Origin of the sequence: Xylocopilactobacillus apis (assembly GCF_033095965.1) — a bacterium.
GTDB classification, from domain to species: Bacteria; Bacillota; Bacilli; order Lactobacillales; family Lactobacillaceae; genus Xylocopilactobacillus; species Xylocopilactobacillus apis.
Genome location: NZ_AP026801.1, coordinates 459,708 through 575,050, shown reverse-complemented (window position 1 = coordinate 575,050; position 115,343 = coordinate 459,708). Strand labels below are relative to the sequence as shown.

The following is a 115,343-nucleotide window of genomic DNA, read 5'->3' as shown; positions in this document are numbered from 1 at the left end:
TGCATTTTACCAAGTTCAAATTAAAGACAATGGGACGCAAGAAAATGGTTTTTCTCAAGGGATGGGATTAACAAGTATGAAGCAGCGGGCTGAAGAAATTAGCGGTCAGCTTCATTTACATCAAAGCAGTGAAGGATTTATTATAACTTTAATTCTCCCTAGAAAGGATCAAAATGCTGAAAATAGTTTTAGTTGATGATGACCATTTGGTTACTCAAGCACTAACCACAATTATTAATGCCGAAAATGATCTTAAAGTTGTGGCAAGCGGTCATCAAGCAAGTGATGCCATGAATTATTATCGTCAGTTTCATCCGGACGTCATACTCCTCGATATTCGACTTGGGGAATCGTCAGGTCTTAATTCCGCTAAGCAAATTCTTGAATCTGACCCTACTGCTAAAATTCTCCTTTTGACGACTTTTTCCGATGACGAATATATCGAAAAATCCATGCAGTTAGGTGTTAAAGGTTATTTGATTAAGCAAAATCTAGCAGCAATTATTCCAGCTATTCGCACCGCTGCTGCCAACCAAACAGTTTTTAGTCCTGAAATTATGGAAAAGCTGAAAAGCTCATATTCTAAATCCACTCCCAAAATTGAACTAACTCAGCGAGAACAAGAAATATTAACGCTTGTAGCTCAAGGACTTAACAACAAAGAAATTGCTGAACAAACATTTTTAAGTTCAGGTACGGTTCGTAACTATATCAGTCAACTCCTTGAAAAGTTAAAACTCCGTGATCGCACCCAACTGGCAATTTTTTATTACCAGAATTTTAAGCATTAAAAAAGAGGCTATGACATAACTGCCTCTCAAAACTAAAATAACGCTGATGAAATCGAAATCGTTCTTGATCTCGTTTTTCATCAGCGCTTTTGTTTAAACTCAGACTATAATTGCACGTCTGATCGATTTTTGTGACTTATGTCACAGCCTCTTAAACAGAAATTTATGTTAATCAAAAAGATCGGAATGTGTTCCAGTATCAATAAATCTAATTGTATTTTCATCAACATACTTATAAATTAATAACCAATCAGGTTTAATATGAAGTTCACTATCTGGTTTTCTATTAACAAGCTGATGATCAAAATATTTTTCTGGAATTTTGGAACCTTTAGTTAAAATATTAAAAATTACCAAAAAATCCTCTTTTTTATATCTTCCCCCAGAAATAATTTTTCGATAATTACGTTTAAAATTAGAAGAAAACTTAACATTAAAATCAGTCATTCAAATATTTCCAAGCCTCTTTAGCGCTATCAAAACTCAGATCATCCTTCTCATTATTAATAGCTTCTTTTAGTCTCGCGTTAGGTTCTTCGATTTTTAGGTCAAATGGCAAACCGTGTTTCAAAATTACTTGTTTATAAAATAAATTAATCGCGGTAGTTCTATTCAATCCCAAGTCGGAAAAGATTTTTTCAGCTTCTTTTTTTGTTTTTTCATCTACACGAGCATTTACTGCGGAATATTTAGTCATTTAATCATCCTCCTGTAGTTATTGTAGCACATAGTGTTACTATGTGCTACAATTTTTGTGTTTCTTAAAATGAAAATCATTTTATAAATTAAAGTAAGGTATAATCTAACGTACGAGGTGACACAATGGAAATACTAGTTTTGCAATATCCTCCCTGCAGTACTTGCAAGAAGGCTTTGAAATGGTTAAATGACAACCAGATTAAGTATCAATCAAGAAATATCAAAACGGAGAATCCAACCAAAGAAGAGTTAGAAACTTGGTATCACAAATCAGATTATCCTTTAAAAAGATTTTTCAATACTTCTGGTCAGCTATACCGTGAACAAAATTTAAAAGAAAAAATTGGTACCGCAAGCGAAGACGAACTTTTATCAATCCTAGCTACTGATGGCATGCTTGTTAAACGTCCACTAGTAATAGGCGATGATTTTGTTTTAGTTGGATTTAAAGAATCTGAGTGGCAAAACGCGCTTATAAATAATTAAAAAATCGACTCAAAAGTCGATTTTTTAATATATTGCTACCGCAAATTTCATATAGTTAAACACTGTATTGAATTTGGCTTTACTAATCCAATAAACACCATTTTCTGGATCAACAATATGAAGTGAATTAGCATTATAACCATCAACGGTTACCACATGAGCATTATTAACTCCTTTACCCCAGTTGTAAGATCCCCACTGAGCTGGCTGATAATTAAGCGTTACCCACGTAACAACGGGATTGCCTGCTTGCAGATGACCAATAATTCCGTCTAAATTACTCCCGCTTAAATTGCTGGCATGACCAAATTTACGAACCCACGGAGTAAATGCACTTGGAAAAATTGACTGATAAATCCCACCTACAACTTGATAAGGCGTTCCGCCAAATCCTTGATACGGATTACCATTCTTGGCTATTGGCATTGTATTAAGAAATTGTCTTAAATTATAACTTGTCGCATTTCCTTTATAGTGAAGAGCTTCTAAAGCACTAGCAGCTTCACATCCCATTGGAGCTCCCGCTGCTTCTTGACTAATGTATGATACGCCTAAAACAACTTGATCTTTAATTTGGCCGACAACAGCATAGTCACCATTCACCCATTGATCATTGCCGACAGCATACCATTTCTTAGCACCGACCATTCTTTGACCAACAATTTTCCATCTTGAAGCATTTGGTAAATGATTAACAACTCTAGCAGAAGCAGATGGCTGACGATAAACGGCAATTCCATAATTAGGTTCATAATTTACTGTTAAAGAAGACTTTCCATCCCAGCTTGGAATAAAATTATCTCCGATGTACTTACTTTGAACCCATTGATTACCACCAAGGTTATAATATTTCTCGCCATTCACTGTCGAAGATTTAAAAACTTTCCACTTGCTTCCATCCGGCAATACTTTACTTGTCGGTGTAACTTTACTTCCATCAATTTGATAAACTCTAATTGAATATCCCGGCACATAAAATACCTTGCCGATATAATTCACCAGATATTTTGCTTCCACCCACTGATTGCCACCAAGATTATAATAACGATTACCATTAATTTCTTGCGATTTAAACACCTGCCACAGTGATTTATCAGAGAGCGTTTTGCTGGTAGGCGTAACTTGATCACCAGTAATTTCATAAACTCTAATTCCATACCCTGAAAGATAATTTACTTGTCCGACAAATACTTCTGGCGTTGCTTCAGCAGCATGAACTTTCATTGACGGTAAAAAACAAATTAACGCCAATAAAGGCAATAAAAATATCTTTAATTTTTTTCTCAAAATCTTTCCTACGTTTCTAAAATAATTGAATTAATAACCAGAGATAGTTTGCCACAACTCCTGCAATAATACCACCTAGAAATTGGGTCCCCATTGCTTTAGTGGTGATATCTCGCAAATTCATCGAATCAGTAATGCTCGGTGTCGTTGAAAAGAAGCCGCACCAGCAATATCCCATTGCAATATATACGGCCATATCATGTCCTGTCATTAAGCCATTAGCAGCAAGTGAAGTTGCCCCTGCTAGAGATGCACCAACTGCTCCTAAAGAAGTTAAAGGCAAACCAATCACTTCATTATGATTAAAACCAAATAATGGATTTAAAATAAACGACAGCTTTTTACCGATCCATGGTAGAAGTCCTACTCCTTCATAAGCTTTACCTAGATAGACCTCGTGACCATGAACAATGCTTGGACCGTTGGTTAACATCATCACAAATGTACAAAATACAATAACTCCCGGAATCAATGCCATTCCTAATTCAACTCCAGCTTTACCACCGTCAAATGTCGCATTTAGGCCGCGTTGAAAAGGATTGCCTGTTCTAATAACTCTTTTTCCAGCCGGAATTTCACTATTATTTCCATCGTTACTCAAGATTTCAGGATCAACTGGTGCATCAGGACCATACATTTTCTTGGTAAAGTGCATTAATAATCGGGTACTAAAAATACCGCCAATAAAAGCACAGATAAATCCAATTAAAAGACTAAAACTATACTTACCAGAGTTTATTCCTAAGACCCCTCCGACAATAACAATTCCCATTCCAAAAGTTGTGCCGAAATTTACCAAACTTGCCCATTGATACTTTTTAAAATAACGCGCAAATGCTTGGTCTTTTGACATTGGAACAATCGCTGGATTATCAGAGAAAAACGTGGCAATTAACCCAAGAGCTGCTGCTCCTGGCAAGCCAAAAATAGGCTTCATGATCGGTGATATGACTCTATTTAATAAGGCAGTAACTCCAAACTCTGAAAAAACTGCGGATACAGCACCTGCTAAAACAGCGACCCCCATAATATAAAACACAACGTTTAATAATAACTCATGGGCGGTTTTCATAATTGTACTGAACATTGGTCCAATTCCCATTACTGACCCAAATCCAAAAAAGATAATTAAAACGAAAATAATACAAAACCAGGTACCCTTCGTAACATCATTACGAAGAATTCGATCTGTCTGATTATCTGTTGGTTGTTTGGTCATCTTTTATTCCCCTGAAATAGTTAAATTGGTTTTTAATTATATCACAAGGAATTTATTTCCAAAAAAAAGTCAGACCATTTCGATCTGACTTTTAGAATTCGAAAAATTACAAAAAAGTATTATTTAAGCTGCAGCCAAAATAAAACTTTTATAAAATTAAAGTTTTATTTCCTTTAGCTGCCAATGTTTCATCATGAGTTACTACAATTACTGCTTTTCCGTTCGCTGCTTGCTGCATCAAAATTTCCGTAACTATATCTTTGTTCTTTGAATCCAGCGATCCAGTTGGCTCATCTGCTAAAATCATTATCGATGGCTTCAAAATTACTCTAGCTAATGCAACTCTTTGTTTTTCACCACCGGACAGCGCGCTTACCGAAGTTTTTAAATTCTTATTTAACTTAACTTGTTCCAGAGCTTTCATCTTTAGATCGGTTTTTTCTTTTTTATTAAACTTTGTATACCTCAATGCAACTTCTAGATTAAAATTGATATTCTCTTCTTCAATTAATCCAAAATCCTGAAATACAAAAGAAATTTTATTTCTTTTAATTTTTAACTTGTCCTTCGGTGAAATATTTTCTACATTAACTCCTTCAAACTCATATCGTCCTGAAGAAAGATGATCATTCATACCAATTACGTTTAAAAATGTTGTTTTCCCCGAACCGCTGGCTCCTTTTATCGTAACAAAATCTCCTCTGTTCACCTCTAAACTCTCCAGCGAAAAAATCAACCTTTTTTTAATTTTTTTAGTCATCTCACTCATAACAACGATTCTATTATTCATATTCCTCCCTGATTTTTCTTTTCTATTATCAACAAGGTGACACAAACAATTAAAAAATCTAATAAAATTGCCACTAACATATTAATTACAAGTTCTTTACTTAGCTTTGACATTATTGTTGTCAATAATATTCCTAAAGCTATTTCACCGATTATTCCAAAGAAAACCTGATTATAAGTTCCAAAAAATGAATAGCCATTCAATCTAAGTAAATGAAATTTCCGTTCATTGGAATTAAAATAATAAATTGTCGTTAAAACACAAACAATAACGAATGAAAAAAATGTCAGCATAAAGCTTGAAATTAGATAAGTGAAAGAGCCTGACAGCTGTTTAATCAGTGTTACTTCCGCCTTTTCAAAAGGAATAAACGAAAGCAAATTGTCTTTTAAATTGTTTTTTTTGATTAAACTTTTCAATTTGGTCATTGATAATCCTTTAGTTTTTACTTTAAGCGGCGGATATTCATCTCCATTAAAACTTTCTCTTTCAAACTCACTGCTATTACTGGTTGTTAAAATATTTAAAATCGGGTAATCATCAATCCATGGTTTTTTTGGAACAAAAGTATAAATCGGCTGATTATCTTTGATATAAATAATTTTGGTTTGTTTATTTTCAAACTTTTTGAGATCTTGATAATAATATTTTTTTATCTTTTCAAGTTCGCTATGATTTTTTTTGATTCTTTCTGGAATTAACAGAATCCTCTTTTTCTCACTTTCCTTAATCTGAACTCTATTTCCATTGACATCATAAAGAGCAAATTTTTTTAGATAATTAGGATTAAGCTTTATATCTCGTCCGAAAATTTGATTTGCTTCAAATTCGTAGCCTTTTATATTTACGATCAGACTGCCTTTTTTATTCAAAAATCGATAAATCTCGGGCTTTCCTTTATTTTCATAATTATGATCGTGTTCAAACTCTAAAGAATTCTTCCCCACTACTATTGGAAAATAAACATAATAGTTATCTTTACGAATTTCTTGAGGAACTTCTTTCTCCAACGAAAGTCCACTGGCTGTAACGATAATACTTGTTAGATCAAGACTTGCAACTACAAGTAAGATTAGAAAAATTGTTTTCACAACAATTGGGATTCCGTTATTTAACCATAAAGATGTTTTCCCGTTTTTCTTGTTCAACTTAACAGTTAGTGTCAGCATAAAAATTATCCAAAGATAAACTACAAATAATAATTTAAAAATCGAACTTAAAAAGCCAAGGTTATTCATCCTAGTAAAAATTTCAATTAACGCTAGAATTACTATAATAATTCCAAAGAATCTCTTACCAATTAAATTGTTTGCGATCGATATTAAAGAATAGCCATTGGATCTTAAAATTTTAATTTTCACTCGACTCGAAACAACCCAAAAACTTAACATGACAAATAAAAAGATTATTCCTATCTTCAAATATTCTTTTATGTTATACATGTCAGTATCAATTCCAAGTTGAAAACTTTGCTTTTTCTCAAAATCAGCAAAATCATTAAAAGAATAATTAGTTTTAAACTCTTCATTAAATCTTTCTCTAATTTCGTTTATCGCTTTATTATATTTATTGCGATTCATTGTTTTTAAGAAAAATTGTCCCTCAAGCTCTTTTACCGCTTTATCACTATCAATGCTTTCAATTGATAACGTGGAAATTCCTAGAGGTGGTTGATATTTCCTATTCTTTTTAACATTTGGAGTATATAAAGTTATTTCTTCGAACGGTAAAAAAGAAAAATTAATTCCCTCCTTAATGGAATAACTTTCATTTACTACTCTTTTTAAGAAAAATAAATTGTTTTCCTTTGAAACATCTTTAATAATTTTTGTAAATTTCTTGTTCTCTTCAACATTAGATATTTTTCCAAAAGTTTTAATTGGAGAATAATTATTAGTATATTCAAAAAAATTATTAACCTTTCGGATCGAATATTGTTCTACATCATATAAAAACATACCGAAAATGATACTCATCAAAAGCACAAATAGACCCAGTTTTAAAATTTTCTTTAACAAAATAAAATATCCCTCTAAATATCATTAAAAACAAATTACCAATCGTTAACATGCCACAACAAATTAATGTTTGATATAATATTTTCTCCTTTATATATTTCTTGTGACAATTATATAATTTTATATAATAGATATAACTTTTTATGCAATATCGGTTAATTATGGAGATGCTATGAATTATGGAAATTTACTAAAATCCTTACGGATCAGCAGAGGATTATCCCAACAACAGTTAGCAGCAGATATTTCCTCTCAAACTGCTTTATCTAGAATGGAAAAATCAGGAAATATTCCAACTGACGTTTTACTTAATTTTCTAGATAAACTAGATATACACCCCATTGAGTTCTTTACACTAGCGGCAGAAGATCATGTTACTGACTCTCAAAAATTTTTAAACCAAATTAATAAAACCCGTTATGATAAAAAAGAAATGGAAACATTTGTCAAATCTGAAATGGAACTTTATCAAAAAAATGGAATTTTAAAACATAAAATTAATGCAATGAGAAGTCGTGCAGTCTACCATAAAATTCATAATCTCCCGCTTAATGATCTTAAAGAAATTAAAGAAACAATTCAGACCTATCTGATGAAATTTGAAACTTGGTTTATTAATGATGTTTCATTGTATACAAATTTATTGTTTATTTTCGATAATGAATTTATCAAAACTCATCATCAAACCATCCTTCGCTCATTAAATAAATTCCCACTGGGACAAAATCAAAAACATGACTACCAGATTAATTATGCCAATAATGCCATTATTCTTGCTTTTGAACGAAATAATTTAAACAGTCTTGATCTTTACTTAGAAACATTTAACAGCTTTATAAAAGAAAGTCCAAACTCAATTTATGATCGAATTCTTTATTCTATTTATACTCAATTGCGAGATTTAATGATTAATTTTGATCAAAGTCGCTATAATAAACTTCTGGCAGAAATTAAAATTTTTGAACTTTATGAACTTCCGAATGTAACGCAAGATTTCACCACGTTCATTAATGATTGCTTGGAAAATAAAAAAACAGTCTCAACGAGACTGCAATAAAGTTTATTACCAAATAATTAAGCGATCTTCTGGCTTGCGATACATCTTATCAGTCGGCTTAACGTCAAATGCTTCGTACCATTCTGGAAAGTTTGGAACTGGAATATTAGTTCTTAGTTCTGCTGGTGCATGAACATCAACTGACAATAACATTTTAGCAAGCTCTGGCCGAACCTTGGTGCGCCAAGATAAAGCGTAGTTTTTGAAAAATTCAGCAAGGTCCTCATCACCAGACTCATGTAAAACCTGTAAGGCTGCATTAATTCCGGCGTTGTCCGCAATATTTTCGCTCACCACCAACTTACCGTTAATCTTACCACCAGCGTAAGGAATGCCGTCAAATTGCTTAATCATCAGTTCAGTGTACTTTTCAAAATTTTCGTAATCTTCTGGCTGCCACCAGTCTTTTTTGTTTCCTAATTCATCAAACAGTGCGCCGTTATTGTCAAAGGCATGACTAATTTCATGTCCAATCGTCGCACCTGCTCCACCCAAATTAGCACTAATACTTGCATCCACTGAATAAAACGGTGATTGAAGAATGGCTGCTGGAAAAGTAATGTCATTTAAAGAATCATCATATTGGGCGTTAACCATCTGGGCGGGCATGCCCCATTCAGTCCGATCAACTGGTTTATCAAGTCTCGCAAAAGAATATTTTAGAGAAATTAGACTAAAATCATCAAGAGTTTCACACAAAGACGATGATCTTTTAACTGTGAACAAATCATAAAGCGGAATTGCCTGATCGGGATAACCCATTTTAATGGTCATTGTATCGAGTTTTTTAACTGCCATTTTCTTGGTCGATTCACTAAGCCACGAATTACTTTGAATTTGTTTTTTATAAACTCGGATTAAATTCTTGACCATTTCGGTAACATCAGCTTTTGCTTTTGGTCCAAAATACTTTTTACCATAATGTATCCCAATCGGTTCATCAAAGACCGAATTAGCAATATTATATGCGTGCCGTTCAGCTGGTGCTAATTCCTGCTGCCCTGAAATTTCCATGCTGTATTGCGAACCGATTACTCTTAGTTCTTGGCTTAAAATACCTGAATGCGCACAAAGCTCATTAACGTAGGCCCAGTGCTGCCAAAGAGAAAATGTTTCTTCATTAAATACTTTAGAGAAATTATCAACAAAATTAAGATCAAAAACATTTACTGTCTCTGGCTCCACTGGAAATACTGTTTGTAAAATCGAAGCTAAGTTCAACTCTTTAACTTTTAAAACTAATTCACTAGCTGGCATGGGATGATCTAAATTCTTAATTTCTGCCATTTCTTCATTACTCAAATGAAAAGGTACTATTAAGCGGTCAAAAGCCATCGTATCTTTAACAAATTGCTCTTGCTGACTAGTACTAAGCGGCGTGAAACTTAAAAGTTCAGTAATCATTTTCTGATAGACTGCCAAAAGCGGCTTACTTTGTTCTTCATCGTCATAAGTTGTCACATCCGGCAAAATAATTCCCGGCGACATGAACATTACCTGATGGCGTGTTGCATCATCCATGTCAGGCATTACGCCAAACTCAAGCGGCAGCGAATACCCTTCTAAAGCAAAATCCACGATTTGATCATTTAATTCAGCGAGATTTTTAACTGCCAGTAATTTTTCTAATCGTGGTAAAAGCGGCTTAATTCCTTCTTCATCACGCCTCTTAAAGTCTTTCGCTTTCTCAAAAATCAAAGCTGCTTTTTGAAAATTATCAGTTGGTTCATCTTTTACATCAGCCAAAGCTTCTTTAAGGTCATTAATTAAATTCTTTTCAATTTCTAAAACTAAATCTGTACTTGCTCCCGCTGAATTACGATCAGGCTTGATCTCAGCCTCCTGCTGCCATTTGCCATTAATTGCATCATATAAATTATCTTGAATTCTTGGTGCTTGGTATTCTGTCATGTTATCTCCTTTTTACGGCAAGTAATTACCAGCCGCTAAATATAAGTCATACCATTCTTGTCTGCTTAATTCTACCTCAACTCCATCAATACTGTCTTTTAAATGTTTAAGATTCATTGTACCTAACATTACCTGAATCTGAGCTGGATGACGAAGAATCCAAGCAGCAGCAATCGCATTCTTTGAAACTTGATATTTAATTGATAATTCCCGCAATTTTTCATTTAATTTAGGATACTCAGGACTATCAATAAAACTTCCTTTCCCTGATTTTGCCTGAAAAGGCGACCACGCTTGAACGGTAACATTATCCCGTTTAGCAAATGCTAAAAAATTTTCACCATGACCAAAGTTGATGACAGAATCGATCATTTCTGAGTGGGTTAAACTAAACTGCAGTTGATTAACCAAAAGACGCTTATCCAGATCCTCCTGAAGCAATAAAAATTGTCCAATATCAAAATTTGAAACACCAAAGTGCCTCACTTTCCCACTCTGATAAAGCTGGTTAAAAGTCTCTGAAACCTCTTTTGAATCCATTAAAGGGTCTGGGCGGTGCAATAAAAATGAATCAAGGTAATCAATATTCATGCGTTGAAGAATGCCGTCAACGGCTTTTATCAAATATTTTTTTGAAAAGTCATATCTTAAACCTGGAACGATTCCTGCTTTGGACTGAATATAAAATTGATCTCTTTTTAGACCTTCTTTTTTCATAGCAGCAGCAAATACTTCCTCTGATTTACCTTTTCCATAGATATCAGCTGAATCAATAAAATTGATGCCATGATCAATAGCCGTTCGAAGGACTTTACCTGCTTGATCTGTACTTAACGCTGACATGCGCATGATTCCCAAAGCAAATACTGAAACTTCTAAATTAGAATTGCCTAGTTTAATTGTTCTCAATTCTCTATACCTACCGTTTTTCTTTCTCATTCTTACACATTTATATCATATTAAATATCTTTAAAAAAATCTCAGGATATTTCAGCAATTCAAATTATTTTTAAATTTTCAAAAAAAGAAGCTTTATTTTAAAAATTAAAAAAGTAGATGTTGAACAATGGTAGAATAGAAATATAAACTATTCAGAGGAGCAAAAATTATGACAGATAACCGTTACGGTGCTGATATTGTGGTCGATAGCCTTGCTAACCATGATGTCCCTTATGTCTTTGGTATTCCCGGTGCTAAAATTGACCGAGTTTTTGAAACATTGACTTATTCTAAAAATTCAAAAAAGCCAGAACTAATTGTCGCCCGGCATGAACAAAATGCTGCTTTCATGGCAGCTGCGGTGGGACGAATTACTGGCAAGCCCGGAGTTGTCTTAACAACCAGCGGACCCGGTGCTTCAAATCTCGCAACTGGACTTGTTACTGCAACTGCCGAAGGAGATCCAGTTGTCGCAATTTCTGGGCAAGTTCAACGGGCCGATCTTTTACGGTTAACCCATCAAAGCATGCAGAATGCAGCCCTTTTCGAGCCAATCACTAAATTTTCAGCTGAAGTTCAAGACCCTGATAATATTTCTGAAATTATTGCTAATGCCTTTAGAGCTGCTGAATCTGGAAAACAAGGTGCCAGTTTTGTATCTATTCCGCAAGACGTTGTAGACAGTCAAATTACCTCACAAGCGGTTAAACCATTACAAGAGCCTAAACTGGGTCCTGCTAGTCACGAAGATTTAACTTATTTATCCAGAAGAATTAAAGAAGCTAAATTACCAGTTTTACTTTTAGGAATGCGGGCATCTTCCCAGGAAGTAACAACATCAATTAGAAACTTATTAGATGTCACAGAGTTACCTGTAGTTGAAACATTCCAGGGAGCTGGCATAATTTCTCATAAACAAGAAAAGAATTTCTTCGGACGAGTTGGTTTATTTAGAAATCAACCCGGTGACATGCTTTTGAAGAAAAGTGACTTAGTAATCGCTATTGGCTATGACGCTGTAGAATATGAGCCTCGTAACTGGAACGCTGAACGCGATGCTCAAATTATTGTTATTGATGACGTACCTTGTGAAATTGACCAAAATTATCAGCCAGAAACTGAATTGATCGGTGATATTGCTCAGACGTTAGAAATTCTCAATCCCCTTTTGCGCGGTTATAAAGTTTCACCTGATGCCGTCGACTACTTAAACGGTCTCCAAGAACAACTGCAAAAGCGCGATGTCCCACCTGTAATGAATGGCAAATTTAGTCATCCTTTAGCAATTATTCAAAGTCTTCAACAACACGTCACTGATGAAATGACGGTGACAGTAGATGTAGGAAGTCATTATATCTGGATGGCGAGACATTTTAGAAGTTACGAACCACGACATTTACTATTTTCAAACGGGATGCAGACTCTTGGCGTTGCTTTACCTTGGGGAATTGCGGCTGGTTTAATGCGTCCTAATACTAAAATCGTGTCAGTTTCCGGTGATGGCGGATTTCTCTTCTCCTCAATGGAATTAGAAACTGCGGTCCGACTTGGAATTAATCTTGTTCATATCATATGGCGTGATGGATATTACGATATGGTGAAATTCCAAGAAGAAATCAAATACCACAAAAGTGCTGGCGTTGATTTTGGACCAGTTGATTTTGTTAAATATGCTGAAAGTTTCGGCGCTACTGGTTTTAGAGTCAACGATCCAAGTGAACTTAATCAAGTCTTAGATCAAGCTTTTAAGCAAACTGGACCAGTTATCGTTGATGTTCCCGTTGATTACTCAGATAATGAAGAACTCGGACAGGCAATGCTGCCAGATCAATTTTATTAATCAGTGGAGGTAAAATTTTGAAAGACCCAAATATTCTTTATCAACATGGAACCTTAGCTTTATTAGTCCCCGGATTATTTGAAGGAACTCAGACCGTTGGTGAATTACTCAAACATGGTGATACCGGAATCGGCACTCTAACTGGACTTGATGGAGAACTAATGATTCTAAACGGCACTGTATATCAATTTTCAGCTGCTGGTCAAATTAGGGAAGTTGCTTCAACAGAAAAAGTCCCTTTTGCCAATGTTCACTACTTAGATGATCATTCGATGGGACAATTAGAAAATTTAGATTTAAAAAATTTTAAAAAATCCGTAACCGAAAAGATGCAAACTGAAAATTTATTCTACTCGGTTCGCGTAAAAGGAACTTTTAAATTAATGCATACGCGGGCAGTTTTACCACAAAAACCGCCTTATCCAACCTTAACTGAAACTGCAGCCAAGCAATGTGAGTATCAAAATAAAAATGTTACTGGAACGTTAATCGGTTACTTCTGTCCAGATTTATATGCAGGTGCAGTGTCTCCTGGCTTCCATCTTCATTTCTTGTCAGATGATCACCGTACTGGAGGTCACATCTTAAACTTAGAACTCGATCACGGAGAATTATATCTCCAGCAATTCACGGACTTTAACCTTAATCTTCCGATCGAAAACTCAGAGTTTCTCAAACAAAAATTTAACAATGGCGAAATTATTGATTCAATAATGGAAGCCGAAAATTAAAAAATCGCTCAGTTATGATAACTGAGCGATTTTTTATTGATCTAATGGTTGAATCACATAATTTTGATCATAAGTAACATCAAATTTAAAGTTTGGATTTAAGGCATTTTCTTTTGTTTCTGCATTATTAATCGGTGTTTTTTCTAATCCGAGACCGGTCCTTAACTTATCAGAAACCCGTTGTAATTCTGTATTTGATACAATCTGAAACGATAAAGGAAAATCATAATCAGGCGTTTGAACCCAAGCATTTTGTCCTTTTAGAGAATCAGAAGACATGTTATCTGCCGCCGAACGATAATTATTAAAAAGTCCAACCATGTTATCAAAACTTATATCGGTAGCCATACTGCTGGAAATTGAATCAAGCAACCCAGAAAAATGTTGAATTCCATTAAAAGAAATAGCTCTTTGGATAATGGCTTTAATTACCTGCTGCTGCCGTTTTTGGCGTCCATAATCACCATCAGGATCTTCATGACGCATTCTAGAATAAGCTAAGGCCATTCCACCGTCTAAATGGCGCATTCCTTTGTTAAAGGTTTGTCCGCCAGTGGCTTCACTCGTAAAGGTAAATGGCACATCAACATCAATTCCGCCAACTGCATTTACTACTTTTTCTAGGCCCTTCATATCTAAAGTAATGTAGTAATTAATCGGAACATTCAAAAGTTCAGAAACTGTCCTTTTCGCCATTGGAGCTCCCCCAATATTATAAGCAGCATTAATTTTTGTCATCTTGAATTCTTTGTTACCGCAAATTTGGGCAGCAGTATCACGAGGAATGCTTACCAGCTGCATTTTTTTGTCATCGGGATTAACCGTTGCCACAATCATGGTATCTGAATTACCCCGATCAATTCGCCCCTCTTCTCCAGTGTCAATTCCTAAAATCAACACACTTAAATTTTGTTTTTTCTTAATCCTAATATCAGCATTTTTATCATGGTTGGGACGAAAAGTTTTATTAATTTTGGTTCGAGCTTCTGTATAATATTTACAAGCATAAACCCCAACGCTCATTAAGCAGAGCGAGAAGATTAATAGCAATACTTTTAAAACTTTATGAGACTTGTGTTTTTTGGAAGTTCCACTTGTTGATCTATTCACAATCAAATTCCTTTTAGTATTAAACGTTGATTTAATGTTATCATTTTTTTTGAAATGCGCAAAAATATCTTCAAAAATATTATTTAATCTTTAATTTTTAGGTAGACGAAATGGCGGAAACAATTTATTCTTATTTAAATCTTAAATTTAAAGGAGTTATTATTTATGAAAAAACCGATTATTGGAATTTCAGGCAGCACTTTAATTGATCAAGACGGAATATTTCCGGGATACCATCATTCTTACGTTAATGAAGACTATGTTATTTCTGTTCAAAAAAATGGTGGAATTCCTTTAATTATTCCTTTTAATACCGATCATGAAGTCATTAAAGAGCAAGTTGAACAAATTGACGGACTAATTCTTTCTGGCGGACACGATGTAACTCCGATTAATTACCATGAAGAACCGCTTGAAAAATTACAGGAAACCTCCCCTCAGCGTGATGATTTTGATTTTACCTTAATAAAAGAGGCAATGACAAGAAAACTCCCCATTTTAGGAATTTGCCGTGGGATCCAAATAATTAATACCTACTTTGGCGGAAGCCTTTATCAAGATCTTAGTTACCGAAAAGAACTAACTTACCGTCATATGCAGAAATATTCGCCAACTGAAGTAACTCACCACATCGAAGTTCAACAACAGAGTCAACTTCATGATATTCTGGGGAAAAATTCACTAATAGTAAACTCTTTTCATCACCAGATACTAAAAGATCTTGCTCCTAATTTTAAAGCTGTTGCCCATGCCAAAGACGGAGTGATTGAAGCAATTGAATCAAAAGATTATCCATACTTATTAGGGATTCAATGGCATCCAGAAATGCTTCATGAAAGTCAGCCGGTAATGAACCAGCAAGTATTTGGCTCACTAATTAAAGAAGCCACCAAGAAAGGCATTTAATGAAAAAGAAACTAGGATTTTGGTCGATCGTTTTACTAACCATCAATTCAATCATTGGATCAGGAATTTTTCTTTCTCCCGGATCAGTTGTAACAATGGCTGGAAAATGGGCTCCCGTCGTCTATTTAATGGCAGCTGTCTTCGCAGCTGTTCTTGCAATTTCATTTGCAGCGGCAGCCAAGTATGTTTCTAGCGGAGGGGCTGCCTATGCCTATGCCAAAGCAGCTTTTGGTGATAACGTCGGATTTTACATCGGAATTACTCGTTTCATTGCTGCAAGTATTGCCTGGGGAGTGATGGCGACTGCTGTTATCAAAACTGTGATCTCTATCTTCGGCGGTGACAACAATAGCTTTTTGTTGATTACAATCGGATTCATTGTTTTAATGTTAATCCTACTAGTGATCAATCTTTTTGGTCCTAAATTATTTGAATTAATCAATAACATTTCAACTGTTGGTAAATTATTAGCTCTAATTACGACTATTGCTGCGGGAATTGTCATCATTTTAAAAACGGGGGTTAATCACTTTAATGAAATCAATTCATTGACCGCGGCAAACGGGAAATCATTAAACCTTTCCGTCATGGTAATGGCAACAATTGCTGCTTTTTATGCTTTTACTGGTTTTGAAAGTGCCGCCAGCGGATCAGCAGATATGAAATCTCCTGAGAAAAATTTACCACGTGCGATTCCAATAGCCATCATCTTAATCGCCGTTATTTATATTGGAGTCATTAGTGTTTCAATGATGATTAATCCTCAAGCATTAGTAAAAACTAAAGAAGTTGTCGCTTTAGTTGCAATTTTCAAAAATAAAATTGTTAAAAACATTATTCTTTACGGCGCCTTAGTTTCAATGTTTGGGATCAACGTCGCAGCGTCTTTTAGTACTCCGAGAGTCTTAGAATCAATCGCTCAAGAAAAACAGATCCCCGCTTGGTTCAATCAGCGAACAGCAAGAAACTTCCCGTTACGAGCTTTCGTTACTACTTTTTTAATTGCAATTATTTTACCAATGACTTTCAACTATAATATGACCAATATCATTGTTTTAAGTTCAATTTCTCGCTTTATTCAATTTTTAATTGTTCCAGTTAGTGTGGTTCTCTTTTACTATGGAAAGAACAAAAAACAAATCTTACCTAATGTCAAAAAGAACTTTATTACCGATGTAATTTTCCCATTAATCGGACTTATTCTAACAATATTTCTCTTAATTAAATTTGATTGGGTGGGCCAGTTCACTATTAAATCTGCTAATGGACAAATTACTCCCAATATTTATGCAATAGCTGCCATGATCATTGGTTATATAATCTTGCCGTTGGGATTATTTTTCTTTTCCCATTCTAAAAAGATGAAAGCGTAAACTTTTTTACTTAACTTTAACGATTAAATAGGTAAAATAAAGGGAGGTAACTATTAAAAAAGGACGGTCAGAACATGGCATCAAAAATTATTGCAGATACAAGAAAAGGTTTTGAAGATAAATTCAACCAAAAGCCCGAACATTTATTTTTTTCACCGGGTCGAATCAATTTAATTGGTGAACATACTGACTACAATGGTGGACATGTTTTCCCCTGTGCAATTACTTTAGGAATTTACGCAGCCGTTGGAAAAAGCAGTGATAATGAATTTCATCTTTTTTCTGCTAACTTCAATGATGAAATTAATGATATTAGTTCTAACCAGCTCACTTCCCCGAAGCAAAACCAGTGGACTGATTATTTTACTGGAATGGCTCAAGAATTAATTAAAGCAGGATTAAAAATTAACGGCGGTCTTAATATCTACATTGATGGAGATCTTCCTAATTCATCCGGCCTTTCTAGTTCCGCAGCACTTGAACTACTTTGCGGCACAATTTTAAGCACTTGTTATCATCTGTCAATTGATATGTTAGAGCTAGTTAAAGCGGGTCAAAGGGTTGAAAACAATTATTTGGGCCTTAACACTGGCATTATGGATCAATTTGCCATCGGAATGGGCAAAAAGAATCAAGCAACTTTACTTGATACCAACACCATGAAATATGAGTATTTACCGATTGACCTTGGTGATAATTTGATTGTCATTATGAATACTTGTAAACCCCGCGCTTTAGTTGAATCAAAGTACAACGAACGCCGTAAGGAATGCGAAGACGCTTTAAAGCTTTTACAAACAAAACTGTCAATTAAATCATTAGGTGATTTAACAAACGAACAGTTTGACGAGTACTCTTATCTAATATATGATCCTATTTTAATTAAAAGAGCTCGTCATGCAGTTTCAGAAAATCAGCGGACATTAAAAGCAGCTGAGGCTTTGAAATCTCACCAATTAGCAGAATTTGGCCGTTTAATTTCGGCTTCTGGAGTTTCTCTTGCTTATGACTATGAAGTAACGGGAAAAGAGTTAGATACCTTGGTTAAAACCGCTCTTAAGCAAGAAGGGGTTTTTGGTTCCCGCATGACTGGTGCTGGTTTTGGTGGTTGTGCAATTGCTATTGTTAACCAAGATCATGTTGATGAATTTAAAAAACAAGTTCAGACCGCTTATACCGATGAAATTGGTCATCCAGCTGAATTTTATTTAGCTAAAATTTCTGATGGCCCAAGAGAAATTCAAGCAGAGGAAAACAAATGAGCGCAGTTACAAGTCATGCATCTTACTGCATTCATCTAAATCCTGATCTAAGTGATCTCGATCAAATTTATATTGAAAATCAAATTCTAGCTCTAATTGGTGATGAGGCTAGAAAAATGGACAGTAAAACTGATCCGTTTGATAACCTTGACGTATTAGTTACAGCAGCAATTCAAAACGGAAAAATTGAAGATGCTCCTGCTTCAAAACAAATACTTGAAGCTCAGCTTATGAATTTTGCAACTCCTTTACCAAGTACCATTAATTCAATCTTTTGGGATAAGCATTTAATTAACTCTAGAGAAGCAACCGACTGGTTTTATAATTTGAGTAAAGCAAATAATTATATTCAAACTAGAGCTATCAGCAAAAATCTTAAATTTACGACAAAATCAGAATATGGTGATCTGGAAATCACAATCAATCTTTCCAAACCGGAAAAAGATCCCCGCGCAATTGCTGCCGCCTTTAACACTCCTCAAAATGACCAGTATCCACTTTGCCAGCTTTGCATGGAAAATGAAGGTTATTTAGGTAGAATTGATTATCCTGCTCGGAGTAATCATCGAATAGTTCGTTTTAATCTAGGTGGTCAAACTTGGGGATTTCAGTACTCCCCCTACTCTTATTTTTCAGAACACGCAATTTTCCTAGATCAGATCCACGAACCAATGGAAATAACTCGTCAAACTTTTGTCAATCTCTTAACAATAATCTCCACTTTTAAAGATTATTTTGTCGGCTCGAATGCTGATATTCCTTTAGTAGGAGGCTCGATGCTCTCACACGAGCACTATCAAGGTGGGAGACACAATTTTCCAATGTTTAAAGCGCCAATTGAACATGATTTAAAATTAAAGAGTTTTCCTAACTTGAAGGCAGGAATTGTAAAGTGGCCCATGAGCGTAATTAGGATCAGTTCTAATAATAAAAAGGATTTAATTGACGCTGCTGAAATGATTCGTGAAAAATGGCAGGAATACAGCGATGAATCAGTCGGAATTCGTGCATACGTAAATGGTGAGAGGAAACATACTGTCACTCCGATTGCTCATCGTAACGGCGATGAATATACGCTGGAAATCGTCTTAAGAGATAATCAAACTAGTGAAAAATATCCTGACGGCATTTTTCATCCTCATCAAGATGTTCAGCACATTAAAAAAGAAAATATCGGTTTAATAGAAGTTATGGGACTTGCAATTTTACCCGGTCGTCTGCAAACTGAATTATCTGAAGTTAAAAAGTTTTTACTTAATCAAGATAATGAAATAAAAGAGTCCCATCGTCCTTGGGCAGAAGAATTAAAATCAAAACAAGTTTGGAATAAAGACAATATCGAAGCTCAACTTAACCAAGCTGTTGGTGATGTATTTTCTCGTGTTCTAGAAGATGCAGGAGTCTTCAAGCGTGACGATAAAGGAAAAGTGGCTTTTATGAATTTTTGTAAAAAAATATGTTAGAAAAACTATTTTTGAAAGCTATTTCAACGAGATTTTTTAGGCTCAAAGTGCGACAATAGATATATTATATTTAAAGGAATTTTCAAGTTGAATCATTCAATTTATGTTTTAGAAGGTTTTTTTGTTTTTTTTAGCGCAATTTTATTAACCGGCAGCTTTATCGGACACTTTAAGAAAATGACGAAAATTCAAAAATTTTGTTTAACTCTAGTATTTATCTGTTCACTTCTACCGTTTGTTACAGGAATGCTGCCATATATTAAAAATTTATTCAAATAAAAATGCCATCAAATTGATGACATTTTTTAGGATATTCCTTTGTTAGAACCATACTGAACTAAACGATTAAGATCTGTTTCTAATACATCTCCCTTAATTGTTCCCCCCATTGGCTTCACTGCCGGAGAAGGATCAGCAATAATAACTTCATAATCTTGGTTGGAATCAAAATTAATTTCACGATAATCGGTCTTACTCCAATCAATAATATCAGTAACCGGAATAAAAATGGAAAAAACTTTACTTTCTTTCGAGTATGTGACTACCGTCCGTCCTTCATTAGTTTGATGAATAAATTCAATTGGAATCTTAAGATTTTTTTTCATTTATATCTCCTTTTGAAAAAGTTTTTAACGATGAAATTATTAAATCAATAAACTCTGAGCGTTTAAGATCTAATAAAACTTCTGTATTTTTTGGCTTACCAGTTAAATCATAATAATCACAGACCGTTTCACCTGTGGTCAGATCTCCTTTGGTTTCGACGTCTACGTTCATTAATTTGCTATTAAATAAATAAGGATTAATTAACCAAGCAATCGTACATGGATCATGAAGCGGTAATCCTTCAAAGTTCCATTTAGGAGCGTCATAGTATCTCTCATAAAACTTTAATAGCCCATAAAATGCCTGTGCAACAGGATTATCAATTTCTTTTATTGATTCCAACTCAGATTTTTTAATCACTGCACGATGTGTTACGTTTAATGGCACCATTGTTAAAGGAATCCCTGAGTTCAAAACGATTTTTGCAGCATCTGGATCAACATAAATATTAAATTCAACAGAAGGGGCCCAATTTCCCAATCCCATCGCTCCGCCCATAAAAACAATTCGTTCTATGTGATTGGCTAAATCAGGATAAACCCTGAGAAAAAGTGCTGTATTTGTCATTGGTCCCGTCACTACCAAAGTAATTTCTTCTTTTGATTCTCTAATAACATTTGCAATCAATTCAATCGCCGTAATCTTCTCTGGCTCAATACTTGGATCTGGTAAGTCTGCTCCATCCAATCCGGTTTCTCCATGAACCTCACCAGCAGTTTTTAAAGTCCTAACTAATGGAGTCCGATTACCGCCAGCGACTGGAATTTTCGTTTGGCCCATCAAACTTAACAATCTTAGCGCATTGTTTAAAGTCTTCTCCGGTGTTTGATTACCTGCAGAGGTTGTTACTGCTGCCAGTTCGATTTTCGGATTCGTGATTGCCAGCATCAATGCTAATGCATCATCATGACCTGGATCGCAATCTAAAATAATTCTTGTCATTTGTTAAATCCTCTAATTATTTTTCATTTATATCTTATCATGATTATGATCAACAAATTTACAAAAAAGAAAAAAGCTAGGTTATTAAAATCTAGCTTTTCCTTTAAAATAATGATGCAAACATCTACGGTGTCCCATCGACCAAGGTCCAAATCAAATTGGATTTGTAAGTACGTCCATTTAAATGACTGTCAGCTGAACCACGACTAATCTTAAGGGCCTGATTTGTATTCGTTAATCCTGATCCAGTCATGATATCAAAACTTTTATTATTAACGCCTTGAGTTATCGTTAAACTAGTATCTATAATATCAGAAAACAAATTTGCTGTACTATCTAGCAGTCCTAAATCCATTGTACTAACCGGAAGCTCAGAACTAACTATTCCTGACGTCTGATCTTTAAATTTATCAGCTTTAACTTCCAAATGCCAATTACTAGATTTATCAACGCGATCATCAATAATTTGCGAAGGATAAACAGCTGTATCATTAGAGCTCAAATATCCTGTTTCATAAGAACCGTGCCGTCCAAAATTGATTGCTTTTGGATTATTTGAAGAATCCAATGGTAAATTCAATTTTAAAGTGTCAGTTCTTAACTCAATTGTTCCGTTAGCTGTGACTGTTGAAGGATTTGGTGGAACTGCCCCAGTCGGAACAGTATATTGAATATTATTAACTCCTTCAACAAAACCACTCGCATTGTTAGTCATTTGACTGCTGATATCAGTGGTTGATCCATCAGTGTTAATTCTAAGAGCCCTGGCTTCATTCGGATTAGTGGTTGTTACCCAATTTTGCCACTGTGCTGGACTCCAAGACCCAGAACCATCAGGAATTTTTGCAACTGCGCTTGGCTTATTAACTTCAATGAAAACCGGAAGACTAGAGATAGTAACCCTTCCCTCAACAACTGTTGTATTGCCGCTTGGATCAGTTACATTAACGTACACCGGCTTATTATTCCCTGGCGTTCCCCAGAAAGTTGTATCTGTTGCTAGGTTTCGAGAATCAAAAGTAAAAGTATAATCACTTAGTTTAGTAAAAGCATTTGAATGAATATCTGAATACAAATCACTAATTTTAGTAAGTCCTGTAGCAGGATCCACAGTAGTATCGACAAAGTACTTCGGATCTGGAGCTGGCTGGTCCGCAACTGAATATCTTAATGGTGCAGCTTGTGCTCTTGGTTTGCCTTTATCTAAAACAGCTGTATTAGTAGTGTTGTAGTTACCTCTGTTAAACGCAAACGCTTGAATTCTCCCATTTTCAGTTGGTCTTGTATTATCAGGATCACTCGGATCACTTGCCATAAATGTCTTTTGAACTCCTGTAGTAGGATCTACTGGTAAGGTTACCGAAAAAGTCCCGTCTGCAGCTGTAATTGCCGAAAACTTCGAAGTAATATCAAGTCCACCAGCCGAAATATCTGCCCATCTAGGATCAGGATCAACTGTATTGTTAAACGGCTGATCTAAATCAACTGAACCTACTTCACTTGCTGCTGCAGTGTTTTTAACATGTCCACTTAATCTGACATAAGCTCCCTGCATTGGAATATAATCCCCTTCAGGATCATTAATATTATCGGTAACAACCTTCCCGCTGACTTTATATGAATTCACATCGGTTGCAGGTCCATCAACTGGTGTTGAAGTAAAGTTCATAAAGTAAACTGTCGGAATATAGTGAAACATGACTCGCTGAAATCTATTGGTATTATAGTTAACACGCATATCAGCAATATCATTTGGGAAAAGAGAAGATGCTGCCGGATCAATATTAACAAACCCTGAACTATTATAATTTGCAATAAAATTGAAGATTGACTGCCACATATAATCCTTACCTTCAACATTATCATAAGGATCAGGGTGCGTTCCTACTGCTGCAGTGTTACCTGTATTCCATGCATAAACATCCATGTTTTGAACATGCATTTGTCCTGCTGCCATTGAAATTAAGTTAGTATTGGGTTGACTTCCATTGTATTGAATGTTGACCATTCGAGCGCGATTAAACTCAAAAGTCGCATTGGACCCAAGTTGAATCAGCGAACGAGCTCCTGTATAATCACCATCTCCTTGTAAATCAAAGGTCCCTGGCTGAGCAACACTAACTCTTGCGCTATTATTCATATATAAGACTGGTCGAGTACTTGCCCCAGCATTAGTTGATTTAATATTAAAGTTAGCCCATTTACCAACATCTAATGAAGCACCTATTCCTAAACTAACTGCACCATAACCAAGACTATTTCTAGCGATCGGTCCACTCTGAGTTCCATTAATAGTCGCATAATCATCGACTTTTACATTCGGATTAAAACCACCTTGTGGAGTTAAATTAATTAAATCTCTTGTATAAGAAGGATTAGGCCTTATATTATTTGGATTTGTATCTCCATTTGTAGGGGGATCATTAAATTCATAAGAGCTAATATTTAATACTGCATGTGGGTGGACCTCTAATTCACCACTCCATAATTGAATTGTCGCTGTATAATTTGCATATTCTGCCACTGATCCTTGATTGGTAGATGTAACGTTAACCTCAGCATGATCCCATACATTAATATTACAAGGCTTACCGTTACTAAGATAATATCCTAATACAAAGGAATCTGCAGTAGGTGTAAAACCATCAAATTTTGTATTAAGCGCAAATGATACATTATAACTTTCCATAATTTGTTGACATTCGTACTGTCTACCAGAACCAGGTGAAACATTACTGGGCACATGACCGACTGCATAAAGCATTTGTCCAGGTCTTGCATCATCATAAATTGGATTACCTGCGCTATCTGTGCTGCTGCTAACTGGTTCTAAACTTTGATACGAAATAGTAGTCCGAACATCGTTATAACCAGTGAATACAATATCAGTTTGATAAGACGCCGCTAATTGAGCCCCGCGGTATTTTATGTTACGGTAAATAACTGTTTTACTAACGCCATTATTATAAGCAGATACGGGGCCATACCAATCTGTCCCTTGTAAATTAATGTTATTCATAACAAACTTTGAGGTATATCTATTACTGCAAATACTAATTCGTGATGGATCTATTGCACCATTTAAATCTAATGTGTGTTTCGTTTTTAACGGATCCCTAGAATCTATTCCGTCAACAACAATATTACGATTAGGAATATGGGTTTCGGTATATCCACGCATATCATTGAAACTTTGATACCCTCTAACCGTTGTACCGTATGTAAAAGCAATATCTTTAGTTAAAACAATATGAGTGATATTCACTTCTGGTGGATTAGCATCCGAAGGAAGCGAATCACCTGGTTTATAAGCACCCCTTCGTCCCAAAAGAGCATTCAAAAGTTCATCAGGTGTTGAAACATAGGCGGTCTCTCCCTCAGATTTATATCTTTGAATTTGATCATATACATCACCGTCAACCAGGCGCTTTTTAATTTGATCGTCAGTTTCTGAATGAGTCTTTACTCTAAATTTATTGATATTTAATGGATCATCTGGATTCGGAGTATCATATTGCGTCCGAGGATCGTCAGATGCCCCATCATAGGGACTTACGCTTAAAAATGTTGGGCCATAAAAAGGTGCGTATACATCACCATGATTAGATTCACTTGACGAAACATCTTCTGAAGAATTTGGTAAGACAGCCATATTAACAGGATTATTAACATCGGCATTAACATTCAAAGAAGTCATTGATGTGAATAATCCTATGAGGAATACAAGCTGAACTAGCCGATTTTTCTTTAATTTTAAAAATATCTTTTCCAGATATCGATTATTAACAATCATCAATTTACATCTCCCATAACTTATTTAAATTAATTAACTACTAGATAAACAATCATTAAGAAATATATAAAATTTACTACTTGAACTAATGTCACTAATAAACAATACAATAAAAACTCTCTAGCATGACTTTATATATCTTAATGATATCACTAAGAACCAATGGTTGGCATAAGTTTTATCATTTTTTGATAATAATCATTTTAAAAATTAAAAAAATGTAAATTTTAAAAAAGTCTTAAGAAAGCTTTATGTATCAAGCTTTTTTAAGACTTGCCGCAAATCGTGTTTCATTTTTTATAATTTTTTTTTAAAAAAATGATTATGATTTTGTAGTAATTAGCATTAAAATATTTTGTTTTACTTTTAGCACTTAATTATCCTTATTCATATATTTAGTTTATAATTTAATTTTAAATAATGATCAGTTATCTATTTGATTTAAATATAAAAATAAACACTAGTCTTTTTGTTGAAAGATTCGTGTTTATTCTACTTTATGGAACTTCTTTAATTAATGTCCAGGTTAACTTAGCGTTGTACTTACCACTGCTTATCTTACTATCAACATAAGGACGATTGACAGTTAACTTTAGGTCTGAATTAAGAAATCCAGCTCCTGTCATCAAATCTAAATTTTTGTTGGTCTGTCCAGTTGTAATTATAGAATCTGTTTGAACAATACTACTAAATGTATTCGTACTACTATCCAAGAGTCCTAAATCGAGACTTTCCACTGGTATAACTGAACTAGTTGATGAGAACTGAGTTGAGTTAATTGATAATTGCCAATCATGATCTTTATCTACTCTGTCATCGATTACATTAACTGGGTACGTATTAGTTTCTTTTGGCGTTAAATAACCTGTATTATAAGAACCAAATCGACCAAAATCAATTGATTTTGTTCCACTTGCATCACTTGGAAGCTTTAATTCTACTGTATCACTTCTAAGCTCTATACTTGCTGCTTCAGTTACTTCAGTTGGTGCTGGAGCAACATCTCCGGTTGAAACTTTGTATTGAACTGTATTTAAGCCAGAATGCAAATTTGCATCGTTCGTCATTGAACTACTTATATCATTAGTACTACCATCATCATTTATTTTAAGTGCTTTTACTGAATTAGGGTTGTTTATAGTTATCCACTGCTGCCATTGAGCATTTGTCCAAGAAGATGAATTGTCAGGAATCTTAACAATTGCTTTAGGCTTACTGATTTCGATAAAAACAGGTGCTGCCGAAATAGTTACATGAGCTGAGACGGTAGTTATATTACCAGATGGATCTGAAACATCAACTAAAACAGTTTTATTAGCTCCCGGGGTTTGCCAAAATGCGTCATTCGTTACTTCGTTTTGAGAATTAAACTTAAAAGTGTAATCAGTCAATACGGTAAAAGAATTAGAATTTGTATTTGGATCAAGATCTGTAATACTCGTTAAATCAATAAAATATTTCGGATCGGGTATTGTTCTACCAACAACCGTATATCTTAAAGGTGCAGCTTGTGCTTTTGGCGGTATCTGATCATTAACAGCAATACTTGCAGTATTATAGTTACCAGCTTTAAAAGCAAATGCCTGGATTCTTCCGTTTTCATTTGGCTTAGTATTCGTTTGATCGTTTAAGTCACTTGCCATAAACGTTTTTTGATAATTTGTTGAAGCATCTTTAGGAAGTTGAACTATGAAATTTCCACTTGAATCACTAATTGCACTAAAATTAGACTTTATGTCAATCCCTGAACCTGATAAATCACTCCATTTAGAATCAGAGCTAATTTCATTTAGAAAAGGCTGATCCAATCCAAGGACTGAATTTTGAACCCTTCCGTTTAATCGAACGTAGGCATTGGCTAAAGGAACATAATCAGCGTTAGGATCAGTAATATCATCAGTAAAAGTATTACCACTAATTGTATAAGAATTGACATCACTTGGATCATCGACCGGCTGTGAAGTGAATTTAACGTAAACTGTTGGAATATAATGAAACATCACTCGCTGAAAATTATTAGTATTGTAATTAGTACGTATATCTTCAATATCTGTTGGAAAAAGAGAAGAAGCGGTTGGATCAATATTTAAAAAACCTGAACTATTGTAGTTAGCAGCAAAATTAAATATTGACTGCCATAAATAATCTTTTCCTTCAACGTTATCGTAAGCATCTGGATGAGTACCATTTGCGGCAGTATTGCCTCGATTCCAAGCATAAACATCCATATTCTGGACATCCATCTGTCCTGGATTCATCGTTATTAACTTTGTATTAGGCTGAACACCATTGTACTGGATGTTAACCATTCGAGCTCGATTAAATTGAAATGTTGCACTACTTCCAAGCTGTATTAGTGATCGAACTCCTTTATAATCACCATCTCCCTGTAAATCAAATGTTCCCGGCTGTGAAACATTCACCTTTGCACTGTTAGCCATATATAATACAGGACGCGTCGTCATACCAGCATTTACTGATTTAATATTAAACTTTCCCCATTTACCAACATCTATTGAAGCGCCTGCACCTAAGCCCACTGCTCCATTACTTAAGCCAGCAGAGGCAATTGGTCCACTTTGGTTGCCATTAAGGGTCGCATAGTCGTCAATTTTTATATTTGGATTAAAACCTCCTTGTGGCGTTAAATTAATTAGATCACGTGTATAATTCGGATTATGTGTGGTGTTATTAGTGTTAGTATCACCATTAGGTGCAGTATTTTGAAACTCATAGGCATTAATATTTAATACTGCATGTGGATGAACCTCTAGTTCACCACTCCATAACTGAATTGTTGCACTATACGCGTACTCCATTACTGAGCCTTGATTAGTTGATGAGGCGTTGACCTCTGCATGATCCATAACATTAATGTTACAAGGTTTTCCATTACTGAGGTAATACCCTAAGACAAAGGAACTATCCGTTGGAGTAAAACTATCAAATTTGGTGTTATAAGCAAAAGTTACATTATAACTTTCCATAATTTGCTGACAGTAATATGTAGCTGTAGATCCAGCCGGAGCATTACTTGGCAAATGACCGTAAGCGTAAGTTGTTTTTCCAGGTTTAGCATCATCATATATTGGACCTTTGCTGTCTGATGCACCGCTACTTACTGGCTGCAAAGTTTGGTATGAAATTGATGGCTGAATATCGTTGTAACCAGTAAAAACAATATCTGTATAATAAGATGCTGCTAACTGGGAACCACGATATTTTACATTTCGGTATATAACAGTTTTATTAATAGTATTATTTACTGCAGAACCGATCCCAAAATAGTCTGTCCCTTGTAGATTAACATTGTTAAATACAAATTTAGATTTAAAATAATTACTATTTAAATCAATTCGAGCCGCATTGTATGCTCCATTAAAATCCAAAGTGTGTTTAGTTTTTGTAGGGTCTCGAGGATCAATTCCATCAATTACAATATTTCTGTTAGGAATATAATTACCTGTTAAACCAACAAGATTTGTAAAACTCTGATATCCATTCACTGTAGTACCATATGTAAAAACTATATCTTTAGTTAAAACAATATGAGTAATGTTAACTTGAGCAACTGCTCCCGAGGCATTAGGCCCAAATGTTGGATAAGCATCACTTGACTTATAAGCTCCTTTCCTTCCCCAAAGAGCATTTAAAAGTTCATTAGGCGTTGAAACATAAGCGGTTTCTCCTTCTGATTTATACCTTTGAATTTGACCATAAACATCTCCATCAATTAAGCGTTGCTTAATTTGGTCATTAGTTTCAGAATGTGTTTTTACCCTAAATTTAGCAATATTGGTCGGATCGTCGGGATCTGGGGTATCATACTGTTCACGAGGATCGTCAGTTGCACTATTTGCTGCTGCAGTATCGTCGAAAACTGTTTTCCCATAAAAAGGCTCATAAATTCCTTCATTAAGGTTACTATCATTTCCTTCGTTGGGGTAAGTAAGTAAATGAGCTGAATTAATAGCAGGATCATCTATCTGAACTTCTGCATTAACTTCAGAAATCGTTGAAAAAAAGAGAATTTCTAAAAATAAAAAAAATATTAATTGTGGCATTTTTTTATTTTTAAAAACAGAAATTAGATTTTCTATAATCATCAAAATAAATCTCCTATTGAACTAATTTGATTCTCTAAATATCAGATAATAAATCCAATATGTAGTATGGTAGTCTTAGTGAAATAAAGTTTCATATTTATCGCTAGATTTAATTAACAAATTTTCATTTTGTTTAACATTAAACTACTTTATGTTTTTGATTACTGGCCTTGCTAGGTACAAAATTATAGCACTGCTTTTTATTTTTTGAAACTTTATTTCTTAATTTTTGTTTTTTTATATAAAAAAAGAGAAATTTTATTTCTCTTTCCTAGACCTATATCTATCAATGATCTTTAAAACATTTAAAGACACAACTCGCAAATTTTGAAAATAATTTTATTAAAAACGAATTAAAATATTGCTTTTAATCTAAAATAAAAATGCTACCTGCAAAATCAGCGATTTTACAAATAGCATCAAAAATTATCACTTTTTTATTTTTCAAGGTACTTATCTTGGAGTCTTTTTATCTCTTCAGCTGTAAAACTGAGATATTTTTTTACATAATCTTCAATTGAAGTTCCCAAAGACTCTAATGCTTTGAATGAAGATTCTAAATACTCTGGTTTGGATAACTGTAAAGATCTTAGATAATTTAGAACCAGTTCATTATCGGTATATTGTTCATAGCTAGCCATTCTCTTAATATTTCGTTCTTTGTTATATTTCTTTGTTAGTAAATAATCCTGCATTATGGTATCTTTGTTAATTCCAAGCAATCTTAACAAGATTACAGCTGCCCAGCCAGTTCGATCTTTGCCTCCCTGGCAGTGAAAAATAAGCGGTCCATCTGAATTTAATACCACTTGTAGAAATAACGCATAGGCCTTTTGAGAAATCGGTTTAACAACCATATCATGCATTTGAACAATCATTTGAGACTGCATTTCTTTTAACTTCTGACGTCCAGTTAAAGTTTCACTTAATTTCTCTAGATCCTGCACCCTTTCTTGATCGTGTTTCTTATTATTAGGAACTTTACTTGCCTCAGCAGCTGCAAAAGCTTTAGGATCAATCGCATAATGATGCTGTTCTCCGATATTTAAATCTGGATTTCGATCAATTTCTTCTGATGAACGAAAATCAACAACAGTATCAACTGACAGTCGCTTCAGATATAGTAAGTCATTTTTATTCAAATGATCTAAGGCATCACTACGATAAAGTACTCCCCATTTAACAAAACCTTTATTCCCTTGATAACCACCGAGATCTCGCAAATTATAAAGAGAGTCTAATCGAACATGTCGCGTAGAACCAAGATAAATATCTTGTTTTAGAGTCAATTTTACAAAGATTCTCATTTCAATGAAACTATCATTCATTTCAAAAGAGCCTTCTTGAAGATTGATTTTTCCAGTATAAATTGCTGTTTGCATTGCGGAATTATCATAGATACTAATCTGAGCTAATCCACTATAATTGACTCCCAGATTTCCCTTAATTTTTTTTTGAGAGCGGATAATTATGATTGAATTTATCTGCAAAAATATTCTCCTTTTATTTTAAAATTTTCTCCATCAGCCAAAAATCATATTTTGATCCATTAGTTACTTGAAGATGCTGATTAATTTTTTTAAATCCTAACTTTTCGTAAAGGTGAATTGCCCGCTTGTTAAAACATGCAACTTCAAGTTTCAGATTAACAAGATCTGGATTATGATCTATAACATCTTCGATAATAGCCTGCACAAAACCTGTGCCGTTTCCTTTTCCTGTCAAGTCCGGTCTCATCCCAAATCCGATTTCAGCGGTAGCTCCTGATTTTTCAACAGTATAAAAACCTATTAGGTCACCATTTTTGTGTACTCCAAAATAATTATTTTTTCTTAATTCAGGAGTAACTATTTCTTCATAATCTTCTGGGTCAGCAGACATATCGTAAAATGAATAGAAAGATGAATACTTCCACTCATCAGCAATTTCAATTGCTTCTTCTTGTCTGAGTAACTGAATAATATATTTATGTTCCATAATGAATTCTGTACCTTTCGCGATTTTCGCAGAAACTTAATTTGTAAATACTAATTATTGGATCAATTCATTTTTGTCGATAAATAAATCTGCTTATTGATTTATAATAAAAAATAGAATCTTAATGGGGATTATATAGATAACGTCTGTTATACACCTTTGGTATTCAAATGAATAAAAAAATTAAATGTTTATTATTCGCCAAAGCATAAGAAGTATTGTTTTGTAATTAATTAAAGAAAGCGACAAATTTATTTTACTGGTGAAAATTTCTATTTGAATATCTCAAATTCAAAATTAAACTGGTAATCAATGCAAATAATTGTCGCTTAATTACGGTAAATAAAACAGACAAATGATCTTTTGTTATTAAGATTATACTATAAATAACCACTATTTGATCGTCTTAATATCAAACTAGAATCAGGAGCTTTTATGCCTAAAAGCAGTAAACAAATTTCAAAATTGTATACAATTTTTATGGCTCTTTTAGCAGTCATTTCAATTGTATTGGTAATTATGGACTATTCATCACTAATAAATATTGAAATAAGTCCTTACACTTATATCGATAACGGAATTGTTGTGATTTTTGCAGTCGACTACTTCACACGATTATTTATGTCCCAGAATAAGTGGAAATTTTTTAAACAAAATATTTTTGATTTACTAGCGATTATTCCATTTAATTCTCTTTTTTCAGTGTTTAGATTAACTAGATTGTTTAGACTTGCGCGTCTTACTAAAGCTTTGCGTTTTGTAAGATTAATTGGATTAACCGGTAAACTGCAAGAATCAGCGAAAAGGTTTTTGAAAACCAATGGTTTGATTTATTTATTAATTATCTGCGGCATAATTCTAATCATTTCGTCAGTTCTTTATTCATTAGCTGAGGATGTATCTTTATCTAACGCATTTTGGTGGGCTATCGCTACGGCAACCACGGTCGGGTATGGGGATATCTCCCCTCATACACCTGTGGGAAGATTTGCTGCAATTATGTTAATGTTTGTCGGAATTGGTTTAATTGGGGCGATAACAAGTGCCATTACGACTTTTTTCACCCAAAATAATGATGATGACAATGCTAGTAAGATCATGCAGAAACTTGAAGAAATTGAAGCGGAAAATAAACAACTTCAAAAAGAAATTGCCAAACTAAATAACCAGAAAGAATAAAATTTATAAAAATCAGAATAAAGAAATCCGTCCCTTTGAAAGATCCCCTTTCTCCTTTTTCTATCAGTTAGCTGTGTAAACAAAAAATGACACTGTTTCTCAAGTCTAACCTATTTGATTACAACATAGTGATCATTATTCACCTAATTGCTTTAAGATTTAAAAATAATACCACAATTCCAACCATCAAAAAAGATTTAGCTTACCGACACGTTCAACTGCTTCTGTCAATCGCTCTTCTGAAACCAAAAGCCCAATTCTAACATAACCTTCGCCAGTCGCACCAAAGCCGTTACATGCAGCAACTGCTACGTTAGCTTTCTCTAATAACAAGTCAGAAAACTGTTCACTAGTATATCCGGCAGGAACTTTCATTAAAGTATAAAAAGTTCCTCCAGCCTTATAAGCTGGCCAATTAATCTTTGCAGCAGCCTTCAATAGTGCATTTCGTCGAGACTCATATCGATCACTAATTTCATGTGCTGCTTTTTGATCACTATTTAAAGCCGCAATCCCTGCTTCTTGAATTGCTGGAAAAACACTGACAAATAGATGATCCTGAATTAAATTAATTGCTTCAATCATATCAGCATTTCCTGCCGCAAAAGCTAATCTCCATCCGGCCATATTATACGTTTTTGAAAAAGAGTAAAATTCAATTCCAACGTCTTTTGCGCCAGCTGTCTGCAAAAAACTGATTGGCTTTTTCCCATCAAAACCAATTGCACCATATGCAAAATCACTAACAATCCCGATCTCGTGTTTTTTAGCATAATCTACAGTTTCTTCATAAAATTCCGATGTTGCTACAGCACCTGTTGGATTATTTGGATAATTTAAATACAATAGCTTAGCATTATCAGCTGTCGCTGGATCTATTTTCGAATAATCCGGCAAAAAATCATTTTCTTCTAATAAAGGAAAAGTTTCTAGTTTAACTTTTGCTAACGCCACACCTGAAAAATAATCAGGATAGCCCGGATCAGGCATTAAAATTGTTTCTCCCGGATTCATCAAAGCAAATGGCAGTTCAACTAGGCCAATTTTTGATCCACCTAAAACCGCAATTTCTTTTTCAGGATCTAATTTAACTCCGTATTCCCGTTCATAAAAATCAGAGCAAGCCTGCTTAAAATTTGGCTGCCCTCGAAATTGGGCATACTTATGAGTTGCTGGATCATTAGCCGCCTTTGAAAGTGCATCAATAATAAATTGAGGCGTTGGCTGATCAGGATTCCCTTGACCCAAATTAATTACGTCGGCTCCACTTGCAACTTTAGCATTAACTTTTTGAACCAAACTAGCAAAAAACTGTTTTGGTAAATTCTGTAAAACTTTAGATTCTGGAAAATTCAATTTTTAACACCACCTTTTTTAATATAATTCTGTTCTTCGATCTTTAAACACAGGAATTTGACCACGTACTTTTTTGACTTCTGATAAATCAATTTCTGTAATCATTAATGTTGGCCTATCATCTGCTTTAGAAATAATTTGGCCTAAAGGATTAATCACCATTGAATCTCCGCCAAATGCATTGTCAGGATCGTTTCCTACTCGATTAACTGCTATTACGTAGGCTTGATTTTCAATCGCCCGCGCTTGTAATAACAACTGCCATTGAGTGATTCGTGCGCTTGGCCACTCAGCACTAACAAAAATTATTTCTGGTCCCTTAGCTGCTTGTTTTCGAAGCCATTCAGGAAAGCGAATATCATAGCAAATTACTCCCATAGCTGACACTTCATCAATGGAAAATAAATTTTCAGTTGAGCCGGCTGTAATATAACGATCTTCTCTCATTAAGCCAAACCGATGGACTTTGTCATATGAACTCATGAGTTTTCCTTCTCGATTGAAAGATAACATTTCGTTATAAAACTTTTGGTCACGTTCAATGGCTACTGAACCACCGACGATATTTATTTTTAACTCTAAAGATAACCTACTTAACAACTTTTTTGTCTGCAATGCATCCTTATCTGCTAAAGTATCTAATTTGTTTAAGGCATAGCCCGTATTCCACATTTCTGGCAACACCACCACATCAGCCATTTTGGCAGCAGCTCTTTCGATAACCGCTTGCACTGTTTTATGGTTTTCTTCTGGATTGCCATATTTCACATCGATTTGAGCTAGAGCAATTCGCAATTTTATCGCCTCCTTCAATTAAAATTATTATGCCAATATTAATGTGATTTATTGGGGTTTGCAAGCTTTATTCAAATAAGCAATTTTAGCAAAATCTTTGTGATTATTGTGATCGGCCCGATAACTGTCTTTTGAAGAAGCTAGATAAATCTTAAGATAGTCAGATAAAGTAGGAATTAAAAAGTTAACTCCCTGAACGGTCTGATTTTGTAAATCTACCAATCGTACCTCAGCGAAATTCGTCAAAGTATCAAGTACTCCATATTCTACTAACAGATTCTTTTTTGAAAATTTGTGTTCATGAGTATTTATCAACTTATAGTCAAGTTTTTTCATGACTAACTGGATTGATTTCCAGTTGTAAATCTGTTTTTCAACTGGAACTGACCAACCTCTTGCATCGCCTGGAACATGAATATCAATATCTTTTGACTGCCAATCTTTATCAGTTAAAAATTCTAATCCCAAAGATCCAATTAATAAGGGAGTGATCTTAATTCCATTTAATTCTTTTGCAATTGTCAAAAATTCTTGAAAATCATTAGCCAAACTCCACCTCACTTTTTTAAAAAAAGATAAACAAAACTTATAACAATAAATGCAATTGCATGCAGATACTGAGGAACGACTACTGGCAAACATGTAATTAATAGACCTCCAACAAAGCTTCCGATAGGAATCATTAAAGAAAGCAGACTCTCATTAATTGTAGTTACTCTTCCAAGAGTCTTGTTGGGAATGATAATTTGAACCAAGGACATAAAAGAAATATTCAGCATACTAGTAAAAGCACTATTTAAAAACAATCCAATCATTGAAATTAAAGGAACTACCGAAATAGCTCCAGCAAATATTAATTGACCGATGCCTGCCCCAATCAATGTTATAAAGATAAAATTATATTGACTAACGTTATCTTTCTTAAAAAATTGCATCCCGAAAGCTCCAACAACCGCACCTACTGAATCGAAGGTCAACAAAAGGCCATAACTTAAAGCGGAGTTTGACAAATAATGACTGGCAAATCTCGGTAAAGTTGCACTCGACATTCCGTAAAAGAAATTAATTACTACTAAAGGTAACAACAATTCCAACAGATCTGGATGAGACTTTAATTCATCCCAACCAATTTTTAACTCAGCCAAATAAGAGGTATTATCAACATTTTCTGATGCATTCCTGCTGACTTTTTTTATTTTGATTAACCGATAACAAAAAAATGCAGCAGCAAAAACAAGTCCTGATAAAACAAAGGTAAAACTCAAATTTAAATACGTAATGATAATTGTTGCTATGGCATCAAGAAAAATATCTAGAGTTTTATAAGTAATCTGAAAAACACTATTAACTTTAATTAATTCGTTTTTAGAAGTTAACTGTGGAAGCATCTTTGATTCAAGGGGATAAATAATTGTGGAAGCTATTGTCACTATCATTAATAAAAATAAAGGAACTATGATCTTCAATCCAAAATTACTTCCTGAGACAAAGAAAATCGCTAAAAGAAGTGTTGCGATCACTTGAATGAAGGTACTTAGCTCTAATAAAAATTTACTTGAAGTCCGATCTAAAAGCGGTCCAATTATAAACGACATTAAATCAATGCTGGTAGTAACTACAAATACCAGAGTTGCCAAAACAGGTGATTTAAAAGTTTCATTAAAATACCAGAGAACCGCCACATAGACGAGACTATCAGAGATATTAGTTAAAACTCTCCCTGTTAATAATCTTATAATGTTTGAATTCATTGAGTCCCCCTGTTTTGAGAAGTATATCAATACTATTTAAATAATTAAAGTTTAATTATTTAAATAACATTTGATATAATCTATAAAAATAAATGGAGGATCTATTTTGAAAAATTTTTACTTGAATCATGACGGTAACATTGATGATTTTGTTTCTCTACTCTTACTATTACAAATGCCTGAGGTAAATGTAATAGGTGTTGGCGTAACTGACGCCGATGGATATGTTGCTCCGGCAGCTGATGCTTCACGGAAAATGATTGACGTTTTTAAAAAAAGTGATTGCAAAGCAACGGTTGCCCGTTCAAATTCTAGGGCTGTCCATCAATTTCCCAAAGAATGGCGATTGAGTGCTTTTTCATTTAATGATTTTCCTATTTTAAACGAAAAAAGAGAGATCAAGACTCCTTTAGCTGAAAAGCCTGCTCATTTAGATATGATTGATAAAATTATGCAGTCGGAAACTAAAGTGAATTTAGTAATGACTGGGCCTCTGACTGACTTAGCACGGGCTATAGAAGTGAATCCTAAAATTACGGAAAATATTGAACGTTTATATTGGATGGGAGGAGCATTAAACGAAAAAGGAAACGTAAGAGAACCAGAACACGATGGAACTGCTGAATGGAATGCTTACTGGGATCCTTATGCTGTTAAAACCGTCTGGGAATCGGATCTTGATATTGTTCTTGTCGCATTAGACAGTACCAATCAGGTTCCACTAACTGAAGATTTACGTTTCCGTTGGGCAAGTCAGCGTAAATATCCTGCAATTGATTTAATTGGATATGGATATTCTCTGGTCCATTCTTTTGAAGCAGATTCTACATATTATTTATGGGATGTTCTAACAACATTAGTTAGTAATTACCCTGACCTTGTTGATTCTAAAATTTTAAAAACTTCAGTAATAACGGATGGAGCTGGTTCTGGCAGAACTTACTTGGACGAAAAAAATGGTCGTCCTGTCACTTTTGTTACCAGCGTTAACGCTGAGGCTTTTTACGATAAAATCGACGAATTAGCCAAATCTGCTGCGTATAACAATTAAATGGTTCGCAAAATCCCCTTGAAAAAGTGAGAAATCACTCATTTCAAGGGGATTTTCAGTAAAACTAAAAGATCAAAAGAAAGTATTACATAGGAGAATGGTTAAATCAATCAGAGTAGATGCGCCTTAAAATGAGGGCAATTAAAATTTTCATAGATAATATCATTTGAATTCATTACATCTCCCTGTTTTGTGAAGTATATCAGGTGTACTATTATAATTAAACTTTAATATAATCTAAAAAAATGACGGAGGGTCTATTTTGAAAAATTTTTACTTGAACCATGACGGTAATATTGATGATTTTGTTTCCCTACTTTTACTATTACAAATGCCTGAGGTAAATGTAATAGGTGTTGGCGTAACTGACGCCGATGGATATATAGACCCAGCATCAGATGCATCACGTAAAATGATTGACATCTTTAAAAAAGCGGACTGCAAATCTGCAGTTGCTCGTTCAAATTCTAGAGCTGTCCATCCATTTCCTAAAGAATGGCGATTAAGTGCTTTTACATTTAACAATTTTCCTATTTTAAACGAAAAAAGAGAAATCAAAACTCCTTTAGCTGAAAAACCTGCTCATTTAGATATGATTGATAAAATTATGCCGTCTCCAAGTAAAGTAACTTTGGTAATGACTGGGCCCTTAACTGATTTAGCCCGTGCACTAGAAGTTAATCCTAAAATTACAGAAAATATTGAACGTCTATATTGGATGGGAGGAGCTATCAACGAAAAAGGAAACGTCAAAGAACCTCAACATGACGGAAGCGCCGAATGGAACGCTTACTGGGATCCTTATGCTGTTAAAGCTGTTTTCAAATCAGATCTTGATATCGTTCTTGTCGCATTAGACAGTACAAATCAGGTACCGTTAACTAATGATTTGCGTTACCACTGGGCAAGTCAACGTAAGTATCCAGCAATTGATTTAATTGGTTTAGGTTATTCTCTCAACCATTCTTATGAAATTAACTCCACAACTTATTTGTGGGATGTTCTAACAACACTGGTCAGCAATTACCCCGAACTAGTAGATTCTAAAATTATTAAAGCATCAGTTATAACAGAAGGCGTTAGCGCTGGCAAAACTTATTTAGACGATGAAAACGGTCGTCCTATTACTTTCGTCACCAGCGTTGATGCTGATGCTTTCTATGATAAAATCGACGAATTAGGAAAATCCGCTGCGTATAATAATTAACAATTTTAATTTTAAAAAACTAGTTAGACTGTAATTAGACTAACTAGTTTTTTATTCCAAATTATTTTTAAATAAATTTTTAATATTAATTTGTTTGAGAAATAAACATTTGATATATTTCATCAACTGTTTGACTATTCTTCAAATCATTGACAAATGAATCATGCATTAATAATTTAGAAACTTGAGAGAGGTAATTCAAATGTTCCTGACTTCCATGTTCTGGAATGAAAAATCCAATAATAATATTGACTGGCTTTTGATCGAAAGTTTTCCACTCAATCGGGTCCTTCAAACGAACCACAAACATTGCAGCTTTTTTTATTGAATCATCTTTTGCATGGGGAATCGCAATCCCTTGTTCCATCCCAGTTGAACCTTCTTGCTCTCTTTTTTCAAACTTGGTTATAATTGCATTTTTATTGTCAGAGAGACCTTCTTTAATTGCTTGGTCTGCTAAAAATTCAAATAATTCTTTTTGATTGTTAACCTCAACATCAAGCTTAATGTTTTCTTTAGATAAAACTTCATCCAAATGTTTATTTGCAGAATTGTTGCTTTTTACATCAATTGCAGATGTATCTCCATTTAATCTATTAGTTGCGGCTTCAACTTTATTTCCTTGACCAATATTTGCTGCTAATGCTAATAAAATCCCAGATATTAAGGCTCCAATTAAAATATAGATCACCCATAAAAATGGCTTATTTACTAATGGTAAAATAATAAATCCACCATGTGGTGCTGGAACAGTGATTCTACTAACATAAGATAAAATCGCAGCAACTGCTGAACCAACCATAAATATAGGAATATTAATTAAAGGATTTTTTGTTGCAAACGGAATTGCTCCTTCTGTAATATGCGTTGATCCTAACAAAAAGTTAACATATCCCGCACTTCTTTCACTAGAACTATAAGCCTTTTTATTAAGCAAAACTGCAAACCCTGTTGCTAATGGGGGAGCGATACAAGCTGCAGAAACTCCAGCCATGAAGTAATAATTACCTTGCGCTAATAGAGTTGTACCTGTAACATATGCTGCTTTATTAATTGGACCTCCCATATCAGCTGCACACATGATACCAACCAAAAGGCCTAATACTATTGGATTGGAGTTTTGCATTCCCTTAAGGAATGACATCATGCTGGTATTAATATTTTTCATCGGTGTTGATAAGAACCACATAATAATACCTGATGAAAATACTCCCAATACTGGAAAAATAAAAATTGCTTTTAAACCGTTTAATGATTTAGGGAGTTTTCTAAATATTTTTTCAAGTAAAACAACAATGTATCCAGCAAGAAAACCACCTAAGATTCCACCTAAAAATCCAGTTCCATTTGTAAAAGCAATCATTCCTGTTGCAAAACCAACTACTAATCCAGTTTGTTGACCAATTGCTTCCGCAATATACGCACATAAAACTGGAACCATTAGATTCATGGTTATTCCGCCGATTGTTTTTAAGATATAGGCAAACGAATTGTATTGAACATTACCTGGAACTGCAGAATAAATTCCCCAAAAGAATGACACTGCTGTCAAAACACCACCTGCGACAACAAGCGGCAGCATATGTGATACACCATTCATTAAATCAACATAAATTGTATGCCAAACGCCATTCCCACTTGTTTGATTAGAAGTGGACATCTTTTCACCAGAGTCTTTACTATGATAAATTGGTACACTGGAATCATTTAAAATTTGATCTATCAATTTATCTGGCTCTTTCATTCCCATTGATACCGAAACATTTATTAATTTTTTACCATCAAATCGATCGATACCAACGGCCTTATCCGCAGCAATAATTATCCCATCAGCGTTATCAATTTCAGACTGAGAAAATTCATTTTCTATCCCTGTTTGTCCATGTGTTTCTACTTTAATAGAAATATTTCTTTTTTTTGCAGCTTCTTCTAAAGCTTCTTGAGCCATGTAAGTATGTGCTATCCCCGTTGGACATCCAGTTACCGCAAGTATTTTATACGTACTCATCTATCCCCTCCTGTGTTTAATCGTAATTTGTTTTTCCAAATCCATAACATCTGTAAAATCAGTTAATCCAGCTTGAAATGCCGTTGAACTTCCAGCGGCAATGCTATAAGACAAATTTGTTCCTAGTGATTTATCACTTATCAAACCTTCAATGAAAGTTCCAAGCATTGTATCCCCTGAACAAGCTGTGTTAACTACTACTCCTTTTGGTGCATTTCCATAAATTGAATGATCCTTATCAACGTAAAGTGCTCCTTTGGAACCTAGTGATAACAAGATCCTTTGAGCTCCTCGATCTATTAACTGCTGACATAAATCATCATATCCTCCTATATCAGGCTCTTCAGTCAAATTAAACCAAGACATCAATTCTTCTTTGTCAGGTTTTAATAAAAAAGGATGAAAGTCTAGAATTTGTGTTACTTCTTGATAACTTGTATCAACAATTAAATTAAAACCTTGTGTTTGTGATAATTTTGCAATTTGGGTCAAGATAGCTGGATCAATGCCCTTGGCAAAACTTCCTGAAATCACTAAATAGTCGCCGCTTTTAATTTCTTTTAATTTATCCATTAATTGATTCAACGTTTCTTGATCAACGGCCGGACCAGGATTAACAATTTTATATTCTTCGTTAGGTTCTAATACTCTAGTAAAAACGTTGATTCTTGTAATACCTGGCGTCCGAAGAAAGTCAGTTTCAATTCCTTTTTCCTTTAAAAAATCAACAATATAATCAAGAGTAAAACCGCCGCCAATTCCAAGAGCACAGTTATTAACTTCTAACATTTTCAAAACTAACGAAACGTTAACCCCTTTTCCATTTGCTTGAACATCGTAACTGTTAGTCCGATTGACAATATTTTTTTCTAAATGCTTTGTTTCGATAAATAAGTCAATCGCTGGATTTAGTGTCAACGTATAAATCATTTTCTACCTCCCTATTTATTTTTATTTTATGGTAAGATTGTTTGAAAAGGTTTACAAAACAACTTAAAATAATTCACAAATAGTGAAAATCCTTTACAATTAAAATAATGAAAAATAATTTAAGTACCTCAGAACAATATCTGTGGGATTATGTCGATCAACATCGAACCCAAATTCCTAACTTATCAATCGTTCAGCTCGGCGAAAAAGCCAACGTTTCCACTGCTACAATTGTGCGCGCAATGAAAAAACGTGGGTATAGTGGTTACACAAATTTCCGGCAAGCAGTAATTCAAGAAAATAACGATATCAACAATTTTCCAAATTTTCGCGATATGAGTCAGAAAATTAAAGAAGTCGTTTTAAAAAATCAAGATGAAGTACTCAAAACAATTCAAAAGATTGATGTGGGTGATATTGAAGACGCAGTTCAAAAAATTAAAGTAGCCAAAAAAATTTACATCTTTGCCCAAGGATTTTCAGAGATGACTGCAAAAGAAATGCAAATTAAACTTCAGCTTTTAAATAAAACTGCTGAATTTCATTCTGATCCAAATATTATTATTCCCATCAGTAAGAGAATCAAACCTCAAGATTTAATTATTTATGTATCTTTAAATGGTGAGACTCAATCATTACTTCAATCTTCTCAGACTGCCCTTAAAAATAATGTATCGACAATTACAATTACTACTAATCCCGATGGAAGCTTAATGGAGTATTCCGAAATTTCTATTGTTGGATATAAACAAAAAAGTTCTTTTTTCCCTGAATTTGAGGTCCATTCAAGACTTCCACTAGAAGTAATCAGCAGAATTCTTCTCGACGCTTATGCGATTAGAATAAAAGACCAGACATAACAAAAAGGCCAACACAACTTAGTGATGACCTTATTAATAACTTTAATTATTATTCTTCTTCGAATGTTACATCTGTTTTTTCAGCTAAATCTTTATAAAAGGCAGCATATGTTCCGTTTTTATAAGGTCTTGTCCAAAACGAGGCAATCCCTAGAGTCATAAATTCAATAATATCCCAGCCTAAAAAACTAAGTTGAAGGACAAACAAACGCCACTTGTTACCTCTCATCATCTCTTTGCTGAGACTGATACACTCAAAGTAACTAATATCTTTATCATAATGATCTTGAACTAAATCCTTAAAGATAAACTGTGCTTGAGAATAAGAATATGATTTAACGATCCCAGGAATAATAAACAATAATCCCCATACGATAGTAAAAATATTTGTTAAAATTTGAATAACCAAAGTTCCCAGAAAATAACGCCTAGTAAACACAGAAAAAACACTTTTTAGTACTTTATTTGGGGCCTCTTTGGTTCGCAGCCAATCCAAAGTTGAGAACATGATTCCAATCCCAATTAAAAATCCGACATAACTTTCAATAAAACTGCTTGCGTTCACAAACATCTGAGGAGCCGAATTTAGATCTAAACTCTTACCTGTGAAACTTATTATAGCTATCATAGCAAAAAAAATTACAAGGACAAATATTCGTAAAAGAATTTCTAAAATAACTGGAATTAAGTTTAATTTAACTGCTGTGCCCCATTTTCCACGATATAAATCTTTTACTTCTCTTTTTAATTCAGAACGAGTTTTTAACTGAATATTATCCAAAACAACTTTTCCTCCAATAGAAATAATAAATACTAATATATAATTTTAAATAAAAAAAATTAATAATCAATAATAGTCTTATTTTTAAAAATATAACCCGACAACCGTTCCAGTTAAAACTGATGCAAGAGTTGCACCAAGAAGTAGTTTTAATGACATTTTTGCAACTTTTGCACCTTGTTTACTACTAATTGATTTAATCGAACCAGTAACAATCCCGATTACACTAAAATTGGCAAACGATACCGTGTAAGCAGAAATAATAGCATAGGCTTTTGGACTTAAAGTTGTTGCCACCTTTTGAATTTCTCCCATTGCAACAAATTCGTTCGTCAAAAGTTTTGTTGCCATTATACTTCCAACATGAGTAATGTCTTTTGACGGAACTCCCATCAAAAAAGCGATTGGCGAAAAGATATAGCCTAAGATTCTCGTAAAACTAATATGTAATATTGCTTGAAAACTATTATCTAAAAAAGTAACTAAAGCAACAAATCCAATCAACATTGCTGCAACTGTGATTGCTAAATTAAATCCGTCTAAAATATAATTGCCTAATACTTGAAAAAATGGCTCCTTTTGAAGATCTTCATCTGGAATCAAAACTTCATTTTCTTGTTCAGAAGTCAATTCGTACGGATTTACGATGCCAGAGATTATCAGCGCCGACAGAATATTTAGAAATACGGCTGTAACAACAAATTTTCCCGGGATTAATTTCATATATGAAGCTAATACTGCTGCTGAAACTGCGCTCATCGCCGAAGCGCAGATTGTGTATAATCTTTTCTCATTTAACTTCGGAATTTGATCTTTAACGGTCAAAAATACTTCTGGTTGTCCTAAAATGGCCGTGGAAACCGCAAAATAACTCTCAAGCTCTCCCATTCCTGCTACCTTATTTAATAACCAGCCTGTCCATTTAATAATAAATGGTAGAACTTTAATGTAATTTAAAATTCCGACTAGAGCTGATATAAAAACAATTGGCATTAACACACTTAGGAAGAAAACCGAAGCTCCTTTTTGGATTACTAATCCACCAAAAACAAAGTTGATCCCGCCTGCTGCCTGATCCATCAACCAACTAAAGAAAGCTGAAATGGCTCCTAGAAAATCAATCCCGCCAGTTGTATTCAAGCATAAAAAAGAAATTATCAGCTGTAAGGCAAACATAATTCCAATATTTTTAAACTTAATATGACGTCGATCACTACTAACTAACCAACCGACAAAAAAGATTAATGCTAAACCTGTTACTAAGAAAACAAAACGCATCCTTTTCTCCTTATCGTTACTCAATAATTTGGCAAATTAATGTGAAGCAAAAAAATTTTCACTGTTTTATATACTATCATAAAGTGGTTTGTTGACGTGTATTTTTATCATTTAATTTTAAATTTAGTAAACGGAAGATTATTTAACTGCTCCCAACTAAGAAATTTATAGCTATCTGATACTTGGGGCCTTTCATTTTTAATTGAAGGTTTTCGGGGAATTTTATACAAATACAAATCTTTACCCTTGATGAAATTGTAATCTAAAGAATCGGGTTCAGTCATCCCTCTAACCCAAATGGTAGATTCAGTATCACAACGACCAAATTTATGATGTCCCGTTACTTCTATTTCTATTCCACTAGGATCTATTCGCTCAACAATACCAGCAATCCGAGCCAAATCAACAAATGGTTTATTAGTTTTAAAATGAATCAAATATTCTATGTCTGCTGGAATGGCCCACTTTTGTCCCGTATGTCGGTTAACAATTGTTTTTGCAGGTCGCTTCATCTTTTCGATTTTTGTAATTTCAATGTCTTTAGGCGTTAATGATGGTTCATCAAAAAACCACAAAAAAAAGATAGTCGTTAAAATTGCACTTGAAATAATGACTGTCAGAAGTCCTCCCCATAACTTCAAACGATGCTTTAACTTTGAGTCAAAGTTTAATTGATTGGTCATCTGTTGATCGCCTTTTAAAAGATAATCGAGCGGTAAATCAAATAATTCACTAATTTTGACGACTTGATCAAGATCAGGATAACTCCGATTATTTTCCCATTTTGAAACTAGTTGACGAGTTACGAAAAAAACTTGCGCCAAGTCTTCTTGAGTTAAGTTTCTTTTTAATCTTTCCTCTTTGATAATATCGCCAATTTTCAATTTTTTTCCTTTCTCAATGCTCTTGCAATAGAATGAAACATTTATGTTTCCATTCATTGCTAGGATTTTAGATTTCTCCTTTTTATATTGAACAAAAGGAGAATCTAATGAAAAAATATTTTGCTTTGGATGTTGCACAATTTATCGCTTCTATCATGATTATCTTCATTCATTGTGGTCAAATCTTTAATAACGAAATTATGCACTTTCTTATAAAGACTGTTATAGCAAGAATTGCAGTTCCTTTATTCCTTGTTTCTACCGCTTACTTTTATAGAAAAAAGTCAAAAGCTGATAAAAGTTACCATCGAAAATATTTCATTCGTCAAATCAAAACTTATTTATTTTGGAGCTTATTTTATCTCCCTTATTGTATTCACTTCTTAATACAAAAACACATTCCTTTATTTCTAACACCTTTTGCTCTTATAATTGCCTTATTTTACACTGGTGTTTGTTATCATTTATGGTATTTTCCAGCTCTGTTTTTAGGTCTATACATTGCTAAATATCTATTTAAAATTTCTAGAAAAATAACTTTTCTCATTGCCATGACTCTTTATACTTTGGGATCCTGTGAAACGTATAGCAAGATCCTTGATCCGAATCTTTTTAGAATTTACACCATCTACAAGAGCCTTTTTTTCACCACTAGAAACGGTTTATTTTACGTTTTACCTTTTATCATCATTGGATTTTTTCTTGCAGATTTAAAACCAAAAAGTCTTCTTTACAAAAAAAGAAAATTCTTCCTATGCAGCTCCTTCTTTCTTTTGTTCATAGAGACTGGTTTTATTTTCTTTCGCCAAGGTGACGACAAAAATTTCTTGTTCTCGCTTATTCCGCTATCATTTTTCTTAGTAATGCAGTTATTAAATCTTAAAAACAATATAAAGATCTCTCGTCAGTTAAGAAAATTGGGGCAATTCATCTTTTTTATCCATCCGTTATTTATTGAAATATTTAAATTAAATCTAAATCTTATTGGTTGGCAGTTGTTTTTACTAACTGCCTTATGTTGCTTAATATCCTATATATTTATTCAAGGCATAAAAAAATTACCAAATACTTCTCGGATTATAGCAAAAAGCGGTCATTTAAAATCTAAAATCTCTAACATTTCTTCCGCAACAAATGAGAACATCCAATAATAACAATGCTTTAAAAAAAAAGTTATTTTTGTTCACTCCAAAAAAAATATAAAGATATTTTTTTAATTTATTGTTTCAGAATTCTAAAATAATGTTTCATAACTTTTAAAATTCTACAAACTACGTTTAATAAGTTCAACAGCAATAAAATTAAATAATTTAAAATTTATAACAGACTTGTTTTAAGTGCCTACTTACAAAATATTTGATTTCAAATGGAGAATTCGTTTCCATTCATGAAACACATTTACTTCTAAAATTGGCTCAATACTCTTTAAAATATGATAAATTACAAATTGTAAGCGATATCAAAAAAGGAGAAGAACGAGTGCAAGGAAAGAAAAAATTACGAAATAATTTCTTATGGGGTGGAGCAGTAGCTGCTCATCAATTAGAAGGTGCTTGGCAGGAAGGTCACAAAGGGGTCAGCGTTGCTGATGTTATGACCGCCGGCGCTAATGGGGTTGAACGTAAAATTACAAAAGGGGTTCAGCCCGATTTATATTATCCGAACCATGACGCTATTGATTTTTATCACCATTATCCTGAGGATATTAAACTCTTTGCAGAGATGGGATTTAAATGTTTCAGAACTTCTATTGCTTGGACAAGAATTTTTCCTAATGGGGATGAGACCGGTCCCAACGAAGAAGGATTAAAATTTTATGATGATCTTTTTGATGAATGTCTAAAATATCAGATTGAACCGGTTATAACTTTGTCTCATTTTGAAATGCCGTACCATTTAGTTGAGAAATATGGAGGGTGGCGAAATCGAAAACTAATTGATTTCTTTACTAATTTTGCCGAAGTTGTATTTAAACGCTATAAAAACAAAGTCAAATATTGGATGACTTTTAATGAAATTAATAATCAAACCGATTACCAGAATAGTTTTGCTATTTTTACTAATTCTGGTTTAATCCCAGAACAAAATGAAAACATTGAAAGAACTATGTATCAAGCTGCTCATTATGAACTGGTGGCAAGTGCCATAGCTGTAAAAATAGGACATCAAATTAATCCTAACTTTAAAATTGGTTCAATGATTGCGATGGTTCCTTTATATCCAGCTTCTCCAAAACCTGCAGATATTATGAAAGCTGAGAGAGCAATGCAAAGCCGCTACTGGTTTCAAGATGTTCAATCACATGGTAAGTATCCCGATTGGCTAAAACAGTACCAAGACAATGAAAATTGGAATTTAGATATTACTGATGAAGATTTAAAAGTTTTAGAACAAGGAACTGTGGATTATATCGGGTTTAGTTACTATATGTCTCGTTGTGTAGAAGCTCGTAACGATGAGCCTTTAAACTATCATTACAATGAACATGAAGATAACGTTTCGAATAAATTTGTTAAAAAATCCGAATGGGACTGGCAAATTGATCCTGAAGGACTACGTTATGCAATGAATTGGTTAGCTGATCGTTACGATGTACCGCAATTTATTGTGGAAAATGGATTTGGTGCTGTTGATAAAAAAGAAGCTGATAGCAGCGTACATGATCAATATAGAATTGACTATTTAAAAGCTCATATTGAACAAATGAAGTTAGCAGTTACTGAAGATGGAGTTGATTTAATTGGTTATACTCCTTGGGGCTGCATTGACTTAGTTTCTGCAGGAACTGGTCAAATGTCAAAACGTTATGGATTTATATACGTCGATAAAGACGACGAAGGTCAAGGAACTTTAAAACGATCAAAAAAAGATTCATTTGATTGGTTTAAACGTGTCATTGAGTCTAATGGAGAAAAATTGGATTAGGTAAAAAATATGTCTGAAAAAAAATCAAGTAACTTTTTAAATCAAAAATTAATTCCATTTTTTAATAAACTAGCTGCTTCCAGGCATTTAGTTGCAATGAGAGATGGAATGACTGCAGCGATTCCTGTAATTATTATCGGATCTTTTTTCATGATCATTGCTCAGTTTCCAATTCCTGCTTATCTCAATTTTATGGGTAAAGTTTTTGGGCCGCATTGGAGCGACGTCGCTCAGTATATAACAAACGCTTCATTTCATATTATGGGATTGGTTGCCGTTGCTGGAATTTCCTATAGTTTAGCTAAAAGCTACAAAGTAGATGCTTTTTCTGCAATGATTATTGCAATTGCAGCTTTTATTTTAACCATTCCCTTAAAAACTGATAAAGGCGGCGAAATGTGGGTCCCTTTAAAACAACTAGATTCATCCGGTTTATTCATTGCAATTATTGTTGGACTCTTCGTAACAGATCTATATGTTTGGATTGTCCACAAAAACTTAACAATAAAAATGCCTGATAGTGTGCCGCCTGCAGTTAGTAACTCTTTTGCATCTTTGTTTCCTGGAGCAATTTCATTAATCGTTGTCTGGTTAGTTCGTCTAGCTGTCGAAGCTTCTCCAATGAAAAGTATTCCAAATGTGATTGTTTTCTTCCTACAAGCACCTTTGGGGCAATTAAGCAATACTTTAGGCGGGGCATTGGTTACTGAATTAGTAATTAGTATTCTATGGATTTTTGGAATCCACGGATCCAACACTGTAGCAGGGGTTCTTCAACCAATATGGTTAACTGCAATGGCACAAAATGCTGCTGCCTTAAAAGCCGGTCATGTTCTGCCTAATATTGTTACAGAGCAATTCTACGATAACTTTATTCATATGGGTGGTTCTGGCGCAACAATCGGATTAGCATTATTAATTGCTTTTACTTCAAAAAGCAAGGAATATAAAACATTAGGTGAATTAGTTGTAGGGCCTGCTGTTTTCAATGTTAATGAACCGATTATCTTTGGACTGCCAATTGTACTAAACTATAAAATGGTCATTCCATTTATAGCTGCTCCATTAGTAAATGTAACAACAACCTACTTTGCTATGAAATTGGGCTTAGTAGCTAAAACAATTGGGGTAATGGTACCTTGGGTTACTCCACCTGTTATTTCAGGATATATTGCAACTGGTCATATTTCAGGTGCTGTAATGCAAATTATTAACATTGTTTTAGATTTATTAATTTATTGGGTTTTCTTTAAGAGTATGGATAATGATAAATTAAAACAAGAACGGGCATTGGCTGCCGATTGAATTATAAATAACAAGGAGTAATATCATGAGTGAAAAAACAATTATGTTAGTTTGTGCAGCAGGAATGTCAACAAGTTTACTAGTTAGTAAAATGCAAAAAGCTGCTGAAGAAAAAGGAATTGACGCTAAGATTTTTGCAACATCTGCTTCTGATGCAGATGCTAAAATAGAAAGCGAACATCCGGATATTTTAATGTTAGGACCTCAAGTTGGATATATGTTGGATGATTTTAAAAATAGAGTTTCAATCCCAGTGGAAGTAATCAACATGCAAGATTACGGAATGATGAATGGACCTAAGGTGTTAGACCAAGCATTATCTATAATTGATTAAAAGGGTAAAAGATGGAAGAAGATAAAAATCTACAGACGATTATGGGATTGATAATGAGCGGTGGTAATGCTAAAGGATCTGCCTTCGAGGCAATCAAAGCTGCAAAAAGTGGCGATTTTAATTTAGCTGAAAGCAAATTAAAAGAATCTGATAAATTCTTAACTGAAGCACATAACTCTCAAACCGACATGCTGACTCAAGAAGCTAACGGCAATCACACAGAAGTAACATTACTAATGGTTCATGCCCAAGATCATATGATGAATGCTATCACATTTAGAGATCTTGCTGGTGAATTAGTTGATCTATACAAAAAGTTAGCAAATTAGAAATATTTACTTATGGATAGTAGAATTACTACTATCCTTTTTATTAAAGAAGATTTAATTATGGAACAAAATTCACATTTCACTAAAACTGAATGGAAAATTTACCAATACATTCTTTCTCATCTTCAACAAATTACATCTTATTCACTGCGCCAATTAGCACTAAAAATAAATGTATCTCCTGCTTCAGTGGTAAGAACCATCCAGAAGATGGGTTTTAAACATTATAGTGATTTATGCAGACAATTAAAAAAAGAAAATCAATTGGATGATGTAATTGATGATGTTACTTACCAAGCTAAATATTACTTTAACCAACCGATCATCGAAAGTTATGATAAACAAATTCAAATTTTTAAAGAACTGACATCAAATTGCAAAGACTTTCTATTCTTTGGAATAGGTACATCCAGCGATTTGGCAGCATATGGTGCACGACAATTTGCTAACAACGGACAAAATTCATTCGTAATTAAAGATCCCTTTTATCCAATTCAAAAAACTCACGGCTCTTATAAAGATAAAGCTTTAATCGTCTTGTCAGTTAGCGGTGAAACTCCTCAAGTGATTGAACCAGTTCTAAATTTTCAATCCAAAGGAGCAAAAGTAATCAGCATCACTAATAGTTCTGATAATACCATTTCAAAGTTATCTGATTTAAATTTTTGTTATTTACTTGAGTCGAAAATTGTCAGCAAAACTTTAAACGTGACAACTCAAGTCCCTGTTGTTTATATCTTAGAAAGGCTATCTAGAGCTTTAAACTCTCTATAAACGTGAGTATTAAAAAACTTCTACTGCATATTTGTAGAAGTTTTTATTTTAATTAAGTGCAGAAAAAAAGCCTTCTCACGAAGACTTTCAATAAACTAAAATTCGGCATTTCCCGGTGTTCTTGGAAACGGAAGAACATCACGAATGTTTTCCATTCCAGTAACAAACATCAGCAAACGCTCAAAACCAATTCCAAAGCCAGAATGTTCAGTTTCACCATATTTTCTTAATTCCATATACCATTTGTAAGAATCAGCATCTAGGTCAAAATCAGCAATTTTTTGAGTTAACTGAGCAACTCGTTCTTCACGCTGGCTTCCTCCAAGTAATTCACCAATTCCAGGAACTAATAAATCAACTGCTGCAACTGTTTTACCATCATCATTATCCCGCATGTAGAATGCTTTAATTTCTTTTGGATAATCTGTTACAAATACAGGTTTCTGAAACACTTTTTCGCATAAATAACGTTCATGTTCAGTTTGTAAATCAATTCCCCACTTAACTGGATATTTGAATTCTTCTTTAGCTGATTCTAAATATTCAATGGCTTGAGTATATGTAATTTTTTCAAATTTATTATTTGCTGTCGCTTCTAATCTATTGAGTAAATCTGAATCAACATGATCATTCAAAAATTGAAGCTCATCCGGCGCATTTTTTAAAACATACTTGATTACTGATTGTAATAGTCCTTCAATTACTACAATTACATCGTTTAAATCAGCAAAAGCCATTTCTGGCTCAATCATCCAAAATTCTGCCGCATGTCTAGTAGTATGAGAATTTTCTGCTCTAAAAGTTGGACCAAAAGTATAGATATTTCTCAAAGCAAGCGCAAAAGCTTCACCTGTTAACTGACCACTAACAGTTAAGTTAGTCTCCTTCTTGAAGAAGTCTTCGCTTTCGTCTACTTTTCCTTCGTCATCTTTAGGTAAATGGTTCAAATCTAGTGTTGTAACCTGGAACATTTCGCCCGCACCCTCGGCATCACTACTCGTAATGATCGGCGTATTAACATAGACAAAACCGTGTTCTTGTAAATATTGATGAATTGCAAAAGCAACTAGTGAACGAATCTTAAATACAGCGTAAAAAGTTTTTGTTCTTGGACGTAAATGGGCAATTGTTCGTAAATATTCATAAGAATGCTGCTTTTTCTGTAGGGGATAATCTTCATCTGAATGGCCAACCACTTTAACTTCACTAGCGTGAATTTCAAAAGGCTGCTGAGCTTTTGGCGTATCAACAACTTCACCAGTAACTTGAATCGTTGTACTGATTGGAAGTTTAGAAATTTCTTCATAATTTTCTAAATCTGCTTCGGCAATTACTTGAACATTTTGTAAACAACTTCCATCGTTCATTTCAATAAAACTTAAGCGCTTAGTACCTCTAATCGTTTTTAACCAACCCGTAACGGTTACGCTTTTTTCGCTATGTTCTTTTTCTGCGTATAAATCTTTAATTAACTCTTGCTCCACTTTAATCTCCTCAATTAAATTATTTAGATAAATAAAAAAGCTCTCCATCCTTGTTAATAGGACGAAAAGCTAATTCGCGGTACCACCTAATTTGTTTAATAAATAAACCCCTCTATGAGTAAAATCTTACTCATCCAATTTAACGTCTTGGTTACGTCTAAGCCTACTAAACAAAAGTCGTTCAGTTAGAAACTCCGAAGGGTTCTTCCCAAGTAAAATACTGATTGAGCTTCCACCATCCTCAATTCGCTGGCAGGTAGTTACTTGGTACTCGTCTTCATCACCGCTGATTATTGATCTAGATTTTTTTCTAATCTAACACGCTAAATTATTTTTGTCAAAAATTTGAATGAAAATAAGATTAATTACTTACACTGTAATAAATGAATTACTATCCCCCTAATGACCGTAATTCTTAGTTTACCGTATGTTCGCTGGTGCCGCCTTCGATGATACTAAGTGCATCATCTAAAGAAATATCAACCATATTTTGAACAGCAATATTAGTATAAAATCCAACGTGAGGAGTTAAAATGACGTTTACCATACCACGTAACTTTTTTAATTGTTCGCTTGGAATTTCTTTACCCCTTAGATCAATATTGAAGAAATTCTCTTCCCCAGTTAATGTATCAAGAGCAGCTCCTGCGATTTGTTTATTTTCTAACGCATTAATTAATGCATCGGTATCAATGACTGGACCCCGACATTCATTAACAATATAAGCCGTTGGTTTCATCATGCTTAAGGCTTCAGCATCAATTAGGTTCTTAGAAGTTTCATTTAAGTCAACATGCAGACAAATAACATCTGATTCTTTTAAAACTTCCTCTTTTGATTTAAAAGTTAAAATCTTGTCCAACTCATGGTTAGGTTTAACATCAAAAGCAATAACCTTAGCTCCTAAAGCGTTAAACATCTGAGCACTAGTTCCGCCAATTCGACCAGCACCAATAATACCAATCGTCATTGAATGGATTTCCGTCGCTTGAAGCCCCGCCCAACGAAAATCCTGCTCAGCCATTCGAGCATCAAACTGCTGTAAATTACGAATTAAACGCATAGTATGCGTTAAAGCTAATTCAGCTACCGAACGAGGAGAATAGGCTGGAACATTTGTGATAGTTAATCCATTTTCTTTTGCTAGCTTTAAATTAAAAATATCATAGCCAGCCGTTCTGGTAGAAATTTGCTTAAATCCCATATCTTTCAGTTTTGGATAAACCCTATCGTCAATAACCCCCCGCTGCTGAATTACGACTCCGTCGTAACCTTTTATCTTATCAACAGTATCCATGCCTAATTCCCAGTCTACCGTATCAATCTCCGATCCCGGATGGCGTTTCTGCCATTCTTTAATTGCAGGTATTTCGTCATCTCTAACGCTTGTTAAAATAAATTTCATTCAATTCCTCCTTCTAACAAAAAAACCTAACTGATTTTATAAATCCGTTAGGTTTAATAATATTTTTTAGTTCCTAACAGATTTCAGACCTGTTAGGCTTATTTACTCATGAAAATAAACTTTCGTTCCAACAGGTGTAAACACTTGTGACTTAGTATTTGCACCTATTAAATAATAAGTACAAACACTAACAAAATAAACGAAAGTATAAATAATTATTCAATTGTCGCAGTTTATTAATATTTACCAATAATCTACTCCCGATTTCATTGAATAAACGTAGTGTAATCCATGTAGTAGACAAATGTCAACAAATTTTGTGAATATTTATCCAACATTTTATAAAATTGGCATTAAAAGTGTTATTCCAAGTCTTTAATTTCATCAATCTTTAATCCAGTGAATCTATGAATTCTATCTATAGTTTCTCCCGCTTTAAGCATCTTCCTTGCAGTCTCAATTTTATTTTGCTTAACGCCTTGCTCTTCGCCTCTTTTTCTGCCTTCTTCTTCGGCATACAACATCTGTGCATCCAGCTTTGATCTCGCTCTCTCTACGGCATCCAACATCTCTCGTTCCTCCATCTCTAAATTTTCATAACTTGTTACTTTATATGCATCCTGCAGGTACTCCGGTGCTTCTTCGACCCTTTTATTGCTCTTTAGATAATCGTACCAATACGGCATCTCTCCTTCAAGCGTGTCTCGGGGCTTTGTTAAATCAAAATATATCACACTCAACAGCGGTAAGCCATCTTCATTCTTTAACTCTATTTTATTCTTTACATCATACATCGTAAATCGATGATACGCTTTGTCGTCTTCTTTAAATAAATCAAAGTACACGATGTTAATCCCATACACTGGTCTCAATGACCCATATTTATCCTCTTTAATATCATCCTTTAATTTCTCTAGATCTCTTCTCGCATAATTCGACACATATTTCTATGACAGGTAATGCAGTGAACGTTCGATAAAATGCGCTTCTCTTCTTACCTGCAGTTCGATGGTTACCAGACTTCCGTCATCAAGCCGGGCTAATACATCAACCTCTGTTTCTAAGAATTCCTGCTGATCTTCCGTCACTTTAAAGGTTCTAATATTATATGGATTTTCGATTATTACATCTACAACGTTTAAACCGATCATATCATGAATGAAGCCGATTAAAATATGACGGTTCTTGGGTGAGGCAAATAATTTTTTAAATAATAAATCATTTGATGGTAAAATTTCTCTTTTGCGCAATTATATATATCCTTCCTTTTTTAGGCTTATATAAAAGATTACGCAAACGAGATCCAATTCTTAAATTCATCAAATTATTGTTTAATTGTACTAAATTTTTCCTTTTAAAACAAAAAAAGAGTCTGACCCTTAGATCCGCCACTTCTTTTTCTTACGCCTGTTGCGGTTGTCAGTAACCTTAAACTGGTGATCGTCACTCTTGTAGTTATGAATGCGTTCTGATCCTCGACACGTTCCAAAATCAATAGCTGGCAGTGCTTCTAACAACACTATTCCACGCTGATCCCAAACATAAGTCGTTGTCTTAGTCAGATTTGCTGAAGCTTGCTGAATTTCAGCAGCCGTGAGGACGTCACCCAAGGGATCATGATCACTTCCTGTCCACCCTCACGCCACTTATTATCTGTTGCATCGTAATTTTCCGTTGGTTCATTAAGATCATTAATCATCGTGGAAAATACTTTATTTTGTAGTTTATCGGTTTAAATTTATGCTCTTTTAATCCAGTAAATTTCTTAATTTGATCAGCAAGTTCACCATCTTTCATTTTAGTTTTCGCTGTTTTAATTTTGGGTGGTTTAATCCCTTCTCGGAGTTTTAGCTGTAACGCTTCACGAGCCCCTATTTTTTTTGCCTCTCCTCTACATATGATTTGATCATCTAGTTTTAATTTTGATATATTTATTTCTTCCAACAAATTTAAATTCTCCTTTTCTATATTTTCATAATTTAGGACATTTTTAACTGCTTACTTACATTTTTTCAGTTTATATTCTTCCCTTTTTATGCCATATATATAAAATTACGCAAAAATCTAAATATAAGAACTTTTTGACTAATCGATCAGCTGTCTATACTATTCTCAATCCTCTAATAATGGTATTTTTAACTTGTCTAGTTTAAAAATATTTGGTAATGTCGACTTATTAAAGCTTTTCTAAAGGTTTCTCCTTTATATTTATCTCGTCAGTTGAAAACAATTGACAAAAATTACATGGAGGAACCAAACATGAAGAACTTTAAAAATAAAAAGATGGCTGTCTTAACTCTTTCTATCGCCTTACTTTCGGTCGGAGGTGCAACAGTCTTCGCTGCTAGTAATTTAACAGATGTAAAAGGATCTATTGATAACAGCGGTAAAGTAAAATACAGCACTGATAATGGGAAAACCGAAAGCACTGAACTGCCTGACGGAGCACACTACTCAAAAGATAAAAATGGTGTTACTTCTATTAGCGTTGGAAATGGCGAAGCTCCAAAAGAGCCTGAAGATTCTAGTGAAGTCAAAGAGAGCTCTAGCCTCAGTGTTAAAGAGGAAAAAGGCAAAACTCTTTATTCAGTTGATGGTGGAAAAAATTGGAGTGAGTCAATTCCAAAGGGATATGAAAAAAATTTCAAATAGTAAATAATAGCAGGGATTTGTTCCCTGCTTTTTGATAACGGTAATAAAATGAGAATTTTAATAATAGAAGATGAAGCTGCGATTGCTGATGCAGTTGCAGAAGTACTAAAAAGAAATAGTTATTTAGTTGATGTTGTCTACGATGGTGAAGATGGGCGAGATTGTGCCCTAAGTGCAATTTATGACTTAATTATCTTAGATATCATGCTTCCCAAAATTGATGGAATCGAGATTCTAAAAGAAATTCGTAAAAATAAAATTTCGGTCCCCATAATTATGCTTACAGCTAAAGGACAAACTGAAGATAAAATTGTGGGACTGGATAGCGGTGCAGACGATTATATAACTAAACCTTTTCATGTTGACGAATTACTGGCAAGAATTAGAGCTATCGAGCGGCGACCACAAAGCCTTGAGGTTCAAGGACTTCATTTTGGCGACTTAACTTTTAATCCTCATACTCATGAACTTAACTGCCAAGAAAATGAAGTCACTCTATCTCCAAAAGAAGCTAAAGTAATTGAAGTTTTAATTCGTAATAAAACAATAGCGACTTCAAAAGAACTTTTGATCGAAAAAATATGGGGCTACGATTCTGATGCTGTTGATAATAATGTTGAGATCCAAATGTATTTTTTACGCAAAAAACTAAAATCACTTAAATCCACAGTTTCTATTAAAACAATCAGAGGCTCTGGCTATCTCTTAGATTCAGGTAACAATAATGCTTAAAACTTTTAAAAAGAAGATTTTACTGCTTCAAATTAGTCTAATCTCGCTTGTTTTTTTGGCTGCTCTTATTTCTATTTTTACAATTTTTTCGCATGAACAAGAAAAGCTCATTGACAAATCAATGGAATCTATCGTGAGCCAAGCAACTTCGTCAATTCAAGGATCTTTACCTGATCCAAAAGAAAACACTCAAAGTAATGAGATTTCATCATTTGAATCATCAGCCGTGGTTGAGGACAGCAACAATATTTTTTTCAATGCAAAGTTAAATAAAGATCGTACTATTAAAGAGATGTTAGCTCCTTTTATTAAAAAAAATAATTATAAAAAAATCGTCGCTGCTGTCAAAAAAGACGGTCACAACAAAGGAAAAGTTGTTGTTAATGGCCATACGTGGAAATATCAGATTTCAAACGCTTCTAAGCCTAATTTTAGCAACGAAAACGGTCAAATCGCGGTTAGTACAGAAGTTGATCATAATTCTTTAATGCTATCCTGTCTTGATATTACTGCAAATCAAGAATTAATTAAGAAAACTGGATTATTATTCCTTTATGTTGGAATCGTTGCCTTATTGTTGATCTTAGCCCTCAGCTTTTACTTTACAAACCTGTTCTTTAAACCCGTAAAAAAGACTTGGGAGAGTCAGCAGAGATTTATTGCCGATGCTTCACATGAGCTGAAAACCCCAGTTTCTATTATCAATGCTAATGTAGATGTTTTACTTTCTGAACCTGAAAATACGATTGTCTCGCAAGAAAAATGGATTAATAACATTTTGCACGGGACGAAACGAATGGAGAAGCTCATTGAACGAATGCTCAAACTATCTCGCATTGAAAGCGGTGAGCTTCCAATTCAAAATAAAGAAGTGAATCTAAGTAAAATCTTAGAGAGCGAAATTGACCAAATGGCTGCCATTATTACTAAAAAAGAACTTCAGATTGATAATCAAATTAATTCTACGGTAACAGTTAATACGGATGAAGATTTAGTTCAGCAAATTTTTCAAGCTCTATTAGAAAATGCCGTGAAATACACTCCCAAAGGTGGTTTAATCAAATTAATTTTAAATAAAAGTGCAAATGGAGCTAGTTTTATAGTCAAAAATAGTGGGTCGCCAATTTCCTCGAAAGATCTATCCTCTCTCTTTGAACGATTTTATCGTGTCGATCAATCAAGAGAAGGTAAAAGTAACAGCTTTGGGATGGGACTTGCTATTGCAAAGGCTTGTGCCGACAAACTAAACGGTAAGCTCTCAGCCGAAAATGGCAGCGACGGACTCGTCACTTTTATTTTTGAAATTTAAAAATCCAGCCTTTGACAGCTGGATTTTTGTTTAATCAGGGTTAAAAGAATGAACATTTTTGTTATTTAATTCTTCAATCGATTCTTTTAGTGCTTCTCGATTGGCTTTTGTATTTAAAAGATAATTGGTCTCCTGCCAAGAATCGTATTCTGATTCAGAAATCATCACAACATTTTTTTGATTTGGTTGGGTGATAATTAAAGTATCATTGTATTGAACAACTTCATCAGCAAATATGTTGAAATTATTTTGTAAATTCTTCAATGTCACTTTTTTAACTGTCATCTTTAAATACCTCTCTAAACATATTGTAACAAATTGAGCTAATCCACACTTTTAAGCGCTGAAGCCATGTCGACTTTTTTGATGTGATGTGAAATTAACCATGCAATTAATACTACATTAACGAATAAAATTCCACCGGCAATCACTAGCCCTCCGATACTTATATATGAGAAAAATTCACTTGTATCACTGTTCGCAATCGAAACATAAGCTTTCAAAAATGCCAATCCCAAAGGAATCCCAATAATGGTTCCTTCCAACCAAGTCAACAGATTATCTTTAATTATTACTGACCGAATCTCGTTCAGTCGAAAGCCTAATACTCTCATCGTCGCATATTCACGATACCTTTCAGTAAAGTTAAGCATGCCTAAGTTATATAAAACAAACCAACTTAAAAATAGTGAGAATACGATTAACAAAACAATAATGCTTTTAAATGAATCTAATAATTTATTGGTGTCATTTAAATTTTCGTCGATAGTTTTTACCTGATCGACAGACTTATTATGTTTAATCGATTTATTAATGTTATGAGTCGTATAAAGAGAGGTTGGAACGAATGGCTGTTTCAGATCTTCCCAATAATTTTTACTTAAATAAATTCCTTGTGGAGAACTAATTTTAATAATTCCCAAAATTGGAACAATTTTTTTGTTAACCATCGCTGCGCTATTAATCTCGACATTATCGCCAGTTTTGATATTTAATTTTTTAGCTGCAAAATTAGTTACATATACCCCGTTTTTAGCTTGAAGATTAACGGTTCGATTGCTTTCTAGCGGTAGTTTTAAATAGATCCCTTTTGAAATTATATTACCTGAGGTGACAGCTTCTCCCTGCGATGTTCGAATGTTTAATGATGTCTGTTCAATTTCTTGATCATCAGCACCTAACTTATTTTTAAGATTTTTAAAGGATTCTTGATGTTTAAGAGGAGAAATTTTTAACTCTGTCTGATATTGGAAAACATTTGTATAAGTATCATGATTAGTTTTATTTAAAGACTGCTCAATCCCAATACTAGCAATTAAAAGCATTAAAGAACCAACAATTCCAATCACTCCAATCAATTCCTTTGATTTTGCCCTCGATTTATCTCTTAGAACCCATTTCCAATTCCAACGAAGATTATTCCAAAAGTTCGGAAAATATTCAAAAATATTTTTTGAAGAATTGGTGACCGTTTCTTTCTGTAGGATTTCAGCAGTCTTATTTTTTAAGATTTGCATTATTTTCCAAATCGATGCCATTAAACTAATTAAAACTAAGACTCCGAGGATTATCCATGTTAAATTACTGATCCTCGCCTGCCACACAGGAACTCCAAAAAGCGGTTCTTGCTTACTTAAAATTAGTTTCGAAATGAATTCCATTCCTAAAAAGGCTCCGGCTAATCCACCAAGAAAAGTGGTAATGACTCCATAGATACTGTAATGAGCAATTATGGATCTTTTCTTTAATCCTAGTGCTCGAAAAAGCCCAATAATATTCCTTTGATTATTAACCAATCTTGAAATCGTTGTTTGAGTTACCAATAATACTAACAAGAATAATATCAGACTAAACATTACAGCCATTTTTGTAATGCTATTATATTTGTTGATAAATTTAGATACATTATTGAAAGTGTTGCGATCGACCAAAGAAATTACTTTAGTTGATAAAGCATTTCTGGTATCTTTTTCTAACCTTTTCCCTGAATAACCCTTATTTTTAGTAACCAATACTTGATTAAATTGATTTTTGGGTACCGACATTGTCCTGGTATTAGTTATCACATAACCATATCTTTTATGATCTGCAATTATATTATTATTGGGGCCGGTATAACCAATATAATTTGGACTAACAATAAGTCCTTTAATTTCAAAGGATTTTTCTCCATTCCCTGAATCTAAATCAATGTAATCTCCAACATGATATTTATTTGATCTTGCAAACTTCTGATCAAGCCAAACTCCCTCTGTTTGAAAAGAAATCTTCTTTCCCGATCCGATATCAGGTTTAGAAATTTTATTATTGTTAATGACGACTGTTTGTAACATCTTTTTTGATTCTGTTGAACCAGTGTACGAATTAAAAACGTACTGCTTTTGAACATCTTTAACGCTTTTCTTTTTGAGTAATTTATGAATGTCATTAGAGTTTGCTCCCTTTACGGTCACCCATTCATCTGCCATCTTTGAGCTTTGAGCCCATGAATTAAATTCATGCTCCATTCCATTACTTGCTGAATACAAGCCTGCAAAAACTAAAATGCTGATTAATGAAAGAATAAAGATTGAAAAAAATTCTGAAAAGTTACTTTTAAAATCTCTTAAGTTTTTATGTAATAAAATTTTAAACATAATCTTCACCACTCAATTTCGGTAGTTTTTTTAGGATTTTTATTTTGAATAACATCCTCTAAGTTACCGTCCTTTATTTTGATGACTTGGTCACCCATCGCTTCAATTTTCGAGTTGTGAGTAACAACAATGACAGTTTTCTTATATTTAGTTGCCATTGAAGATAATATCTGTAACACTGTTTGACCCGTTTTTGTATCCAGCGCTCCTGTTGGTTCATCACAAAGCAAAATTTTTGGATTCTTACAAATTGCTCTGGCAATTGAAACTCTTTGCAGCTCTCCACCTGATAAATCTTGCGGAAAATTATTTATTCGGTCTTTTAAACCGACAGATTCGAGAATCTCTTTCGGATCAAAATCAGATCCACCTAAATTTTTTACCAAATCCACGTTTTCAAAAACGTTGAGCGATGGAATAATGTTATAAAATTGAAAAACAAAACCCACGTAGTAACGCCGATAATCAGTGAGCTGAGACTCGTTTAAACTTGAAACTTTCTGCCCATCGATGTTGATCGAACCACTAGTTAAAGTATCCATGCCGCCAAGCATATTTAACATCGTTGTTTTGCCAGACCCACTTGGTCCTAAGATCACATTGAACGACCCTTGATCAATCCCAAAACTAATATTGTTTAGCGCTCTAATAACACTTTTCCCAGTTCGAAATTCCTTCACCATGTCCTTAACTTCAATAAATTTCATTTTATCCTCCGTATCCATATGTATATATCTTATACATTTGTAACCTTTGATTTCGTTTTGTAGTATACTTGGTAAAAGGACGAAAAGAAATAGTTTTTGAACAAGTGATACAAATTTAGATATTTGTCACCGATGGAGAAAATTAATGAACGGAAAACAAAAAATAGCCGAACAATCACGAGTTTGGCTTTGGGAATCATTGCTTAAATTATTAGAAACTAACGACTACAGCGAAATTACGATCACTGAAATTGCTCAACACGCTGATTTAACGCGAAAGACTTTTTATAATTCTTTTAAAAACAAAGATGAGCTTTTGGCATACGGCTATCTCAAAATTATAGATACCTTTATTCATGAAATGGTAAAGATTCCACTTACTGAAAGGACGGCGGAGCATTCACTTGAACTGTTTGTTAATTTCTGGTGGGATCAAAAATCATTTATTCAACTTTTGATGAGAAAAAAAATCTATCAAAAATTTATGGAAGTTTGGCAAGAGCAAGCAATCAATCGCTACTTGGAATACAACACCACCTGGAAGTCTAATGATCCATTGGAAAATAAATTCCAAGCCAGCTTTGTTTTTGGAGGACTAAGCAATATTCTTGCGACCTGGCTTAGCAGTGATGAACCAATGCCTCCTGATCAGATGATGGAACTAATTATGAAAATTATTCCAAAATAAAAAAAACAGCCTTTACAGCTGGTTTTTACTATTTCTACTTACTAATCGCCATCTCAGCCGCTTTAACGGCATGAATGCGTGTGGTATCAAACAAAGGAACTTTGGTATCTTTTTGTTGAATCAGTTCACCAATTTCAGTACATCCCAGAATTACTCCCTGAGCTCCTTTTTGATGCAATTCATCGACTATTTTAAGATAAAATTGCTTTGAATCTTCGTTAATTTGACCGAGACACAATTCATCATAAATAATTGAACTGACCTTCTCACATTCATCATGATCAGGTATCATGACGTCTATACCTTTTTCGATCAGACGATTTTTGTAAAAATCTTCTTCCATCGTAAATTTAGTCCCAAGAAGTCCTACTCGATCAATCTTATGATCATTTAATTCTTTGGCAGTTACATCAGCAATGTGAAGAATTGGAATTTTGATTTGAGCTTGAAGTTGATCAACAATTTTATGCATTGTATTTGTACAGATCACAATATAATCAGCCCCTGCCCGTTCTAAAGAACGACATGCATCGCTTAAAACTCGGGCGCTTTCATCCCATTGATTGGCAAATTGGTATTTTTCAATTTCTTCAAAATCAACACTATATAAAATACATTTAGCTGAATGAAGACCGCCTAATTCCTTCTTCACTGTCTCGTTAATTAGCCGGTAATAATCCGTTGTACTCTCCCAACTCATTCCACCGAGTAAACCAATTGTTTTCATAAATGGCTCCTTATTTATAGTTAGTAAAATAAGAATACCATAAAAAACCTAAATAGATGGCATTGATTCACTTACTATTTTCGTTCGATTTAACATCAAGGAACTCGATACAACAGAAATTGAGCTTAAAGCCATTGCAAGACCTGCTAATTCTGGACTGAGTGTTAACCCGATCCCCACAAAAAATCCAGCAGCGATTGGGATGCCAATTGCATTATAGATAAATGCCCAAAAAGATTGAGCTTGATCCGATTGAAAGTTTTTTTACTAAGTTCAAGTGCTTCGACAACGCCCCATAAATCATTTTTAACAAGTACAATGCCACCTGATTCGATGGCAATATCCGTTCCTGCTCCCATCGCAATTCCGACGTTAGCGATCGTTAAAGCAGGGGCATCGTTAATTCCATCTCCGACAAAAGCGACTGGTCCATTCTGCTCAAGCTCTTGCACTTTTTTGGCTTTATCTTCTGGCATCACCCCAGCTACTACCTGATCAATTCCTACCTGTTTAGCAATTGCATCTGCTACTCGTTGATGATCACCTGTCAACATCACTGTTTTAAGTCCCTGTTTCTTTAAAACCTTAATTGCCTTAGCTGAACTAGGTTTTGGAGCATCTTGAATTGCGATTAATCCTCTAACTGCCGTATCTGTTCCAACAATAACGACCGTTTTGGCTTCATCTTGCAGTAGATCGATTTGGTTTTGAATTTCTGAACCAAGTAATTGCCCCGAAAACATTTTTTCATTTCCGACTTTGACAAGTTCTCCGTTCACACGTCCCGTTACACCTTTACCGGCGATTGCTTGAAAATCAGTGACCGCTTGACTCTTTATTTTCTTTTCCTGAGCTTTTGTCATAATTGCATCTGCCAGCGGATGTTCAGAATCCGCTTCTAACGAGGAAGCCAATCCTAAAATTTCTTGGGGGGAACCAATTATATCCGTGACCACTGGCGTACCATTTGTAATCGTTCCAGTTTTATCAAAAACCACTGTTTGGATGTTGTCAGCAGCTTCTAAGACCTCACCATTTTTAATTAGAACACCCATTTTAGCACTGCGTCCCGTTCCGACCATTAATGCGGTCGGGGTGGCAAGGCCCAATGCACAAGGACAAGCAATCACGACAACTGAAACGGCGAACATCGTTGCTTGCTCAGCAGTGCCGCCAATTATAACATCCCAAGCCACAAAAGTAATAATCGCCAAAATTAAAACTAGAGGCACAAAAACATTTGAAACTTGATCGGTTGTCTTTTGAATTGGCGCACGGCTTGTCTGTGCTTTTTTGACCATTTCGACAATCTGGGCAAGCATTGTTTCACTGCCAACCTTTTCAGCCTGAAACAGAAAAGTTCCATTTTTGTTGATCGTTGATCCAATTACCTGATCGCCAACATTTTTAGTAATTGGCATGCTCTCTCCAGTGACCATTGATTCATCCACCGTTGTTGATCCCTCAGTGATTAATCCATCAACAGCAACTTTTTCACCCGGCTTGACCTGAATAATGTCTCCTACTTTCACTTCGGACAAAGGAATCTTTATAAATTGATCATTGTGAACAACTGTGGCTTCTTTTGCTTGAAGATCAAGGAGCTTTTCTACTGCACTTGACGCATTATGCCGCATTTTCTCTTCTAACACTTGTCCAAGCAAAACGAAAGTAATGATAAAAGCAGCACTCTCAAAGAAAACTCCCTGATGATTGATCATCGCATAGATACTGTATAGATAAGCAACTGTTGTTCCAATTGCTACCAAGGTATCCATATTGGCGTGGTGATTTTTAAAAGCAGCCCAAGCGCTGTGTAAAAAAGGCCTTGCTGAAACCAACATAATTGCGCTAGTCAAAATTAATGATGTCCAATCACCCCCTGGAAGCATCCAGCCAAATGGCATCCCTATCATGTTGATTAACATTGGAATCGTTGCAATTAACGAAAAGATAAAACGATTTTTGATACTCATTCGATGATGACTTTCCCGTGAAACATGTTCATGCCGCAACTAAAATTGAATTCTCCTGCCTGATCGGTCTTAATACTAATTGTCTTTTCAGAACCAACTGGCAGCTCAACTTGAAAATTTAAATCTTTGGACTGAACTTGTCTCAAACAATCAGAAGAGTCCTCCTGAACAAATGTTATTTCCGCTGGATCACTCTTGTTAAATTTTACTGTATCTGGTTTGTAACCTTTATTAATCACAATTTTTGCTTTTTGCATTTTGACACCTCCTACTCAACTACAACTTTTCCGTGAAACATATCCATCCCGCATGCATATTGATAAACTCCTGGCTTACTGGTATCAATTTTAATCGCATGCTCCTCTTTTTCTGGCAAAAACTCATTAATGCCCCAATCAGGAAAAACGACTTGCTCTAAACAGCTTGAAGGATCTTTACGATTAAAAGTAATTTCCGCTGGTTCACCTTGTTTAACTACAACAGTGCTTGGCTTATAGCCTCCATCAACTACAACTTCAACGTTTTGCAGATGATCTTTGGTCTCTTTTGCGTTAACTGCATTCTCTTTTCTGGGAACAAAGAACCACCAACTAATAAAACCAATTAACAACAATGCCCCAATTACTACTAATAGATTATTAATCATCTTTGCCTCCTATTGTTTACAAATGTAGATTTTAAATAAAGTATATTACTTAAATCTACATTTGTAAATGTTAAAAAAGATTATTCAACAACAAAAAAGACTTTATCAAAGTTTGGAAAATCTCTGATAAAGTCTATAAAAAATTATATATCTTACTTTTTGGTTACTTGAGCGGCAATCTCACCCGCTTTTTTACTACCAGGTTGAACAACTAATTCTGAAATAACATCATTGGTGTTAGTTACTACTACCATAACCGTAGGATCTTTTGCTGATTTTTTAACTTCTTCTACGTCCATTTCACCTAATTTTTGGCCAGCTTCAACTTGATCCCCAACTGTTACATCAATTTTAAATGGATTGCCGTTTAACTCTACAGTGTCAATCCCTAGATGAAGCAACAGCTCTATGCCATCATCACTTGTAATTCCGATTCCGTGTTTCGTATCTGCTACAAAAGTAATTTTTCCAGAAATTGGAGCATAAATGGTTTTCGAACTTGGAATTACTCCAAAACCATCACCCATCATTTTTTCTGAAAAAACGGGATCAGACACTTTACTTAATTCAATAACTTCTCCTTCAATTGGAATTTGAAGTGATTCTGATTTATTTTTATGTAAAAATTTAAACATTATTTACCTCTTTATGATCGGTTTATTAAACTAATAAAATTGATAATTTTTGTTGTTACTTTTTAATTTATTTTTTCCGATCTGTTATTATATCGGAAACGGTATTAATAGACTTATCAAATTTATCTGAAACAACATAGACGTCTTTTAAATCAAAGGCTTTAATATTAGAAAATTTGTGAAATTTTGTACTATCACACATTAAATAAGTAGCTCTTGAATGACTTTTAATAAGTTTCTTTTTTGTTGCTTCGGAAATATTTGGAGTAGTAACCCCTTTTTCAATGTCAATCCCATTAACTCCAATAAACGATTTATCAAAGTATAGCATCTGTAAACACTCTTCCGTCAAAGGTCCACTTAAAGACGAAATTAATGGATTATAACTTCCTCCAGTTAAAATTATTTGAGCACTTATTTCCTGAGATATATTAAAGACACTTGTACTTGTTGTATAAATAGTAATTTTTTTACTTACTATTTCTCTTAGTAATAAGGAACATGTTGACCCAGAATCAATATAGACTGTTTCTCCATCATGAATTTGTGATGCCGCTATTCGTGCAATTACATCTTTTTTTTCGCGATTAAGGTCTACCTTTTTTCTCATTGAAACTTCACCGTTATTTTCAGATAGTTTCACAGCACCTCCGAAAAGATATTCAATTTTATTAGATTTTTCCAATTCTTTTAAATCTCTTCTTAGCGTAGAAATAGACACGTCTGGAATTAATTTTTGTAATTCATCGATTTTCAGCAGCTCTTGTTTTGATAAAATTTGAAGTATTGTTTCTTGTCTCTCATAAGGAATCATTTATTAACCCTCGGTTATTAATTATTCTACTGTATTCTATCAGTAAATAGAGCCGAGAAAAAATATTAACCTTGAATTATGCCAATTTTTCATCCTTATTAGTGAATATATAAGCTAAAATTGCTGACACAATCAACGATATTGCTAAACCAATCATTGCTTGAATGAAATTAGAAGCATTTTTTTGTACAAATGCAGGAAATGTAGTAACACTTCCAAAGACAAAAGCATTTGTCACAACTTTTGTTAATCCTAAATAAGCACCACCAACTGCACCACCAATGATCTGTGCTAAGAATAATTTTCTATTCTTAACCAAAAGTCCAAATAAAGTTGGTTCAATAATTGCAGATAAAGCAATCGTGATTAATCCAGTTAAAGCAAAACTTTTTAGCTTTATATTTTTTGCTTTGAAGTAAACACCTATAGTTGTTCCAATTACTGCAAAATTGCATGCAAAAGTAAATGGAACTATGTAATCAAAACCATGTGTTGAAATGTTATTAATCATAATTGGATTAACTGCCCAGTGAATTCCAAAACTAACTAATACGCTCCAGCCACCACCGACAATTATACCGGTTAAAATACTACTCTTTTCAATTAACCAATTTACCAAATTTGCAACCAATTCTCCGCCGTAAACGCCAATTGGCCCAATAACAATTACAGTAAGAGGAATCATAATAGCAAGAGAAACCAAAGGTACAACAACTAACTTAAGGTTTTCAGTTACATGCTTGTCAAGAAATTTATATAAGTATGAAAAAGCCCAAATAGAAAGAATTATAGGTACTACAGTTGAATTATAATTCATCAGAACTACAGGAATTTTCATAAAATGAGTAACTGTCCCATTTCCTTTACTTCCCATGAGAGAAATAAAGTCTGGATGTAACAGTGCTGCCCCTATTAAAGCAGATAAATACGGGCTGGCACCAAATCTTTTAGCTGACGTAAAAGCTAAAAGAACTGGAAGAAAATAAAATACACTCATTGATGCAACGAATAAAATTGAATATGTTCCAGTTTTTTCTTTGATCCAACCTATCTGAACAAATAGAATAAGTAAGCCTCTTAAAATTCCTGAACCAGCTAAGGCAGGTAATAATGGTGCAAATATTGCAGAAATTGCAGAAAAAATATTTGAGATGATGCTACCCGATTTTTCCTGAGAAGAATCATTATCTGCAACCTCGTCAACATTAATTAATTTTTCAAATTGTTCATATAATTTAGGAACTTCTGTACCTATTAAAATTTGATATTGACCAGCTCGATTAACAACATTAATAACTCCATCAACATTTTTTACAGCTTCATCATTAGCTTTTGATGGATCTTTGAGATTTAATCTTAATCTTGTTGCGCAGAGGCTCATATTACTAATATTTTCAGGACCTCCAACGCTTTCTAAAATTTCTTTAGCCGCCTTTTTAAAATCCATTTTAATTTTCTCCTACAAAATTATTTACATCCAAATAACAATTTATGAACTAATTCGTTAGCTTTAATTGCATCATTTTGGTCAATTATTTGTTGAATCTTCGCAACACCAGTTTCGGTAATTTTTTTATCAAACTCTTTAATTGTTTTAATATTTTGAACACATTCCTCTTCAGCATTTTCGATAACTGGGAAAGTATCAAAATATATCACATTGTCGTAATCGTTCTTTTTTAGGTAATATAAAAATTCAAAAGTTTTAACAGGAGTTGCTGTACCAATCATTAAGCCATCATCATTTAAACCGTAGCCATCATTTAAATGAACTCCAAACAATTGACCTCTTTTTCCGAAAATATCTGCAGCAAATGCTGGATTTTCATGTTTCATCAGCATATGACAATAATCAAGAGTAACCCCTAAGTTGGGACGATTTAATTCATCAAGCATCATCCCAGTTATTCCCATCCCATCAATAAACGCATAAGCTCTAGGTTGGAATGGTTTGTATTCAATGCTGATCTTAATATCGGGAGTTGCATAATCTGCAATATCAGCAAAAGACTTTTTCAATTGATTCCAAACTTTTTCATAATTAATTTGAAAACTATAATCAAAGCCATCATGAGCTAACCAAATAGTTACTACTTTTCCGTTTGCTTGCCGACAAAAATCGATTGCCCTCCTACAAAGATCAACTGCAGATTTGGCTATACTATCTTCAGCATTTCCCAATTCACCATTGATATAATCGTCTTTAAATCTAAGGGCTAACCCGTTTAACTTTAGATTATTTTCACTCAGCATTGTGCTTACATCCTCGGGCGAAAATTTCTCAATATGTTCTGGATAATTCAGATCAACATAATTAATCCCGATATGGTTCAATTTTTCAAAAACTGTATTTAAATCATTTTTACTTTGAGGTAAAAAAGAATTTATTCTGGTTGCTAATTTCATTTATATCTCCTTATAGTTAACGTTTCCAAAAACAGTTTATCACCATATTTTTTCATTTACAATCATTTATTATCGATTATTTTCATAAAATTCCATCGGATGCCTTTAGCTTAATAAAAAAACTTTTTAAAGTAATTGTTTTGAGAAAACGTTTGCTCAGATATAATGCTAGATATATATTTTTAAAAAGTCAAGCCCTTTCACAAAAATCGATAAAAGTCGCTATATTAGCAGATTAATTTATTAATTACCAAATGTATTGTATTTTATTTTTTTTAATTTATAATTCTATTAGGGAAAACGTTTGTTCAAATAACTTAAACAAACAGAGAGGTTTTTAAAATTGCACAAATTAATTTGTCCCTCCTTAATGGTTGCGGACTGGCAAAATATTGAAAAAGAAATTAAAGAGCTAAATGAAGCAGATATTGATATTTATCATTTAGATATTATGGACGGAAGTTTTGTACCTAATATGGCTCTAGGAGTTGAGGATGTCGAAGCAGTTCGAAAACTAACTACTAAGACAATTGACGTTCATCTGATGGTCCAAAATCCTCAAAATTTTATTGATTTATTTGCAGATTTAGGAGTTAACATAATTTATATTCATCCTGAAGCGGATCAAATACCAAGTCGAACACTTCAAACAATCAAAGAACGTGGCATACATCCTGGATTGGCAATTAATCCTGGAACTTCTATTAACAGTGTCCATGAATTACTACCTCTTGTAGATTATGTGTTAGTAATGACCGTTGATCCAGGATTTTCAGGCCAGCCATTTTTGGAATATACTATTCCTAAAATTAAAACTTTGGCTGAAATAAAAAGTAATTACCATTATCAGTTAATGGTTGATGGAGCTATTTCAGAAAATCGAATTGATGAACTTTCTTCCATTGGGGTAGAGGGATTTATTGTTGGATCATCAGCTCTTTTTAGAAAAAACGATAATTATAAAACGATTGTTAAACGTTTAAAAGGGGGATGTTAATGACTAAAATTGCATTTGGATCAGATCATGTTGGCTTTGAACTAAAACCAACAATTATAGATTATGTCAAAGAATTAGGTTATGAGATAGAGGATCTTGGGGCTTATTCTGACAAAAGAACTGATTATCCGATATATGGAAAAAAAGTTGGAGAAGCGGTATCTAGTGGCAATGCAGATTTAGGAATAGTTATTTGTGGAACTGGCGTTGGAATATCACTAGCCGCAAATAAAGTGCCAGGTATAAGGGCTGCTTGTGTAAGCGAGCCATACTCAGCTGAACTTTCTCGAAGACACAACAATAGCAATATTTTGGCTTTTGGTTCTCGAGTTGTCGGATCTGAATTAGCAAAAATGATTGTAAAATCTTGGCTAAATGCTAAGTACGAAGGCGGTCGACACCAAAGACGTATTGACGAATTAAATGCTGAAGATAGAAAGGACTCAAAACTATTTAACTCAATTGTTGAATCTGATAATCCTAAATATCAAGATTAACTAATTTAAATACTTCATGATAAAGTTTATTTATGTATAATTTAAATACTTGCTTTTTCATGAAGTATTTTATTTTGGTTGATTAGGGGTTCTAGCAGATGAATACACGAAAAGTTTCAATTAAAGATATTGCCAAAATTTGTGGTGTTTCAGTTTCAACAGTTTCAAGAGTCATTAACAACAACGGTCGTTTTTCTGAAGAAACTCGTCAACGGGTTGTTAAAGCTATTAAAAAATATAACTATAAAACTAATACTGCTGCTAAAACGCTACGAATGCAAAAATCAAATGCAATTGGAATCTTAGTTCCCGATTTAGCAAATTCTTTTTTCTCTAATTTAGTAGAAAATTTAGAAAAAAATTTCTTTATTAAAGGTTATTCAACAATGATCTGCGATACTGGTAGAGACAAGGATCGTGAGTTAACATACCTAAAAATGTTAGAAGCTAAGGTTGTTGATGGTTTAATAGTAATTTCTGGTTCTCGTAAATATAACCCAGACATTATTGATCCTAAAATACCAGTAATTTGTATCGATCGAAGTTCAGACAGTCCAAATGTAACTTATATAGGATCAAATCATGAACAAGGCGCCCGAATGGCAACTGCAAAACTAATTGAAGCAGGAACAACTCCTATTTTATTGTGTTCGTCTAATCAAAAAATCTCTTCTACTAAAGATCGAATTCGCGGTTATCAAATTGAAATGAAATCTCAACATTTATCAGATAATGATTGCAAAATAGTTGCCATTAAATCTCACAAAAGTAATATTGACCAACGGGGAATTGAAATTCGCAGCATTTTAAGAAATATGCTAAATGAACAAAATTTACCAATTGGAATTTTTGCTATTAGTGATACGATCGCTGCAGAGGTTACAGTTGCTGCCCACGAACTTGAGTTAAACATTCCAAGAGATTTAAAAGTTATTGGATTTGATGATGCACCAATTGCCAAATATTGTTATCCTCAACTAACTACCATCCGTCAAAACACTCAAGAAATAGTTGATAAAACAAGCACCCTTCTTCTACAAATGATCCAAGGAGATAATTCAATTCGACAAAATCGAGAAATAATTGACGTTGATTTAATTGAACGAGGAACGGTTTAAAATATATTTAAAGGAGCATTAAATGATTAAACCTAAACTTACACTTTGTGATATTGACGGGACATTGTTAAATAGTAAACACGAATTACTTCCTGAAGTTATTAAAGCAATCAGACAATATGAAAAATCAGAAGGAATTTTCTGCTTAGCCTCGGCACGTCCAGCTAAAGGAATGATTTTTCTAGCTGACAAAATTGGCTTAACTGTCCCATTGGCAACTTTAAATGGGGCCTATATTATTGATCCCAGCGAAAACAATAAAGTATTGTTTCAAAAGCCCATCCTTAAAGATTCAGTAAAACAAATTATTCAATTAATTAAAGCAAATCATTTAAATATAAGTATTAATTGTTACGCTGGCCTCAATTGGTATATAGAAAAGCCAAACGAATGGAGCAGCCAAGAATCTTTAATTATCAACTTTGAACCTGAAATTGCTGATCTTGATCAAACTTATAATCAAAAAGAAATTCATAAAATTCTATGCATGGGAAAGCCTGAAGAAATCTCAGAATTAAACACATTAATCGCTAAAAATCCTCAACTTCAAATTATCGCTGCCCGCTCTAAAACAACTTATCTTGAAATTACCGATCATGAAGTGTCAAAAGTTTCAGCTCTCAAACATTTAGCTAACTATTTTAAAATCTCTTTAGATAAAACAATGTCAATCGGTGACGGAGATAACGATCTAGAAATGATTAAAGCTGCCGGAACAGGAATTGCTTTAGCCAATGCCAGTAAAAAAGTTCTTCAAACAGCTGATTTTATTATTGACGATAACGATCATGCCGGTGTGGCTGATGCTCTACAAAAGCACACTTTTTCTCATTAAGTAAATACATAATAGAAGATGGAAAAGAATTTTACACAATTAGAATCTTAAACGGAAATTTTAATAAATAAAATTATTCCTAGATGTTAAGGCATGAGATTTTTAAATAGTAAATGTCGTATGGAGTGTTTTACTTATTATGTCAAACTTTCTCTTGATATTCACAGCTGTATTCATCAACCGTTTTAATTGCAGCAAAAACATCTTCTGGTTTAATGATCCCTGGCATCCGGCCCATCGTATCATTTTCGCTGCATGACAATGAAGCTGCCTTCATCAATTCTTCGTTAGAAACATCCTCAAGATGTAAATCAGCCAAAGTGGTGGGCAATCCCAACTCAAGATCGAATTTTAAGAATTTTTCAAATCGTTTTACGCTGCTCCCATTAAGAATTAACTCTACTAAAGTACCAAAAGCAACCTTTTGTCCATGTGATAATTTATGAACATCTCCTTTTAAAGCTGTAAAACTGTTATGGACGGCGTGAGCTGCAGCCAAACCTCCACTTTCAAATCCCAAACCGCTTAAAAGAGTATTTGCATCTACAACTCGTTCAAAAGATTCAGTTACTACATGTGCTTTATTTGCAGCAATTGCTAATTTTGCCGAGACAAAAAGTGTTTCTTCACAAGCTTGCCCAATTGCCCTTGCCGCAATTGTCTGTTGACCTAAAACCATATTATTACTTTGAGCCTGATAAATATCATTTAATTCAACATTAGTTGCTAAGGCATCAGCAATCCCCGAAATCAATAAACTTACTGGAGCTCCAACAATAACCCTGGTATCAACTAAAACAACCTCTGGATTACGATTGTAGTAACGATAATGATCCATCAGGCCATCTTCTTTATAAAGTACTGAAATCCGAGAACAAGGAGCATCAGTTGAAGCAGTAGTCGGAGCAATTATTAAAGTTGTATTTAAATTATCCGCAACTCCTTTGGCACAATCAATCGTCTTACCCCCGCCTAATCCAATAATTATCTCTGATTGTTTTTCTTTAGCAATCGCGGAAATTCGATTAATTTCATTAACTGATGATTCTCCACTAAATAAAACAATTTGTATTTCAAATCCATTGCCTGCTAAATAATCGCTAAATTTTTTTCCAATAATATTTAGAACATTATCATCAGCTAAGATTAGAATTCTTTTACCATATTTTTGAAAATACTGGGCACTTTTTAATAACATGCCAGATCCTTGAATATAAGTGCTTGGACTAGTAAATATTTTGGCCATTTTTATACCTCATCTTAATTCTAAGTAAAATTTAGCATCAAATTAACTATTTAACTATCCTTTTGACTTGATAGTTGGCCAATCAAGATAACTAATTTTACAATCTGACAACGTTTGTCAATAATCTTAAAAATTATTTTTACACACTTGTTCAGTAAAAAAAGCTCAAAAATTGAGCTTTTTAAAATTAATCCAGATATCTTCAAATTACTTATATATTTTGGTTGATTCTTGATCAAATAAAATTTGTTTGTACGCATCAATTGCTTCTTGATATGTTTTCCCGCTATTTGATCTCAGCCATTTCTTAAATTTAACATTAAAATGAAAATCGTCACCTAAATATTGCTTAAAAAATACCCGATGTTTCTCACTGAAACTAATATTTTTTTCAATCAGTGTGGAAAGTGTTAAATTGACGTTTGGTTGATAAATTGTTTTTTGACGTTTTGGTTTTTTTCTCAAACCCGTCTCCAAAAAATAAGCAACTCGATCTGTTAATTCTGTTTTACTGCCTTGCGTTGATAATTGATTTAACCGACAAAATTCGACCAATTCTTCTTTTAGATAATAAAATTTTAAAAAGATCATCGCATTCAGGTCGGGTCTTAACTCAGGCCTTGATTGTTTGGCTTTTTTATCCATTTTATTTAATCCTCTTTTGGATTATTGATTATCTGACAAATGATCCAAAGCAGCTAAACTTTCTTTTGAAGAATTAAGTTTAAAAGTATTATCTGTTACTTTCTGCTTTTCTTGTTCTACTAATTCAGCAGGTGCTTTTTGAATAAACTTTTCATTGGCTAATTTCTTTTTCGCCCGAAGAATTTCGCTTTCAAACTTTTTAATTTGATTTTCTAACTTCTTTTTCTCTACTTCAACATCTACTAAATCAGCTAAAGGAATATAAACTTTAGCATTGCTGATAATTCCAATTTTCGATAATTCCGGTGCCTCAACACTTGAATTAATTTCAATTTGTTTTGGATTAACTAACCGTTCAATATAGGAATTATTTTGTGTAAACATCTTTTGAAGAGCTTCATCATTAGTCTGAATCAAAATTTCGATTGGTTTAGACAGAGGAGCCCCTGCTTCAGCTCTAATCCCTCTTACCGAAGTAATAAGTTCAATCATTGAACTCATTTGTTTTTCAATTTCAGGATTTTGGAAATCGTCGTTAGGTTCAGGATATTTAGCAACTACTAACGATTCTCCCTCATGGGTTGGCATCGTCAGCCAAATTTTTTCTGAGACAAAAGGCATAAATGGATGGATTAATCTTAGAATTTGATCTAAAACATAAGCTAAAACTTGTTTGGTATGATGACTTTTTTCAACATCGTCCCCAGTTAGATCAGCTTTACTCAATTCAATGTACCAATCACAAAAGTCACTCCAAATAAAGTCGTAAATTGAGCGTCCTGCTTCACCAAAATTAAACTTATCTAGCTGATCTAAAACCTGACTAACTGTTGAGTTTAACCGCGAAAGAATCCAATTATCAGCCAAAGTTCTTTCTTCTTTAGACGGTAATTCAATCTTTGTAACGCCATCTAAATTCATAATTACAAAACGGCTGGCATTCCAAATTTTATTAATGAAATTCCACGATGCATCCATTTTCTTGTAATCAAAACGCATGTCTTGGCCTAATGTTGTTCCAGAGATTAAGAACCAACGTAAAGCATCTGCCCCATACTTGTCAATTACTTCCATTGGATCAATCCCATTACCCAACGACTTACTCATCTTACGACCTTGTTCGTCACGAATTAATCCGTGGAGCACAACATTTTTAAATGGTTTTTTACCAGTAAATTCTATTGACTGAAAAAGCATCCGGGCAACCCAGAAAGGAATGATGTCATAACCCGTTACTAAAGTATCAGTTGGAAAATATCTTTTATAATCAGGTGAATCAAGATCGGGCCATCCCATTGTACTAAACGGCCACAAAGCACTTGAAAACCAAGTATCTAAAACATCGGGATCTTGTTCCCAATTTTCGATGTCTTTTGGTGCTTCTTCTCCCACATAAACTTCACCAGTTTCTTTGTGGTACCATGCCGGAATTCTGTGCCCCCACCATAACTGCCGTGAGATCACCCAGTCATGAATATTTTCCATCCAATTAAGGTACTGATGTTCAAAACGCGCGGGCCAAAAAATACTTTTATCCTTACCTTTTTGAGCTTTAATTGCCTGTTCAGCTAAAGGCTTCATCTTAACAAACCATTGAGTTGATAAACGGGCTTCAACTTGGACCCCTGTTCGTTCGGAATGTCCTACCGCGTGAACAATTGGTTCAACTTTTAATAAATAACCTTCTTGATCAAGATCTTCAACCATTCTTTTGCGAGCTTCAAAACGATCGAGACCTTCATATTTTCCAGCGTTCTCGTTCATCGTGGCATCTTCGTTCATGGTATTAATTCTTTGTAAATTATGACGATTGCCCACTAAAAAGTCATTTGGATCATGCGCAGGAGTAATTTTAACCATTCCGGTTCCAAATTCTGGATCTACGTATTCATCAGCAATAATTGGAATTTCACGATTAGCAAGCGGCAGCAAAACTTTTTTCCCAACTAAATCTTGGTAACGGGAATCATTAGGATGAACAGCTACTGCCGTATCACCCATCATCGTCTCTGGCCGAGTTGTAGCAATTTCAATATAATCTTTGCCATCAAATGTTGTTCCATCAACAAAAGGATATTTAAGATAGTAAAATGCCCCCTTATCATCTTCATGAACAACTTCAATATCCGATAAAGCAGTGCGAGCTTGCGGATCCCAGTTAATAATGTACTCGCCGCGATAAATTAAGCCTTTGTTATACAAATCAACGAAAACTCTTTTTACTGCATCAGAAAGCCCTTGATCAAGAGTAAATCGTTCACGCGAGTAATCAAGTGATAAGCCAAGCTTTCCCCATTGTTCTTTGATCGTTGCCGAAAAATCATCTTTCCATTCCCAAACTTTTTCAACAAATTTCTCTCGCCCTAAATCATAACGTGAAACGCCTTCTTCTTTTAACTTAGCTTCAACCTTAGCCTGCGTTGCAATACCAGCATGATCCATCCCCGGAAGCCAAAGCGTATCGAACCCCTGCATTCTTTTTTGACGAATAATTATATCCTGTAAAGTTGTATCCCACGCATGGCCCAAATGCAGCTTACCAGTAACATTTGGCGGCGGAATTACGATTGAATATGGTTTTGCTTTTTGATCCCCGTTTGGTTTAAAAAGATCCTGTTCAAGCCATTTATTGTAACGTCCTTTTTCGACCTCGTTAGGATTATATTTCTTATCCATTTCTGTCATTTTTTTCTCCTTCGTTTATAAAAAAATCCCGTCCTAAACTAATAGGGCGAGATTTTCCGCGGTACCACCTAAATTGAGTTAATACTCCACTTATTAACCAATAACGAGGTTAACCGGCTTTACTTACTTGGTTTCAGCAAAACATCTCCCAAGCTACACAACAGAATTTTAAAGAGCTGCCTTCCACCAACCACAGCCTCGCTGAGCTTCAAATGTTTCTGTGCCTCTTGTTCACTGATTAAAAATTAATTTAACTCGTTACGCCATATCTGTCAACTTTTTACCAATGGTGTGGTCCTTTTGGCGGATAATTAGGATCTTTAACGTTCGGGTACGGTACAAAAATTAAATGACAAATTAAGCCAATTAACAAAGCACCCACCAAAAATGCCCACCAAGTAAAATATTTATTGCCTAAAAATAAATAAACAAATACCGCGTACATCACAAAAATGATCAACCATGTAATAAACTCTTTAACACTATAGTCTTTTTTTAGCCACGAAAAAAAAGTTTTCAAAGTCTTTAACCTCTCACCTTAACTTTATACCTATCTTACAGCCAATCAAAAACTAAAGCTAAATAAATTGTTAAAATCAACAAATCAGCACTGCCGCCTAAGCTTAAATTACGATCAGTAAAGGTTTGATCAAGTTCTTTTAAAAAAGATCTTCCTTCTTTTGTTTGACTTGCACCTAAAGAAAAATATTCATTAGCCTGAGCTTTAGCCCAACCAACAATTTTTTGGTCTCCTGCTCGTTTAATTAAATTACTATCACGAGTAATTGATACAATTTTCATCAAGGTATCAATTAAACGATCATTGCGATTATTATTTTTTTGATCTTTTAAAAAAGGTAGTGCTTCGTTAAAAACTATGGGAAAACCGGCTTCAGCTTCCCCTCTAATTCCTGTTAAACCATACTTAAGGTATTCTCTTTCACCGGCTGTTAATTCTTGCGGAGATTTTGCTTTAACTTTTGCAAAATCACGCTGAGTTAATCCTGTAAGCATTTCTTTGATCGTTTCAGAAATGACTTCCAATTCTAAATTATTTCTGTGGGTCAATACAAAGGACGCTGCTGTACTCATTACACCTAAAGAAAAAATTGCCCCTTTATGGGTGTTGACGCCATTAGTTGCCTTAAACATTGTTTTTTCTGCTTCAATTCCTAATAAACGTATTTGTTGAAAAAGTTCCGTCAGTGCGGTTCCCTCAAAGTTAGCTCCTAAAATTGTGATCTCATTAAAGTAAGATCTCAAAGAAACTGCACTCGCAGCAAAAGTAAAAACGTCCATATCCGGATGTGATCCATTAGTGACTGGATCTACTAAACCCGGCTTTGGATTAACCATAACTTCATCAATCATCGCCTGTTCAGCTAACTGAGCCAAATCTTTAATCTGCATAATTGAAATAACTCCGATCCATTTGGCTGATTTTTTCTTGCAGTTCTAAAACGCTATGTTTACGTGATCGTGCACATTCTTTAGCTGGACGACTGCAAATTAAACATTTTCGAGGTTCAAATCCTAGATCCCGCCTTGATAATGGAACTTCTTTTGTTTTTAAAGATAGTACATCAACATCAAATAAACGTCCTAAGGTAAAAGCATCTTCAAAACTAATCGCAATTTCTTTAGCCCTTTTTATTGGAATATCTGTAACCCAAAAAGCTTCTGGTCCTGTTTTTAGCTGCCAGATAATCTCATTTTTAATTAATTTATCCCCAATTAAACTTTTTAACTCTTTAATTCCTGTCAAAAAAATCTCTTCTAAATAATGATTATTTTTTATTGGACCGGGAATATTTAGTTTAGTCGCGATAATTGTTGCCGTCGGATCCTCTTTCATCAATAAATTTTGCTGTTCAACTCTCTTATCTTTATTTAAAAGAACTTCATTAATTTTGACTGGTGTGCCTTCGTTGAAAATTGTAAAAGCCACTAATTTGCCTCTCTAATTTTGTTATTTTGATTTTACCGCTAAAAAAAACAGAACCACTATCGTTCTGATTTTTTATTTATTCTTTCACTTGATTAATTACATCAATCAAAGTTCCATCACGATACTCAACTAGAGCCACTGGTCGATCAGAATATTCAATTGAATCTGCCTGACCAACTATTTTTTCGGCTTTTTCCTGTAATTCTTCAATCGTATAAACTGGAATGCCTGGAATTTTACCTAAAGCATCGATTAAATCTTTGCGGGCAGGATTAATCGCAATCCCATATTCAGTTGCTACTACATCAATCGATTCACCAGGTGTCGTAATTGAAGTCATTTTCGGCACAATTGTGGCTAATCTTCCACGAGTTAATGGTGCTGAAATAATCGTTAATTTAGCGGTTGCTGCATCTTGGTGTCCGCCAATTGCGCCGCGAATCACTCCGTCTGAACCACTTAAAACATTGACATTAAAATTGGTATCAACCTGCAGAGCGGAAAGAATACAAACATCTAGTTTAGCAACCATTGCGCCCTTATTATAAGGATCAGCATACCAGGAAGCATCAATTTCCTGCTGATCTTGATTCCCGTGCATTGAATCAGCTGCACCCTTGTCAAAATCCTGTACATCCATTACTTTTTTAACAAGTCCTTCTGCTAAAAGATCTGTCGTTGATTTTGTAATTCCACCTAATGCAAAAGATGCTTTAATCCCGTGATCTAACATGGATTGTCTTAAATAACGAGTTACAGCTAGGGCTGCTCCTCCAGAACCAGTCTGAAAAGAAAATCCTTCTTTAAAGTACGGAGAATGGGTAATAACTTCATTAATTATTTGAGCAATTTTTAATTCTTTTGGATCTTTAGTAAAACGGGTTGCTCCGGATCCAATTTTCTCAGGATCTCCAACTTGATCGACTTTTATAACATAATCGACCTGAGTTTGATTAATTGAAGCAGGGGTATTTGGATAATCAACAATATTATCTGTTAATAAAACTACCTTATCTGCATAACGAGCGTCCATTAAGGCATAACCCAATGAACCGAAAACAGCATCTCCAATCATTCCGTTAGCGTTACCCATTTCATCAGAATTAGGAACTCCTAGAAAGGCAACATCAATTTTAATCTTACCAGTTTCAATTGCTCTAGCTCTGCCGCCATGAGAACGAAAAATAACTGGATCTTTTAAAATTCCATGAGATACAGCATCTCCTAAACTCCCTCTCATCCCAGAACTAGTAATATGGCTTACTGTACCGGCCTTGATTGCTTTTACCACCATATCATTCATGACATTTGTCAGAGATGATGGAGCTAAGGTTAAATCTTTAATTCCCAGATCAATGATAATCTGCATAACCTTATTAAAAATTTTATCCCCTTCACGCAGGTGATGATGAAACGAGATTGTCATGCCATTTTTGACATTATTTTTAACAAGTTCTTCAATTGAGTCAACAATTTTACTTTGATCTGCAGATACTCTAACTTTTGGAGCAATTCTTTGACTTTCAGGATGTCCCAGCTCAGCACCGTCAAAAGACTTATAACCATACTTAGTTAATAATTCATCTGGTATTTCAACGCCTGCTTTATTCTTCAATGTAATTACCCTCCTCATCAATCAAATTTGAAGCTTTGGCTAACTTCATAACTCGCTGTGCACGTAAAACAACCGGACGATCGACCATTTGACCGTTCATTGCAATTACGCCGGAACCTTTTTCGTGAGCCTCATCAATTGCCGCAATTATTAATTGTGCATTCTCAATCTCAGCTGCAGTTGGTTCATAAACTTTATTGATGATTGGAATCTGACGAGGATTAATTACAGATTTTCCATCAAATCCTAATTGATGAATAAATTCTGTCTCCCGAATTAAACCTGCTTCATCATCTAGATTAGTGAATACTGTATCAAAAGCAGAAATTTCCGCAGCCCGAGCAGCATGTAAAATCACATTGCGTGCATATTCTAATTCCCGACCATCCGGGTAACGATGTGTTTTCATATCAGTCGTATAATCTTCTGCTGAAAGAGCTATCCCCATCATTCTTTTTGATGCTGCAGCAATTTCATTGGCATTAATTACTGCCTGCGCACTTTCAATTGCTGCCATTAATTTAGTCGATCCCACTTCTCGACCGAATTCTTTTTCGGCTGCTTCGGTATCTCTTTCAAGCTGATGAATCATTTCAGCAGTATCTGTTTTGGCTAAGCGAATTACATCAATCCCCGCTTTAACCATTGCCCGAACATCATCATGATAATAAGGCGTATCAAGACTATTAATTCGAACTACTTTTTCAGATTTACCATAATCAACTGTCTGCAGTGCTTCATAAACTAAACTGCGGGCAGCATCTTTTTCCTGCATTGAAACTGCATCTTCTAAATCAAACATAATCGAATCAGCGCCGTAAATCCCTGCGTCTTTTAACATTGCGGGATTATTGCCCGGCACAAACATCATTGTTCGGCGTAAACGTTCTTCTGTCTCTGCCATTAAAGCACCTCCCAAGCTGGTTCATCTTGTTGTAAAGCTCTTTGAGCTGCGGTAATTGTCCGCGCTTTTATAACACAATCTAAGGCTCCTTTATCGACAGCATTTACTTTTACATTATCGATTTGAAACTTCTTTAAAGTTTCCGTAATTACTTTTTTTATTTGATTCCCAAACTGACTTGCCACTGCTGAATCCAAATCAATTTGAATTCCACCATTTTCAGCTGGGCTTAACGTAATTTGAATATCTGAGGATTCGAGGGTGCCCGCCATCGCTATTTTTTTAATTTCCACGAATATTAGTTCCTTTCTTAATTCTTGCTAAAAGTTCACTTTCATGATCTTCAATAAATTGAGCTGTTGTTGACGGCAAAAAATCTTTTACTGAATCTAAATTATGTTTAGCAATTGCTTGTCTGACTGCTGTTGCATTAACAATTTTTTGATTCTTTTCTAATCGTTTGACGATTATTACTTCAATCGACGGCGGTAATTCTTGCTGTAAAACTTGATTATAGATGTTAGTTGTCCGCGAAAAAGGTTCATCTCCCAAATATCGTTTGGTGATATTTAGGATGGGTGCAACTTGATCACGAAATAATCGTGCATCAAGCGTCGTTTGATAGCGGATGATTTCATCTCCTGCTGGTAAGAAATACGAAGGAAAAGTTGCGTAGCTAACCATATAGCTGCCGCCAAAAAAAACACGCACATTTTTTAAATCTGCCAATCCTTCTTTAACCAGCTGCATTCGTTCGCTGCTTGAAAATAATGATCGATCAGCTGAAACCACAAAAACATTCACAACTGCGTTTTCTGATGCAGCTTGTTCTACCAAATAACGATGACCCAAAGTAAAAGGATTGGCATTCATGACAATTGATGCTGCTTGTTTTTGATCCTTTACTCCTGGTAAATTGGTCAAATACGTCTTAATATCCGGTGCTCCAGCCTCCAGCAAAACACCCAGCGAAGTTTTAGCTAATGTGTTAAAACCTACATAGTTAAAACTCTTCTCATACTGGGGTTTTGTAAAAACCATCATGTGAGTTTTTCCTTGCTGCATTAATTCATTTTGCAAGGCTGTAATTATTCGATTGAAATTAGCACCCGGCGGATCTCCTTCATCAACTGCAATAAATTTTAAAATATTATCACTAAGTGACCCGGTACCAATCAATTTTTCATTTTCATAAAGTCCCATCGTTAGATCAAGATTTTGAACCTCAGATTCTGAAAAATCATTTAATCCGTGTTCATTTAGAAACTTTATCCACAAATTTTTGATTCGCGGTATTTTTAAATACAGCTTCCTAACATCTGACATGTTTTTATCCCATAATTAGCATAATTACCGGCACGACAATGACAAACAATACTGACGCTGAAACAACTATGTTTGTCGCAAATTTTACATCTCCATGATAAGTATTGGCGAGAACCGGCAGAACTGCAAATGTTGGAGTCGCCGATTGAATGATTAAAGTTTTATAAAAAATCGGAACCATTTTAAGACCAACCTGAGCTCCAATAAAAATCAAAGCTGCCATAATAATTGGGGCCAAAACAAAACGTCCCAACAAAGTAACAATAACTGATTTATCAAATTTCATATTCTTCAAGCCAAAACTGCTCAGCATAATTCCAATATAAATTAAAGATAATGGAGTTACCAAGGCCCCAACTTTGGATAAAGTAGTTGTTACAAAGCTAACCAATAGATGCGACTTCATCCAAGGAATGAAGATGAAAGGAATTGCCACAATAAAGCCCCAAAGCGGTGCTGGTATTAAATGATGCCAGTCAAATTTAACTTTTTGTCCGTCAGTGCCGACAGTAGGATCATCACTGGCAATAATCCAAACTCCAACTGTCCAGAGCATAATTGTATTCACGATATAATAAACTAATAAATAAGGAACTGATATTTTACCGAAAAGTGCTTCGTTTAAAGGCATCCCGATAAAAACAGTATTAGCAAAATTCATTGCGGTAATCATTAAACCCCGACGGCCTTTTGGAATTTTCATAAATTTTACTAAAATCCAGCTGATAATTAAACCAATTGTAATGCTTATTATTGTATACAAAAGGCCAACTGACAGTTTAGATAATTGTTCTGGTTTAAAATGTTCCATCATTGACATAAAAATCGATGCGGGTAACGCAACCTGCATTATAATTTTCGATAACGATTTAGAAAATTTATCGTCAAACCATTTCTTTTGATTTGCAACATAACCGATTGCAATCATAATCATGATTGCTAAAACGCTCTGAATAGAAGTCCAAAATATTGCCATTTTTCCCCTCACTTCTTACTTAAATTCTTGCTATATTCTTCAACACATGCTGTAACAGCTTCTACAACCCCTTGATCAAATACGCCTGGTACTATTTTTTCAGGAGTTGGATTTTTAATTAAATTTGCCAAAGAACTTGCAATTTTTTCTTCTAATTCTAAGTTAACTGACTTTAATCCGCTTTTGATTAACCCTTTAAAAAGTCCTGGGAAAGCTAAGATATTATTAACTTGATTAGGATACTTGCTAGATCCGGTGGCAATTACTTTAGCTCCCGCTTCTTTTGCATCATTAGGATCAATTTCTGGAATTGGATTAGCTAATGCAAAAACGATCGGATTTTCTGCCATTGATTTCACTTGATCTTTACTTAAAACGTGAGCATCAGATAGACCGATAAAAGCATCTGCTCCTTTAATTACATCATCTAAAACTTCACCAGCTTGCGAGTCAACTTTACCTGCTAAATTTCTTTGATATTCGTTATAACGTTCATCAGAAGATTTAACGACTCCGTGGATATCAACTAATGATAAATGCTTAATTCCACTAGCTAAAAGAAGATTTGCCGTTGCGATTCCAGCTGCTCCAACGCCTGCTAAAACCACTTTCAAATCAGTTAATTTTTTGTTTACAACCTTAGCAGCATTAATCAAACCAGCTAATACTACAATCGCACTGCCCTCTTGATCGTCATGATAAACGGGAATTTCTAATTTTTCTTTTAAAGCTTCCTCAATTGCAAAACAGCGAGGTGCAGCAATATCTTCAAGATGAATTCCGGCAAAGCTCTTTTGAATATTTGTAATGACCTTTACAAAATCTTCAATTTCAACTTGATCAACAGCTAATGGAATCGCATCAACATTTGCTAAATCTTTATATAAGAGCGCTTTCCCTTCAACAATTGGTAATCCTCCTGCAGCTCCGATATTTCCTAATCCAAGAACGGCCGATCCATCAGTAACAACTGCTACCAGCTTACCGCTTGCCGTATACAAATTCTTTTTATCTGGATCTGCTTCAATTTCTTTAGCTAATTCAGCCACACCTGGTGTATATGCCTCTCCCAGTTCAGTGCGATTTTTGACTGATAACTCTGGATGAATTGATAAAACTCCCGTGTGTTCTCGATGTAATTTTTCTACTTCATCTTCTGCCATTCACAATCCCCTTAGAAAATAATTATTTTTACCCCCAGATTATGTCATAAATATTTTAAATTTGCAAATTGAAAGCGATATTTTTTAAATTTTAAAAAAGCGAAACATGGTAAAATAAAATTAATTAATCTTAATTTAGGAGGCGAAGACTTGGCAAACGAAGAACACCAAGATTTACTTATCGGAATTGCTCAAGGATTTTATTATTCTCGAAACTCAATAAGCGAATTGGCAAAAAAATATAATATCTCACGATATTACGTAGAGAAATATTTGGATGAGGCTACTAATTCTGGATTGGTAAACATCTCAATTAAAGCGCCTGTGGGGCGTCAGCGAACAATTGAACGTAAATTTAAGCAAGTCTTCCCACAATTAAACGTTACGGTCTTAAAAGACACTCTCAATCCTGCCGAAACTGCTTCTAACGTTTTTTTGTATGCCGCCCGTGATATTCAGCATTCAATTAAAGATCATCAAATCGTTGGTCTCTCTTGGGGTGAAACGATGTATGATTTAATTCAGCACTTTAATACAGATGATCGCCCAAGTATTACATTCACTCAGATTATGGGTGAAAACATGAAATATAATTCAAAAGCTGGATCTACCAGAATGGTTGAAATGGCCGCTAACCGTCTAGGCGCCCAATATAAAACAATTGTTGCACCTTTATATATTTTTGATCCAGAGACTCGTAAATTATTAGCTAGCGAACCGGCAATTGCCCCGACTCTCGCTTTAGGTTCAAAAATTGATTTGTCTATCTGCAGTGTTGGAACCATTGCCTCAATCGAGTCAATTCCTGTTTGGCAGCAAATGAGCGAAAAAATTATTCCTCCTGCGAAAAAGAAGGAGGTGGCTGGAATTCTTTATGGTCGCCCTTACGACTTGAACGGAAGATTTATTAATCTGGAAAATATTCCCGTCTTTAGCATTCCGCTTGAACAAATTCTAGCAATTCCCCGAAGGATCTCAGTTGTAACTAACAAATTTAAAACCGAAGCAACGCTTGGTGCAATTCGCGGAAACTTATTAAATACCCTTTATCTTAGCGAATCCGTCGCTAATAAGATCATTTCTAATGCCGATGAATTTAATTGAGAAATGAGGCATTTTTATTAAAATAGAAGTCGATTCACAAACTCAGCTAACTGTTATTAAATTGGGGGTGGGACAGCCCGTGGTATTTTGTAATGGATTTGGCGGATATCAAGAAATTTGGTCTGCCCAAAAACCTGCTTTAATCGGACATGGATATCAAATGATTACTTGGGATTACCCTGGTCAAGGAAGTTCAAGCGGAGACATTGCAGATAATCTCATTCAACTTGCTCAAAACCTAGCGCTGATTATTTTAAAACTAGATTTAAGAAATCCGATATTAATTGGTCATTCGATGGGCGCTTCAGTCATTTGGAATTACCTGCAGAATTTTGGCACAGATAATATTGCCGGGATTTTAACAATTGACCAAAGCCCTAAAATGATTAACACTCCTCATTGGAATTTTGGGCTTAATGGGGTTAGTAATGAAAATATTTCAGAAAAACTAACCACAAAATTTTCAGTTCATGAAACAATGCATGGATTAGTTCCAATAGTTTCAAATGAATTAGCCGATGCTAAAACTAAACATCCTTTTAATCGATCTGAAGCCCAAAAATTATTACTAAGTCACTTTAAGGCAGATTGGCGAAACACAATTGAAAGACTTATGATCCCAGTTCAATTAATTACCGCAAGGTCTAGTCCCTATTTTCCTAATGGGTATGGTGAATGGTTACAAAATCATAACCCGCAAATTAGAGAAACAATCATGGAAAATTGTGGGCATGACATTATGGCAGAAATTCCAAACCAATTTAATCGGTCAATGATTGATTTTTTAAAAATATGTATCAAAAAAAAGAGCTCTCCAAATTATTGAGGGCTCGTTTTTATTAGGTCTATTAAATTTAAGGTGTGGTATCAACTAAAGTGAAAGTCACCGTGCCATTGTAGGTTCCACTAGCCGGAATTGCACTCGGAGCCGACCTAAATAATAAATTCCAACTCTTACTCCACGTATCAGCGTATCCAACGCCCCCACTAACCCCAGAATAGAGCGATGTTGCCGTCGATGTGAGCTGATGTTCACCAGCGGAATCTTTAATGTAGAGCGGATTACCGGCAACTTTCTTCGTCGTATCATCCGATTTCACTAAGTCACTCGCCGCAACATCGATGCGCCATTGTTTGTTAGCTCGACCGTTGCGACTATCGGTAATTTCTAAGCTTTGCGCCTCGCTCTGACCTTCTTCAAATCGGCCTGAGATCTTGTGACTCCCGAGATCAATTTCCGTTGGCGCGGTGAAATTAAGACTTCCCACTTGATACCAAACGTACGTTCGGGTGTCAGTATGGTCTACTTGCGAATCGGCAATAATATCATCAGCAGTCTTCACGCCCCCGTTGGGTTCGTGATCATTGTTCGAAGTGCCAAGTTCTTGCCACTTTGCTTCAGTTGCATAGTAATTACCTGTCGGATCAGCCGGGTCATTAATCTTAGTGCCCGCACTTGGATTAGCGAAGTTCGGATCAAAAGTTTCCCAACCTGAACTTGACTTTGCTTTTGGATAAATTTTCATTTTCGGTCCTAAAGTTAACTTCCAAAGGTTCTTTGTATTATAAAACATTCCATTCATTTGATATGATTTTGGTTTATAGTAAGCCAATTTGCTTAAATTTGTTGTATCAAAACTACTTAAATCTAATGTTGTCAAAGAGGAACAATTGTAAAATAAATTTCGCATTGATCCGATAGAACTATAATAATTACCTGGTGGGAAATATGATACGGTTCCAACTTTGCTAGTATTAAATCCAGTAAGATTGAGATTTTCAAGCGAAGAGCAGCCACCAAACATTAATTCCATATCTATAAGATTGTTTGTATTAAACGTACTTAGATCTAAACTTTTCAAAGAAGAACAATTACTAAACATACTGCCCATGAGAGTAACTAAACCCGTCTGCCATTTACTAACATCAAGGTTAGTTAACTTACTGCAGCCACTAAAAGTTCCGCCCATATTTGTTACCTTTGCCGTATTCCAATTGCTAATGTCAAGGGTGGTTAAGGAAGAACAGCCACCAAAAGTGTAATACATATTTGTTACTTTTGCAGTGTTCCAACTACTAATAGGAAGGGTCTCTAAAGCAATACAGCTAAAAAAAGTATAGCTCAGATTAGTAACATTGCTGATATCAAAAGTTGGATTAAAATCCAAATGTTTTAAAGATTTACAACCAGAAAACATATAACTCAGATCGGTGATTTTGCTCGCATGCCATTGGCTGACATCCAATTGGGGTACATTGCCGCAGCCTTCAAACATATGCGACGTGTTAATAGCATTGCTTAAATCCCAATTAGTAACTGCTAAGCTTGTAAATGCCCAACAGCCAGAAAACATATAACTCAGATCGATCATCTGACTCGTATTCCAATTAGCGACATTAATTCCGTTTAATTTGTAACAGTTATAAAACATTTTGTATGTACTAGTAATATTACGGGTCTGCCAATTGATCAAATCTCCAACACTAACTAATTTCGAGCAACCCGCAAACATACTGGATGTTAGAGTAACATTTGAAACATTCCAATTAGTCAAGTTAAGATTTTCAAGTGAACTACAATCTTGAAACATCAATGACGTGTCCATAAGTGCTCCCGTATCCCAATCACTAACCTTCACACTAGACAAGTTAGAACAATTTTTAAACATGCTCTTCGTTAACTTAAGACTTCTCGTATCCCAAGAATTGAGATCAAAAATTGTTAACTTAGAACACCACTCAAACATTGAAGTCATATCTGTGACCTTACTAGTGTTAAAGACTCTGACATTAGCATTAGGTGAAATATCAGTATAATTAAACATGTAGGCCATACTAACAACTTTACTGGTATCAAAATTTAAAAGCTGGCTAAAATCAATCCCTCCTAAATTTGTAGAGCCGCTAAACATTCCCTCCATAGTGGTTACATTTCCGGTTTTTAAACTATTTAAGAAACTATAGCTCGTAATTTTTGTTAACCTAGAAAACATATAGTACATATAAGTTACATTACTCGTATCCCAAGTTTCGATATTTAACGAAGATATATTAGAGCTATTAAACATATGATTCATATCTGTGACTTTACTCGTATCAAATTTAGTCCATTGTCGAAAGTCGAGATTTGTTAATCCAGAAGTTGATTGAAACATGTAGCTCATATCTGTTACATTGCTGGTGCTAAAATCACTTAAATTTAAATTAACGACTTTCGAATTGTCAAACATATAGCTCATATTAGTTACTTGACCATTTGTTAAGCCACTTAAATTAATATTTGGACAGGTACTATTTTGAAACATATACCTCATAGTAGTCACGCTGCTGGTGTCACGGTTTGAAAAATCCAAACTACTCCCCCCATAACGACTAAACATAAAACTCATATCCTTCACTTGGCTGGTGTCAAAATTCTGAAGATCAAGGAGCGAAGTCACTTTGGAAAACATATTATTCATATTTGTAACTTTACTCGTATCAAAATGACTAACGTCTAAATTAGCGAGGGATGGACAGCCAGCAAACATTGCCCCCATATCAGTTACATTACTAGTGTTAAAATAAGAAACATCTAAATTGACTAATTTTGCTGAATTACTAAACATCTGATGCATATCAGTTACATTGCTGGTGTCAAAGTGAGAGACATCTAAAGTCGTTAAATTTCCATAATTATTATTTGAAAACATCTCACTCATATTCGTTACTTGGCTCGTGTTCAGAAGATCCAATCCTTCGTAACTATCAACATAATTAAGTCCTGTAAATAATTTTTCTAGCGATCCTTTAGCAGTAACTCCCGGTTCAAGAATTACTTTCTTAACCTGATTTCCTATAGAATTTCTTGCTATCCAAGGCCAATAATACTCCCATCCACTATATGCTTTATCGACATCGAAATTCAGCTCATGGGGATGAATTGTTAGAACTTTGGTTGTTGCATTATAATCCCACCATGTGCCGTCCCGCATCCAAAAGTCTTTCTTCATCCCGTCAACACTCTTCGCCGTCAGCTTCACTGGTGCTGCTTTGGCATTGAGGTTCTCAGGCATTGCTGCCTGCCACTTCTCTTTGGTATCTGCACTTCTTGCCGTAAGTGCGTTAGCTGTCAGATTAGGTTTGGTGGTAATCTTTAACGGTTCGTTATCATGAGTCTTTCCCGCGTTGTCTTTGTAGCTTAAGTAAAACTTCGTCGTCTCTGGATGACTGATCTTACCGCTAAAAGTTTTCATCCCGCTATAAATTGAGCTTTGATCCAGTTCAACCTTCGGCAGGGCAACTTTTACTTGATTGACCGCTGGATTAGTCTTCTGCGTCACAACCCCGCCTGCTGTCTTTAACGTAATCTTAGCGCTATTGGGTTTTCCTAACTTTAAATCGTCTTTATCACTCTGCAGCTCTTGTTGAGGGTTTATTCTCCCCTTAATTAAAATAGAATACGTATGCCCATAAAAGTCTGAACTCTTTAATGCTTCTGCTGCAGCATCAATTGTTAAATGATGACCCTTAATCATTACTTGAAAATTGTTGGTAACATCTTCCTGCAGTTCATTGGTAATCACAATGTCTTTCGGTTCGACTGACCAGACTGGATCTAGTTCATCATCAATCTGATTCCAACCTAAATACCCAGCTGACTTACTTGGAATATTCTGCTGCAGCAGATATAAAGGACGTACTTTATTAGGTGCTGCTTTGGTTTCTGTTAGTTTTCCTTGAAATTGATCAGTCTTAGTTTCTTCTGAACTCTCCGCTGGATCAACAGTTTCATCAACCCCCGTCATCCTCGCCTGAGGCATCTCAATCTCAACTACTGAGCTGCTGCTTAAATTAAGCTGTCCTGCTTCTGCTCCAGTATTCTTTAAGGTATAGTCAAGTTCTGTCTGATTCTCATAGACTGCCGTAAAGCGATTATGTTCACTAAGGGTATTAACCTTGAAATTAGTATATCTTTGATCAGAATTAGTCTGAACTAAAGAATCTCCCCGACTATAAATCTGTTTAAGCTGATTAAGCTTCAGTCCTATTTCTTCATTTGGATTTAACTGGTCAATTGTAAAATGACCATCTATTGCTATCGGGGTCTTTGTCCCATGAATAAAGAACTGCAGCTTCATCTGAGCTTTAGCGTTCCTTCCAGTGAGGGTAATGCTGCCGATTGGCGCCACCGTTACTTTTGATGCATTTTGGGCAGTTACGGTTAATACTGCATCAATCAGCTTACCGCTTGCAGTAATCCCGGCGTTAGAATAAGTAACTTCACCTGAGATTTCATTGTTAACTGCATTAAACTGATAGGTATTACGGTTAAGCTTAACTGCATTAGAACTGGCAGTGACTTTTGAGTTTTCTGCCAATGCTAAAGAGAAAGCATCCTTACCAGATAAAGTTTGATTTAAGTCTGTACTTACTTGAGAAAGTTTGGTAATCGATAAAGTATCTTCAGCTTTTGAATTAAAAGCCAGAAATTGTTTACCGAGGAAGGTCAAGATTAAGGCAAGGAGGATCAAAACCTGCCAAAACAAGATAATATTAAAACGTCGTCTCCCATTTTCTGAATTAAAATTCATGTTAAAGCTCCTTAAGAAACAAAATAATAAGTGAAAGGAAATAAATATCCAAAGAAATTATATCATCACAGCAGAAAAGAGTTGTTTTTTTTTTTTTTTCTTAATAACATAATTTTAAACAGAGGGGTCTAACATCAAGGGGACGGGGAATGGGAGAAAGAGAACCGATTTTTGTAATAAATCTTTTCAAAAATTGAATTAGCTTTAAAGTAATTGATTTAGTTTCCATCTTAAATACCGGAAGAAAGATGAAATTCCATTTCTAATCACAAACACATCAAGCACAGCAAAGAAAAAATGTAAAACTGTAAGAAAAATTTTCAAAATAAAAATCGCGATATTTCACAAAATTACTTTTGTAAAGTACCGCGACTCTATTTGAGATAAAATGTTAAAATTCTTTAGCTATCGATGGAAAAAAAATATATCCCATAAAAGATGAATTTTATCTACGATAAACCTTAAAATTCTTATTTAATATCAGTCTAAGCAGTTTGCTTAGACTTTTTATCAGCAATCAATTTTTCGATTTCTGCTAAATCTTCAGAAGAACTATTCTTAATCAAAGTTGCAATCAAGTTAGAAATACTCTTCTTTGAAAATTGTGATGCCAAATAATCTTCCTCTGACAACACTGGTGCATATTTTCTAGTCAACACCGTTCCGCTATAACCAATCTCTGCTGTTTTAATAAGTTTATTTCTCAATAGTTTTCTCAAAACAGCCTGGATGGTATTCAAGCTAATAGAAGAATTCTTTTCGAATACCTCTTTAGCCGATAACGGTCCCTTTGCATCCCATAAAACATGCATAATATCTAATTCTCTTTTTGTAAACTTTAGTTTATCCAAACTCAGTCCTCCTAAATTATTTAAAGTGTATCCACTTTGTTATAAATATATAATATATCTAAAAGTTTTATTTGAAAATTTATTTCGGAAAAAAAATTTAAAAATTTCATTATCGTACTTATAAATTCAAATAATGCGATTATTTTTTCTCTTTAGAAAAAATCATTAGGAATTACATTCGATTTATAGTCAATAGTTATTAAAAAGCCTATAACTAAGCCAAAATTAAAAGCAAACTAATGACATGTATTTATCCAAAAACTATTAAGTTCTATTACTATGGACTTATTTCCATTTAATAATTTACACTAAAGCTTTCATTAAATACCAAACTGTAAACCGTAAATATAATAAGGTTTATGCTCATTGGCTCGGTTTACGTCGCTTCTAACTAAGTCAATTATATACTTAATTGCTATAAAGGCAACAAATTAACGCGTAATGTAACAAAATTTCAAAATTTGTCATTGTAACTTAACACATTAAGATTTCCTAACTTGGATAAATGATAGTCCACTTTTTAATTAGAATATATAATTCTAATATAGAATTTAAAAATCTTTAATATATGGGTCAAAAATTACAAATTTTAAATTAAAAAGTGAAATTCTTCCTTATAAAAAGAATCAATTACAAAAAGAAAACCTTCGATTCACAAAAAGTCTAAGTAATAATTATAGAATAAAAAAGGTTTAATTGAAATCGCAAATTAGTGCCATTTCAATTAAACCTTTAGCTGTTTTTTATTTTCCGCTTTTAACTTGTAAAGAGGTGCTGTAAATCATTAACCCTAGAACATAAATGATAAAAATACCCATGATAATTAGAGACACAATAACATTAAAAAATAAAGAGATCAGTAAAGCTGCTCCCGATATTACAAATGAATAACCTAGTTTGCGGCTTAGTTTTGACCAAATTATCGGATCCGTAATCTTCCAATTGTAATGAATTAAACGATATTGGTCGACCGTTAGCGTTGGAAAATAGTTCCCGATCGCTAGAAAAACGATTCCGATAATGAAAACAACTATTCGTCCAACATCCAGTGAATGGCCTAAACCAAAACTAAGAATTATAAGATAAATTACTGTTGAAATAACTGGCGTGATCATTAATAAAACCCAAGTCATTCTTGCAGATTTTATTTTGTTACTAATAAAAATAAAAACTAACTGCAATAGAGCGGCGATTATTGGCATTAAAAAAACTGCAAATCTTTTATCAATAAAATTATCCGGCTCATTATTAACTCCAAAGTGACTAGGAACTTTAGCTGGCAATTGATGATAAAAGATTAGTCCTAAAATTATTGGAGCCAAAATTATTAAAACTGTTATAACAGACCAGATAATCAAATTTCTTTTATTTTTCATTTTCTTTTTTCCCTCCAATTTTATAAAACCAAGCCATCACATCTTCAAAAACACTAGCACTAAGAGAATAAATAATATAATTTTTTTCGCGGCTTTCGGTAATTAATCCGGCTTTTTTGAGGACTTTCAAATGATAAGAAACTGTCGCATTACTTAAATCAAAATTTGCTGCAATTTCTCCTGCCGACATTGGTTTATTACGTAAATGTTCTAGTATTTCACGCCGCTGAACATCGGCCAAAGCTTTCATTGTTTCGTTTAAACTCATTTCACACCTATTTAGAAAATTTTCTAAATAGATTATAGAATGATATTTTTATAAAAGCAAGAACTATTTCGAAAACAGTCTAAATACCTATTGGTTTTCAACAAATAAAAATATTTATATAACACAGATGTTGATTATTCACCTGAACGTAAAATCAATCAAAATTTAATTACAAAATTAGCGAACGGGACTTACCTTAAAGACAAACCATTATGGAAGCAGCAGGATCAAACAAAACTTGGTTATCAACAGCTCTAGCAATGTAAGCATGTAAACAATTTAAACGAGTGAAGCATCTTAGACTGCCAGAGATTCTAGACAAATGGTTATTTAAGAAAGATACAAGAAGTAAGACCTTCTTAATCATTTTGAAATTTAAGAAGGGGTCTGCGTTCTTTTATTTTACTGAAAATCCCCTTGAAATGAACGATTTCTCGTTTTTTAAGAGGATTTTTGTGACTTATTTCACTTTTTATAAATCACTGAAACGTATTGTTTCAATATTATTATTAACTAATACCGTCCTGACTTTATCCGAACAAGCAAAATCAACCTCTTGCATCCTAGGATTAGTCAAACTTGAATGATTGATGATATATTGATCCAAAAAGCCAGGATGACAAACCATCATTGGAAATACATTATTAGCACATGTGCTTGAATAATCAATAACCTTTTCAAGAGTTTTAACGGGATTATAGTGTATATTCATGCTATCCATAAAAGTAATAATTACATTGCTATCCTTAAATTTAACTGGTCCTAGATCTAATTTAAAAGGAAGCAGAGGCAAATCATATTTTTTTGCTACTATATCTAACCCCTTTAAAAAATTCGGACTATAAATCGCATGCCCTTCAAAATAGTCAGGTTTTCTTCCGAAAAGTTTTAAAAACTGATTATACTGTGCATCAATTTCAACTACTACTTCTTCTAAATCAACCAAATCCTCCGTTGAATTTCGATACAAATTTGAGGATTTAAAATTACCAAAATCATCTACCAAACTAGAAACCGTATCCGGATCACTCAATGGACGTCCAGCGGATATTACCGTATGTAACCCCAAATCAACATCTAAATCCATTATTAAATCGACTCCATGCTGTGTGCTAGGCATATTAACCATAACTCCAACATTATTAATAAACCCATTCTTTAAAGTTTCATAAATTCCATAATTGATTCCCTTAGAATAACCCAAATCATCTGCTCTTATTATTATTTTTGACATAAGCACATTCTTTCTAATTATTTTCTATAAAATACGTATATGAGTATTTTTTCTCAGAGGACATTTGTATTAAGGACGGTTTCTTCTCTATCTGCCAAAAAATATTCGTAATCATTTTTAGCATTTCAAAATCTCCATTAACCTTTGTATCCAAAACAATAAAACTACTAATATTTGTATCAGTACTTTGATATTCTTGATCAAAACGATAAACTTTAAAATTATTTTTACTACTGTTTAAATTAAACAAAACTCTAATAATAGTATTATTACTATTATATATATCGGTTGCACAATAATTTTCATAAGACTCGGTCATTTTCGAAACATGTTCAACAGTTATCTTTGGTAGTTTTAAATCATAACCCAAAGACTTCAAAAAAACTTTTTGTAAACTGTCTACATATTCAGTTTCTTTAATTGTTTCATCAACGTAGAGAATTGGATGAAAGGGAATTCTCATGTTTTTACCGTATTTTCCGCAAATATAATAATCATAATAATCATAATCTTGACTTTTAAGTTCATAGAGAGATTTTGTGGAAAGAACATTGATATAACTTTTATAATAATGCAATAAATTAAATTTTATTTGTTGTGTGCTTAGTTTTCCGTTTATTGCAATTATTACAATATCCAATTTTCGATGTGTTAATTCAATTCTATTAATCATACCTTGAATAATCCCAATGATAACTTGTTGTTCACGAGTCGAAAAATAATATGTGTATTTTTTCATAAAATTTTGAGTAATGTGTTTAAAACTTTCTTCTAAAATAGGAGAAAAAAGTGAACGTGGGTCTTTATACAAAGTAATATTAACGTCGTCTGAAATTCCCCATTTAATTTTTAAACTAATTGGCAATAATATTTTTGTTAAGTCTTTAACCAATGTTTCGTTATTAGAAACATCAACAAAAATCGTCTTAGAAATTTGTCTAATTAACTCATCTCTAATCTCAATTGTAAAATCTAACAATTCTCCGTAATTAGCAGTGGAACATTCCTGAAAATGATAAATGTCAATACTCATAACAGAAATATGAGTAAGAAACTCAATCATAGAAACAGAGTATTTAAATCCTAATTCTTTTTCACTTAAATTATTTGTAATTATTTTGACGAATTTATATTCTCTTGTTTTTTTATAGTCAAATTCTGGATACGGAGTTAATTGAGATTGATAAAAAACATCATCTTCAAGATGATGTAATAGCACTATTAAATTTACAAATCTTTCACTCGTCACATCTGAAAACGAGATATTACTTCTTACCAACGCACTAAAAATTATTTGTCTAATTTTAGCCCTTTTACTTTTGGATATTATAAATAACTGGTCATAATATTCGATATCTGTACGAACATCGACTCCAAAATACTTGTAGTCTCTAGACAAAAGAAGAATTTTAAAATAAATTGGACCCTTAATTTCAATACCCTTTAAACTATAATTCAAAACCAGTTGGTATGACTTTAATATATCTTTTACTTTTAACAGTTCACGATTTAAAGAATTATTATCGTTTATTAACATCTGTTTTTGTAAATCAATAATTTTTATTGGTTTTCGACTTGCTAATAACATTTTCAATATCAAGTAAACTCTTTTTGAAAATTCAGATTGAACATCAGCTTGGTAAAGTTGAAAATGCTTTTGAATTTGTTCATAAAGATCTTTATTTGAAATAATCAAACTATATCCATGAGCTTTTTTTGAAATGATTTTTAAATTTAATTGATTTTCATTAAATTCTGATTGAAGATTTTTCAAATCTTTCTTAATTGTACGAATGCTAACCCCTGTTATAGAAGCTAAAAAATCACTAGTTACATACTCATTAGATCTAAGCATTGTTAAAAAAATTGCTTTATATCTTTTTCCTCGATCCAAAATATTAATTAAATCCATTAAATTCAAAATATCTAGTCCTTAAACTATTTTGTTAAATACAATTGTTGTAAATCAGAAATGTCACGATCATTTAATTTTAATTCTTTTTTAGCATAAGAGATAAAATTTCCATATTCATTTTCAATAGTATTAATAGATTCTTCAATAAATTCTTCTTTTGTGTCAATTAATGCGTATAAATGTTCTAACACTTGCTGATCATCCGTAATTTTTCGATAACGGTTCATTTTTGCTTCATTACGTTCAGTTCGATTTGTCTTAGTAAGCATATAATCTTTAATGATTATGTCTTTAGGTACTCCTAAAATTCCCAATAGCAACATTATTCCATAGCCGGTTCTATCCTTACCGCCTCGACAGTGTTGAATAATTGCAACATTATTTGGATTTCTAGCAATTTTTAACATTCTTCCATAAACTTCTTGAGATTTTTTGCTTTTAACAAAGTTCCTGTATTCTTTTAAAACTGTTTCTTGATTACTTTTTAGTTCACCGTTATTTTTCTGCTTAATAATATTATCAATTAAGTTTACGTCTTCATGATCCTTTGAAGAAGCAAATTGAGCGGCAACTTCTGCAGTGTGAGCTGATGGATCCATATTATATGTCACAATATTTTCGTTGATTACTCGATTAGGGTACTTATTTACTTCATCGTTACTCCGATAATCTATGATTGTTTTTATTGATAATTGCTGAAGATATTTGATCCCACTATCTTCAGCGTTATGTATCTGATCTCCTCGATACATCATACCCCATTTTGTTGACTTACCGTCTTTTGTAATATAACCACCTATATCTCGAAAATTGATCAAACCATCGATTAATAACGTTCTCTCAGCTATTATGAAAGAATTACTTCCATCATCGATAAGAAAATATGGTCTTTTTGTTAACTTTGGTATCTCAAATTCTGCATCTTGATTTTTCATAGTACCAATGAAATTCGATTCACGACCATCTGGAAAAATTGAAAGGGAAATTTGTAAAGGATGCGAAAATAACTTATTAGTATGAAAAGTAAATATATTTTTCCTTGTTTGTTTAACTGATATATCGTATGAATTCATTTATCCAAAAACTCCCAAATAAGTAAGAACTATCGAAATAATCATGATGCTCAAGATTAAAAGCGGTGCATGTTTTCCATTAGTCTTCTTTAAAATTTGATATACAGCAATAGTAACTAACAAACTAAATAGTCCTGGCATAACTTTATCAAACATATCTTGAAATTTAATAGTATTTTTCCCTGCACTTATTTTAGCAATGATATTAACTTTAACTACTGACGCAACTAGTGCTCCAATTACAGTTAATCCAACAACATTAGCCATATTTGATAGTCGCTGCAAAACATTACTTCCGGAACCACTAATTAATTCGATTCCTTTCGAATATCCCCAATGAATTCCATAATACTTGGTTCCTACATTGACAATGTTATACATCAAAAACATAATAATTGGTCCAAGAATACTACCTGAAAAAGCTAGAGAAGCTCCGATACTACCGCAAATAGGTAACCAAGTAAATTTTAGAACACTATCTCCAATACCGGCTAGTGGTCCCATTAATCCTGTTTTAATAGCAGTTACGGTCTCTTTTTCATCTTCAGATGTAGTTTCTTCTACAGCAGCTGAGATTCCTAATATTAATGCATCAGCATTTACATGACTATTAAAGAATTGTAAGTGACGCTTCATAGCATTAACTTTTTCTTCTTTTGGTTTATCATGATATAGGCGTTTTAGAACTGGGACAAAACTTGATAAAAATCCTATTGCCTGCATTGATTGAAAATTATTAGTAAAATTCAAACATTGCATGCGCCAAAAAACTTTATTTAAATCTTTTTTAGTAATTTTATTATTTTGATTATTCGAGTTTTCCATTATAAATCGTACTCCTCTTCTTCATTCACAATCTTAGAATCAGATTCTGAATTATCTTTAGCGCTGTTTGCCTTCTGTGTTGCATAATCGTAAATTAAAGCCATTGGTAAAGATATCAGCGTTACTGGTAAAACAGATAATTTAAGATAAACTGCAAGAGTAAATCCTGCAATAAAGAAAACCCATAACTCACCTTTCTTCATCATCATTAACATTAAAAGACCAATACCAACTGCCGGTATAATACTGCCTGCCACACTTAACCCTGTCATTACTTGCTTAGGTAAAGCATTAACAACACTTTTAATAGCTCCTGAACCAAAATAAACTGCCAAAAATGTCGGCACAGCTCTAATTAAAAAGGTTAATAACATTGGAATGTAATTGATCCGAAAAACTTTATCAAAATCTCCGGTTTCAGCAACACGATCCATAATTGGATTTAAATAAACAATCCCTGAGCGATACAAAATTAACAACTGTTGAGCTAATAATGAAGTAGGTACTGCAAGTGCTACTGCCGTAGCAGTTCCTCCAGAAGCAATCCCGAGTGCAGTACCAATTGCACTTCCTGAAATTAAATCAGGAGCGGCATAAGCTCCAACGTTCCCAACACCCATCCACATAACTTCAAGCGTAGCACCAATTAACAGCCCATCTTTTAAATCACCCATTAACAATCCAACAACAGCGGAAATTAGAAGTGGTCTACGGATCATTTGTGTTCCTAAATCGTCAAGGGCACAAATGCCAGCCCAAACAGAAACTAAAATTGCATTAATCATTTAAGTACCTCTTTTAAATCAATTTTTTCATCATTTGGAACCATTTGGACAGTGATCTTAACGTTTCGATCCAACAAGTCCTGAAAAGCTACTTTTTCTTCTTCTGTTACTGATAATGCTTTAGTTAATTTTTCTCTACCTTCCTGATATCTCATTCCACCAACATTTAGTTGATCAATAGGAACCCCTAATTTAACCGATCTTAAAACATCCACGCTATTTGAAAAAATTAACATAGTTCTTCTTTTAATCTCGGTTTGTTTAATAACTTCACTAAATTTTTCAATACTAAAAGCTCGAACATTAATTCCTTGTGGAGCAGCCATTTTTAATATATTTTGCTGGGTTTTATCTCCGGCAATTTTGTCATTTAAAACAATTATCTGTTCAATTTTATATAAATTAACCCACGTAGTTACAACTTGACCATGGATTAATCGATCATCAATTCTGCTAAAGACTATCATCATCACCCTCCTCGTATTCTTCAATTAAATTTGTATTTCTAATAAATAATCCTGCCTGATAACTACTTTTAATCAATTCTTCAATGTAACTTAATTCTTGATTTCGATTTGTTAAAATTTCAAGCAACATTGGCATATTCAAACCTGAACAAATAACGGTATCCGATCGATTAATTAAATTTCCAGCTAAATTATTGGGCGTCCCACCAATAATATCTGTTAAAACCAATAGGCCATTACCTGTATCTAATTTATTAATTTTCTGATACATTTTCTCTTTTAATGTATCCACTTGATCGACTAAAAATACAGACAATACTTCATAATTATTTTGCTTACCCACAATTAATTCCGCACTTTCAATAGCTGACTTTGCAAAATTACCATGACTCATTAATAGTATAGCTATCTCACCCAATTCAATCCCTCCTCATTTGATGACGCTTTCATTATAGATATATATAATTTTTAATCACAGGTATTTTTCTGCACCATATATCGTGCATATCAATAAATATTTTTAGAAAAATTAATAAGCAAACACAATTAAAATTTTATAAAAAAAAGAATCAAATTTGATTCTTTATAAGAAGATATTTTTAATATTTATCTTTGGTCTGAATTTTTTCAATATTATCTTTAAATTCCTTCGGACTCATAATTTGATCATTATTAGGATAACTGATCTTACCATCAAACTTTTCTGTTTTAATATTTATTTTAAGTTCAATTAGTTCGCCTGTTTTTTGTTTCATTCTTAACAAATAATTAACCGTAGATTTTTGGGGATTATAGTTGATGGCGTAATCAAAACTTTAAACTCTGAATAAAGCTCATCTAAATATTCTTGACTAAGAACTTTTGTCTTAAAATCTCTATTCAAATATTTAGAATACTCTTTAAGATAGTTTTTTACGTCTTTTTTATGTAAAACGACTTTAATCGTATCGTCTTTTTTAGTTATTTCGTTATCCGGCAGAGAATTGATTGTATCCTTTAAAGCAATAAAAGAATCTTTTTGAACATTTTTCGAATTTTTAATTACATCTTTAGTCTGAGCAATTTCTTTATTATCTGCAGCATTAAATTCTTTCATTAGCGCTATTATATCAACATATTTTCCACTAATTTTTGAGAAATCATATGCCGGAATGTCTTTACTTAAAGAGCGAGCTAACTTATATCTAGACTCAATAAAATCAGTTTTAAAAAATATTTTTTTATTGTTGCCTACAAATTCTACCGGCACCGTTTCATCTAAGACATTAAATTTAACAATTCCTTTAGTACTTGAACTGTTAGTTTCTCCCGTTCCAGTTAAAGATCCATTTTCAATTAGGTTAATTATTATTTTCGAGGATGTATCAACATCGTCACTTTCAGGAAGTTCAATTTTCGCAAGTTTAATTTTAAAATTTACTTTTTCCTTTTTAGTAGTGGATAATTGATCGTAATATTGAATTAAAGTTTGTTTGAAGGTCTGCAGCCGACAAAAACAAACATTAGTGACAAAACTAATAATATAAGAAAAGGTTTTCGATTTTTCATATTCCCCTCTCTTAATATTATATTATAAAAACGCTTACGCTTAAATTAAATCTACTTTTTCACTTTCGGCAGAACAATTTTTTGGTAAAGCCCCACTGTTAACAAATAATAAAGGAGGTAAAGAACTAAAAATATTAAAAATGGGACTCCTAAGTTTCCGTAAGGTTTAGCTAAAAGGTCTGTCGCTTTAAACATCTGAAGCCCAAACAAAACATGCATTATTCCAAGAATTCCCGGAAGTAAAAACAGAGCTCCGATTTCTTGAAAGATTGATGTTTTTAACAAATTTCTTCTAGCCCCGAGCTGATTTAAACGATGATAACGTAGAACATCTTTTGGCGCACTCGAAAGAATTTTAAACATTAAACACGATGCCAGCATTGCTAGAAATGCTAGTCCTAAAAACACTCCGATAAATTCAAAGCCTGAAACGGAGGAATTAAAGTCTTGATAAAATAAATATTTTTGAGACATGTTAATCATCGCAAGACTGTTAGCACTTCCCTTTTTGTTATCCTTAAGCGCTAATTTTTTTAATTGTCGATGATCTCGAACAAAATTTTGAAGCTTATACAGCCTAATCTCATGTACTTCTCCCTTTGTTCGGTCATATTTTTCTTTAGTTACAATTTTGCTGTCAAACTTTTGTAGATTTTGAGGAATGTATGATATTAAAGAACTGTTAAATAATGAATCTCTGTCTTTTAATAAATTTTGACCAGTTATTTTTTCGACCTTAGAAGAACCAAAATGTAAATTTAAGAAAGGATCCCGATCAAAATCACCCGCATTCCACACAATCTTTTTGTTAAAAAACTTAATCCGATAAACGCTAGTACTTTTAAGTTTTAATTTTTGAGCTTCTTTAAGATCACCTGGTGACGGATCATGTAAAACCAAATCATAATAATTACTTGCATCGCTTTGTTCAACGACCTGATCACTAAAAGCAAGACCAACAGTAATTGCCCCCAGAGACAAAGCAAATAGAATTGTTACCATTGATAAAAGCCGGGTAAAATCACGAAGCCGAAAACTTAACTGCCCTAAGGTAAAACTGTGAATTTTTTTGAATCGAAAGGATTCATTATTTCTCAAAAGTTCAATTATCCCTTGAAAAATAACGTCAAATGCAAAATAAGTTCCCAGAACGATCGTAACAAGTGCAACAATCAAGCCTAAAATTACTCCCGTTGGACCATCAAAAGGTTCATGTTTTAAAGTCGCCATTGTCCAATACCCTAGAGCCAAAAGAATAATTCCTGCCAAAATTTCTATTATTTGCCCAAGGCGATTTTTATGACCTAAACGCGGTGTTTGATCTTGGTTCAAAAGTTGAAGAATAGGTTTTTTTACTAACTTTCTGGCATTTAAGATCGCAATGAGGGCAAAAATAATTAAAAAGTATCCCAATGTGACAATTGTCGCCTGAGAACTCCAAATCGAAAACTTTGAAACCGTTAAATCCATTTGTTGAATGATCCAGTAACCAACTACTTTTGTTAAACCAAGTCCTAAAATTAAACCCAAACCAACAGCCAGGATTCCGATTAATAGTGTTTCCGTGAAAATTAAAAATGCAATTTTACGAGATTTAGCACCCAACATCATATACATTGCATAAACTCGTTGTCTTATCGAGAGTAAAAAAGAGTTTGCGTAAAAAATATACACTAAACTAATGATCCCCAGCAAAATGGAACCCAAATATGAGGTATAAATTAAAGTATCGAAATTCAAATGTAAATTTGCTTTTAAAAACGCTCGATTGCTTGCAATTGCTTGAAACATATAGAAAATAGCGGCTGCAATCATTAAACCGGAAAACAATACCAGGTAATCCTTCCAGCGACTTTTTATGCCCTTCAGAGCTAACTTTATTGTCATTCGCTGTCTCCTAATACATTTAAAATCTGTTGATAGAATTCTTCTCGTTTTCGATTTTCTCTTTTTAGCTCTTGACCAATCATTCCATCCTTAATAAATAAAATTCGCGAACAAAAACTTGCTGACATTGGATCGTGTGTGACAAGTAGAATTGAAATCTGTTCGGTTTGATTAAGAGAATTCATCGTTTCAAGCAAATCGTGTGCGCTATGTGAATCAAGAGCTCCGGTTGGTTCGTCACCAAACAAAATTGCGGGATTCGTTACTAACGCCCGTGCTGCAGCGACTCTTTGTTTTTGACCACCAGAAATTTCTGTTGGATATTTAGGTAGAATTGCTTCAATTGAAAGTTTTTTAGCTATTTCATCTATTCGTTTAATAATGTCTTTGCTTTTAACTCCCTGCAATGACAAAGGCAACGCAATATTTTCTGATGCAGTTAAATTCTCCAACAAATTAAAATCTTGAAAAATAAAACCAACCTGATGAGCTCTGAAATCTGATAAATTATTACCATGAAGTTTTGTAATATCTTTACCATTGATCATCACTTTACCTGCTGTTGGATAATCTAAGGTTGACAAAATATTAAGCAAGGTGGATTTACCAGAACCTGAAGCTCCCATGATTCCAATAAATTCACCTTGTTTAACTTCAAAAGAAACGTTTTTTAACGCAATCGTTAAATCGCCTTTCGATTTTCCATAAATTTTTCTTACTTGTTCAACTTCGATAACATTAGACATCTTACTTCCTCCTTGGGATTTCAATTAGATAACGATCTACAGAGGAAAAAGTAACGAAAAAAATGCCTCGCATTCACGAGACGTTTTTCAATAGATAAATCAATGCTCTAAATATTCATATAGTTTTTCAGTTGTTAAATTCTGCTTTTCGTCTCCCCTAAAATCGGCTTCAATTTGACCTTGATTTAAAACTAAAAGTCGATTCCCGTACTTAATTGCATCTTCTAATTGATGCGTAATCATGAGGGCAGTCAATTTGTCATCAACAATATGCTGGTCAGTTGCGGCCATTAATGATGCGCTTGTATGTGGATCAAGCGCTGCTGTATGCTCATCCAGCAGGATTACATCCGGCCGTTTAATTACTGCCATTAAAAAGCTAAGTGCTTGGCGCTGTCCTCCTGACAAAGCACCTGTTGCCGTATTAAGCCGTTCTTCTAACCCATTATTCATTGTTGCTGCTAATTCACGAAATTCATTCAAATGAGTTTTTAAATGACGCGGTTTTAAAAATCTTCTCTGTCCCCGATTTACTGCCAACAATAAATTTTCAGCTACGGTCATTCTTGGAGCGGTTCCCATTTTTGGATCTTGAAAAACGCGACTGAGAAACTCTGGATGTGCTTCTTCTGATAGTTTAGTGATGTCTTTTCCAAGGTGAAGTACTTGACCCGAACTAACTGGCAGCATCCCACTAATAACATTAAAAAGCGTCGATTTTCCAGCTCCGTTGGTTCCAACAATTGTAATAAAATCACCTTCATTAATTTGTAGATTAACGTGATTTAAAATTATAACTTCTCGCGAAGTTCCTTGATTTACAACAGTTGAGACATCTTTTAATTCTAAAATTGGATTAGTCATCATGGCGTACTCCTTTCATAATTGTACTTTTCACTCGTAAATGCTTTTCTAACTGCGGCAGTAACATACAAAGTGCCAGTACAATAGAAGAAATAAGATTTAAATCATCTGCTTTGAACCCTAATTGTAAAACTACCAACAGAAGCAATCGATAAATAATGCTGCCCAGAGTAACAGCCACTAAACGCTGCGGTAAAGTTAACTCGCCAAATAGTACTTCTCCAATAATGATTGAAGCTAGAGCTATAACGATCGTCCCAATTCCCATATTAATATCGGCATAACCGTTACTTTGAGCAATTAAAGCTCCACACACTCCCACAATGCCGTTAGAGATCATCAAGCCCATAATAACCATCCGGTCTGTCTTAACGCCGAGTGATTTTGCCATCTGCCGATTATCTCCGGTCGCGATGAAAGCTTGGCCCCAATCGGTATTTAAAACAAATATCATCAGAATAGTGAAGATAAAAATTACGATCATTCCAACAAAAACACTGTCAAAATATTGGGGTAAACTTGCTAAAAATTTTCCATTAAAAAGTGTTTTTTGTCCTAAAAGCGAGATATTTGATTTTCCCATTATTCTTAGATTTATTGAATAAGCGGCCGTCATTACCAAAATCCCTGCCAAAAGACTTGGAATTTTCCCTTTCGTATATAACAGACCTGTAACTAACCCTGCTATCACTCCCACTACAAAAGATAAAAGTGTTGCCAAAATTGGATTTACACCGTGTGTTATTGCAGTTACTGCGACAGCTGCCCCTAAGGGAAAAGTGCCTTCAACAGTCATATCAGCAAAATTTAAAATTCTAAATGTTAAATATAGTCCTAGTCCTAATAACGCCCATAAGAGTCCTTGACCAATCGCCGAAACAATTACATTCATTATTTAAATACCTTCCCTTCTTTTTGAGCCTCTTCTAAAAATCGTGCGGGAATCTTAATCCCTAATTTTTGAGCCTGCTTTAAATTAAGAACTGCTTCCCCGTGCTTTATGTATCTGATGGCCGTAGTTGACGGTTTATTTTTACCTTTTAATATGGAAGCAGTTAAGTGACCTCCAAGGAGACCTAACTTATATTGATTGATGCCATAAGCTGCCACTCCACCTTGTTTGACCATTGTGTCAACGGCTGGAAAAATTGGTTTATTAACCGCATCTGCATTTTTCACTAATGTCTGCATTGCCCCCGCAATTACGTTATCTTGCGGAACCATGACCGCATCCACTTTTTGCAGCATTTCCTGCGAAACTTGATTAAGATCATTACTGTTGGAAATAGAATAAACCTTGATTGGAACCTTCATTTCTTTAGCAGTTTTGACAATTTGTTTATATTCAGCGGTTGCTGAGCTGTCGCTTGAGGTATAAATAACTCCTAAAGTTTTTAAATCAGGCATAAATTCTTTAATCAGCTTTAATTGATCTTTGATTGGAGACATATTAGAAACGCCGGTAATATTAGAGCCAGGATGTTCGTAATTTGTGACTAATCCTGCTGATCGAGGATCAGTTACTGCCCCCATCACAATCGGAATTTTCTTGGTAAGGTTGGCTAATGATTGTGAAGCTGGGGTCGTAATACCAAATAAAACCTCAGAATTTTCATTAACCAATTTTGTTGCCATCGTTTTTAAATTACTTTGATCACCTTGTGCATTCTGATAATCAATTTTGACATTTTTTCCATCAACGTAGCCTTCTTCTTTCATTCCTTTAGTAAAACCTTCTTGGATTTGATCTAACGCCGGATGATGCATTAAAGTCAAAACTCCAACTCGAGGCATTGATCCCGCTTTAGTGGAGCCCCCCTCGTTAAAAAAAGCAAATCCTAAAAAAACAAGTAACACGCCAATTAAAGCTAACATTCGTTTCATTTTTCTCACCTTTCAATAAATAAAAAAAGAGCCTCAATGAGGCTCCAATTGTTGAACAAAAGAAAAGCCTGCAAGGATTATCCATACAGACTTAAGATTATGAGTTTAGCCGGCATGAATACGATCTGACAAATCAGGTCGTATCCACAACGGAATCAACCTGAAATTACCGGCTTTGCCAACGATTATTTAAATCTAATTTCAAGTTAAACATTTCTAAACTCCTTTCGCTCTTTTAAGTTAAAAAACATTTTAGATGTATTTTAAAACAATGTCAACTAAATTTTTTAAAAAATTTTATGAAATTAACGTCGGAAGTATGCGTTCAGCAATAACTGTCAGTGCGTAACGTCCATTAAACCGATTAGCGAGTTGATTGTTAAAATTATCTGCTTCACTTTTTTTCAACTGAATTTGAAGTGTAACCACTTCTGAAAATTGTTCATCTAAGATTGGAATTTCATTTTGTTTTAAAAAATATTTAACTGCATCATGGTCGCTATAACTAACTTTAATTTGCGCCACTGTAAAAAAGTCATAAATTGCAAGATTCGCCTCTTCAATTGCTACAGTTACGCCCTTGCCGTAAGCCCTAATCAAGCCTCCTGCACCTAATTTAATTCCGCCAAAATAACGCGTCACCGTTGCCAAAACATTAGTTAATTCATTTTTTTGTAACGCATTTAAAATTGGCGCCCCTGCGGTACCTTGTGGTTCACCATTATCAGATGATTTCATCTTCTCAACATCTTCATTTAAGATGTAGGCATAACAGATATGAGTTGCATCTCGGTGTTCCTGCTGAACAATCTTTAAAGCCTCAGTTGCTTCTTCCTCATCATGTACTAAAAAAAGATCACCAATAAAACGGGATTTTTTAACTGTAAACTCTCCCGTTGCTCGATCTTCGGCTAAACTTTTATAAGGAATTTTTTTCATCTTTTTTCCTCAAACGGATCTCATGAAAAAAGTCTTTAATTATCTGCTGACATTCTGCTTCAAGAACTCCTCCTTGATATTCAACATGATGATTAAATTTTTCGTTATCCAAAATATGCTCTAAGCTCTCAATTGCCCCTGCTTTCGGATCTGAGGCACCAAATGTAACTTTTCTAATCCGACTATTGATAATTGCGCCGGCACACATGGGACAAGGTTCAATCGTAACAAATAAATCACAGTCAATTAAACGCCAGAATCCTATTTTTTTACAGGCGTTGCTGATTGCAATCATTTCAGCATGGGCTAAAGCATTCTCATCGATTTCTCTTCGATTATAACCTTTCCCGATGATTTGATTGTTATAAACCACCACCGCGCCAATTGGGACCTCATCTTTAGATTTAGCAATTTGTGCTTGGGCTAATGCTTCTCGCATCCAAAATTCATCTTGATCCATTACACCGCCGATGATTTCTTTTTTGAACTTAAAATATAGTAACCTTTATTTCGTTTTAAAATCTCACAATTACCAAAAACATCTTCCATTTTCCTCTTTAAAGATGGTTCGCCTTGCTTCTTTTGGACGACCAAAATTAAATTTCCGTCTAAATTAAGATGTTGATAGCTATCCTCAACTAACGTGTTAATTATTGTTTTCCCTGCCCTAATTGGCGGATTTGTCAAAACTAAATCAAAATTATCTTCTATTTGATCAAAAAGCGAAGATTCGATCACATCAATATGCTCAGTTAAATCGTTTGCTATAAAATTTTTCTTAGCAAGATCAAGTGCTCTTTCATTTACATCGCTGGCTAAAATCTGTGCCTTTGGAAAATGTTTTGCCGCAAAAAGGGCAATTGGCCCATAACCAGTTCCTAAATCTAATATTTTCTTAGGAAATATCGGTAATTGATCAACGGTGGAAATTAATGTCTGAGTACCGAAATCAATGGTATTTTTCGAGAAAACTCCATTATTAGAATAAAATTTAAAATTAAATCCAGCTAAATCTCGATTAAAAGAAAACTCCTCATCTTTTGAGGAAGGCTGTGCCGTATAATATTGTTCATTTTTCATACTTTTATTTTACCAAACTGGAAGCGTTTCATTTTCATAAAATTATAGTAAAATTATCTTGTTACTAATACATATTATGGAGGATACAAAATTTATGAAGGTTGCAGTAATTGGATGTACTCATGCCGGCACTTTTTCGGCTCAACAGATCTTAACTCAACACCCGGATGCAGAAGTTACAGTCTATGAAAAAAACGATACGTTATCATTTCTTTCTTGTGGAATTGCTCTTTGGGTGGGTAACAACGTTTCAGATCCTAAGAAAATGTTCTATTCAAGCCCGGAAGCTCTAAGTAAACTGGGAGCCACTATGAAAATGGAGCATGAAGTCACAGATGTTAATCTAGATTCAAAAACGGTCACTGCCAAGGATTTAAAAACTGGAGAAGTCAACACTGACTCTTTTGACAAAATCGTAATTACTACTGGTTCTAAACCGGTTGTACCTAATTTACCGGGAATTCACGGCAGCAAAGTTTATCAGTGCAAAAACTGGGATGATGCCAAAAGAATCAAAGAAATCACAGAAAAAGTTTCCAGTGCAGTAGTTATTGGTGCTGGATACATTGGAGCAGAAATTGCAGAGCAACTTTCAGTAATCAACAAACAAGTCACTTTAATTGATGGATTGGATCGCGTTCTTGCTAATAATTTTGATCAAAATATTACTGATCGCATCGAAACTGAATATAAAAATCACGGAGTTAAACTTGCTCTTGGTGAGATGGTAAAAGGTTTTAAAGAAGACGGCGATCAAATAACTGTGGAAACTGATAAAGGGTCATACACCGCAGATATTGCTGTCTTAGCAATTGGATTTTTACCACGAACCGAACTTTTTAAAGATCAAGTAGAGATGCTGCCAAACGGGGCAATCATTACTAATGAATACATGGAAACAAGTAAAAAAGACGTCTTTGCAGCCGGTGATGCAAGTTCAGTATTCTATAACCCTACTGGCAAGGCCGATTATATCCCATTAGCAACCAATGCGGTTAGACAGGGAATCCTTGTTGGTAACAATATTGAAAAACCAACTGTTAAATATATGGGAACACAAGCAACTTCAGCCGTTGAACTATACGGATATGCACTTGCTGCCAGTGGTCTAAATGCCGCTGGTGCAAAAAAACGCAACGTTGAAATTGAATCAGTATCAATTGAACCTGATTATCGACCTGATTTTATGCTTACAACTACTAAAGTTCTTTGTACTTTATATTGGGATCCAGATACCCGCAGAGTTTTGGGTGGATCATTCCTTAGTAAGCATGATATTTCACAAGCGGCAAATGTGATTTCACTCGCAATCCAAAATAAAATGACAATTGACGAATTAGCAATGGTTGATCTTTTCTTCCAGCCAAACTTCGATCAGCCGATAAATTATATTGGGGCCGTTGCAGCTGAAGCTGCCGCTAAAAAATAATTTGTTGTAATTAAAGTCAGCATCTGCTGACTTTTTTTATAATAATCACAATTTTGTTATAAATTTTTTCGAAATTGGAAACACTTAATCTTAATTTATAAGTTATTATATTAATTAGGTATAACAATTAGAGGAAAAATCATGAATAACTACGAAAACAACAACAAAATTCCCAAAAGAAATCTAAATCAAACTGATAATCCATCGTCTATGGAGCCTGAAAATAACCCAAATCAGCAAAACAATTTTGAAGTTATACCACCAAATGATAAGCCTAAAAAAGCTTTTTACAAAAAGTGGTGGTTTTGGCTGTTAACAATCCTAGTAATTGCCGCAATTGCAGTAACTGTTTTTCTGCTTCTCAATAAAAAGCCAAATACAGAAAATTCCAAAAAGGAATCTTCTTCTTCAAAAGTAGTTAAAAAGGCAAAAAAGAAATCTAAGGCTAAGAAGAATTCTGCTTCTTCTACAACTGCTTCTTCAACTTCAAAAAGCAGTATTCAAGGCTCTCAACCAGCAAATGGAAATAAACAAAATAGTAATTCCGCAATCAGCAAAACGGGCAGTGCTTTAGAAGTATTTAGTGCTATTAAATTAGGCGATACTGCACAAAACGGCACCGGCGGAGATACTGTTGCCGATTTAAAGAAAAAAATTGGTGAAGGTTACAAAGAAGATTCTATTAATTATCAAGGAAAAGATGCTACAAAGGTATCGTGGGGAACTGTAATTGGCATTACTGAAGGATCTGGCACAATGATAATTGGGGTAAAAAATGGCACTGATTATCGAGTAGTTTCCAAAACAAGTGTTGGAATCTCAAGTGATACTAAACGAGATAAAATAACTTTACTTCAGTTTAATCAATTGCAAACAAATGGATTAACAGGTGAAAAAGCTGTGCAATTGCTTGGACAGCCTAACGCAATGACTGAATCTCATATTGGCGGCAAAGTATTTACCTCATATACTTGGAATACCAATCTTCAGGGAGATAAAAATGCTTTTCTCACAATCAGCTTTACAGATGGTGTTGCGACTGCCAAAAATCAGCAGGGATTAAAATAACTAAATTCCAACTTTAAAAATTGAACGATGTGGTCGATTGAAGGTAAATCCTTCTCCAATTTGTTCTTGAGCATTATAGATCGAAACGAAAGACTTTCGATCTATTTTATTTATAATTTCTCGAACGTCATTCATTTCACTCGGGTCAACTACTACGTAAACAATATTTTGCGGTTTACCTGTGTATCCTCCAATTGCTTTAATGATAGTTGCCCCGCGTCCTAAACTATTCATGATTTCATTAACCATTTCTTCAGTTTTGTCTGTAAAAATCATAAAGACTTTTCCAGTATATGAACCTTGTTCTGTAAAATTTACCAGCTCCATAAAAACAAATGAATAAATAATTGTATACATCATTTGAACAATATTAACATAGACTAAAGAACATAGAAGAACTATTACATCAAGGGCAAAAAGTGATTGTCCCATTGGGACTCCAAATTTATCTTCAAAAATTCTTGCCACTACATCTGTTCCGCCAGTGGTCCCTCCGAAACGATAAATAATTCCAGATCCAAAACCACCTAAAATACCGGCTAAAATTGCCGATATTAATTGATCATGATGAAGATTGGGAGCCATTTTGAACATGCCCCAAAATGATAGAGAACCGGAAAAAGTAATGATCCCCCAGAATGTATAGATTAAAGATTTCAAACCTAGGAATCGGTATCCAATAATAAAAAGAGGAATATTAATTAACAAAACTGAAATCCCTGGATTAACATTAAAGAGAGCTTTAAAAATTAAAGCAATCCCACTGACTCCCCCATCTGCTAATTTATTAGGAATATTAATATTAGTTAATCCCCAAGCAAATATTGAACCACCGATCAAAATCATAAATAGATCTAAAAAACTAATTTTTTTAATCCACTTCATATTAAATTACCTCCAAAAAGAAATAAGCCAGCAGATAGCTGGCTTTATTGTCAATTGCAATCAAAAATGTACAAATTACTTAAAGCTTTTCCCAACCCTTATCAATTCCTTTAAGATATTACTCTGTTAAGTTAAATTCCCTTTCAACGGACATCATCTTTACACATATTATAATTACCACTCTATCTTACTAGTTATCTAATTACGATCCTTAATTCCAAAGGAACTGTTCTTCCATGATCAGACAATAAATTTCATGGTATTTCTTTATATTTTCTGTATCTTCTTTTATTCCGTTTTCTACAAATGCTGTCTAATAATAAGCAATAAATTTACCGCATTATTATAAATAACGTAACTTTTTCGCACTTGCAATGAATTAATGTACAAAATAAGGTCTTCTTTTCTCGCTTCTGTACATTTTACCACTTTAGAATACCAATAATTTACAGTTTTAATTATTAAAAAATTTTTATTTGGATAAAAAAGCTGTTTACACAATAAAATAAGATCATAAATTTGAGAAAAATTATCTTCTAATGATCCTACATTAATCCATTCAATTAACCGTTGAACAAAATAATCCGCATAACACTGAACAATTTTTTGCTTTATTTCAATATCATTGTTTAAATCCATTCTGCTATTTTGAATTAAAAAATCTATAATTCTTTTACAATATAATTTTTTTAAATAATCATTTCTTTCTTCGGATTGCTTGCGGGTGATAAATAATAAGTTGGAAAATAATACTTCATTGGCTGCAATTAAAATAAGGTCTTTTTCTATTAAATCATTGACATCTTTGTATCGATTATCAGGTGTATTGAGTTCTAAAAAATATTCGATCAATTCTTTAAAGTAATCCATATAATAAAAATAATCACTGTAAAATTTGGTCCGACTTATCTCTAATTGATATACAAAACTTCTGATCGAAAATTGTTCTATCTTACTTTGATTAAGATACTCTAATCCCCGATTTAACAAAACAACCTTACTTAGCATAATAATATGACCTTTTTATTTATTACTAACTTAAAAGCATTACTAAATTAAATATAATAGTATGATAACTTAGTTTAATAACAATAGCTAGAAATATTTGCTATCTGTTTAGATACTTTTAGACTTATCCAGTTTGTTTTTAACCCTTTGACTCTTTTTCCCATGTAGAAGACAATGTAAGTTGAAAACATTATTAAAGGAGCTCAAAATGCTTTATGAAGCATGTATCGAAAATTTAACTAACTTAAAAGATGTTATTAAAAAGGGTGCTAAAAGGATTGAATTATGCGATAACCTTACAGTAGGCGGCACTACCGTTAGTCACGGGGTTATGAAATACGGAATTCAATATGCGCACGAAAATCAAGTGTCGGTTGCTGTAATGATTAGACCTCGAGGGGGAGAATTCATCTATTCTGATCAAGAAATTAACATTATGGAAGATGATCTCTTTCAAGCTCAAGAACTTGAAGCTGATTCAGTGGTATTCGGAGCACTTACAAATGATGGAAAAATCGACCAAAGCGCAATGGAACAGCTAATTGCGGCTTCCAGTGGAATGGAAACAGTAATGCATATGGCCTTTGATCACATCAGCGGTGATAAAATCGCAGCAATTGATGAACTAAAGAAATTAGGTATCGACCGAATTTTAACTCATGGGGGACTAATGGATACTAATATTAACGATAATCTCTCAACGATCAAA

Annotated in this window: 106 protein-coding genes, 2 pseudogenes and 2 other annotated features (2 of these 110 cut by a window edge); of the genes and pseudogenes, 33 read left to right on the top strand and 75 right to left on the bottom strand. The window is 34.0% G+C overall.

Going from position 1 to position 115,343, the window contains the following annotated elements; genetic code table 11:
• Together R8749_RS02655 and R8749_RS02650 are read left to right on the top strand one after the other, a co-directional pair.
• Positions 1-196, top strand: partial view of a sensor histidine kinase gene (locus R8749_RS02655; RefSeq protein ID WP_317697800.1) — the end only. Its footprint begins 893 nt before the window's first position; the window shows 196 of its 1,089 coding nt (coding positions 894-1,089); its start codon lies beyond the left edge, outside the window; it ends in the stop codon at positions 194-196.
• On the top strand, positions 174-791 hold the full coding sequence (locus R8749_RS02650) for a response regulator transcription factor (RefSeq protein WP_317697799.1): 618 nt from the start codon (positions 174-176) through the stop codon (positions 789-791). Before R8749_RS02655 ends, R8749_RS02650 begins: the two co-directional genes overlap by 23 nt.
• Positions 792-959: 168 nt before the next feature.
• On the opposite strand, the gene R8749_RS02645 is transcribed toward R8749_RS02650, so the two are convergent.
• The gene (locus tag R8749_RS02645) at positions 960-1,238 is read right to left on the bottom strand and encodes a type II toxin-antitoxin system YafQ family toxin (protein ID WP_317697798.1); all 279 of its coding nucleotides are present in this window, start codon (positions 1,236-1,238) and stop codon (positions 960-962) included.
• Positions 1,231-1,488, bottom strand: a complete 258-nt coding sequence (locus tag R8749_RS02640; RefSeq protein ID WP_317697797.1) for a type II toxin-antitoxin system RelB/DinJ family antitoxin — start codon at positions 1,486-1,488, stop codon at positions 1,231-1,233. Before R8749_RS02640 ends, R8749_RS02645 begins: the two co-directional genes overlap by 8 nt.
• 125 nt (positions 1,489-1,613) lie before the next feature.
• On the opposite strand from R8749_RS02640, the gene R8749_RS02635 reads away from it, so the two are divergent.
• Positions 1,614-1,976, top strand: a complete 363-nt coding sequence (locus tag R8749_RS02635; protein WP_317697795.1) for an arsenate reductase family protein — start codon at positions 1,614-1,616, stop codon at positions 1,974-1,976.
• Between the two features lie 24 nt (positions 1,977-2,000).
• Here R8749_RS02635 and R8749_RS02630 read toward each other — a convergent pair whose 3' ends face one another.
• From R8749_RS02630 to R8749_RS02615, 4 genes are all read right to left on the bottom strand, one after another.
• Positions 2,001-3,263, bottom strand: coding sequence for a C39 family peptidase (locus R8749_RS02630; protein ID WP_317697793.1), 1,263 nt, complete (start codon positions 3,261-3,263; stop codon positions 2,001-2,003).
• 16 nt (positions 3,264-3,279) lie between these two features.
• Entirely contained in the window at positions 3,280-4,482 is a 1,203-nt protein-coding gene (locus tag R8749_RS02625; RefSeq protein WP_317697790.1) for a CD0519/CD1768 family membrane protein, read from the bottom strand.
• Positions 4,483-4,630: 148 nt separating this feature from the next.
• On the bottom strand, positions 4,631-5,272 hold the full coding sequence (locus R8749_RS02620; RefSeq protein WP_317697787.1) for an ATP-binding cassette domain-containing protein: 642 nt from the start codon (positions 5,270-5,272) through the stop codon (positions 4,631-4,633).
• Positions 5,269-7,290: a DUF1430 domain-containing protein gene (locus R8749_RS02615; RefSeq protein ID WP_317697785.1), complete on the bottom strand. Its 2,022-nt coding sequence runs from the start codon at positions 7,288-7,290 to the stop codon at positions 5,269-5,271. The genes R8749_RS02620 and R8749_RS02615 overlap by 4 nt, the downstream gene beginning before the upstream one ends.
• 172 nt (positions 7,291-7,462) lie before the next feature.
• Between R8749_RS02615 and R8749_RS02610 the strand changes: the two genes are divergently transcribed.
• On the top strand, positions 7,463-8,347 hold the full coding sequence (locus R8749_RS02610) for a helix-turn-helix domain-containing protein (RefSeq protein ID WP_317697782.1): 885 nt from the start codon (positions 7,463-7,465) through the stop codon (positions 8,345-8,347).
• Between the two features lie 6 nt (positions 8,348-8,353).
• On the opposite strand, the gene R8749_RS02605 is transcribed toward R8749_RS02610, so the two are convergent.
• Positions 8,354-10,258, bottom strand: a complete 1,905-nt coding sequence (locus R8749_RS02605; RefSeq protein WP_317697781.1) for a M13 family metallopeptidase — start codon at positions 10,256-10,258, stop codon at positions 8,354-8,356.
• A gap of 12 nt (positions 10,259-10,270) precedes the next feature.
• Positions 10,271-11,167 carry an aldo/keto reductase gene (locus tag R8749_RS02600; RefSeq protein WP_317697779.1) on the bottom strand — a complete coding sequence of 299 codons (897 nt, stop codon included), beginning with the start codon at positions 11,165-11,167 and terminating at the stop codon, positions 10,271-10,273.
• Between the two features lie 199 nt (positions 11,168-11,366).
• Here R8749_RS02600 and alsS point away from each other — a divergent pair, with 199 nt between their 5' ends.
• The gene (alsS, locus tag R8749_RS02595; protein ID WP_425613208.1) at positions 11,367-13,037 is read left to right on the top strand and encodes an acetolactate synthase AlsS; all 1,671 of its coding nucleotides are present in this window, start codon (positions 11,367-11,369) and stop codon (positions 13,035-13,037) included.
• A 17-nt stretch (positions 13,038-13,054) separates the two neighbouring features.
• Positions 13,055-13,768: an acetolactate decarboxylase gene (gene budA, locus R8749_RS02590; RefSeq protein WP_317697777.1), complete on the top strand. Its 714-nt coding sequence runs from the start codon at positions 13,055-13,057 to the stop codon at positions 13,766-13,768.
• Between the two features lie 33 nt (positions 13,769-13,801).
• Here budA and R8749_RS02585 read toward each other — a convergent pair whose 3' ends face one another.
• Positions 13,802-14,881: an LCP family protein gene (locus R8749_RS02585; protein WP_425613217.1), complete on the bottom strand. Its 1,080-nt coding sequence runs from the start codon at positions 14,879-14,881 to the stop codon at positions 13,802-13,804.
• 162 nt (positions 14,882-15,043) lie between these two features.
• Between R8749_RS02585 and R8749_RS02580 the strand changes: the two genes are divergently transcribed.
• The 4 genes from R8749_RS02580 (at position 15,044) to R8749_RS02565 (ending at position 19,882) form a co-directional block, all read left to right on the top strand.
• The gene (locus R8749_RS02580; RefSeq protein WP_317697773.1) at positions 15,044-15,784 is read left to right on the top strand and encodes a gamma-glutamyl-gamma-aminobutyrate hydrolase family protein; all 741 of its coding nucleotides are present in this window, start codon (positions 15,044-15,046) and stop codon (positions 15,782-15,784) included.
• A complete protein-coding gene (locus R8749_RS02575; protein ID WP_317697771.1) occupies positions 15,784-17,157 on the top strand; it encodes an APC family permease in 1,374 nt (457 codons plus the stop codon). Before R8749_RS02580 ends, R8749_RS02575 begins: the two co-directional genes overlap by 1 nt.
• A gap of 74 nt (positions 17,158-17,231) precedes the next feature.
• The gene (locus R8749_RS02570) at positions 17,232-18,419 is read left to right on the top strand and encodes a galactokinase (protein ID WP_317697769.1); all 1,188 of its coding nucleotides are present in this window, start codon (positions 17,232-17,234) and stop codon (positions 18,417-18,419) included.
• The gene (locus tag R8749_RS02565; RefSeq protein ID WP_317697768.1) at positions 18,416-19,882 is read left to right on the top strand and encodes a UDP-glucose--hexose-1-phosphate uridylyltransferase; all 1,467 of its coding nucleotides are present in this window, start codon (positions 18,416-18,418) and stop codon (positions 19,880-19,882) included. The genes R8749_RS02570 and R8749_RS02565 overlap by 4 nt, the downstream gene beginning before the upstream one ends.
• Positions 19,883-20,187: 305 nt before the next feature.
• Here R8749_RS02565 and R8749_RS02560 read toward each other — a convergent pair whose 3' ends face one another.
• From R8749_RS02560 to R8749_RS02535, 6 genes are all read right to left on the bottom strand, one after another.
• On the bottom strand, positions 20,188-20,487 hold the full coding sequence (locus R8749_RS02560) for a hypothetical protein (protein WP_317697766.1): 300 nt from the start codon (positions 20,485-20,487) through the stop codon (positions 20,188-20,190).
• A complete protein-coding gene (rihA, locus tag R8749_RS02555) occupies positions 20,471-21,430 on the bottom strand; it encodes a pyrimidine-specific ribonucleoside hydrolase RihA (RefSeq protein ID WP_317697763.1) in 960 nt (319 codons plus the stop codon). The genes R8749_RS02560 and rihA overlap by 17 nt, the downstream gene beginning before the upstream one ends.
• Before the next feature lie 124 nt (positions 21,431-21,554).
• Positions 21,555-25,223, bottom strand: a complete 3,669-nt coding sequence (locus R8749_RS02550; RefSeq protein ID WP_317698491.1) for a pectate lyase-like adhesive domain-containing protein — start codon at positions 25,221-25,223, stop codon at positions 21,555-21,557.
• A gap of 497 nt (positions 25,224-25,720) precedes the next feature.
• Entirely contained in the window at positions 25,721-29,329 is a 3,609-nt protein-coding gene (locus R8749_RS02545) for a pectate lyase-like adhesive domain-containing protein (protein WP_317697761.1), read from the bottom strand.
• Positions 29,330-29,766: 437 nt separating this feature from the next.
• Entirely contained in the window at positions 29,767-30,819 is a 1,053-nt protein-coding gene (locus tag R8749_RS02540; protein ID WP_317697759.1) for a tyrosine-protein phosphatase, read from the bottom strand.
• 13 nt (positions 30,820-30,832) lie between these two features.
• The gene (locus R8749_RS02535; RefSeq protein WP_317697757.1) at positions 30,833-31,306 is read right to left on the bottom strand and encodes a GNAT family N-acetyltransferase; all 474 of its coding nucleotides are present in this window, start codon (positions 31,304-31,306) and stop codon (positions 30,833-30,835) included.
• Positions 31,307-31,741: 435 nt separating this feature from the next.
• Here R8749_RS02535 and R8749_RS02530 point away from each other — a divergent pair, with 435 nt between their 5' ends.
• Positions 31,742-32,485, top strand: coding sequence for a potassium channel family protein (locus R8749_RS02530; RefSeq protein ID WP_317697754.1), 744 nt, complete (start codon positions 31,742-31,744; stop codon positions 32,483-32,485).
• Positions 32,486-32,671: 186 nt separating this feature from the next.
• Here the strand turns inward: R8749_RS02530 and R8749_RS02525 are convergent, their stop codons facing one another.
• The 4 genes from R8749_RS02525 to R8749_RS02510 are packed head-to-tail and all read right to left on the bottom strand — an operon-like array spanning position 32,672 to position 36,387.
• Positions 32,672-33,841, bottom strand: coding sequence for a pyridoxal phosphate-dependent aminotransferase (locus R8749_RS02525; protein ID WP_317697752.1), 1,170 nt, complete (start codon positions 33,839-33,841; stop codon positions 32,672-32,674).
• Positions 33,842-33,859: 18 nt separating this feature from the next.
• A complete protein-coding gene (locus R8749_RS02520; RefSeq protein ID WP_317697749.1) occupies positions 33,860-34,636 on the bottom strand; it encodes a carbon-nitrogen family hydrolase in 777 nt (258 codons plus the stop codon).
• Positions 34,637-34,684: 48 nt separating this feature from the next.
• On the bottom strand, positions 34,685-35,185 hold the full coding sequence (locus tag R8749_RS02515) for a phosphoribosylanthranilate isomerase (protein ID WP_317697747.1): 501 nt from the start codon (positions 35,183-35,185) through the stop codon (positions 34,685-34,687).
• 8 nt (positions 35,186-35,193) lie between these two features.
• Positions 35,194-36,387, bottom strand: a complete 1,194-nt coding sequence (locus R8749_RS02510; protein WP_317697745.1) for an MFS transporter — start codon at positions 36,385-36,387, stop codon at positions 35,194-35,196.
• Positions 36,388-36,493: 106 nt separating this feature from the next.
• Between R8749_RS02510 and R8749_RS02505 the strand changes: the two genes are divergently transcribed.
• Positions 36,494-37,438, top strand: a complete 945-nt coding sequence (locus tag R8749_RS02505) for a nucleoside hydrolase (RefSeq protein WP_317697743.1) — start codon at positions 36,494-36,496, stop codon at positions 37,436-37,438.
• Between the two features lie 262 nt (positions 37,439-37,700).
• Positions 37,701-38,645: a nucleoside hydrolase gene (locus R8749_RS02500; protein WP_317697741.1), complete on the top strand. Its 945-nt coding sequence runs from the start codon at positions 37,701-37,703 to the stop codon at positions 38,643-38,645.
• 85 nt (positions 38,646-38,730) lie between these two features.
• On the opposite strand, the gene R8749_RS02495 is transcribed toward R8749_RS02500, so the two are convergent.
• Positions 38,731-40,653 carry a fructose-specific PTS transporter subunit EIIC gene (locus R8749_RS02495; RefSeq protein ID WP_317697739.1) on the bottom strand — a complete coding sequence of 641 codons (1,923 nt, stop codon included), beginning with the start codon at positions 40,651-40,653 and terminating at the stop codon, positions 38,731-38,733.
• Positions 40,654-41,583 carry a 1-phosphofructokinase gene (gene pfkB, locus R8749_RS02490; protein WP_317697736.1) on the bottom strand — a complete coding sequence of 310 codons (930 nt, stop codon included), beginning with the start codon at positions 41,581-41,583 and terminating at the stop codon, positions 40,654-40,656.
• A gap of 107 nt (positions 41,584-41,690) precedes the next feature.
• Between pfkB and R8749_RS02485 the strand changes: the two genes are divergently transcribed.
• Positions 41,691-42,443 carry a MurR/RpiR family transcriptional regulator gene (locus R8749_RS02485; protein WP_317697733.1) on the top strand — a complete coding sequence of 251 codons (753 nt, stop codon included), beginning with the start codon at positions 41,691-41,693 and terminating at the stop codon, positions 42,441-42,443.
• 49 nt (positions 42,444-42,492) lie between these two features.
• Here the strand turns inward: R8749_RS02485 and R8749_RS02480 are convergent, their stop codons facing one another.
• The 3 genes from R8749_RS02480 to R8749_RS02470 form a co-directional block, all read right to left on the bottom strand.
• Positions 42,493-43,224: a DUF975 family protein gene (locus R8749_RS02480; protein ID WP_317697731.1), complete on the bottom strand. Its 732-nt coding sequence runs from the start codon at positions 43,222-43,224 to the stop codon at positions 42,493-42,495.
• 84 nt (positions 43,225-43,308) lie between these two features.
• Positions 43,309-44,502: a NupC/NupG family nucleoside CNT transporter gene (locus tag R8749_RS02475; RefSeq protein WP_317697728.1), complete on the bottom strand. Its 1,194-nt coding sequence runs from the start codon at positions 44,500-44,502 to the stop codon at positions 43,309-43,311.
• 107 nt (positions 44,503-44,609) lie between these two features.
• Complete coding sequence (locus tag R8749_RS02470; protein WP_317697726.1) at positions 44,610-45,386, bottom strand: helix-turn-helix domain-containing protein; 777 nt, start codon at positions 45,384-45,386, stop codon at positions 44,610-44,612.
• Between the two features lie 107 nt (positions 45,387-45,493).
• On the opposite strand from R8749_RS02470, the gene R8749_RS02465 reads away from it, so the two are divergent.
• The 6 genes from R8749_RS02465 (at position 45,494) to R8749_RS02440 (ending at position 51,053) form a co-directional block, all read left to right on the top strand.
• Positions 45,494-46,537 (top strand): acyltransferase family protein, encoded by a 1,044-nt coding sequence (locus R8749_RS02465; protein WP_317697724.1) that lies wholly within the window; start codon positions 45,494-45,496, stop codon positions 46,535-46,537.
• 328 nt (positions 46,538-46,865) lie between these two features.
• Entirely contained in the window at positions 46,866-48,311 is a 1,446-nt protein-coding gene (locus tag R8749_RS02460) for a 6-phospho-beta-glucosidase (RefSeq protein ID WP_317697721.1), read from the top strand.
• Positions 48,312-48,320: 9 nt separating this feature from the next.
• Entirely contained in the window at positions 48,321-49,616 is a 1,296-nt protein-coding gene (gene celB, locus R8749_RS02455) for a PTS cellobiose transporter subunit IIC (RefSeq protein WP_317697719.1), read from the top strand.
• A 25-nt stretch (positions 49,617-49,641) separates the two neighbouring features.
• Positions 49,642-49,950, top strand: coding sequence for a PTS sugar transporter subunit IIB (locus tag R8749_RS02450; RefSeq protein WP_317697717.1), 309 nt, complete (start codon positions 49,642-49,644; stop codon positions 49,948-49,950).
• An 11-nt stretch (positions 49,951-49,961) separates the two neighbouring features.
• On the top strand, positions 49,962-50,279 hold the full coding sequence (locus R8749_RS02445) for a PTS sugar transporter subunit IIA (protein WP_317697715.1): 318 nt from the start codon (positions 49,962-49,964) through the stop codon (positions 50,277-50,279).
• Between the two features lie 12 nt (positions 50,280-50,291).
• Positions 50,292-51,053 carry a MurR/RpiR family transcriptional regulator gene (locus R8749_RS02440; protein ID WP_317697713.1) on the top strand — a complete coding sequence of 254 codons (762 nt, stop codon included), beginning with the start codon at positions 50,292-50,294 and terminating at the stop codon, positions 51,051-51,053.
• A 95-nt stretch (positions 51,054-51,148) separates the two neighbouring features.
• On the opposite strand, the gene asnS is transcribed toward R8749_RS02440, so the two are convergent.
• The 5 genes and pseudogenes from asnS to R8749_RS02415 all read right to left on the bottom strand — a co-directional run bounded on the left by asnS (position 51,149) and on the right by R8749_RS02415 (position 55,889).
• Complete coding sequence (asnS, locus tag R8749_RS02435; protein WP_317697711.1) at positions 51,149-52,537, bottom strand: asparagine--tRNA ligase; 1,389 nt, start codon at positions 52,535-52,537, stop codon at positions 51,149-51,151.
• Between the two features lie 54 nt (positions 52,538-52,591).
• Positions 52,592-52,830: a binding site (T-box leader), on the bottom strand.
• Positions 52,831-52,952: 122 nt separating this feature from the next.
• On the bottom strand, positions 52,953-53,942 hold the full coding sequence (locus R8749_RS02430; RefSeq protein WP_317697709.1) for a D-2-hydroxyacid dehydrogenase: 990 nt from the start codon (positions 53,940-53,942) through the stop codon (positions 52,953-52,955).
• 362 nt (positions 53,943-54,304) lie between these two features.
• Positions 54,305-55,192, bottom strand: a pseudogene (locus R8749_RS02425) (Rpn family recombination-promoting nuclease/putative transposase).
• Between the two features lie 129 nt (positions 55,193-55,321).
• Entirely contained in the window at positions 55,322-55,552 is a 231-nt protein-coding gene (locus tag R8749_RS02420) for a hypothetical protein (protein ID WP_317697706.1), read from the bottom strand.
• A gap of 85 nt (positions 55,553-55,637) precedes the next feature.
• Positions 55,638-55,889, bottom strand: coding sequence for a hypothetical protein (locus tag R8749_RS02415; protein WP_317697704.1), 252 nt, complete (start codon positions 55,887-55,889; stop codon positions 55,638-55,640).
• A 312-nt stretch (positions 55,890-56,201) separates the two neighbouring features.
• Here R8749_RS02415 and R8749_RS02410 point away from each other — a divergent pair, with 312 nt between their 5' ends.
• From R8749_RS02410 to R8749_RS02400, 3 genes are read left to right on the top strand one after another with little or no spacing between them, the layout of a single operon-like run.
• A complete protein-coding gene (locus R8749_RS02410; protein ID WP_317697700.1) occupies positions 56,202-56,594 on the top strand; it encodes a hypothetical protein in 393 nt (130 codons plus the stop codon).
• Positions 56,595-56,642: 48 nt separating this feature from the next.
• Positions 56,643-57,326, top strand: a complete 684-nt coding sequence (locus R8749_RS02405) for a response regulator transcription factor (RefSeq protein WP_317697698.1) — start codon at positions 56,643-56,645, stop codon at positions 57,324-57,326.
• Positions 57,319-58,635 carry a sensor histidine kinase gene (locus tag R8749_RS02400; protein ID WP_317697696.1) on the top strand — a complete coding sequence of 439 codons (1,317 nt, stop codon included), beginning with the start codon at positions 57,319-57,321 and terminating at the stop codon, positions 58,633-58,635. Before R8749_RS02405 ends, R8749_RS02400 begins: the two co-directional genes overlap by 8 nt.
• A 30-nt stretch (positions 58,636-58,665) precedes the next feature.
• Here R8749_RS02400 and R8749_RS02395 read toward each other — a convergent pair whose 3' ends face one another.
• From R8749_RS02395 to R8749_RS02385, 3 genes are read right to left on the bottom strand one after another with little or no spacing between them, the layout of a single operon-like run.
• Positions 58,666-58,920 carry a type II toxin-antitoxin system Phd/YefM family antitoxin gene (locus R8749_RS02395; RefSeq protein ID WP_317697694.1) on the bottom strand — a complete coding sequence of 85 codons (255 nt, stop codon included), beginning with the start codon at positions 58,918-58,920 and terminating at the stop codon, positions 58,666-58,668.
• Positions 58,921-58,958: 38 nt separating this feature from the next.
• Positions 58,959-61,271 carry an ABC transporter permease gene (locus R8749_RS02390; RefSeq protein ID WP_317697691.1) on the bottom strand — a complete coding sequence of 771 codons (2,313 nt, stop codon included), beginning with the start codon at positions 61,269-61,271 and terminating at the stop codon, positions 58,959-58,961.
• Positions 61,272-61,276: 5 nt separating this feature from the next.
• Positions 61,277-61,978: an ABC transporter ATP-binding protein gene (locus tag R8749_RS02385; protein ID WP_317697689.1), complete on the bottom strand. Its 702-nt coding sequence runs from the start codon at positions 61,976-61,978 to the stop codon at positions 61,277-61,279.
• Between the two features lie 145 nt (positions 61,979-62,123).
• Here R8749_RS02385 and R8749_RS02380 point away from each other — a divergent pair, with 145 nt between their 5' ends.
• Complete coding sequence (locus tag R8749_RS02380; RefSeq protein ID WP_317697686.1) at positions 62,124-62,666, top strand: TetR/AcrR family transcriptional regulator; 543 nt, start codon at positions 62,124-62,126, stop codon at positions 62,664-62,666.
• Positions 62,667-62,700: 34 nt separating this feature from the next.
• Here R8749_RS02380 and R8749_RS02375 read toward each other — a convergent pair whose 3' ends face one another.
• From R8749_RS02375 to R8749_RS02340, 8 genes and pseudogenes are all read right to left on the bottom strand, one after another.
• Entirely contained in the window at positions 62,701-63,393 is a 693-nt protein-coding gene (locus tag R8749_RS02375) for an aspartate/glutamate racemase family protein (protein ID WP_317697683.1), read from the bottom strand.
• Positions 63,394-63,441: 48 nt separating this feature from the next.
• Positions 63,442-65,369, bottom strand: a pseudogene (locus R8749_RS02370) (copper-translocating P-type ATPase).
• On the bottom strand, positions 65,366-65,626 hold the full coding sequence (locus R8749_RS02365) for a cupredoxin domain-containing protein (protein ID WP_317697681.1): 261 nt from the start codon (positions 65,624-65,626) through the stop codon (positions 65,366-65,368). Before R8749_RS02365 ends, R8749_RS02370 begins: the two are co-directional and overlap by 4 nt.
• 11 nt (positions 65,627-65,637) lie before the next feature.
• Positions 65,638-66,015: a cupredoxin domain-containing protein gene (locus R8749_RS02360; RefSeq protein WP_317697679.1), complete on the bottom strand. Its 378-nt coding sequence runs from the start codon at positions 66,013-66,015 to the stop codon at positions 65,638-65,640.
• A gap of 152 nt (positions 66,016-66,167) precedes the next feature.
• Positions 66,168-66,650, bottom strand: a complete 483-nt coding sequence (locus R8749_RS02355; RefSeq protein ID WP_317697677.1) for a PTS sugar transporter subunit IIA — start codon at positions 66,648-66,650, stop codon at positions 66,168-66,170.
• Between the two features lie 67 nt (positions 66,651-66,717).
• Positions 66,718-67,464 carry a DeoR/GlpR family DNA-binding transcription regulator gene (locus tag R8749_RS02350; protein WP_317697674.1) on the bottom strand — a complete coding sequence of 249 codons (747 nt, stop codon included), beginning with the start codon at positions 67,462-67,464 and terminating at the stop codon, positions 66,718-66,720.
• Between the two features lie 76 nt (positions 67,465-67,540).
• The gene (locus R8749_RS02345; RefSeq protein WP_317697671.1) at positions 67,541-68,911 is read right to left on the bottom strand and encodes a PTS transporter subunit EIIC; all 1,371 of its coding nucleotides are present in this window, start codon (positions 68,909-68,911) and stop codon (positions 67,541-67,543) included.
• 20 nt (positions 68,912-68,931) lie between these two features.
• On the bottom strand, positions 68,932-69,870 hold the full coding sequence (locus tag R8749_RS02340) for a sugar phosphate isomerase/epimerase family protein (protein WP_317697668.1): 939 nt from the start codon (positions 69,868-69,870) through the stop codon (positions 68,932-68,934).
• A 343-nt stretch (positions 69,871-70,213) separates the two neighbouring features.
• Here R8749_RS02340 and rpe point away from each other — a divergent pair, with 343 nt between their 5' ends.
• The 4 genes from rpe (at position 70,214) to R8749_RS02320 (ending at position 73,317) form a co-directional block, all read left to right on the top strand.
• Complete coding sequence (rpe, locus tag R8749_RS02335) at positions 70,214-70,867, top strand: ribulose-phosphate 3-epimerase (RefSeq protein WP_317697666.1); 654 nt, start codon at positions 70,214-70,216, stop codon at positions 70,865-70,867.
• Positions 70,867-71,364 carry a ribose 5-phosphate isomerase B gene (gene rpiB, locus R8749_RS02330; RefSeq protein WP_317697664.1) on the top strand — a complete coding sequence of 166 codons (498 nt, stop codon included), beginning with the start codon at positions 70,867-70,869 and terminating at the stop codon, positions 71,362-71,364. The genes rpe and rpiB overlap by 1 nt, the downstream gene beginning before the upstream one ends.
• Positions 71,365-71,462: 98 nt before the next feature.
• Positions 71,463-72,482 (top strand): LacI family DNA-binding transcriptional regulator, encoded by a 1,020-nt coding sequence (locus R8749_RS02325; protein WP_317697662.1) that lies wholly within the window; start codon positions 71,463-71,465, stop codon positions 72,480-72,482.
• A gap of 22 nt (positions 72,483-72,504) precedes the next feature.
• Positions 72,505-73,317 (top strand): HAD family hydrolase, encoded by an 813-nt coding sequence (locus tag R8749_RS02320; RefSeq protein WP_317697659.1) that lies wholly within the window; start codon positions 72,505-72,507, stop codon positions 73,315-73,317.
• A gap of 142 nt (positions 73,318-73,459) precedes the next feature.
• Here R8749_RS02320 and R8749_RS02315 read toward each other — a convergent pair whose 3' ends face one another.
• The 12 genes from R8749_RS02315 to R8749_RS02260 form a co-directional block, all read right to left on the bottom strand.
• Positions 73,460-74,563, bottom strand: coding sequence for a glycerol dehydrogenase (locus R8749_RS02315; protein WP_317697657.1), 1,104 nt, complete (start codon positions 74,561-74,563; stop codon positions 73,460-73,462).
• A 207-nt stretch (positions 74,564-74,770) separates the two neighbouring features.
• Positions 74,771-75,208, bottom strand: coding sequence for a DUF6434 domain-containing protein (locus tag R8749_RS02310; protein ID WP_317697655.1), 438 nt, complete (start codon positions 75,206-75,208; stop codon positions 74,771-74,773).
• A 21-nt stretch (positions 75,209-75,229) separates the two neighbouring features.
• The gene (locus R8749_RS02305) at positions 75,230-77,893 is read right to left on the bottom strand and encodes a valine--tRNA ligase (RefSeq protein ID WP_317697652.1); all 2,664 of its coding nucleotides are present in this window, start codon (positions 77,891-77,893) and stop codon (positions 75,230-75,232) included.
• A gap of 39 nt (positions 77,894-77,932) precedes the next feature.
• Positions 77,933-78,137: a binding site (T-box leader), on the bottom strand.
• A 36-nt stretch (positions 78,138-78,173) separates the two neighbouring features.
• Entirely contained in the window at positions 78,174-78,413 is a 240-nt protein-coding gene (locus tag R8749_RS02300; protein ID WP_317697650.1) for a hypothetical protein, read from the bottom strand.
• A 35-nt stretch (positions 78,414-78,448) separates the two neighbouring features.
• Positions 78,449-79,303, bottom strand: a complete 855-nt coding sequence (gene citG / locus R8749_RS02295; protein ID WP_317697647.1) for a triphosphoribosyl-dephospho-CoA synthase CitG — start codon at positions 79,301-79,303, stop codon at positions 78,449-78,451.
• Positions 79,293-79,841 (bottom strand): citrate lyase holo-[acyl-carrier protein] synthase, encoded by a 549-nt coding sequence (citX, locus tag R8749_RS02290; protein ID WP_317697645.1) that lies wholly within the window; start codon positions 79,839-79,841, stop codon positions 79,293-79,295. Before citX ends, citG begins: the two co-directional genes overlap by 11 nt.
• Before the next feature lie 76 nt (positions 79,842-79,917).
• Complete coding sequence (gene citF, locus R8749_RS02285; protein ID WP_425613207.1) at positions 79,918-81,456, bottom strand: citrate lyase subunit alpha; 1,539 nt, start codon at positions 81,454-81,456, stop codon at positions 79,918-79,920.
• The gene (gene citE / locus R8749_RS02280; RefSeq protein ID WP_317697641.1) at positions 81,446-82,360 is read right to left on the bottom strand and encodes a citrate (pro-3S)-lyase subunit beta; all 915 of its coding nucleotides are present in this window, start codon (positions 82,358-82,360) and stop codon (positions 81,446-81,448) included. Before citE ends, citF begins: the two co-directional genes overlap by 11 nt.
• On the bottom strand, positions 82,360-82,653 hold the full coding sequence (gene citD, locus R8749_RS02275; protein ID WP_317697639.1) for a citrate lyase acyl carrier protein: 294 nt from the start codon (positions 82,651-82,653) through the stop codon (positions 82,360-82,362). Before citD ends, citE begins: the two co-directional genes overlap by 1 nt.
• A complete protein-coding gene (gene citC / locus R8749_RS02270; RefSeq protein WP_317697636.1) occupies positions 82,643-83,686 on the bottom strand; it encodes a [citrate (pro-3S)-lyase] ligase in 1,044 nt (347 codons plus the stop codon). Before citC ends, citD begins: the two co-directional genes overlap by 11 nt.
• 4 nt (positions 83,687-83,690) lie before the next feature.
• Entirely contained in the window at positions 83,691-84,662 is a 972-nt protein-coding gene (locus tag R8749_RS02265; RefSeq protein WP_317697633.1) for an AEC family transporter, read from the bottom strand.
• Positions 84,663-84,670: 8 nt separating this feature from the next.
• Positions 84,671-85,825, bottom strand: coding sequence for an NAD(P)-dependent malic enzyme (locus R8749_RS02260; protein ID WP_317697631.1), 1,155 nt, complete (start codon positions 85,823-85,825; stop codon positions 84,671-84,673).
• 150 nt (positions 85,826-85,975) lie between these two features.
• Here R8749_RS02260 and R8749_RS02255 point away from each other — a divergent pair, with 150 nt between their 5' ends.
• Both R8749_RS02255 and R8749_RS02250 read left to right on the top strand, forming a co-directional pair.
• Positions 85,976-86,929, top strand: coding sequence for a sugar-binding transcriptional regulator (locus R8749_RS02255; RefSeq protein ID WP_317697629.1), 954 nt, complete (start codon positions 85,976-85,978; stop codon positions 86,927-86,929).
• Between the two features lie 79 nt (positions 86,930-87,008).
• Positions 87,009-87,755 (top strand): alpha/beta fold hydrolase, encoded by a 747-nt coding sequence (locus R8749_RS02250; RefSeq protein ID WP_317697626.1) that lies wholly within the window; start codon positions 87,009-87,011, stop codon positions 87,753-87,755.
• A 28-nt stretch (positions 87,756-87,783) separates the two neighbouring features.
• Here R8749_RS02250 and R8749_RS02245 read toward each other — a convergent pair whose 3' ends face one another.
• The 21 genes from R8749_RS02245 to R8749_RS02145 all read right to left on the bottom strand — a co-directional run bounded on the left by R8749_RS02245 (position 87,784) and on the right by R8749_RS02145 (position 110,244).
• Complete coding sequence (locus R8749_RS02245) at positions 87,784-92,502, bottom strand: BspA family leucine-rich repeat surface protein (RefSeq protein WP_317697624.1); 4,719 nt, start codon at positions 92,500-92,502, stop codon at positions 87,784-87,786.
• 485 nt (positions 92,503-92,987) lie between these two features.
• Positions 92,988-93,353 (bottom strand): BlaI/MecI/CopY family transcriptional regulator, encoded by a 366-nt coding sequence (locus R8749_RS02240; protein WP_317697622.1) that lies wholly within the window; start codon positions 93,351-93,353, stop codon positions 92,988-92,990.
• A gap of 743 nt (positions 93,354-94,096) precedes the next feature.
• On the bottom strand, positions 94,097-94,729 hold the full coding sequence (locus R8749_RS02235) for a DUF1648 domain-containing protein (protein WP_317697620.1): 633 nt from the start codon (positions 94,727-94,729) through the stop codon (positions 94,097-94,099).
• On the bottom strand, positions 94,719-94,997 hold the full coding sequence (locus R8749_RS02230; protein ID WP_317697618.1) for an autorepressor SdpR family transcription factor: 279 nt from the start codon (positions 94,995-94,997) through the stop codon (positions 94,719-94,721). Before R8749_RS02230 ends, R8749_RS02235 begins: the two co-directional genes overlap by 11 nt.
• Before the next feature lie 472 nt (positions 94,998-95,469).
• Complete coding sequence (locus tag R8749_RS02225) at positions 95,470-96,231, bottom strand: ChbG/HpnK family deacetylase (RefSeq protein WP_317697615.1); 762 nt, start codon at positions 96,229-96,231, stop codon at positions 95,470-95,472.
• A gap of 13 nt (positions 96,232-96,244) precedes the next feature.
• Positions 96,245-98,143 carry an HTH domain-containing protein gene (locus R8749_RS02220; RefSeq protein WP_317698489.1) on the bottom strand — a complete coding sequence of 633 codons (1,899 nt, stop codon included), beginning with the start codon at positions 98,141-98,143 and terminating at the stop codon, positions 96,245-96,247.
• Positions 98,144-98,169: 26 nt separating this feature from the next.
• On the bottom strand, positions 98,170-99,219 hold the full coding sequence (locus R8749_RS02215; RefSeq protein ID WP_317697612.1) for a tyrosine-protein phosphatase: 1,050 nt from the start codon (positions 99,217-99,219) through the stop codon (positions 98,170-98,172).
• Positions 99,220-100,044, bottom strand: a complete 825-nt coding sequence (locus R8749_RS02210) for a PTS system mannose/fructose/sorbose family transporter subunit IID (RefSeq protein ID WP_317697610.1) — start codon at positions 100,042-100,044, stop codon at positions 99,220-99,222.
• Positions 100,044-100,829 carry a PTS mannose/fructose/sorbose/N-acetylgalactosamine transporter subunit IIC gene (locus tag R8749_RS02205; protein WP_317697607.1) on the bottom strand — a complete coding sequence of 262 codons (786 nt, stop codon included), beginning with the start codon at positions 100,827-100,829 and terminating at the stop codon, positions 100,044-100,046. Before R8749_RS02205 ends, R8749_RS02210 begins: the two co-directional genes overlap by 1 nt.
• Positions 100,826-101,299, bottom strand: coding sequence for a PTS sugar transporter subunit IIB (locus R8749_RS02200; RefSeq protein ID WP_317697605.1), 474 nt, complete (start codon positions 101,297-101,299; stop codon positions 100,826-100,828). The genes R8749_RS02205 and R8749_RS02200 overlap by 4 nt, the downstream gene beginning before the upstream one ends.
• Positions 101,283-101,714, bottom strand: a complete 432-nt coding sequence (locus R8749_RS02195; RefSeq protein WP_317697603.1) for a PTS sugar transporter subunit IIA — start codon at positions 101,712-101,714, stop codon at positions 101,283-101,285. The genes R8749_RS02200 and R8749_RS02195 overlap by 17 nt, the downstream gene beginning before the upstream one ends.
• Positions 101,715-101,895: 181 nt before the next feature.
• The gene (locus R8749_RS02190; RefSeq protein ID WP_317697601.1) at positions 101,896-102,051 is read right to left on the bottom strand and encodes a hypothetical protein; all 156 of its coding nucleotides are present in this window, start codon (positions 102,049-102,051) and stop codon (positions 101,896-101,898) included.
• A gap of 2 nt (positions 102,052-102,053) precedes the next feature.
• Complete coding sequence (locus R8749_RS02185; RefSeq protein ID WP_317697599.1) at positions 102,054-102,545, bottom strand: hypothetical protein; 492 nt, start codon at positions 102,543-102,545, stop codon at positions 102,054-102,056.
• A gap of 350 nt (positions 102,546-102,895) precedes the next feature.
• Positions 102,896-104,731, bottom strand: coding sequence for an FtsX-like permease family protein (locus R8749_RS02180; protein ID WP_317697597.1), 1,836 nt, complete (start codon positions 104,729-104,731; stop codon positions 102,896-102,898).
• On the bottom strand, positions 104,728-105,477 hold the full coding sequence (locus tag R8749_RS02175) for an ABC transporter ATP-binding protein (RefSeq protein WP_317697595.1): 750 nt from the start codon (positions 105,475-105,477) through the stop codon (positions 104,728-104,730). The genes R8749_RS02180 and R8749_RS02175 overlap by 4 nt, the downstream gene beginning before the upstream one ends.
• A gap of 99 nt (positions 105,478-105,576) precedes the next feature.
• Positions 105,577-106,341, bottom strand: a complete 765-nt coding sequence (locus tag R8749_RS02170) for an ABC transporter ATP-binding protein (RefSeq protein WP_317697592.1) — start codon at positions 106,339-106,341, stop codon at positions 105,577-105,579.
• Positions 106,334-107,233 (bottom strand): ABC transporter permease, encoded by a 900-nt coding sequence (locus R8749_RS02165; RefSeq protein ID WP_317697590.1) that lies wholly within the window; start codon positions 107,231-107,233, stop codon positions 106,334-106,336. The genes R8749_RS02170 and R8749_RS02165 overlap by 8 nt, the downstream gene beginning before the upstream one ends.
• Positions 107,233-108,225, bottom strand: coding sequence for a tryptophan ABC transporter substrate-binding protein (gene trpX, locus R8749_RS02160; protein WP_317697588.1), 993 nt, complete (start codon positions 108,223-108,225; stop codon positions 107,233-107,235). Before trpX ends, R8749_RS02165 begins: the two co-directional genes overlap by 1 nt.
• A gap of 297 nt (positions 108,226-108,522) precedes the next feature.
• On the bottom strand, positions 108,523-109,164 hold the full coding sequence (locus tag R8749_RS02155) for a YigZ family protein (protein ID WP_317697585.1): 642 nt from the start codon (positions 109,162-109,164) through the stop codon (positions 108,523-108,525).
• A complete protein-coding gene (gene tadA / locus R8749_RS02150) occupies positions 109,145-109,624 on the bottom strand; it encodes a tRNA adenosine(34) deaminase TadA (protein WP_317697583.1) in 480 nt (159 codons plus the stop codon). Before tadA ends, R8749_RS02155 begins: the two co-directional genes overlap by 20 nt.
• Positions 109,624-110,244 carry a class I SAM-dependent methyltransferase gene (locus tag R8749_RS02145; protein WP_317697581.1) on the bottom strand — a complete coding sequence of 207 codons (621 nt, stop codon included), beginning with the start codon at positions 110,242-110,244 and terminating at the stop codon, positions 109,624-109,626. Before R8749_RS02145 ends, tadA begins: the two co-directional genes overlap by 1 nt.
• Before the next feature lie 94 nt (positions 110,245-110,338).
• On the opposite strand from R8749_RS02145, the gene R8749_RS02140 reads away from it, so the two are divergent.
• Both R8749_RS02140 and R8749_RS02135 read left to right on the top strand, forming a co-directional pair.
• Entirely contained in the window at positions 110,339-111,673 is a 1,335-nt protein-coding gene (locus R8749_RS02140; protein ID WP_317697579.1) for an FAD-dependent oxidoreductase, read from the top strand.
• Between the two features lie 141 nt (positions 111,674-111,814).
• Entirely contained in the window at positions 111,815-112,741 is a 927-nt protein-coding gene (locus tag R8749_RS02135) for a DUF3862 domain-containing protein (protein WP_317697576.1), read from the top strand.
• Here the strand turns inward: R8749_RS02135 and R8749_RS02130 are convergent, their stop codons facing one another.
• Both R8749_RS02130 and R8749_RS02125 read right to left on the bottom strand, forming a co-directional pair.
• Positions 112,742-113,626 (bottom strand): YitT family protein, encoded by an 885-nt coding sequence (locus R8749_RS02130; protein ID WP_317697574.1) that lies wholly within the window; start codon positions 113,624-113,626, stop codon positions 112,742-112,744.
• Positions 113,627-113,926: 300 nt separating this feature from the next.
• Positions 113,927-114,616: a hypothetical protein gene (locus R8749_RS02125; RefSeq protein ID WP_317697572.1), complete on the bottom strand. Its 690-nt coding sequence runs from the start codon at positions 114,614-114,616 to the stop codon at positions 113,927-113,929.
• Between the two features lie 226 nt (positions 114,617-114,842).
• Here R8749_RS02125 and R8749_RS02120 point away from each other — a divergent pair, with 226 nt between their 5' ends.
• Positions 114,843-115,343, top strand: the 5' portion of a protein-coding gene (locus R8749_RS02120) for a copper homeostasis protein CutC (protein ID WP_317697570.1). 126 nt of this gene lie beyond the right edge of the window; only the first 501 of its 627 coding nucleotides appear in the window; it begins with the start codon at positions 114,843-114,845; the stop codon falls past the right edge of the window.

Bases quoted from the DNA above. Each gene is read 5' to 3' on its own strand.
- R8749_RS02650 (WP_317697799.1), top strand. From the start codon at position 174: ATGCTGAAAATAGTTTTAGTTGATGATGACCATTTGGTTACTCAAGCA.
- R8749_RS02645 (WP_317697798.1), bottom strand. From the start codon at position 1,238: ATGACTGATTTTAATGTTAAGTTTTCTTCTAATTTTAAACGTAATTAT.
- R8749_RS02640 (WP_317697797.1), bottom strand. From the start codon at position 1,488: ATGACTAAATATTCCGCAGTAAATGCTCGTGTAGATGAAAAAACAAAA.
- R8749_RS02635 (WP_317697795.1), top strand. From the start codon at position 1,614: ATGGAAATACTAGTTTTGCAATATCCTCCCTGCAGTACTTGCAAGAAG.
- R8749_RS02625 (WP_317697790.1), bottom strand. From the start codon at position 4,482: ATGACCAAACAACCAACAGATAATCAGACAGATCGAATTCTTCGTAAT.
- R8749_RS02620 (WP_317697787.1), bottom strand. From the start codon at position 5,272: ATGAATAATAGAATCGTTGTTATGAGTGAGATGACTAAAAAAATTAAA.
- R8749_RS02610 (WP_317697782.1), top strand. From the start codon at position 7,463: ATGAATTATGGAAATTTACTAAAATCCTTACGGATCAGCAGAGGATTA.
- R8749_RS02605 (WP_317697781.1), bottom strand. From the start codon at position 10,258: ATGACAGAATACCAAGCACCAAGAATTCAAGATAATTTATATGATGCA.
- alsS (WP_425613208.1), top strand. From the start codon at position 11,367: ATGACAGATAACCGTTACGGTGCTGATATTGTGGTCGATAGCCTTGCT.
- R8749_RS02580 (WP_317697773.1), top strand. From the start codon at position 15,044: ATGAAAAAACCGATTATTGGAATTTCAGGCAGCACTTTAATTGATCAA.
- R8749_RS02575 (WP_317697771.1), top strand. From the start codon at position 15,784: ATGAAAAAGAAACTAGGATTTTGGTCGATCGTTTTACTAACCATCAAT.
- R8749_RS02570 (WP_317697769.1), top strand. From the start codon at position 17,232: ATGGCATCAAAAATTATTGCAGATACAAGAAAAGGTTTTGAAGATAAA.
- R8749_RS02565 (WP_317697768.1), top strand. From the start codon at position 18,416: ATGAGCGCAGTTACAAGTCATGCATCTTACTGCATTCATCTAAATCCT.
- R8749_RS02560 (WP_317697766.1), bottom strand. From the start codon at position 20,487: ATGAAAAAAAATCTTAAGATTCCAATTGAATTTATTCATCAAACTAAT.
- rihA (WP_317697763.1), bottom strand. From the start codon at position 21,430: ATGACAAGAATTATTTTAGATTGCGATCCAGGTCATGATGATGCATTA.
- R8749_RS02550 (WP_317698491.1), bottom strand. From the start codon at position 25,223: ATGATTGTTAATAATCGATATCTGGAAAAGATATTTTTAAAATTAAAG.
- R8749_RS02545 (WP_317697761.1), bottom strand. From the start codon at position 29,329: ATGATTATAGAAAATCTAATTTCTGTTTTTAAAAATAAAAAAATGCCA.
- R8749_RS02535 (WP_317697757.1), bottom strand. From the start codon at position 31,306: ATGGAACATAAATATATTATTCAGTTACTCAGACAAGAAGAAGCAATT.
- R8749_RS02530 (WP_317697754.1), top strand. From the start codon at position 31,742: ATGCCTAAAAGCAGTAAACAAATTTCAAAATTGTATACAATTTTTATG.
- R8749_RS02510 (WP_317697745.1), bottom strand. From the start codon at position 36,387: ATGAATTCAAACATTATAAGATTATTAACAGGGAGAGTTTTAACTAAT.
- R8749_RS02495 (WP_317697739.1), bottom strand. From the start codon at position 40,653: ATGAGTACGTATAAAATACTTGCGGTAACTGGATGTCCAACGGGGATA.
- pfkB (WP_317697736.1), bottom strand. From the start codon at position 41,583: ATGATTTATACGTTGACACTAAATCCAGCGATTGACTTATTTATCGAA.
- R8749_RS02485 (WP_317697733.1), top strand. From the start codon at position 41,691: ATGAAAAATAATTTAAGTACCTCAGAACAATATCTGTGGGATTATGTC.
- R8749_RS02475 (WP_317697728.1), bottom strand. From the start codon at position 44,502: ATGCGTTTTGTTTTCTTAGTAACAGGTTTAGCATTAATCTTTTTTGTC.
- R8749_RS02465 (WP_317697724.1), top strand. From the start codon at position 45,494: ATGAAAAAATATTTTGCTTTGGATGTTGCACAATTTATCGCTTCTATC.
- celB (WP_317697719.1), top strand. From the start codon at position 48,321: ATGTCTGAAAAAAAATCAAGTAACTTTTTAAATCAAAAATTAATTCCA.
- R8749_RS02450 (WP_317697717.1), top strand. From the start codon at position 49,642: ATGAGTGAAAAAACAATTATGTTAGTTTGTGCAGCAGGAATGTCAACA.
- R8749_RS02445 (WP_317697715.1), top strand. From the start codon at position 49,962: ATGGAAGAAGATAAAAATCTACAGACGATTATGGGATTGATAATGAGC.
- R8749_RS02440 (WP_317697713.1), top strand. From the start codon at position 50,292: ATGGATAGTAGAATTACTACTATCCTTTTTATTAAAGAAGATTTAATT.
- R8749_RS02430 (WP_317697709.1), bottom strand. From the start codon at position 53,942: ATGAAATTTATTTTAACAAGCGTTAGAGATGACGAAATACCTGCAATT.
- R8749_RS02410 (WP_317697700.1), top strand. From the start codon at position 56,202: ATGAAGAACTTTAAAAATAAAAAGATGGCTGTCTTAACTCTTTCTATC.
- R8749_RS02405 (WP_317697698.1), top strand. From the start codon at position 56,643: ATGAGAATTTTAATAATAGAAGATGAAGCTGCGATTGCTGATGCAGTT.
- R8749_RS02400 (WP_317697696.1), top strand. From the start codon at position 57,319: ATGCTTAAAACTTTTAAAAAGAAGATTTTACTGCTTCAAATTAGTCTA.
- R8749_RS02395 (WP_317697694.1), bottom strand. From the start codon at position 58,920: ATGACAGTTAAAAAAGTGACATTGAAGAATTTACAAAATAATTTCAAC.
- R8749_RS02390 (WP_317697691.1), bottom strand. From the start codon at position 61,271: ATGTTTAAAATTTTATTACATAAAAACTTAAGAGATTTTAAAAGTAAC.
- R8749_RS02385 (WP_317697689.1), bottom strand. From the start codon at position 61,978: ATGAAATTTATTGAAGTTAAGGACATGGTGAAGGAATTTCGAACTGGG.
- R8749_RS02380 (WP_317697686.1), top strand. From the start codon at position 62,124: ATGAACGGAAAACAAAAAATAGCCGAACAATCACGAGTTTGGCTTTGG.
- R8749_RS02375 (WP_317697683.1), bottom strand. From the start codon at position 63,393: ATGAAAACAATTGGTTTACTCGGTGGAATGAGTTGGGAGAGTACAACG.
- R8749_RS02365 (WP_317697681.1), bottom strand. From the start codon at position 65,626: ATGCAAAAAGCAAAAATTGTGATTAATAAAGGTTACAAACCAGATACA.
- R8749_RS02360 (WP_317697679.1), bottom strand. From the start codon at position 66,015: ATGATTAATAATCTATTAGTAGTAATTGGGGCATTGTTGTTAATTGGT.
- R8749_RS02355 (WP_317697677.1), bottom strand. From the start codon at position 66,650: ATGTTTAAATTTTTACATAAAAATAAATCAGAATCACTTCAAATTCCA.
- R8749_RS02350 (WP_317697674.1), bottom strand. From the start codon at position 67,464: ATGATTCCTTATGAGAGACAAGAAACAATACTTCAAATTTTATCAAAA.
- R8749_RS02345 (WP_317697671.1), bottom strand. From the start codon at position 68,911: ATGGATTTTAAAAAGGCGGCTAAAGAAATTTTAGAAAGCGTTGGAGGT.
- R8749_RS02340 (WP_317697668.1), bottom strand. From the start codon at position 69,870: ATGAAATTAGCAACCAGAATAAATTCTTTTTTACCTCAAAGTAAAAAT.
- rpiB (WP_317697664.1), top strand. From the start codon at position 70,867: ATGACTAAAATTGCATTTGGATCAGATCATGTTGGCTTTGAACTAAAA.
- R8749_RS02325 (WP_317697662.1), top strand. From the start codon at position 71,463: ATGAATACACGAAAAGTTTCAATTAAAGATATTGCCAAAATTTGTGGT.
- R8749_RS02320 (WP_317697659.1), top strand. From the start codon at position 72,505: ATGATTAAACCTAAACTTACACTTTGTGATATTGACGGGACATTGTTA.
- R8749_RS02315 (WP_317697657.1), bottom strand. From the start codon at position 74,563: ATGGCCAAAATATTTACTAGTCCAAGCACTTATATTCAAGGATCTGGC.
- R8749_RS02310 (WP_317697655.1), bottom strand. From the start codon at position 75,208: ATGGATAAAAAAGCCAAACAATCAAGGCCTGAGTTAAGACCCGACCTG.
- R8749_RS02305 (WP_317697652.1), bottom strand. From the start codon at position 77,893: ATGACAGAAATGGATAAGAAATATAATCCTAACGAGGTCGAAAAAGGA.
- citG (WP_317697647.1), bottom strand. From the start codon at position 79,303: ATGCAGATTAAAGATTTGGCTCAGTTAGCTGAACAGGCGATGATTGAT.
- citE (WP_317697641.1), bottom strand. From the start codon at position 82,360: ATGGCAGAGACAGAAGAACGTTTACGCCGAACAATGATGTTTGTGCCG.
- citC (WP_317697636.1), bottom strand. From the start codon at position 83,686: ATGTCAGATGTTAGGAAGCTGTATTTAAAAATACCGCGAATCAAAAAT.
- R8749_RS02265 (WP_317697633.1), bottom strand. From the start codon at position 84,662: ATGGCAATATTTTGGACTTCTATTCAGAGCGTTTTAGCAATCATGATT.
- R8749_RS02260 (WP_317697631.1), bottom strand. From the start codon at position 85,825: ATGGCAGAAGATGAAGTAGAAAAATTACATCGAGAACACACGGGAGTT.
- R8749_RS02245 (WP_317697624.1), bottom strand. From the start codon at position 92,502: ATGAATTTTAATTCAGAAAATGGGAGACGACGTTTTAATATTATCTTG.
- R8749_RS02235 (WP_317697620.1), bottom strand. From the start codon at position 94,729: ATGAAAAATAAAAGAAATTTGATTATCTGGTCTGTTATAACAGTTTTA.
- R8749_RS02230 (WP_317697618.1), bottom strand. From the start codon at position 94,997: ATGAGTTTAAACGAAACAATGAAAGCTTTGGCCGATGTTCAGCGGCGT.
- R8749_RS02225 (WP_317697615.1), bottom strand. From the start codon at position 96,231: ATGTCAAAAATAATAATAAGAGCAGATGATTTGGGTTATTCTAAGGGA.
- R8749_RS02220 (WP_317698489.1), bottom strand. From the start codon at position 98,143: ATGGATTTAATTAATATTTTGGATCGAGGAAAAAGATATAAAGCAATT.
- R8749_RS02215 (WP_317697612.1), bottom strand. From the start codon at position 99,219: ATGAATTCATACGATATATCAGTTAAACAAACAAGGAAAAATATATTT.
- R8749_RS02210 (WP_317697610.1), bottom strand. From the start codon at position 100,044: ATGGAAAACTCGAATAATCAAAATAATAAAATTACTAAAAAAGATTTA.
- R8749_RS02205 (WP_317697607.1), bottom strand. From the start codon at position 100,829: ATGATTAATGCAATTTTAGTTTCTGTTTGGGCTGGCATTTGTGCCCTT.
- R8749_RS02200 (WP_317697605.1), bottom strand. From the start codon at position 101,299: ATGATGATAGTCTTTAGCAGAATTGATGATCGATTAATCCATGGTCAA.
- R8749_RS02190 (WP_317697601.1), bottom strand. From the start codon at position 102,051: ATGAAACAAAAAACAGGCGAACTAATTGAACTTAAAATAAATATTAAA.
- R8749_RS02180 (WP_317697597.1), bottom strand. From the start codon at position 104,731: ATGACAATAAAGTTAGCTCTGAAGGGCATAAAAAGTCGCTGGAAGGAT.
- R8749_RS02175 (WP_317697595.1), bottom strand. From the start codon at position 105,477: ATGTCTAATGTTATCGAAGTTGAACAAGTAAGAAAAATTTATGGAAAA.
- R8749_RS02170 (WP_317697592.1), bottom strand. From the start codon at position 106,341: ATGACTAATCCAATTTTAGAATTAAAAGATGTCTCAACTGTTGTAAAT.
- R8749_RS02165 (WP_317697590.1), bottom strand. From the start codon at position 107,233: ATGAATGTAATTGTTTCGGCGATTGGTCAAGGACTCTTATGGGCGTTA.
- trpX (WP_317697588.1), bottom strand. From the start codon at position 108,225: ATGAAACGAATGTTAGCTTTAATTGGCGTGTTACTTGTTTTTTTAGGA.
- R8749_RS02155 (WP_317697585.1), bottom strand. From the start codon at position 109,164: ATGAAAAAAATTCCTTATAAAAGTTTAGCCGAAGATCGAGCAACGGGA.
- tadA (WP_317697583.1), bottom strand. From the start codon at position 109,624: ATGGATCAAGATGAATTTTGGATGCGAGAAGCATTAGCCCAAGCACAA.
- R8749_RS02145 (WP_317697581.1), bottom strand. From the start codon at position 110,244: ATGAAAAATGAACAATATTATACGGCACAGCCTTCCTCAAAAGATGAG.
- R8749_RS02140 (WP_317697579.1), top strand. From the start codon at position 110,339: ATGAAGGTTGCAGTAATTGGATGTACTCATGCCGGCACTTTTTCGGCT.
- R8749_RS02135 (WP_317697576.1), top strand. From the start codon at position 111,815: ATGAATAACTACGAAAACAACAACAAAATTCCCAAAAGAAATCTAAAT.
- R8749_RS02130 (WP_317697574.1), bottom strand. From the start codon at position 113,626: ATGAAGTGGATTAAAAAAATTAGTTTTTTAGATCTATTTATGATTTTG.